This window comes from Pseudomonas sp. HMSC067G02 (assembly GCF_001813485.1).
Taxonomy (GTDB): Bacteria; Pseudomonadota; Gammaproteobacteria; order Pseudomonadales; family Pseudomonadaceae; genus Pseudomonas; species Pseudomonas aeruginosa.
Genome location: NZ_KV812698.1, coordinates 111,332 through 193,126 on the forward strand (window position 1 = coordinate 111,332; position 81,795 = coordinate 193,126).

The following is an 81,795-nucleotide window of genomic DNA, read 5'->3' on the forward strand; positions in this document are numbered from 1 at the left end:
GATGATGCCGCCCAAGCCGATCCTCCAGGACTGGGTATGGAACGGCAACGTCGATTTCTCGCTGGACCGCAAGCAGGCCGAGAACGATGTGTCCGACTACGACATCGATTTCAAGACCCACGCCCGCCACGGACTCTGGCGCCACAACGTGCAGGGCGAGTACAACCGCGAGAAGAAGAACGGCCTGGTCAGTACCGACAATTATTCCGGCCAGTACGCGCTGGACCGCTTCATCGACGACCACTGGTTCTGGCAGGGCCAGGTCGCCTACAAGCGCGACATGATCGAGGACCTGGCGAAGAAGCGTACCGTCGGTACCGGCCCTGGCTACCAGTTCTGGGACAACGAGCTGGGCGCGTTCTCCATCGCCACCCTGGTCAACCGCAACGACTACGAGTTCGCCGACGGCGAGAAGGAACACTTCTATTCGTCGAGCTTCAAGTGGGACTACAACCGCTACCTGCTGGCCAAGCAGTTCGAGCTGTTCACCAACGGCGAGGTCAGCAAGCCGCTGCAATCCGGCCTGGACTACGAGCTGCAGACCGAGGCGGGGATCCGCTACAAGCTGACCAGTTGGGCTTCGCTGAGCATGAAGGCGGAATGGGACAAGTTCAGCGGCAACGACGGCAACGTCAACCAGCGCCGCTATACCTTCGGCCTCGGGGTCGGCTGGTAAGCCGGCCTGCACGAAAAAGCCCCGCGATAGCGGGGCTTTTTCCTTGCCGGGCCGGGATCTACAGGCGCAGGCCGCCGTCCAGTTCGAGAACGCGGCCGGTGTAGTAGTCGTTCTCGAAGATGTAGGCCACCGAATGGGCGATCTCCACCGGCTTGCCCATGCGCTTCAGAGGGATGCCGGCGGTCATCTTCTCCAGCGCCTCGGGTTTCATCCCGGCGGTCATCTCGGTCTCGATGAAGCCCGGCGCCACGCCGGCCACGCGGATGCCGTAGCGCGCCAGTTCCTTCGCCCAGACCACGGTATCCGCGGCGACCCCGGCCTTGGCTGCCGAGTAGTTGGCCTGGCCCATGTTGCCGGCGCGGGAGATCGAGGAAATGTTGACGATCGCGCCTTCGTTCTTCAGCTCGATCATCTTCGCCGCCACTTCGCGGGTGCAAAGGAACACACCGGTGAGGTTGACGTCGATCACCGATTGCCATTGGGCCAGGCTCATCTTGCTCAACTGGCCGTCCTTGACCTTGATGGTCAGGCCGTCGCGGAGGATGCCGGCGTTGTTGACCAGGCCGTTGATCGCGCCGAAGTCGCTGGCGACCTGGGCCACCATGTGGGTAACCTGTTCCTCGTCCGCCACGTTGCACACGTAGGCGCGAGCGTCGCCGCCGGCGGCCTTGCAGGCAGCGACGGCTTCGTCGAGACGTTCGCGGTTGAGATCGACCAGGGCCAGCCTGGCGCCCTTGCCGGCGAGATATTCGCCCATTGCCCGACCGAGCCCCTGGCAGCCGCCGGTGATGATGATGACCTTGTCTTTCAATTGCATTGCTTGGAACCCCACGAGCAGTTTCTGGAAGCGGACCTTGCCGGCACCTGCGAACGTACTTTGATATGCCCGTCCGTTTACGACGGATTCTATGCAAGGAGTCATAAATTGAGCGTTGAAGCTGCAAAGAATGCCCGAGAATTGCTGCTCAAGGAATACCGTGCGGTCCTTTCCACCCACTCGAAGAAATGGCCGGGCTTTCCCTTCGGCTCGGTGGTTCCCTATTGCCTGGATGCCGAAGGCCGGCCGCTGATCCTGATCAGCCGGATCGCCCAGCACACCCACAACCTGCAGGCGGACCCGCGCTGCTCGATGCTGGTAGGCGAGCGCGGCGCCGAGGATATCCAGGCTGTCGGCCGCCTCACCCTGCTGGCCGAGGCGCGGCAATTGGCGGAGGAGGAGGTCGCCGCGGCGGCCGAGCGTTACTACCGCTATTTCCCCGAGTCCGCCGACTACCATCGGGTCCACGATTTCGATTTCTGGGTGCTGCAGCCGGTCCAGTGGCGTTTCATCGGCGGTTTCGGCGCGATCCACTGGCTGGCCGCCGAGCGCGTGCCGCTGGCCAATCCGTTCGCCGGAGAAGCCGAGCGCGGCATGGTCGAGCACATGAACAAGGACCACGCCGCCGCCATCGCCCACTATGTGGAACTGGCCGGACTGCCGGCGCATGCCGCGGCGCAGCTGGCGGGAATTGATACAGAAGGTTTCCACCTGCGCATCGGCCAGGGCCTGCACTGGCTGCCGTTCCCCGCCGCCTGCGGCAACCCCGGGGCCGTGCGCCAGGCGCTGGTGCAACTGGCCAGGGCCGAGCGCTGGCCGACCGTCGAGCCGGAGCAGGGTTGAATTCTTCCCCGGCTGGCGCCAACTACTGGTGGTACCGGGGGCAAACGGGCCCCGCCAAGGACTCTGAAATGCGCGCTTTCCTCTTTCTGCTGTTGCTCTTCCCGCTGGTCGAGCTGGCCGTCCTGATCAAGGTCGGCAGTGTCATCGGGGTCGGCTGGACCCTGTTCCTGATCGTCGCCAGCGCCTTCATCGGTGCCGCATTGTTGCGCGTGGCCGGTGTGGCCACCGCCTGGCGCGCCCGCGAACGACTGGCCCGTGGCGAACTGCCGGAGCAGGAAATGCTCGAAGGCCTGTTGATCGCCGTCGGCGGCGGCCTGCTGATGCTGCCGGGTTTCATCAGCGACATCTTCGGCATCCTCTGCCTGATTCCTTTCACCCGTCGCCTGATGCTCGGCGGCCTGCGCCGCCGCGTCGAACAGCAGGCGCTGCGCCGGCGCGCCTTCGCCGACGACCTGAACGCCCGCTACGGACAGGGGCCGTCGCGGCCGAACGTCATCGAGGGTGAGTACGAGCGCCGCGACGATTCGCGCAACTGAAAAAAATTTTCACTGCATGCCCTTGAAATGGCTTGTGGCGACCTTATGTAACGGTCACCGCAAGGTCCCTGCCACAAGGGCAGGCTGTCTTACGCGGCTCGCGCGTCGAGTCGCAACCCGGCAACGCCGGCTTCAACAAAACCCGCCGGACTTCGATCCGGCCGTTGGAAACCACTGTTTGGGAGAGTTACGACTATGAAGCTTCGTCCTCTGCATGATCGCGTCGTTATCCGTCGCAGCGAGGAAGAGACCAAGACCGCAGGCGGCATCGTGCTGCCGGGTTCCGCCGCCGAGAAGCCGAACCGCGGTGAAGTGGTAGCCGTAGGTACCGGTCGTGTACTGGACAACGGCGAAGTGCGCGCTCTGGCAGTGAAGGTGGGCGACAAGGTGGTCTTCGGGCCTTACTCCGGCAGCAACGCCATCAAGGTCGATGGCGAGGAACTGCTGGTGATGGGCGAGTCCGAAATCCTCGCCGTCCTGGAAGACTGATCGGTCTCACCACTCCGTTTTCACCGAATTCGATTTAGAGGAAAGAGAACATGGCTGCCAAAGAAGTTAAGTTCGGCGATTCCGCTCGCAAGAAAATGCTGGTCGGCGTGAACGTGCTGGCCGATGCCGTCAAGGCCACCCTCGGCCCGAAAGGCCGCAACGTGGTTCTGGACAAGTCCTTCGGCGCTCCGACCATCACCAAGGATGGCGTTTCCGTCGCCAAGGAAATCGAGCTGAAAGACAAGTTCGAGAACATGGGCGCGCAACTGGTGAAAGACGTTGCCTCCAAGGCCAACGATGCTGCCGGTGACGGCACCACCACCGCGACCGTCCTGGCCCAGGCCATCGTCAACGAAGGCCTGAAGGCCGTTGCCGCCGGCATGAACCCGATGGACCTGAAGCGTGGCATCGACAAGGCCACCGTGGCCATCGTCGCCCAGCTGAAAGAGCTGGCCAAGCCCTGCGCCGACACCAAGGCCATCGCCCAGGTAGGCACCATCTCCGCCAACTCCGACGAGTCCATCGGCCAGATCATTGCCGAAGCCATGGAAAAAGTCGGTAAAGAAGGCGTGATCACCGTCGAGGAAGGCTCGGGCCTGGAAAACGAACTGTCCGTCGTCGAAGGCATGCAGTTCGATCGCGGCTACCTGTCCCCCTACTTCGTGAACAAGCCGGACACCATGGCTGCCGAGCTGGATAGCCCGCTGCTGCTGCTGGTCGACAAGAAGATCTCCAACATCCGCGAAATGCTGCCGGTGCTGGAAGCCGTCGCCAAGGCCGGCCGTCCGCTGCTGATCGTCGCCGAGGACGTCGAGGGCGAAGCCCTGGCCACCCTGGTGGTGAACAACATGCGTGGCATCGTCAAGGTCGCGGCCGTCAAGGCTCCGGGCTTCGGCGACCGCCGCAAGGCCATGCTGCAGGACATCGCCATCCTCACCGGCGGTACCGTGATCAGCGAAGAAGTCGGCCTGAGCCTGGAAGGCGCTACCCTGGAGCACCTGGGCAACGCCAAGCGCGTCGTGATCAACAAGGAAAACACCACCATCATCGATGGCGCCGGTGTGCAGGCTGATATCGAAGCCCGCGTCCTGCAGATCCGCAAGCAGATCGAGGAAACCACTTCCGACTACGACCGCGAGAAGCTGCAAGAGCGCCTGGCCAAGCTGGCCGGCGGTGTTGCCGTGATCAAGGTAGGCGCTGCCACCGAAGTCGAGATGAAAGAGAAGAAAGCCCGCGTCGAAGACGCCCTGCACGCTACCCGTGCAGCGGTGGAAGAGGGCGTGGTTCCCGGCGGCGGCGTAGCCCTGGTTCGTGCCCTGCAAGCCATCGAAGGCCTGAAGGGTGACAACGAGGAGCAGAACGTCGGTATCGCCCTGCTGCGTCGCGCCGTCGAATCGCCGCTGCGCCAGATCGTGGCCAACGCCGGCGACGAGCCGAGCGTAGTGGTCGACAAGGTCAAGCAGGGTTCCGGCAACTACGGCTTCAACGCTGCTACCGGCGTGTACGGCGACATGATCGAGATGGGCATCCTGGACCCGGCCAAGGTCACTCGTTCCGCTCTGCAGGCTGCGGCCTCCATCGGCGGTCTGATGATCACCACCGAAGCCATGGTTGCCGAGATCGTGGAAGACAAGCCGGCCATGGGCGGCATGCCTGACATGGGCGGCATGGGCGGCATGGGCGGCATGATGTAAGCCGACCGGCCCCTGTGGTTGGAAAAGCCCCGCTTCGGCGGGGCTTTTTTATTCCTCAGTGCGGGCAGTCCTGGCGGTAGCCCGGCAGCTCCCTTGCCGCCGGTTCGCAGGCCAGGCGCAGTGCCTGCTTCAGGTCGTCGGGCAGAGTGGCGCGGCTGATCGGCCGCCAGTGCATGCGTTCGCCGAAATAGCGCGCCCAGTGGAATTCGATGAAATAGCTCTGCCGATCCTTGTCGAAGGCGTTCTCGTCCTCGGCGTAGCCGGCCAGGGCGCGGTAGGGATCGTCGCCAAGCCCGGCGAGAGCGTCCGGCAGGGCCTCGGGCGGGATCTCCGCGCCACGCGCATCGTGCAGCCAGACCCAGTGGTTTTCCTGCATCTTCTCCCAGAAGTCGCTGGCCTGGGGTAGCCGGCCGATCACCTTCACCGGCACGCCCTGTTTCGGGTCCAGGCGCCAGAGCGCGCTACTCAGGTGATGGCGATCGGTGAGGTAGAAGCGGCCGCCGGGGCCGATCACCACCGGAATCTCCTTCTTGCGCAAGTAGCGCTCGAGAGCCTTGGGCTTCTTCCCGGCGAGCTTGGCCTGGTCATCCTCGACCTGCAGCAGGCCGACATTCTGCTGGGTCGGGTGGAGAGCCGCGAGCGGCAGCTCGCACCAGCTACCGACAGAGGTTTGCGGCGAGCAATCCTCGGCCTGGGCGGTGGCGGACAGGAACAGGCAGCAAAGCAGCAGGGCTGGGCGCATGGGGGACTCCGGCGAAGGAAGGGGAAAGGTTCCCTAGACTGGCACGCTTCGGGCGATCCGGCGTACTCCGGCCTTTGATAGGTGCCTCGCTTTGTGCCAATCTTGCCGACAGGAGATGGCATTCCTCCTTCAACCGCCCCTGGGGCTGATGATGCCTACGCATGAACCTGGAAAGGCGCGTAGGCGCTCGCCTGCCGCCTGTCCGAATCGCTCCTACAAGGACAGGACTATGTGGAAATCCATTCTCGCCATCGCCCTCGGCGCCGCCCTGGGGGCGTTGCTGCGCTGGTTCCTCGGGCTCAAGCTGAACAGCCTGCTGCCCAGCATTCCCCCCGGCACGCTGCTGGCCAACCTGGTCGGCGGCTATGTCATCGGCGCGGCGATTGCCTATTTCGCCCAGGCGCCGGGCATCGCTCCGGAATGGCGGCTACTGATCATCACCGGGTTCTGCGGCGGCCTGACCACTTTCTCCACCTTTTCCGCCGAGGTCGTCAGCCTGCTTCAGGAGGGCCGCCTGGGCTGGGCCGCCGGGGCCATCGCGACGCACGTCAGCGGCTCGTTGCTGATGACTCTGCTGGGGTTGTTCTCGATGAACTGGATGCTGGGCAAATAGCGCAGCGGGAGGACCGACCATGCAAGGCTATCAACTGACCTTCATCACCCAGCAGGGGCGCTGCCACCAGGGCCAGCCGATCTGCGACTGGCTGCTGCAAGAGGCGCGCCGCCTGGGCGTGCGCGGTGCCACCGCGTTGGCTGCCAGCGAAGGCTTCGGCCAGAGCGGCCGGCTGCATTCGATGCATTTCTTCGAGCTGGCCGACCAGCCGCAGGAAATCCTCATGGCGGTCGATCCCGAGCAGGCAGAACGGCTGTTCGAGTCGATCCGCCAGGCCGGCGTGCGGCTGTTCTACATGAAGGTGCCCATCGAGTTCGGCGTGCTGGGAGCGGACGAACCGTCTCCCTGAACGCGGTTTTCGTCGGCGCCGCCGTTGCGCTGTCCTCGCTTCTCCGGTCGGTAGAGCATCAGGCGGTACAGGCCGAGGCAGATCAGCCAGTCGAACAGCATCGTCCACAGGTTGTGCGAGAGGAAGTGCGCACCTTGCAGCATGCGCGACAGCGACAGCAGGCAGCCCATGGCGAAGGCGAAGGCCAGGGCGTAGCGCGCCAGCCTGGGCTTGCGGTCGCGCAGGGCGAAGAACAGCGCGAACAGGACGAATCCGGACGATGCGTGCCCGCCCGGCCAGCAGCGTCCGGGGTGCTCGGTCGGCGGCCGCGGGCTGAGCAGCGAACTGTAGGTTTCCTCGCCGCCGAACTGCGCCAGGCTCCAGGGGCACTGCACGGCGGTGAGCGCCTTGAGCGGAGTGACTATGCTGGCTGCAAGGCTCATGGCGAGGAACACATAGGCCAGCGGCCTGCTCAGTGCGCGCCATGGCCGGTGGAACAGTCCGGCGATGGAGACCAGCAGGCCGAGGACGCTGATGGCGATCACCAGTTGCTTGACCCGGTCGTGCAGGATGTTCTCCAGGAACCAGCTGTGCCGGCCGATGAAGCCGGCGCCCGGGTCGTACATCAGGTTGGCCAGGGCGAGGTCGAGGGTCACCGGCTCGAAGGCCAGCAGCAGTGCCGCCAGGCCCAGCGGCAGGGCGAGGAACAGCCAGGGGTTGAATGGACGGGAAGGGGAATGGACGGCGGCCTGGGTCATGCGATCTCCAACGCTGGCGTTGACGTTCTCTTGACTTCGACGCTGGTTAAATCCACCGCCGGGGTTCGTGCGCATCCGCAAAGCCGCTATGATCGGCGGCCATGGAAGACGCCATGCAGTCTCTGGTGGCGAGCGTAGAGCCGGTGTGAATCGCCGGTGAAGAATCCGTAAATGCGCGAGAGGCGCTCGATCGGTCTTCCTGCGAAGGAGTGGGACATGCGAATACTGGTGGTCGAAGACAACCGCGACATCCTGGCCAACCTGGCCGATTACCTGTCGCTCAAGGGCTATACCGTGGATTGCGCGCAGGACGGGCTGTCCGGCCTGCACCTGGCGGCCACCGAGCACTACGACCTGATCGTGCTCGACGTGATGCTGCCGGGAATCGACGGCTATGCCCTGTGCCGGCGCCTGCGCGAAGACGCACGGCGCGATACGCCGGTGATCATGCTCACCGCCCGCGACCAGTTGGACGACCGCCTGCAGGGGTTTCGTTCCGGCGCCGACGATTACCTGGTCAAGCCCTTCGCCCTTTCCGAACTTTCCGCACGCATCGAGGCGGTGCTGCGTCGCGCCCAGGGTGGCGGCCGCCGCGAGCTGAGCGTGGCCGATCTGAGCTATGACCTGGACACCCTGGAGGTCAAGCGCGCGGGCAAGTCGCTCAAGCTCAACCCGATCGGCCTCAAGCTGCTCGCCGTGCTGATGCAGAAGAGCCCCCATGTGGTGCGCCGGGATGCCCTGGAAGAAGCGGTCTGGGGCGACGACTGCCCGGACAGCGACAGCCTGCGCAGCCACGTCCATCAACTCCGTCAGGTGATCGACAAGCCATTCTCCGTGGCCTTGCTGCATACGGTGCATGGCGTTGGCTACCGCCTGGCGGAGGAGCCGAATGGAGTATAAGCAGAGCCTCGCCCGCCGGATCGTCATCGCCTTCATGTTGATGACGGTCGCTGTGGGAGGACTGTTCTCCGCCGGCATCGTCGGCGTGGTCCACATCATCGAGGAGCGCCTGATTTCCCGCGACCTGGGCGGCGAACTGGAGCGCATCCTGCGCGACGACCTGGCCCAGGGACGCAACCCGGTGCTCGATCCCGGCATGCGCTTCTTCATCAGCGACGGCCAGGGCTCCTACGCCATGCCGCCGGCGCTGGACCAACTGGATGTCGGTTTCCACGAAGTGTTCGAGGGCGACTTGTCGTTCCATGCGCTGGTGCGCGATATCGATGGTCGCCGTTTCGTCCTGCTGCAGGACCAGAGCGATTTCGAAGCGCGCGAGCAGGTGCTCTACGCCTCGGTGCTGACCGGCTACGTGCTGAGCATCGCCCTGGCCGGCCTGCTTGGCTGGATGCTCGCGCGCAAGGTGATGGAGCCGGTGGTGCGCCTGGCGCGCCAGGTGCGGCATCGCGAACAGTTGCTCGGTCTGGCGCCGCCGTTGGCGCCGGACTACGCCAACGACGAGGTCGGCGAGCTGGCCGCTTCCTTCGACGAGACCCTTGGCCGCCTGCGCGACGCGCTCAAGCGCGAGCAATTGTTCACCAGCGACGTCAGTCATGAGTTGCGTACGCCGTTGATGGTCATCGCCACCTCGTGCGAACTGCTGGCCGAAGAACCCAGCCTCGGCCCGCGCGCCCGTGGCCAACTGGAGCGGATGACCAAGGCCACCGAGGAGATGCGCGACCTGGTGCAAACCTTCCTGTTGCTGGCGCGTGCGCAGAAGGGCGAGGAAAGCCTGGCGCCCCACGGTAGCCTGGAGAGCATCGCCGACGACCTGGTCCAGGTCTGGCGCGAACAGGTCGAGGCGCGAGGACTGACCCTGCACTACCGCAACGAAGGTGCCTGCGCCGGCCAGTTCAACGCGCCACTGCTGCGCGCGGTGATGGGCAACCTGTTACGCAACGCGACCCACTACACCGATGCCGGGAGCATCACGCTGACCCTCGACGAGCATGGTTTCAGCGTCGAGGACACCGGGGCGGGCGTCCCGGAAGAACAACGCGAACGCATCTTCATGCCCTTCGTTCGCGGCAGTTCCAGCTCCGGGCGCGGCGAAGGCCTTGGCCTCGGGCTCTCGCTGGTGAAGCGGATCTGCGCGGCCGAGGGCTGGAGCGTAACCCTCAGCGCGGTGGAGCCGCACGGCTGCCGGTTCGAAGTTTTACTCGATGTTGCTTGACGAAAAATTCACCACCCCTTGACCCGAGCTTGACGGCTGGATTCATACCGTTCGTCTCATGAATCCTGGAGTTCCCGTCATGAACAATCCGCCTGTCGACCTCGACTTTTCTCACAAGTATGATCGCGAGCATGCTGAGGCCTACCTGAAGAAGCATCAGGACGGCCTCGCCCGGAAACTTTCCCACCGGCGCGACGTCCAACTCGCCCGGCACGCGCTGAAGCTCGCGGGGCAGCCCAACCTGGTGCTCGACCTGCCCTGCGGCGCCGGACGCTTCTGGCCGCTGCTGGCGGAAAAGGACAACCGGGTGATCATCGGCGCCGACAATTCCGCGGACATGCTGGCGGTCGCCTGCGCCGGTCAGCCGGACGGTGTGGTGAAACGGGTACGGCCCTTGCAGACTTCCGCTTTCGCCATCGACCTGCCGGACAGCTCGGTGGACAATATCTTCTGCATGCGGCTGCTCCACCACATCGGCGAGGCGGATGATCGACGCGTCCTGCTCCGCGAGTTTCACCGGGTCACGCGGGACAGCGTGATTCTTTCCCTCTGGGTCGATGGCAATTTCAAGGCCTGGAAGCGTAGGCGCATGGAGGCACGGCGGGTAGCGAACGGGGAACAGACCGGCTACCAGAACCGCTTCGTGTTACCAGCCGAAACGGTCGAGCGCGAGTTCCGCGACGCCGGCTTCGTCGTCCAGAAGCATCTCGATTTCATCCCGCTGTATCACATGTGGCGGGTCTATATCTTGCGAAAGGAATAACGATGGCTCCCGATCTGGCATCCCTGCAACGTATCTCCGGCGACTCCGCCATCGACCAGTGGTTGCAGGTACCCGGCAGCTGGGTCGAGGAGCCCAACGAGCGGCGCGGCGGGGCCAGCGGCGTGCAGCGGGTGTACACCGGCGATGGACGGCTGCTCTATCGCAAGCAGCAGACCGGCCACGTCTACCGCGACTGGCAGCGCCCTTTCGGCTATCCCACCGCCATGCGCGAGCGCGATGCGCTACGGGCCTTCGAGTCGCTTGGTATTCGCGTGCCGCGCCTGGTCTATTCCGGCTGCCGCAAGGTCGACGGACAATGGCAGGCGCTGCTGGTGACCGAAGCCCTGGAGGGTTTCTCCAGCCTCGACGAGTGCTATGCGCGCGGTGACCAGGACCGCTGGGGCGAAGCGAAGCACCAAAGAATTCTGCAACAAATCGGCGCTACCATTGCCCGGATGAATCTCGCCCACTGGCAGCACGGTTGTCTCTATCCGAAGCACATCTTCGTCCGCGTCGAGGGCGAGGCCATCGAAGTAGCGCTGATCGACCTGGAGAAGAGCCGCCGCCGCCTTACGGTGAACAAGGCGTCCCAGCACGACCTGAAGCAGTTGAAGCGCCGTTCGTCGTGGACTGGCGCGCAGTGGCAAGCCTTCATCTATGGTTACCAGACGGCGTTTGGCAGCGCCATCAAAGGGTTGCAGACATGAAATTAGAAATCACTCGAGGTTTGTTGCTGGTCGGCGCTCTCGCCGTGGCTACAGCCGCGGCTGCCGCCTGGCACGAACCCGCGCCGAACGTGGTGCAGATGAGCGGCGGTCATGAGTACTGCCCGACGCCTTCGGCGCTCAAGGCCGAGCGGCCGACGCGCCAGGAGGTCCAGCCGAACAAGGACATCCTGCTGCTGATGTTCGGTCTTTCCCAGGGGGGAGCCAGCCTGTCGCGCTGAGTCTCCTTGTCGAAAAAGCCCCGCCTTGGCGGGGCTTTTTCATGGGCGATGAGATCGTCGGAGGCATGGGCCGAATAAGGACCAGGCCTCATGCGCCACCTTGCCGCGGCGCGCCAGGCTTGCCCTAGGCGACCTGGAACACGTGCTTGAGGTAGTGGATGAAGTCCGGGTCCCGGCATTGCGCCTTGCCGGGCGTATCGGAGATCTTCGCCACCGGATGGCCGTTGCAGGCGCTCATCTTCACCACGATGTTCATCGGCTCGACGCCCGGCAGGTCGCAGGTGAAATGCGTGCCTATGCCGAAGCTGACGTTGATCCGGCCCTGCAACGCGCGATAGATCTTCAGGGCCCGCGGCAGGTCGAGGCCGTCGGAGAACACCAGGGTCTTGGTCAGCGGGTCGATGCCCAGCTTGAGGTAGTGGGCGATGGTCTTTTCCGCCCACAGCAACGGGTCGCCCGAGTCGTGGCGGAGGCCGTCGAAGAGCTTGGCGAAATAGAGGTCGAAGTCGCGCAGGAAGGCATCGGTGGTGATGCAGTCGGTCAGCGCGATGCCGAGCAGCCCACGGTATTCGCGGACCCAGCAGTCCAACGCGGCACTCTGGCTGTCGATCAGGCGCGGACCGAGCTGCTGGTGGGCCATCAGCCATTCGTGGGCCATGGTGCCGAGGGGCTTGAGGTCGAGCTTGCGTGCCAGGTGGACGTTGCTGGTGCCGACGAAGCAGCCCGGAAAGTCATCCTTCAGACCGCTCACCACCGCCTCGTGGACCCGATAGGAGAAGCGGCGGCGGGTACCGAAGTCGGCCATCTTGAAGCCGGCCAGTTCCTCGGCGCTGGCCTCCCGGCGCAGCCAATCGAACTTTTCCTGCAGGCGTTCGCGCGCCTGCTCGACGGTGGCGGCCGGGTAGCGGGCGCGGTTGCGCACCTCGCTGATCATCGCCAGCAGCGGCACTTCGAAGAGGATCACGTGCAGCCAGGGGCCTTTCAGGCGCAGGAAGAATTCGTCGTTCTCGATGCCGGTCTGCACGTAGCGCGGGTTGAAGCGGAACAACCCGAGGAAGCGGATGAAGTCCGGCGCGAGGAAGGGAATCCGTTCGAGGAAGGCCAGTTGCTCGTCGCTGATCGCCAGGCCCGCCAGGTATTCCAGTTGTTCGCGGATGGCCGGCAGGTACAGGCGCAGGTCTTCCTGGTTGCGGCAGCGGAACTCCCACTCCACCTCGGCGTTGGGATAGTTGTGCAGCACCGCCTGCATCATGGTCAGCTTGTAGAAGTCGGTATCCAGCAGGTTCTGCACGATACGTTCGGAAAAAGCGCTCTCGGCCATGCTCGTCTCACCACTGCGTTTCAGCGGGCAGTCTACTGGAGGCGGCTGCCGGCGGACATAGGATCGCGCCCGGAGGGCTGTGGGATGGGGCGACAGCGCCGGCGGACAGCGCTGTTGTCGCTATCCGCCGTTTCCGATCAGTGTGAGTTTGCCGCTTGCGTCACGCCTGGCGGGGCATCCGGCCTGGCCACCAGGGTGTAGATGCACGGCAGGACGAACAGGGTGAAGAGGGTGCCCACCGACATGCCGGTCGCGATCACGATGCCGATGTCGAAGCGACTGACCGCCCCGGCGCCGGTGGCGAGGATCAGCGGGATCACCCCGAGCACCATCGCCGCGGTGGTCATCAGTACTGGCCGCAGGCGGATCGCGGCGGCCTGCTCGATGGCCTCGCGACGCTCCAGCCCCTGTTCGTGGCGCAACTGGTTGGCGAACTCGACGATCAGGATGCCGTGTTTGCTGATCAGGCCGATCAGTGTCACCAGGCCGACCTGGGTATAGATGTTCAGGCTCGACACGCCGAGGAACAGCGGTATCAGCGCCCCGCAGATCGACAGCGGCACGGTGACCATGATCACCAGCGGATCGCGGAAGCTTTCGAACTGTGCGGCGAGGACCAGGAAGATGATCGCCAGGGCCAGTCCGAAGGTGACCAGCAATGCGCTGCCTTCCTGCACGTATTGCCGGGAAGCGCCGGCGTAGTCGACGGCGAAGCCGCGCGGGGCCTCCTCGCGGGCGATCTGCTGAACCGTCTCGATGGCCTCGCCCATGCTGACGATGGGGAAGCCGGAGATGATCGCCGAGTTGAGCTGCTGGAACTGGTTCAGTTGCCGCGGCCGTGCCCGTTCGTGGGTCTCGATCAGGGTCGAGAGGGCGACCAGTTGGCCGTTGCGGCTCTTCACGTAGTAACTGCCGAGCCAGCCGGGATTGTCGCGATAGGGGCGTTCGACCTGGGCGATGACCTTGTAGCTGCGCCCGTCGATGGTGAAGCGGTTGATCTCGCCCTCGCCGAGCAGGCTGGCCAGCGCCACCCCCAGGTCCTGCATGGAGACGCCCATCTGCGCGGCCTTCTCGCGGTCGATGTCGACCACCAGCTCGGGTTTGTCGAACGCCAGGTCGAGATCGAGGAAGGCGAACTTGCCGGACTCGCTGGCGCGCTGCTTCACCCGTTGCGCCACTTGCAGCAGCGACTCGTAGTCGTTGGCGGTGTTGAGCACGAACTGGAATGGCAGGCCCTCGCCGGTGCCCGGTAGCGACGGCAGGTTGAAGGCGAAGATCTGCACGCCGGGAATCTCGTTGAGCTTCGCCTGCACCGCATGGAGCAATTCCATCTGGCTCTTTTCGCGTTCGTCCCAGGGCTTGAGCAGCATGCCGCCGATGCCGGCCTGGACGCCGTTGTAGCCGTTGATCTGGAACGCCGAGTAATACTCCGGGAAGCTGCGGAAGATGCCTTCGAACTCGGCGGTATAGCGATTCAGGTAGTCGAGGTTGGCGGTCTGCGGCGAGTTGGTCATGAGGAACACGATGCCCTGGTCCTCTTCCGGCGCCAGCTCCTTCTTGGTGAACATCAGCAGTACCGGGATCAGCGCCAGTACCAGCACGGCGAACACCAGGACCACCGGACGGGTGTCCAGGGTGCCGTGGAGGGCGCGCTGGTAGCGTCGCTTCAGGCCCTCGAAGATCAGGTCGAGGCGATGCGCCAGGCCCGAGGGATTCTCCTCGTGGCGCAACAGGCGCGAGCACATCATCGGCGACAGGGTCAGGGCGACGATCCCGGAAATGATCACCGCGCCGGCCAGGGTGAAGGCGAATTCCTTGAACAGGGCGCCGGTGAGGCCGGTGAGAAAGCCGATCGGCGCGTAGACCGCGGCGAGGGTGATGGTCATGCTGACCACCGGCACTGCGATCTCCCGCGCGCCCTCCAGGGCGGCCTCGAAGGGCGGCTTGCCCTCCTCGATGTGGCGGTGGATGTTTTCCACCACCACGATCGCGTCGTCCACCACCAGGCCGATGGCCAGGACCATCGCCAGCAGGGTCAGCAGGTTGATCGAGTAGCCCATGGCCTGCATGAAGAACAATACGCCGATCATCGACAGCGGAATGGTCACCACCGGGATCAGTACCGAACGGAACGCGCCGAGGAACAGGAACACCACCACGATGACGATCAGCACCGCCTCGCCGAGGGTCTTAACCACTTCGTCGATGGAGGCCTGGATGAAGCGCGTGGCGTCGTAGGCGATGGACACCTTGAGGTTGGGCGGCAATTGCTCTTCCAGTTCGGGCATCTTCGCCCGCACTTCCTTGATCACGTCCAGCGGGTTGGCGCTGGGCGTGCCCTTGATGCCGATGTAGACCGAGGGAATCCCATTGAACGAACTGATCGCGTCGTAGCTGGCGGCGCCCAGTTCGACCCGTGCGACATCACCCATCAGCACCCGGCGGTCGCCGTCGGTCTTCACCGGGATGGCGGCGAAGGCCTGGGGCGACTTGAGGTCGGTGGAAGCATTGACGCTGGTGACCACCAACTGGCCCTTCACCTCGCCGGCGGCGGCGAGGAAGTTGTACTGCTGCACCGCCTGGTTGATCTCGCCGGCGGTGACGCCGAACGCGGCCATCTTCACCGGGTCCAGCCACAGGCGCATGGCGAACACCTGGTTGCCGAGGATCTCCGCCTCGGCGATACCGGGCAGGGTCGCCAGCTTGGGCTGGATCACCCGCGACAGGTAGTCGGTGATCTGCGGGTTGTTCATCTGCTCGCTGTAGAAGCTGATGTACATCAGCGCCGAGGCATCCGCGGCCTCCTTCTGCAGCACCGGGTCCTCGGCGTCCGGCGGCAGCTGGCTCTTCACTTCGTTGGACTTGGCCAGCAGCTCGGTGACCAGGCGATCGGTATTGGCGCCGATCCGCGCGTAGATGGAGATGGTCGAATAGTTCTGCCGGCTCACCGAGGTCATGTAGTCGATGCCTTCGGCGCTGGCCAGGCTCTGCTGCAGCGGCTGGGTGATGTAGCCCTGGATGGTCTCCGCGTTGGCTCCGGCGTAGAGCGTGGTCACCGTGATCAGCGCGTTCTCCATTTGCGGATACTCGCGGATCACCAGCTTGCTGAAGGCCTGCATGCCGAGCAGGACGATCAGCAGGCTGACCACGCTCGCCAGGACCGGACGACGGATGAACGGATCGGTAAAAGCCATGTTTCAGTCCCTTGGCAAGCCTTCCGCCTTGGAGCGGGAAGGCGCGCGACTCAGTGCTCTTGCTGGAGGTCCCGCTCGGCGACGATGGCCACCGCGGCGCCGTTGTCGAGCTTCAGTTGCCCGGAAGTCACTACCTGCTCGCCGCCCTCCAGGCCTTCGAGCACCACCGCCAGGCCTTCGCGGCGTTCGCCGATCCTGACGAAGCGGCGCTCGACGACCCGTTGCGGCTGGCCCTTGTCGTCCTTCGACACCTGGCCCTGCTCGTCCTTCTTCTGCTCGACGACGTAGATCGAGTCGCCGTATAGGGTGAAGGTGATCGCCGTCTCCGGCACCACGACGCGTTGTTCCTCGCCAGGCAACATCACCTCGAGGTTGGCGAACATGCCCGGCAGCAGCTTGCCGTCCGGGTTCTCCAGGGCGGCGCGGACCTGCAGGTTGCGGGTCTCGTTGTCGACCTTGGGGTTGATGGCGGCGATCTCGGCGTCGAACACCTGGCCGGGGTAGGCGGCGACCCGAACCTTCACCAACTGGCCGCGGCTGAGCAGGGGGAAGTCCTGCTCGGGCAGGTGGAAATCCAGGAGCAGGGTGGAAAGGTCCTGCAAGGTGGCGATCGGCGTCCCGGGCGAGACGTAGTCGCCGACGTCCACCTGGCGGATGCCGATGGTCCCGGCGAAGGGCGCGAGCACGCGCTTCTTCGCCAGCGCCGCCTTCAGCTCGGCGACGGTGGCGCTGGTCTTGGCCCACTGCGCGGCGAGACGGTCGAATTCGCTTTTCGAGATGGCCTTGCTGCCGATCAGTTCGCGGCCGCGCTGGTACTCGGCCCTGGCCAGGCCGAGATCGGCCTCGGCAGTGCGCAGGGTGGCTTCCTCGACGTCGCTTTCCAGCTGGATCAGCGGTTGGTCCAGCTTCACCTGGTCGCCGGAAAGGAACAGTACGTCGCGTACCGTGCCGGAGACTTCGGCGGTGAGGGTCACGCCCTGGAATGCCTTGAGGCTGCCGATGGCTGGCAGGCGGCTCTGCCAGGGACGCTTTTCGGCCAGGCTGGCGGTCACGCTGATCGGCGGTTTCGGTGCGCTGAAAAGGGCGATCTGCTGACGGATGGAGTAGACCTTGTAGCCGGCGAGAATCGCCACCACGGCGATCACCGCGGCGAGCATGATCAACATGCGGCGGAGCAACATAATCCTGGTCCCTGGTATGCCGAGAGCGCCCCGTTTCGGGGCGAATCCGACACATTACGTGCAGCTTTCAAGGCTTGTCAAAGCACAGGATTGGCGAAAGATTTCAAGCGTGTTGCAGGTCGCTTCCGACTTTCGCGGACCGGTATGGCGAGAGGTTGATGCCGCGCTCTCAGGCCAGGTGCAAGTGGTTGTCCCAGAGGCCGGAAGGCAGCTCCAGCGGTTGCGCGGCGATGCGCTCGCCCTGGCAGTCGTAGAAGCGGCAACGCCCCTGTCCGGACGTGACGACGAAGCCGTTCTTCACCGCGCCCACGCCGGCGCAGTCCGGCAACGGCGCGTCGAGGCGTACGGCACCGCTGTCCAGGTCCCAGATGAAGAAACGGTTGCCGCGCGGGGCGGTCAGGGCCACCAGGCGCAGGTCGTCGTGGATCGCCACGCTGGCGGTGTACTGGGCCATCGCCAGGCGCTGCTCCTCGGCCACCGGGAAGGCTTCGAAGGGACGGCCGGGGCGCTTGATCGCCAGCAGGTCGGCATGTTCGTGGGCATCGCCCATGAACTGCTGGCCGGCGACGATGGTGCCGTCGCGACCGATCGCCAGGTGGCGGACGCTGTTCATCTGCTGCGCCAGGGTTTCCTTGGACAGCAGGTTGCCGTCGCGGCGCATCAGCACCAGGCTGGGCTCCATGGCGTCGAGGTTCATCTCGACCCGGCTTTCCGCCTCGGTGCGAATGCCGCCGTTGGCCACTACCAGGGTCTCGCCGTCGGGCATCCAGGAAACCTGGTGCGGCCCGAGGCCGTGAGTAGAGATCTCGCCGCTGTGCTGCAGTCGCTCGCCGTCGAAACGGTAGACGCCGAGCACGCCGCGACCGGGATCGGTAGTGTCGTTCTCGGTGGCGTAGAGCCATTCGCCGCTCTGGTGGAACACGCCGTGGCCGTAGAAGTGGCGGTCTTTCTGCGAGACCAGGGTCTGCAGCAGGTGACCGTCGTTCAGGTCGATCAGGTAGCTTTCGGTGCCTGGCCGGCGGGCGACGAACAGCGCCAGCGGCAGGCTCGGGTGCTGGACGATGTCGTGGCAGCGCTGGGCCACGCGGGTGGCGAACTGGCACTTGCCGTCCAGGCGGTAGCCCACCGCGTAATGCTGGCCATCGGCGTCGTCGCGCGCCGACAGCACCAGCGGTTGGCTACCCTGGCGGCTGAAGCTCCAGCCGCCGAAGGACAAGGCGCCGAGCAGCAGGCTGCCCAGACCGATCACATGACGTCGCAGCATGGTGCCGACCTCAGTCGCCATCGTTGGCGTTGAAGCCCAGTTGCACGCTGAGGGCGCGGGCCAGGTCGCCTTCGTGCAGGCGGTGGACCACGTTCAGGCTGTCATAGAGGGCGTTGAGCTGGTTGCGCCCGTCTTCGCTGGCGAGCAGTTCGGAGAGCGGTTTCTGTTCCAGCGCCGCCAGCTTCGCGTGGCTGTCGGCGTAGGCGGCGTCGATCTTGCCGGCCAGGGCCTTCTGTTCGGCCGGCAGCAGGGTCTTCAGGCCCTTGCCGTCGATACCTTCCCAGAGCGCCTGGGCGCCGCTCAGGCTGGCGTCCAGGCTGGCCAGCGAGGCGTTGCTGCGCCAGGCCTCGGCCTGGTAGGGCTGGGGAATGCCCTTGCTCTGCCGGCCCAGCGGAGTACCGAGTTTCTTCTTCAGCATGTCCAGGGCGGTGACCTGGACCCGCAGCAGCTCGGCGATCGCCTCGTGGGCGTCGGCGTAGCGGTCGTTGGGGAACTTGCTCATCTGGGTGAGCATGCCGCCGTCGTTCTTCCAGCGCGCCAGGATGTCCTGGGCCAGTTGCTGCTGGTGGGTGCCGATGGCTTCCAGCAACGGGCAATAGCGGGCCTTGGTGGCGGCGTCGGCGAGGTCGATCTTGCTGTCGAAGAGGATGTATTCGTAGGCGGAGAGCCCCTGCACCACCACGCTGGCCTTGGCCAGGGCCGTGGCGTCGACCTGCGGGTTGTTCTTCAGCAACTGTTCGACCTGGCGCCCGACCAGATCCTTCTTGTCCGGCCAGAACTGCACCTGCCAGGCGCGGTTGCCCTCGGCCAGCGGGCCGATCAGCAGCGGTTGCAGCTCGGCCCAGGCCTTCTGCGCGGCGTGGAACGCGTCGCGGGCCTTGGCCAGGTCTTCCTTGCCCTGGCAGTAGGCCAGGGCGCTGCTGGCCAGGGCCTGGTCGGCCTCCACCCAGCGGCTGTAGGTCGGCAGGATCACCTGTTGCGCCAGGGCGGCACTGGTGACGGCCTGCGGGTCTTGCGGCGAGCAGGCGCCGAGGGCGATGGCGAGGCTGGTCAAGAGCAGTCGTGGGCGGAACATGTGGGCTCCTCAGAGTGAATTCAGGAAGGCCAGCAGGGCGCTGCGCTGGTCGGCGTCGAAGCCGAGCACGTGCCGCTTGGCCGCTTCGGCTTCGCCGCCGTGCCAGAGGATCGCCTCCAGCAGATTGCGGGCGCGCCCGTCGTGGAGGAACTGGGTGTGGCCGTTGACCGTTTCGGTCAGGCCGATGCCCCATAGCGGCGGGGTTCGCCAGTCCCGCCCGCTGGCGAGAAATTCCGGGCGATTGTCCGCCAAGCCGTCGCCCATGTCATGCAGCAACAGGTCGGAATAGGGACGAATCCGTTGGTTGGCCAGCTCCGGCTCGCTGGCGTCGGAACCGGTAGTGAAGGCGGGAACGTGGCAGGCCACGCAGTTGGCCTGGGCGAACAGGCGCTTGCCGGCCAGCACCTGCGGGTCGTCCACCTTGCGCCGCGCCGGGACCGCCAGGTTGCGGCTGTAGAACAGCACCTGGGCGAAGATGTTGTCGCTGACTTCCGGCTCGCCGCCGTCGGGCGCCCGGCGGCACTCGACCTGGGCGGCGCTGCAGTCGTCGTGGGGCAGCAGGCTGCTGGTCAGGCCCATGTCGTTGGCGAAGGCGTGCGCGTTCTGCTGCGGGATATCCGGCTGGCCGGCCTTCCAGCCGAAGCGGCCGAGCGCGGTGCGCTGCCGTGCGGCATCCCAGACCTGGTTGGCGCGCCCGCGGATACCGTCGCCGTTGCGGTCGTCCGGATCGGCATTGGCCAGGATCGCCTCTTCGGGAATCGCCTCGAGCAGGCCGAGGCCGATCATCGGCGGGGCGACGCGGGCGGAAAACATCGTCTGCGGATGCATCGGCCCATAGCCGAGCTGGCTGATACGCAGGATCGGCTTGCGCAGTTCGACCTCGGTGCCGTCCTCGAACCTCACCTTCATCGGCTCGTAGTCCATCCGCACCTTGCCTTCCGGGGCGACGCCGGGAATGCCGACGTCCTGCAACTGGCCGCCGTAGGTCGGCTCGGGAATCACCCCCTGGTGCAACAGGGTCTTGCCGTCCGCAGGGCCGGCCGGGATCGACAGGCGTACCAGCATCGACACCGCGCTGACCGCGTCCGCTCCCGGCGGGTGGCCGCGGCCGTCCTTCACATGGCAGTTCTGGCAGGCGTTGGTATTGAACAGCGGTCCCAGGCCGTCGCGCGCGGTGGTGGAGGAAGGGGCGATGACCCAGGGGTTGCGGAAGAAACTGTTGCCCACGCTGAAGTCCAGGCGCCGGCTCGGGGCGAGGTTGGCGGAGGGCAGGGAGAAGGCGTTGCGGTCGCTTTGCAGCACCGTGGTCGCGCCCCCGGACAGGTGTTCACCGGGCTCGGCGCGCAGCGGTTCGTCGTCGGCGCCGCATCCGCCCAGAAGGAGCGCCGTCAGGAGACAGGCGAGCGGCATGGAAGGTGACGGCAACGACATCGGCGAACATCCCGGACTGCGTAGAAACAGCCCGCAAGCTTACCAGTTGGAGCTAATCAAAATAAGAGGGATTTGCGTTTGTAAAGGCCCGTGAAGTCCGCTTTCGAGGCCCTGAAACGCAGCGTGCGGCCATGGGCCGCACGCTGTTGGCGCAGGAAGGAATCAGAACTCGTGGTCGGCGTTGTCCGGCTTCAGGTCCTGGATACCCAGCTTGCCCGCGGCCTGCTCGATGGCGCCGGTCTGCTTGACCAGGGCGGCGATGGCGTCGCGGATCTTCTGCTGGCCGTCCTTGTTGTCCGGAGCGATCATCTGGTCGAAGTGCACGCCATCCTTCTCGGCGCTGTCGACGATGGCCTGCAGCTTGGCCTCGGTGTCGGCCAGGTCGGCCTTCAGGGTGTCGTTGGCGGCGGCGTCGGCCTTGGCGACCAGGTCGGCCAGGCTCGGGCCCTTGACCACGCTGCCGTCGATGCGCTTGTACTCGCCGAGGTAGATGTTGCGGATGCTCTTGCCGTTGAAGAACAGGGTGTGGTGGGTGTCGTCGCTGAAGCAGTCGTGCTCGTCTTCGGTGGAGTTGGCCTCCAGCGCGACCTTCATGCGCTCGCCGGCCAGTTCGCCGAGGGACAGGCTGCCCATGCCGAAGAACATCTTGCGCAGGCCGGTATCCACCGGTTCGGCCTCCAGCTTGGCGCGGTAGTTGTCGGCGACGCCGGCTTTCCACTGTCCGGCCATGTATTCGAGGTCGCTGACCAGCAGGTCGGTGACGGCCTTCAGGTAGGCGGCGCGACGGTCGCAATGGCCGCCGGTGCAGTCCTTGCCCTGGGCATAGTCGGTGGCCGGACGATTGCCGGCGCCGGGACCGGTGCCGTTCAGGTCCTGGCCCCAGAGGAGGAACTCGATGGCGTGGTAGCCGGTGGCGACGTTGGCTTCGGAACCGCCCAGCTCGTTCAGGCTGGCCAGTTTCTCGCCGGTGATTTCCTTGACGTCGATCTTGTCTTCGCCGACCTGGATCTCGGTGTTGGCGACGATGTTGGCGGTGGCGCCGGGGTTGCCCAGGGCGTGCTGGTAGTCCTTGGCGACATAGTCGATCAGGCCTTCGTCCAGCGGCCAGGCGTTAACCTGTCCTTCCCAGTCGTCGATGATCGCGTTGCCGAAGCGGAAGGCTTCGCTCTGGGAGTAAGGGGTACGAGCGGCGAACCAGGCTTCCTTGGCGGCTTTCAGGGTCTCCGCGTCAGGCTTGGCGAGGAACGCGTCGATGGCTTTCTGCAGGTCCTTGGCGGTGCTCAGGGCATCGGCGAAGGTGGCTTCGGCGAGGTCCGCGTAGTTCTTGATCACTGCCTTGGCGGCGGCCTCGTCGACCTTGGCGGCCGGGGCGGCGGCGGGCGCGGCGGGCTGCGTGCTGGCCGCCGGTGTTGCGGGCGCTTCGGCTTTCTTGTCGTCGCCGCAGCCGGCGAGGGAGATGGCGAGGGCCAGCAGACTGGCGGTGGCCAGGGGCATACGAGTCATGGCGGATTCCTTTGCTTTATTGGTGGCGTGCCGAAGCGGCGTGCGCTTGTCGGAAACACCCGCGAGGGCGTTAAAAAACCGCCACATAATGCGAAAGATTTGCATTTTTGAAAAGGGCGCAGCGTGATCGCCGTCGTGCCTGGACATGTCGGGCGCAGCTAGAATGCCAGTATCTTCGTCCGGAGCTCCGTCCATGAGTCTGACCGCTATCGCTTTCTGGGTTGTCCTGCTGCTGCTCGCCGGCTACGCGGTGGTGCTCTACAACGGCCTGGTACGGCTGAAGCACGCCGTGGGCAAGGCCTGGGCCAACATCGACGTGCTCCTCAAGCAGCGCCATGACGAGCTGCCGAAGCTGGTCGAGGCCTGCAAGCAATACATGCAGCACGAGCGCGCCACCCTGGAGCGGGTCATCGCCGCCCGCAACGCCGTCGCCAGCGCCCGCGAGCGCGCCGACGTGAATGCCCTGGGCAAGGCCGAGAGCGGCCTGCGCGCCGGCCTGGGGCAGCTCTTCGCGCTGGCCGAGAACTACCCGCAGCTCAAGGCCAACGAAAGTTTCCAGTTCCTTTCCCAGCGCATCAGCGGCCTGGAGAACGGGATCGCCGATCGCCGCGAGCTGTACAACGAGGCGGTGAACCTGAACAACGTGCGCATCGAGCAATTTCCCGACCTGCTGATCGCTCGTGTCGCTGGCTTCAAGGCCGCCGAGCTGTTGCAGTTCAGCGAGGCGGAGAAGGTCGACGTCGATCTCAAGGCCCTGTTCGGCTGAGATGGACTTCGACCTGCGCTGGCTGTTCATCGCCGCCAGCCTGGGGCTCTGCGCCTGGGCCGGCTGGCAGTTCGTGCACCGCCTTGCCCGGGCGCGTCTGCTCGGCGACGTACCGACCTCGCGGATCCGTTCGGCGGCGCAGGGTTTCGTCGAACTCTACGGGGTGCTCGAGGAGGGCCCGGAAGGCCCGCTGCAGGCTCCCTTGACTGGCAAGCCGTGCCTGTGGTGGCGCTACCGCATCGAAGTCGAGGAAAAGCGCAGCGGCCGCGAGAAGGCCTGGCGCACCGTCGACAAAGGTGCCAGCGAGTCGCCATTCGGCTTGCGCGATGCCACCGATGCCTGCCTGGTCGACCCACGCGGCGCCGAGGTGCGACCCTTGACCCAGCAGCGCTGGGAGGCTTTTCGCGAAGCACCGATCGATACCCTGCGACTGCTGGAGAGCTTCGGCACCCTGGTCGGCGGAGAGCGGCTCTACCGCTACACCGAGGAGCGCCTGCATGCCGGCGAGCCGCTCTATGCGCTGGGCGAATTCCGCAGCAGCGGTGGCGGTCGCCAGGGACTCGATGCCGAACGGGCGCAGGGTGCGGTGATCCGTGAATGGAAGGGCGATTTCCACGGCCTGCTGGCGCGCTTCGACAGCGACGGCAACGGCGAGCTGGACGAGCGCGAATGGAACCGGGTGCGCCTGGCGGCACGGCTGGAGGCCGAGGATCGGCATCGGGCAAGCAGCGCCGCGCCGACCCGCCACCGGCTCGGCAAGCCGGGGGAGGTGCATCCCTTCATTCTCTCCAGCCAGGGCGAGGACGATCTCGCCGTGCAACTGCGCCGCCAGGCGGCGGGGGCCGCGTTGCTCTGCCTGGGCAGCGCGCTATTGGCGGGCTGGCTGTTCAGCCGCCTGTTCTGATCAGGGCCGTTCGCTGCTGGTGGCCTGGCTCAGGCGTCGCGCCTGCTTGAGGTACTGGGTCAGTTCCCTGGCCGGCAGCGGCTTGCTGTACAGGTAGCCCTGACCTTCGTTGCAACCTTCGGCGATGATGTACGCCTCCTGCTCGGCGGTTTCCACGCCCTCGGCGATCACCTGCATGCCCAGGCTCTTGCCGAGCTGGATGATGGCGCGAACGATGGTCGCGTCGTCCTCGTCCTGCAGCAGGTCCTGGACGAAACTCTTGTCGATCTTGATCTTGTCCAGCGGCAGGCTCTTCAGGTAGCTCAGCGAGGAATAGCCGGTGCCGAAATCGTCGATGGCGATCAGCGCGCCGGCGCGGCGCAGGCTGAGGAGGTGCTGGGCGGCAGTGGAAATGTCCTCCATCAGGCCGGTCTCGGTGACTTCCAGCTCCAGGCTGCGCGCCGGCAGGCGGTAGACCTGCAGCAGGTTGCTGACCACCCGTGGCAGGGCGTTGTGGTGGAGCTGCACGGTGGAAAGATTGACCGCCATGCGCAGGTCGTCGAAGCCCTGGTCGTGCCATTCGCGCAACTGCCGGCAGGCCTGGTCGAGCACCCACTCGCCGATGCTGAAGATGCTGCCGTTCTGTTCCGCCAGCGGGATGAACAGGTCCGGCGGGACGAAGCCGTGCAACGGATGTTGCCAGCGCAGCAGCGCCTCGACGCCGACCACGCGGTGGTCGCGGTAGTCCACCTGCGGCTGGTAGACGAGGTGCAGCTCGTGGCGCTGCAGGGCGTCGCGCAGGTCCTTTTCCAGTTCCCGGCGGCGACGCATCTCGCTGTCCACGCTGGCGATGTAGAACTGGTAGCGGTTGCGCGAGCGGGTCTTGGCCAGGGTCATGGTCTGCTCGGCCTTCTGCAGCAGTTTCTCCGTGGTCTCGCCGTCCTCGGGGAACAGGGTGATACCGATGGTGGCGCGCAGGCGCACCTCGTGCTGGTCGATCTCGAACGGCGCTTCCAGGCCGTCGAGGATGCTCTGCGCCAGTTCGGCCGCCTCGTAGGGTTGCTCGATGTCGGCCTGGACCAGGGCGAACTGGTCGCCGCCCAGGCGCGCCAGCGAACCGAGCCGTGCGCTGTGCCCGCGCAGGCGGTCGGCGAGGGCGATCAGCAGCTGGTCGCCGAGCTGGTAGGTGTACTGCTCGTTGATCCCCTTGAAATCGTCGAGGCCCAGGCACAGTACTGCCACCCGGCGCTGCTGGCGGCCGGCGCCGTCGAGGATCTGGTCGAGTTGCTGCTGCAGCAACTGGCGGTTCGGCAGGCCGGTGAGGAAGTCGTACTGGGAAATGCGCAGCAGGTTGTCCTCGGCCTCGCGACGCAGGTGGCTGTTGCTTTCGATCGAGGCGAGCAACTGGTTGGCGGTGGTCACCCAGAGCCCCAGCTCGTTGCGTTCGTGCCCCTTGAGCAGCGGCAACTGGTGCTGGCTGGGGCGGTCGGGATTGATGCTGACCAGGTGCTCGATGATCTTCGACAGCGGCTTGGTCAGCATCCAGTGGTAGACCAGGAACAGTACCAGGCCCATGGCCAGGGCGCGGAGAATGCCGGAGATGAAGATGATTTCCGAAGTGGTGACGAAGTTCTCGCCGTAGGGCGCGGTGTCCAGGGTGATCTTCAGGTCGCCGTAGTATTCGCTATAGGGCGGGCGGCCGATCAGTCGAATGCTGAAGGTGCGTTCCTGGCCGAGGATCGGGTCGGTCAGCCAGCGCGTCGGCAGGTCCAGCAGCGGCCTGGATTTCTCCGCCAGCATCGGCTCGCCGGGATGGCCGATGCTCGCCTGGCGCACCGCCTCGTGCTGGAACAGGCCTTCGAGGACCTGCATCGCCATTTCCCGGTCGAGGCTGTAGACCGCCTGGGTGGAAGGGTCGCGGACCATCGCGAGGATGCGTTGGGCGTCGCTGCTCACCGCCTGCTTGGCCTTGTAGGCGTCGAAGACGATCTGCGCGCAACTGAGCACTACGCCAACGGCCAGCGCCGCCAGTAGCACGACACGCAGCAGCTTGAGCGAGAGGCTGTGTCGGGAGTCCAGTTTCAAGGGGCCTTCCTTGTTCGTCGCCAGGGCGAAAGACAAGCCGGTAGGAAGAGCTTGTTTACCTCAAGAGGCTATCACGAGCGAAGGTCTACCAGTTCCTGAGGGTAGACGATGGCTCCTGGACCGCAGATTAAAACGAAAAAGCCCGGCGAATGCCGGGCTTTTTCGTGGTTCTGATCAGACTCAGGCAGCGAAATTCTTCGCTACGAAGTCCCAGTTGACCAGGTTCCAGAACGCCTCGACGTACTTCGGACGCAGGTTGCGGTAGTCGATGTAGTAGGCGTGTTCCCAGACGTCGCAGGTCAGCAGCGGGGTGTCGCCGCTGGTCAGCGGGTTGCCGGCACCGATGGTGCTGGCCAGGGCCAGGGAGCCGTCGGCCTTCTTCACCAGCCAGCCCCAGCCGGAACCGAAGGTGCCGACGGAAGTCTTGGTGAACTCTTCCTTGAACTTGTCGAAGGAGCCGAAGGCGGCGTTGATGGCGTCGGCCAGGGCGCCGGTGGGCTGGCCACCGCCGTTCGGGCTCAGGCAGTTCCAGTAGAAGGTGTGGTTCCACACCTGGGCGGCGTTGTTGAAGATGCCGCCGGAGGAGCTCTTGACGATCTCTTCGAGGCTCTTGCCTTCGAACTCGGTACCCGGGATCAGGTTGTTCAGGTTCACCACGTAGGTGTTGTGGTGCTTGTCGTGGTGGTATTCCAGGGTTTCTGCGGAAATGTGTGGCTCAAGGGCGTTCTTTTCGTAAGGCAGCGGCGGCAATTCGAAAGCCATGGTGTCTCTCCTATTCTTCCTCAGGTCAGGACTGGCGCGGCTAGCGCGCGACCGGTTCACGGGGCCGGTCCGATGCCTGTCCGGGAGCCCGTCCTGGATCCCCGGGGGGACGTTCGGCGGAGCGCTCCGGAAAGGGCGCCGGGTGCGACTCGGAGCCTAGGCTCCCAGTGCCGCGAACTCCGGATCATAGCACCCGTGTCGGGGCATATCCACGCAGCAACTGTAGGGGCAAAGGCCGGCGGCGGCGCGCTGCGACGGGCTTCTGCAAGCTCGCCGGCGAACACCGCCGCATTCTTTCTGGACTGCCTGGCGGCGCGAGGGTTCGCTCGGGTAGACGGAAACCGCGTTATCCCCGGAACAGCAGTTGCGCGGCCATGCCCAGCATCATGGCCGCCACCATCAGGTCGAGCAGGCGCCAGGTGGCCGGGCGCGCCAGCCAGGGGGCCAGCCATGCCGCGCCGAGGGCGAGGGCGAAGAACCACATCAGCGAGGCGCTGGCCGCGCCGAGGGCATAGGCGCCCGGCGCGGCTTGCTGGGCGCCGAGCGAACCGATCAGAAGTACGGTATCGAGATAGACGTGGGGGTTGAGCAGGGTGACCGCCAGTGCCGCCAGAAGCACCGCCTTGCGCGAGCGTGGCCCGGTTTCCGCGGCGTTGCCGAGGGCGTCCGGGCGCAACGCGCGAAGCAGCGCCTTGAGCCCGTACCAGGTCAGGAAGGCGATCCCGCCCCAGCGGGCGATGGCCAGCAGCGTCGGGTTTTCCAGCAGCAGCTTGGCCAGGCCGAACACGCCGAGGCTGACCAGCACCGCGTCGCAGAACACGCAGAGCGCGGCCACCGAGAGGTGATGCTCGCGGCGCAGGCTCTGCGCGAGGACGAAGGCATTCTGCGCGCCGATGGCGATGATCAGGCCGGCAGCCACCAGGATGCCGTTGAGATAGCTCTGCCACATGTCAGTGTGCCTCCGCCGCCAGCCGCTGGAGCACGGCGAGGGCGCGCCGGCCCTCGTCGCGGGCGACGAACAGGTGGTCGTGGAAATAGCCGGCCATCACGTTGCAACTGATCCCGGCTTCGGCCAGCGCCGTGGCGAAGGCGGCGGTCAGGCCCACCGCCGCCAGCGAGGAGTGCACCGTCAGGGTGATCCAGGCCGCCACGTATTCGTAGGGCAGGCCCAGGCGTTCGGCCTGCCGGCGTTCGAGCACCAGGGTCAGGCCCTCGCGCTCGCGGAAGCTGGCGAGCGGCTCGGCGCCGTTCGGCAGCGCGCCATCGGCGCAGGTACAGAACACATAGTCGCCGGGATTGAGTTCGGGAGTGAGCGTGCGCAGCAGGGTGCGCAGCGAGGTTTCGCCAGCCATGGTCGGTCCGCGTCGGGTGAATCGGAAAAGTGCTGGCGAGTGTGGCCGCGGGCGGTTTATAAGGAAAACGAATCCTGCTGATCTCTCATTAGGAAAACTGATTTTGTTCGACTACAAGTTGCTCGCCGCGCTGGCCGCGGTGGTGGAGCAGGGCGGTTTCGAGCGCGCCGCACAGGCGCTGGGGCTGTCGCAATCGGCGGTATCGCAGCGGATCAAGCTGCTCGAGGCGCGGGTCGGCCAGCCGGTCCTGGTGCGCGAGACGCCGCCGCATCCCACCGATCTCGGGCGCCGCCTGCTCAACCATGTGCAGCAGGTGCGGCTGCTGGAGGGCGACCTGCAGCGCTGGGTGCCGAACCTGGATGAAGGCGGTGCCCCGGAGCGCCTGCGCATCGCTCTCAACGCCGATAGCCTGGCGACCTGGTGGGCCGCCGCGGTGGGCGATTTCTGCGCCGAGCGGCGGGTGCTGCTGGACCTTGTGGTGGAGGACCAGGAGGTCGGGCTCAAGCGCATGCGCGCGGGCGAGGTGGCCGGCTGCGTCTGCGGTAGCGCGCGGCCGGTGGCCGGCGCGCGTTCGCTGCTGCTCGGAGCCATGCGTTATCGCGGCCTGGCCAGCCCGGATTTCATTGCCCGGCACTTTCCCCGCGGGGTCGAGGCGGCCGCCCTGGCCGGCGTGCCGGCGATCGTGTTCGGCCCGGACGACCTGCTGCAACACCGCTTTCTCAAGGACCTCGGCGTCGAGGGCGGTTTCATCCACCACCTCTGCCCGTCCTCGGAAGGTTTCGTCCGCCTCACCGCCGGCGGTCTCGGCTGGGGCCTGGTGCCGGAGCGCCAGGTGCAAGGCGAGCTGGCGCGCGGCGAACTGGTCGAGCTGCTGCCCGGCCAGGTCATCGATGTACCGTTGTACTGGCACTACTGGCGCAACGGCGGCGAACTGCTCGCGTCGCTCACCGAGCACCTGCTCGCCCGCGCCGGCGACGGCTTGGTGCGGGTGTCAGGTTGATCAGCCGATAACGGTGATTCGTCCGGAGCCGGGCAACGATTCGACGCAGCGCGCGCCGAGCAACCGCGATGGCGTGAAGTAGCCGCCGGGACCCTGGTAGTCCAGCAGGTGGCGCACTGCCAGGAGCACGCCGTGCAGGGTCAGGTCGTACACGTTGGCCGTCTCCAGGCGCGCCGTGCGGCGTTCGCCGCGGGCGTTGCGCGCCTCGCCCCAGACCCAGGTGCGCAGGCGCTCGCGGGCCGCCTGGTCGGGACCGGCGATGCGTTTGTCGACCTGCCCCTTGAGCCAGTCCTGGACCCGTTGCCGACCGAGCAGCGGACGCAGCGGGTCGATCAGGCGCATGCCCAGGGCCAGCAGCGGCGGCGCCGGCAGGTAGACCTCGATGTCCGGGATGCCGGTGCTGTAGTAGGCGGTGGCCACGTCGCCCCAGGGAATCGTCACGGCGTGCCGCAGGCCGCGGCCGAAATCGATGTCGCGGCGCTTATAGCCCAGCGGCACGTCGCGCAGGCGGCCATTCTCGCGGATCTTGCCGCCGAACTTGAGGCCTTCGACGCTGGTCTTCGCGGTTCCCGTCGAAAGCCCGCTGCCGGTGTCGAAGCCCAGCGCCAGCCGTTGCGCGTCCGGCAGCGCCTCCTTCAGGCAGGCGGCCAGGCAATCGGTGGGGATCACATCGAAGCCCACGCCCGGGCAGACCACGATGCCGGCCTCGCGGGCCTCGGCGTCGCCGGCGTGGGCCTGCTCGAACACCGCGATCTCTCCAGTGATATCCACGTAGTGGGTGCCGGCGGCGCGGCAGGCGGCGATCATCGGCGTGCTGGTGGCGGAGAACGGACCGGCGCAATGGGCCACCACCTTCACCTGGTCCAGGGCTTCGCGGCAGGCCTGCGGATCCCCCAGGTCGAAGACCCGGCACTCCAGCCCGAGCTGGCTGCCGAGGGCGTGCAGGGCGGCCGGGTTGCGTCCGCCGAGGAGCGGCGTCAGGCCCTCGCGCTGCGCCTGTTCAGCGACCAGCCGGCCGGTGTAGCCGTTGGCGCCGTAGATCATCCAGTGACTGGCCATGGTGCGTCTCCCAGCGTGCAGGTGGCTTTCAGGTTAGACCTTGTAGCGCGCAGCGCCGCTTCTGTCGCCCAACGCAAGTCGTGCCGGCGGCCCGCAAGGTCGTTGTTCTGGCATGCTGTGCCAGTGGTGGCGTGGCTCCGGGTTGCTAGAGTCGCGGCACAAGAAGGACAACGGGAGAAACGCAATGCGGATTCTGGTAACGGGGGCGACGGGCTTCATCGGCGGGCGTTTCGCTCGCTTCGCCCTGGAGCAGGGCCTGTCGGTACGGGTCAGCGGTCGTCGTGCGGACGCGGTGGAGCATCTGGTGGCGCGGGGCGCCGAGTTCGTTCCCGGCGACCTCGCCGACCCGGCGCTGGTCCTGCGCCTCTGCGAGGATGTCGAGGCGGTGGTGCATTGTGCCGGCGCGGTCGGAGTCTGGGGACCGCGCGAACGCTTCCTGGCGGCCAACGTCGGGCTTGCCGAGAGCGTCGTCGAGGCCTGCATGCGGCAAAAGGTGCGGCGCCTGGTGCATCTGTCGTCGCCGTCGATCTATTTCGACGGGCGCGACCACCTGGACCTGAACGAAGAGTACGTACCCCGGCGTTTTTCCGACCATTACGGGGCGACCAAGTACCAGGCCGAGCAACTGGTGCTCAGCGCCCGCGACCTGGGCCTGGAAGTGTTGGCACTGCGTCCGCGCTTCGTGGTCGGCGCCGGCGACACCAGCATCTTCCCGCGAATGATCCAGGCCCACCGCAAGGGACGTCTGCGGATCCTCGGCAACGGCCTGAACCGGGTCGACTTCACCAGCGTGCACAATCTCAACGACGCGCTGTTCAGTTGCCTGCTGGCCGGCGAGCCGGCGCTGGGCAAGGTCTACAACATCAGCAACGGGCAGCCGGTACCGTTCTGGGATGCGGTCAACTACGTGATGCGCCAGCTCGACCTGCCGCCGGTCGGCGGTCACCTGCCGTATGCCGTCGGCTATGGCCTGGCGGCGCTCAACGAAGGCGTCTGCCGGATCCTGCCGGGGCGCCCGGAGCCGGTGCTGTTCCGCCTGGGCATGGCGGTGATGGCGAAGAACTTCACCCTGGACATCAACCGCGCCCGCGAATACCTCGACTACGACCCGCGGGTCAGCCTGTGGACCGCGCTCGACGAGTTCTGCGCCTGGTGGCGCGCCCAGGGACTCTGATCAGCCGCGTAGCGGGCCGGCGTATTGTCGGCTCGGCGCCTGCGCGGGCAACAGGGAAGGTTCCGCCGGCGGCAGCGCAACCCCGCTGAGCCTGCCGAGGCGCTGTCCCAGCTCCCGCGTCGTCGCATCGCCGGAGCGGGCGCAGGCCGCCTGCATCGCGGCGATCGCATCGCGTTGCTGGAAGTGGATATCCAGCGCCTGTTCCTCGCGCAGGCGTCGGCGCACGGCGCGCATGCAATCCAGCAAGGATTTGTTCAACTCCATGCATCCTCCGGCTCTCGAATCTGCCCGGCAATGCCCAGGCAAGCGACGTGCCATGCGGGCCGCGGACCAGCGCCGGCGTGCGGGGCGGGGAACCGCTGGCGGCCTGCGGCGGTCTGTGCCGGACAACGTTCGCTCCGTCTTGGGGCGCACGGCTTCGCGGTGGAGCGCCCCGGTCCGGCAATTTGCTTCGAGCAGACGCTGAAGGGGCGGGGCCGAACCGATATAATGCGCCATTCGGCCCTTTCTCCAGGCCTCCGGCAGGATGCCGTTCCCCTTCACAGGTTTTCACCATGCGTAACGATGCTTTCGACGAACTCGACGATGTGCCCAGCCTGACCACCGATGCCGCCGACCGCGACGAATTCGGCCACCACCCGCGGCACGTCTACGAACCGGAGCAGCGCCGGGTCGTCGACACCAAGGAGCGCCGTCCGGCCTCTACCGGCCCGCTCTGGGCCCTGCTCGGGGCGATGCTGATCGCCCTCGCCGGGGTGGGTTGGTGGAGCCACCAGCAAATCAGCCTGATGGAACAGCAGTTGGTGGCGACCCAGGAAAGCTTCGTGAGGATCAGCGAAGAAGCCGCCGGGCGCCTCGACGACATTCGCGGCAAGGTGGTCGCCAGCGAGTCCAGCGTCACCAGCGAACGCGAGGCGCTGCGCCTGCAGGTCAAGCAACTGCAGGAGAAACTCGGCAGCCAGGAACGCCAGCAGGCCGATGTGAGCAACCAGTTCGGCGGCCAGGGCAAACGCCTCGATCAACTGGCCAGCGATCTCAAGGCCCAGCAGGAAAGCGCGGCGCAACTGGTCGCGCAACTGGACGGCAAGCTGCAGACACTGGCCGCCGAACAGGAGAAGCTGAAAGCCCTGCAGGTCGAACTGGGCAAGACCAACGAGCAACTCAAGGCCCTCGGCGGCGATGTCGCGGCGCTGAAGAAGCAGGGCAACCCGAGCCAGACGATCAAGGGTATCCAGGACGACCTGCTGGTATTGCGCAGCCAGCTCGACAATCGCCCGGCCCAGGGCGGCAATACCGCCGAGTTCGACGCCTTCCGTACCCAGGTGATGCGCAACATCAACACCCTCCAGGCCCAGGTGCAGAACCTGCAACAGCAGCTCAATACCCGCTGACCCCTTGCGCCGCCAGCCGCCCCGTCGCACCGGGCGCTGGCGGCGACAGTTCGCCGCGCCCGGCGAAAATCCCCGCTTCCATTGCTCTGGATCAGCGAATCCGCTGCTCCTCCGCTCCGATACTGCGTCCTTAAGCGAGCCTTAAGTGAGAGTCGTTTAGATTCTCGATCACCGGCCAGGGAGGCCATTGGTCCCTTCCTCCGCCTGGAATCCGCCATGAGCGCATTGCAACCGTCCCGTTCCTACCGCATCACCGGTTATTCCCCCGCCATCAGCAACGGCTATCGCCAACGCCTGTTCTCCATGGGGCTTCTGCCCGGCGCGGCGCTGCGCGTGGTGCGCATCGCCCCGCTGGGCGACCCGGTCCAGGTCGAGACCCGCCAGACCAGCCTGGCGCTGCGGCGCAAGGACCTCGCCCTGCTGACCCTCGTCCCGCTCGACTGACCCCGCCCGGAATCCCCATGACCGCATTGACCCTCGGCCTGATCGGCAATCCCAACTCCGGCAAGACCACCCTGTTCAACCAGCTCACCGGCTCGCGCCAGCGGGTCGGCAACTGGGCCGGCGTCACCGTGGAGCGCAAGGAGGGTGCGTTCCACACCGCCCGCCACGCGGTACGCCTGGTCGACCTGCCCGGCACCTATTCGCTGACCAGCGTTTCCGCCCAGGCCTCGCTGGACGAGCAGATCGCCTGCCGCTACATCGCCAGCGGCGAAGTCGACGTGCTGGTCAACGTGGTGGATGCGGCGAACCTGGAGCGCAACCTGTACCTCACGGTGCAGTTGCGGGAGATGGGCATCCCCTGCATCGTCGCGCTGAACATGCTCGACATCGCCCGTAGCCAGCGCATCCGCATCGATATCGACGGTCTGGCGCGGCGTCTCGGTTGCCCGGTGGTGCCGCTGGTGTCCACCCGCGCCGATGGCATCGACGAGCTGAAGGCGGCCATCGACGAGTTGCAGGTCCCGCAGGCGGCGCTGGCGGTGGACTACCCGCCGGCCATCCAGGCGCAGGTCGGCTACCTCCTGGAAACGCGCGCTCCGGCGGCCTCGGCCATCGAGCCGCGCTGGCTGGCGTTGCAGGCGCTGGAAGGCGACATCTTCAACGGCCCGGCGCTGGGCTTGCCGCCCGCCACCCTGGAACAGGCACGCCGGGGCTGCGGCGAGGAGCCCGAGCTGGCGATCGTCGATGCGCGCTACCGGCTGATCGGCGAGATCTGCGCGGCGGTCTGCGACCACCAGCAGGCGCAGCCGCACCGGCTGACCCAATGGCTCGACCGGATCGTCCTGAATCGCTGGCTGGGCCTGCCGATCTTCCTGCTGGTGATGTACCTGATGTTCTTCTTCGCCATCAACATCGGCGGGGCGCTGCAACCGATCTTCGACAAGGGCTCGTCGGCGATCTTCATCGATGGCATCCAGTGGCTGGGCATTCGCTTCGGCCTGCCCGACTGGCTCACGGCGTTCCTCGCCCAGGGCATCGGCGGCGGGGTCAACACGGTGCTGCCGCTGGTACCGCAGATCGGCTTGATGTACCTGTTCCTCTCGCTGCTCGAGGATTCCGGCTATATGGCCCGCGCGGCCTTCGTCATGGACCGCCTGATGCAGGCGCTGGGCCTGCCGGGCAAGTCGTTCGTGCCGCTGATCGTCGGCTTCGGCTGCAACGTGCCGTCGATCATGGGTGCGCGGACCCTAGACGCGCAGCGCGAGCGGCTGATTACCATCATGATGGCGCCGTTCATGTCCTGCGGCGCGCGCCTGGCGATCTTCGCCGTGTTCGCCGGGGCCTTCTTCGGCCAGGGCGGCGCGCTGGTGATCTTCTCCCTGTACCTGCTCGGCATCGTCGTGGCGATCCTCACCGGGCTGCTGCTCAAGCACACCTTGATGCGCGGCGAGGCCTCGCCGTTCGTCATGGAGCTGCCGCTGTACCATGTGCCACACCTTAAGAGCCTGCTGCTGCAGACCTGGTCGCGCCTGCGCGGCTTCGTGGTGCGGGCCGGCAAGGTGATCATCCTGGTCAGCCTGGTGATCGGCGGCCTGAACAGCATCACCCTCGACGGCAAGCCGGTGCAGGGCGACATCGGCCATTCCGCGCTGGCCAGCGTCAGCCAGCGTCTCACTCCGCTGCTGGCGCCGCTCGGGGTGCAGCCGGACAACTGGCAGGCCACCGTCGGCCTGGTCACCGGGGCGATGGCCAAGGAAGTGGTGGTCGGCACCCTGAACACCCTCTACACCGCCGAGCAGATCCAGGGCGAGGCCTTCGACTACGAAGGCTACGACCTGCCCGGGCAACTGCGCGACGCCCTGGTCGAAACCTGGGACGGCCTGGTCGATACCTTCAGCCTCAGCGTGCTGGCCAACCCGGTGGAGGCGAGCATGGCCGACGGCGACATGGAGACCGGCTCGATGGGCACCATGGCGAGCAAGTTCGGCAGCCCCATCGCGGCCTACAGCTATCTGGTCTTCGTCCTGCTCTACGTGCCCTGCGTGACCGCCATGGGCGCGATCGCCCGGGAAAGCAGCAAGGGCTGGATGGCTTTCTCGGTGCTCTGGGGGCTGAACGTCGCCTACTCGCTGGCGACCCTCTGCTACCAGGTCGCCACCTTCGCCGCGCACCCCGAGCGTAGCGTCCTGACCATCGCCGTGGTGCTGCTCTTCAACCTGATCCTGATGACCTGCCTGCGTCTGTTCGGCCGTGAGCAGGTACTGCAACTGCCAGGCCGAATGGCCGATGCCCCGAGCGGGCAGGGAGGATGTCACTGATGGCGACACTCATGCAGATCCGCGCCGCCCTGGAAGACGGCCAGGCGCGTGGGCTGAAACAGCTCAGCCGCCAGGTGGACGCGCCGCCGGCGCTGGTTGAGGCGATCCTGGAGCGGCTGATCGCGCTCGGCAAGGTCGAGCGGGTGGCTGCGCAAAGCTCGGGCGGTTGCGGCGGCGGTTGCAAGGGCTGCGCCCAGCGCGATCCGTGCGCGGAGCCGGAGCCGTATTTCCGCCTGCGCTAGACGGGCAAAGCACAGAGCCCGCCACGGCAAGCGTGGCGGGCTCTTCCTGGCTGGCGCGATCAGGCCAGGGTCGGATAGTCCAGGTAGCCTTCGGTACCGCCGGTATAGAAGGTTTCCGGGCGCGGCGGGTTCAGTTCGGCGCCCTGGCGCAGGCGTTCGACCAGGTCCGGGTTGGCGATGAAGGGGACGCCGAAGGCCACCGCATCGGCGTCGCCCTTGGCCAGGATGGCGTTGGCGCTGTCGAGGGTGAACTTCTCGTTGGCGATGTAGGGTCCGCCGAAGGCTTTCTTCAGGGCTACGCCGATGCTGTCGTCGGCCTGCGCTTCGCGGGCGCAGATGAAGGCGATGCCGCGCTTGCCCAGCTCACGGGCGACATGGCTGAAGGTTTCCAGGCGGTTGGAATCGCCCATGTCGTGGGAGTCGGCACGCGGCGCCAGGTGTACGCCGACGCGCTGGGCGCCCCATACGGAGATCGCCGCGTCGGTGACTTCCAGCAGCAGGCGCGCGCGGTTCTCGATGGAGCCGCCGTAGCGGTCGGTGCGCTTGTTGGTGCTGTCCTGGAGGAACTGGTCGAGCAGGTAGCCGTTGGCGCCGTGGATCTCCACGCCGTCGAAGCCGGCGGCCTTGGCCCGCTCGGCGCCCTGGCGGTAGGCCTCGACGATGTCGGCGATCTCCTCGGTGTCCAGCGCGCGCGGGGTGACGTAGGGACGCTTCGGGCGCACCAGGCTGACGTGCCCCTCGGCGGCGATGGCGCTCGGCGCCACCGGCAGCTCGCCATTCAGGTAGAGCGGGTCGGAAATCCGCCCGACGTGCCAGAGTTGCAGGAAGATGCGCCCGCCGGCGGCGTGCACCGCCTTGGTCACGTTGCTCCAGCCACGGACCTGGTCATCGGACCAGATGCCGGGGGTGTCGGGATAGCCCACGCCCATCGGCGTGACCGCGGTGGCCTCGCTGAGGATCAGGCCGGCATCGGCGCGCAGGGCGTAGTACTCGGCCATCAGGGCGTTGGGCACGCGGCCTTCATCGGCGCGGCAGCGGGTCAGCGGCGCCATGACGATGCGGTTGGGCAGCTCGAGGTCGCCGAGCACGATGGGATCGAACAGAGTAGCCATGGAACATCCTCCACTAGGGAATAGACGGACAGGGGATCAATCGAGGACCGGCTGCGCCTGGGCGCGGCCGTTTCCGGAAAAGGCGATCAGGGTGGCCAGCAACGCCAGCGCGGCCAGCGCGGCGGCGGCCAGCGGCACGCGGGTCAGGCCCAGGCCGTGGTCGATGACGCTGCCGCCGACCCAGGCGCCGAGCGCGTTGCCGACGTTGAAGGCGCCGATGTTCAGGGTCGCCACCAGATTCGGCGCGGCATGCCCGACGCGGACCACGTTGACCTGCAGCGCGGGCACCGCGGCGAAGGCGGCGGCGGCCCAGAAGAACAGGGTGATTTCCGCCGGCAGCAGGGCCTGGCTGGTCCAGCTGAACAGCGCCGAAACCAGCGCCATGGCGGCGAACACCGCGGCCATGGTGGTGCCCAGGCGCCAGTCGGCGAGGCGGCCGCCGATCACGTTGCCGACGGTCAGGCCGACGCCGATCAGCAGCAGGGTCCAGGTCACGCCGCGCGGGCTGACCCCGGTGACTTCGCCGAGCAGCGGCGCGACGTAGGTGAACAGGGCGAACATCGAGGCGGCGAACAGCACGGTGGTGCCCAGGGCCAGCCACAGCGACGGGTTCTTCAGCGCGGACATTTCCTGGCGCAGGTCGACCTTCTCTTCCTCGCGGTCGTTTGGCAGCACCCTGGCCAGGCCGACGAAGGCGACCACGCCGATCAGGGTCACCACCCAGAAGGTCGCGCGCCAGCCGGCTTCCTGGCCGAGCGCGGTACCCAGCGGCACGCCGAGCACGTTGGCCAGGGTCAGGCCGGTGAACATCAGGGCCACGGCGGAAGCGCGGCGGTTCGGCGCCACCAGGCTGGCGGCGACCACCGAGCCGATGCCGAAGAAGGCGCCATGGCAGAGCGCGGTGACGATCCGCGCCAGCATCAGCAGGCCGTAGTTGGCGGCCACCGCGCAGAGCAGGTTGCCGACGATGAAGATGCCCATCAGCGCGAGCAGGGCTTTCTTGCGTTCCAGGCGGGCGGTGGCCATGGCCATCAGCGGGGCGCCGAAGGCCACGGCGAAGGCGTAGCCGCTGATCAGCCAGCCGGCGCTGGGAATGGATACCCGCAGGTCGCCGGCGACCTGCGGCAGCAGGCCCATGATGACGAATTCGGTGGTACCGATGGCAAAGGCGGATAAAGCGAGGACGAGAAGAGACGCCGGCATCGGTCGAGCTCCTGGACTGCGAGGTGGTGGGGTGGAAGCGAGTGCTGCTTACAGCTCGTCGCCGAGTTGGTCGAGGAAGGCCTGGATGGTCTCCTCGTTGCGCTTGAAGAAGTTCCACTGGCCGACCCGGCGGCTGGTCACCAGACCGGCGCGTTGCAGGGTGGCCAGGTGTACCGACACGGTGGACTGGGAGAGACCGGTACGCTGGTCGAACTTGCCGGCGCAGACGCCGATCTCGAACGGGTGGTCCTGCTCGACGAAGTACTTCTCCGGTTCCTTCAGCCAGCGCAGCATGTCGCGTCGCACCGGGTGGGAGAGAGCCTTGATGATTTCGTCGATGTCCAGTGGCATGGCGGTGGTCCGTTGGCCGTCCATATCGGGTTGGGACGAACTATATATCGGTGTGGGACGATATGGGGATCGATTGCGACGATAGTCGCTATCGACAGGGCTGATGACGATGATCGAAACGACCGTTCCGTCCCTGGGGTAAGCTAGCCCGCATGAACTACCTCGCGCATCTCCACCTCGGCGGCCCGCAACCGGCCCAACTGCTCGGCAGCCTGTACGGCGACTTCGTCAAGGGCCGCCTGCAGGGACAATGGCCGGACGAGATCGAGCGGGCCATCCAGTTGCACCGGCGCATCGACGCCTTCACCGACAGCCACCCACTGGTGCATGCGGCCAAGCGGCGCTTCCCGCTGGAGCGCCGGCGTTTCGCCGGCGTCCTGCTGGACGTGTTCTTCGACCACTGCCTGGCGCGCGACTGGAACGACTACGCCGACGAACCGCTGCCGCAGTTCGTCGAGCGGGTCTACGGCACCCTGCGCACCGCCTCGCCGCTGCCGGAGCGCCTGGCGCGCATCGCGCCGCGGATGGCGGCCCAGGACTGGCTGGGCAGCTACCGCGAGTTCGCGGTCTTGCGCGAAGTGCTGGGCGGTATGTCGCGGAGGCTGTCGCGACCGCACCTGCTGGACGGCTCCTGGGAAGAACTGGCCCAGCGCTACGATGACCTGAGCGCGGATTTCCGCGCCTTCTACCCGCAACTCCAGGCTTTCGCCCTGAGCCAGCGCTGAGCCTGGCGCAGCGGCCATTGGCCCGGCCGGCGGAATCACCTATCAATTGTTTCAGTCCGAAGCATCCGCTTGATGCACATCAACCGGCAGCGGTCGCGTCGATCGTTCAATGGGGCCGACGTTCAACGCTCTGCCAATGGAGGTGGAAGATGAAACGAATCCTGGTGGCGACCGACCTGTCCTCGCGTTCCGAGCTGGCGGTCATGCGCGCCGCGGCGCTGGCCAAGGCGAGGAATGCCGAACTGACCGTGCTGAACGTGCTCGACGACGACCAGCCGCCGGTGCTGATCGCGCCGCAACGGCTGGCCATCGCCAACCTGCTGGAAGTGAACGGACAGGCCCTGAAGGAGCGCCTCGGCGTCGAGTCCAAGGCGATCGTGCGGGTCGGCGATCCGGTGGTGGTGATCAACGCGGTGGCCGAGGAGATCGGTGCCGACCTGCTGGTGATGGGCGCGCACCGGCACACGCCGCTGCGCGATCTGTTCATCGGCACCACCCTGGAGCGGGTGGTACGCAATGCGAAGATCCCGGTGCTGCGCGCGGCCGGTGCGCCGGAAGAGGAGTACCGCCGGGTGCTGCTGGCGCTGGACTTCTCGCCGACCTCGACGCGCGCGGTGCAGATGGCCGGCCAGCTCGGCTTCCTCGACGCCGCCAGCCTCACCGCGCTGCATGCCTTCGAGCCGTTCGCCAAAGGCATGATGCGTTATTCGGGGATCAAAGAAGACCGCGTCGAGCATTACGTCGACCAGGAGGAACTCAAGGCCAACGTCGAGCTGCGCGACTACGTCGCTGGCCTGGGGCTGGGCCGCGAGGACATCCAGTTGCGCGTCGGCGAAGGCTTGCCGATCAACGTGATCATGACCGAGGTACGCCGCCAGGCGCCGCAGTTGACGGTGCTCGGCACCCAGGGCCTGACCGGCTTCCGCCGCGCGCTGATCGGCAGCGTGGCCGAGGCGGCCCTCGGCGACCTGCCATGTGACGTGCTGGCGGTGCCGCCCAAGCGCGACTAGGCGGCGCGCCGGGTTTCCGTAGGGGCGGCAGTGCCGAACAGCGCCAGGCGCACCGCCTGCTGGGCCTGGCGGGCCAGTTCGGCGCGGTCCAGGCCCTGGCTGGGGATCGGTTCCAGCAGCTGGATATGCACGCTGCCGCGCTCGCCGCGCAGCAGGCGGCCGAGGTGGCTGAGCAGGTCGTCGTCGCCGATGAACGGCGCCTGCGCATCGGGCACGCCGTCGCGGCGGTAGCTGATCGCCACCGGCTGCACCGCCACGCCGGCTTCCAGGGCGCTGGCCATCAGGCGACCGTGGAAGGTGCGCAGGCTTTCGCCGTTGGTGGTGGTCCCTTCCGGGAAGATCAGCAGGTTGCGTCCGCGGTGCAGCTGTTCGGCCAAGCGCTGGTTGATCAGCCGGCTGTCGCCCGAGCCGCGGCGGATGAACAGGGTGCCGGCCTTTTCCGCCAGCCAGCCGGCCAGCGGCCAGGCACGCACCTCGGCCTTGGACAGGAAGGTCAGCGGCGCCAGGGCGCCGAGCAGCGGGATATCGGTCCAGGACACATGGTTGGCTACCCACAGCATGGGTTGCCGGGGCGCTTCGCCGCTGACCCTGACCTCGAAGGGCAGGGCCGCGCAGAGGCGCGCCAGCCACCAGCGGGTCAGGCGCTGGCGCAGCGGCGTGACGTCGGCGCCGGGCAGTCGCTCGCGCAGGCTGACCCAAGCGGCCAGGCCCAGTCCGAGCGCGACCAGCCCGAGCAGGCGGGCGCTGCGCAGCAGCAGGCGCAGCCGCGCCATCAGACCGCTGCCTTGAAGTGGCGGGCGTAGCGCGGGCAGAGTTCGTCGCGCTTGAGCAGGATGAACACGTCGGCGACCTGGAAATCCGGGTCCCAGCAGGGCTCGCCGCAGATCTTCGCGCCCAGGCGCATGTAGGCCTTGAGCAGCGGCGGCAGCTCGGCGGTGAGGTTTTCCGGGACGTCCAGCGGCGGCAGCGGGTTCTTCGGCTCGGCCTGCAGGTAGTCGGTGCACAGGTAGCGTTCGCGCAGCCGCTGCATCACCGCCTTGGCCTGCATACCGCCGTCGCGCATGGGAATGCTGGCGCAGCCCATCAGGTAGCGGTAGCCGCCCTCGTTGAGAACCTCGGCGAGTTCGCCCCAGAGTACCGCGATGGTGGCGCCGTTGCGGTATTCGGGAGCGACGCAGGTGCGGCCGATCTCCAGGACCGGGCCGTGCAGGGCGTCGAGGCCGGAGAGGTGGAACTCCTCTTCGCTGTAGAAGCGCCCGAGGCGTTCGGCGGCGCGATGGTCGAGCAGCCGGGTGGTGGCCACCAGGGCGCCGCTGTCGAGGTCGCGGACGCCGATGTGCGCGCAGTGACGGTCGTAGTCGTCGCGGTCGAGGCCGTCTTCGGCGCCTTCGAGCTTGGCGTCGAACTCGGCGCTGAATACGCGGTAGCGCAGGGCCTGGGCCTCGCGCAGGGCGCGGGCGCCGTTCAGGCGCTCGGCCTTCAGGCGGCGTCCGGCGACGGGTTCGCGGGTAATGGCGGTCTGGGTCATGCCTGGGCCTCCTTGGGCCGGCGCCGCGGGTTGCGGCCGCTCGGCTTTGTTGTGCAAGCTCAGGCTAGGAAGGCGCGGTGTCACCCCTGTGACAGGGGCGTGATGCTTGTATGACATTGTCGCCGGATGTAACGCGCCGTTGTTCAACGCTGGCACCCTCGGCAGGATGCCGGTTCCGACACATTCCACACTGGAGTCCGCCATGTCCTGGCAACGCTTGCTCGGCCCGCTCGACCGCCTGCCCACCGAAGGCTCCCTGGAAGACTGGCACGCCGCCGCCCTGGCGCGCGCCGACGGTCTTGGCACCCTGGAGCGGGCGGTGCTCGGCGGACGATTGGCGGCGAGTCCGGGCCTGGCCTTCCTCGCCGGCTACCAGGCGGCCCTGCGCGCTCTCTGGCCGGCGGCGCCGGGAGGTCTCGGCGCGCTGTGCGTGACCGAGAAGCGCAGCGTGCGCCCGGCGGACCTGCAGACCCGCCTGGAGGGGCTGGTCCTGCATGGACAAAAGGATTTCGTCACCGCTGGCGACAGCGCCTCCTGGTGGCTGGTGGCCGCCCGCGACGAGGCACCGGGGCAGCCGCCGCGACTGTCGATGACGGTGGTCCTGGCCGGCGCCCCGGGGGCGCGCCTGGAGGCGTTGCCGGCGCTGCCGCTGATGCCGGATGTGCCGCATTCCCGCCTGTTGCTCGACGGTGCCCATTGCGAGCGCCTGCCCGGCGATGGTTGGGACGACTACGTCAGGCCGTTCCGCCTGCTGGAGGATGTCCATGTGCTGGCGGCGCTGGTCGGCTGGCTCTATGGGGTCGGCCATGAATGCGGCTGGCCCTCGCCGCTGCTGCTGCGCCTGGCCGGCATCCTCGGCGGCTGCGCCGAGGTCGCGCGGCATCCGGTCGCCTGCGTCGGCACCCAGGCGGTACTGGCTGGGCTGTTCGAACAGTTCTCGGCGCTGGAGGGGCAACTGGATGCCGCCTTCGCCGCCAACGCCTCGACCTGGGAGGCATTGTGGCAACGCGATCGCGGCTTGCTGGCGATTGCCAACGGGGCCCGCAAAGTTCGCCTGGAGAAGGCCTTGACCCGCCTCGGGCTTGACCCAGGTCAGTGAGGCGCCGCGCCGCAGGCGCTTACCCTGCGCAGCATCCGGCGAGGAATGCTCCTCGGCGCCTGCACAGAGTAGATTTCACCGACCATGCGACGCGAACCGATCGTGCTGTTCGACAACGGCAGCCACCAGTGCCTGTGTTTCGATGACCTCGTCAGCGGCGAAGGGGTCCAGTCCAACCAGTTCCTGATTGTCGACAACGGCCAGTACCTGTTGCTCGATCCCGGCGGCGACCTGACCTACACGCCGCTCTCGCTGGAATTGTCGAAACGCTTTCCGCTGCAGGAGCTGGACTACATCTTCGCTTCGCACCAGGACCCGGACATCATCGCCGCCCTCGACAAGTGGCTGCTGCACACCCGCGCCCGGGTGATCTGCTCCAAGCTGTGGGCGCGCTTCCTGCCGCACCTGACGGCCAACTACCTGGCGGTCAGCCATGGCATCAACACCTACGACCGGGTCATGCCATTGCCCGACCGCGGCCAGGCGATCGCTCTCGGCGACTGCTCGTTGAAGGCGATCCCCGCGCATTTTCTGCATTCGGTGGGCAACTTCCAGCTCTACGACCCGGTGAGCAAGATCCTTTTCTCGGGCGACATGGGCGCCTCGCTGGTGGACGACGCCGCGCCGGTCAGCGATTTCGCCGCGCATATCCAGTACATGGACGGATTCCATCGCCGCTACATGGCGGCGAACAAGATCTGCCGCCTGTGGGCGCGGATGGTCCGGGACATGGATGTGGAGATGATCGTGCCGCAACACGGGCGGCCCTTCGTCGGCAAGGAAATGATCAGCGCCTTCCTCTACTGGATCGAGAACCTCGAGTGCGGCATCGACCTGCTCGGTCCGGACGACTACCGCATGCCCGGCTGAGTCCGCGCTTCCTGGCGTCATCGACGCCATGCTAGGGTTGCCCCTCGACCGTCGAGAGGGCCCGCCGATGCCCGCTTTGCCGTTGTCCCGCCGCGCCCTCGCCGCGCTGGCCCTGGTATTCGCCCTCCCTGCCCTGGCCGAAGACTGGCCCGACACCGACTGGCCCCGTGCCCAACAGCCCGCGGGGCCGGCGCTGGAGGCATTCGAGCGCTATGCCTTCGGCCGTCGCGACGATGTTCGTCGCAAAGGCATCCGTACCGACGCGGTAGTGGTGATCCGCGACGGTCGCCTGCTCTATGAGCGCTACGCCGGCCCGAGCCGTGCCGAGACCCCGCACCTTACCTGGTCGGTGAGCAAGAGCCTGCTCGCCACGCTGCTCGGCGTCGCCGAGGGCGAAGGGCGCTTCCAGCTCGACGACCCGGTGGCGCGCTACTACCCGCCGTTCGCCCGTCATCCCGAGGTGACGTTGCGCCACCTGCTGAACTGGTCTTCCGGGCTGGACTGGCAGGAGGACTACGAGTTCGCGCCATTGAAATCCTCCGTGGTGGCGATGCTCTACACCCGTGGGCGTGACGACATGGCCGGCTTCGTCGCCGAGACCCCGCCGGCCCGGCCGCCGGGCCGGCGTTTCCGCTACTCCAGCGGCGACAGCAACGTGCTGGCGGCGGCCCTCCACGGCATGCTCGGCGCGGACTATGCCGAGTACCCCTGGCGCGCGCTGTTCGAGCCGCTGGGCATCCGTTCGGCGGTATGGGAGCGAGACGCCGCCGGCACGTTCGTCGGCTCGTCGTACGTCTACATGAGCGCCCGCGACCTGGCGCGCGTCGGCCTGCTGATGCAGCGCCACGGGCGCTGGCGCGAGCGGCAACTGCTGCCGCTGGCATGGGTCGAGTTCAACCTGACGCCCTTCGCCCGCTACCGGCCGAGCGCGGAAGAGGAGGGCGAGGCGGTGCCGGGCGGCCAGTGGTGGTTGAACCGTGCGGTGAAAGGCGCGCCGGCGCCCTGGCCGGACGTCGCCGAGACCGCCTTCGCCGCGCTCGGCCACTGGGGCCAGGCGCTCTACGTGCTGCCCGAGGAGAAGCTGGTGATCGTGCGCTACGCCGACGACCGCGACGGGCGTTTCCGTCACAACGAATTCCTGCGCCTGGCACAGGCGGCGTTCGCCGGGGAGGCGCGGCCATGATCCGTCGTCATCCCTTGCTCTTCCTGTTCGTCCTGGGGCTGCTCGCCGCCCTCGCGTGGGCCTGGCAGAACCGCATCCACCTGGCGGCCTTTCCCGCCATCATCGGCGCCTACACGGCCAAGGAGTACTGCTCCTGCCGCTACGTGATGGGGAACTCCGCGGACTATTGCCGGGCCTATACCCAACAGTACGTGCCGATCAGCGGCTTCTTCGACGACGAAGCCCGCCGCCGGGTGACCGCCCGCGGCCTCGGCAGTACGCAGACGGCCGCCTGGCTGGGCCCGCGCGAGGGATGCCGGCTCATGCCCGAGGCGGACAGGCTGCCGGACTGACCGGCGGCGCATGTCGGGGCGCGGGGCGAGGGACGGCGCCGGCCCGAAGCCGGAGGTGGAATGCCTGTTGTATTGTGTGTCCTGTTGTTGCTCCTCAGCCCGCTGCTGTCGGCGGCGGAATGGCAACTGGAGCCGGATTACTCGCGGATCAGCTTCGTTTCCGTGAAACGCGCGAAGATGGCCGAGGTGCAGCGCTTCGACCGTCTCAGCGGCCAGATCGACAAGCAGGGCGTCGCGCGCATCGTGGTGCCGCTGGGCACCCTGGACAGCGGCCTGGCCCTGCGCGACGAGCGAATGAAGGACAACTTCTTCGAAACCTCGCGCTTCCCCGAGGCCACCGTGGAGAGCCGCCTGGACATGGCCGGCTTCGACGACCTGCGGGTCGGCCAGTCGCGGGTCGAGAAGCTCGACTTCACCCTCGACCTGCACGGCCAGCAGCGCCGCCTGAAGGCCGACGTGCTGGTCACCCGCCAGGGCGAAGGGCTGGTCCAGGTGGCGACCCTGGAGCCGGTGCTGCTGAAGCTGCTCGACTTCGACCTGGAAGAGAAGCTCAAGCCCTTGAAGGACATGGCCAATATTCCCTCGATCACTCCCGAGGTACCGGTGTTCGCCGTGCTGAACTTCCGCGAAGTGCCGCCGGAACAGTTCTGACGCGCCGGTGCAGGGCGGCGCGGGCCTTGGGTTCCACCCAGTGGAACCGCCTTCCGTTGTCCTTCGCCGCGCGCCGCGCTTAGCTGTGACCACGCCCGGCCGGCCTTGCGTCCGGGCCTCCCGCCAACAAGACCGGAGCGCAATCCGGCCAGAGGAGAGACGGCATGGCTCGACATCGACACATCGTGGCCTGGCTCGAGGAGGTCGCCGACGACCTGCGTAGCCTGCGCCAGGACATCCACGCCCATCCCGAACTGGGCTTCGAGGAGCGACGCACCGCCGCGCTGGTCGCCGAGTGCCTGCGCGGCTGGGGCTACGAAGTGCACGAAGGGATCGGCCGCACCGGCGTGGTCGGCGTCCTCCGCCAGGGCGACGGTACGCGGCGGCTCGGCCTGCGGGCGGACATGGATGCGCTGCCGATCGTCGAGGCCACGGGGCTCGGCTACAGCAGCTGCCACGGCGGGCGCATGCACGCCTGCGGCCACGACGGACACACCGCGATGCTGCTCGGCGCGGCACGCTACCTGGCGGCGACGCGGCGTTTCGACGGCACCCAGGTACTGATCTTCCAGCCCGCCGAGGAAGGCCAGGGCGGCGCCGAGGCGATGCTAGCCGACGGGCTGCTGGAGCGCTTTCCCTGCGATGCGCTGTTCGGCATGCACAACATGCCGGGACTGGAGGCCGGGCACCTGGGCTTCCGCGCGGGACCGATGATGGCTTCCCAGGACCTGCTGAGCGTCACCCTGGAGGGCGTCGGTGGCCACGGTTCGATGCCGCACTTGAGCGTCGATCCGCTGCTCGCCGCGTCGAGCGCGGTGATGGCCCTGCAGAGCGTGGTGGCGCGCAACGTCGATCCGCAGAAGGCCGCGGTGGTCACGGTCGGTGCATTGCAGGCCGGCGAGGCGGCCAACGTCATACCCCAGCGCGCCGTGCTGCGCCTGAGCCTGCGGGCGCTCGACGGCCAGGTGCGCGAGCAGGTGCTGCAGCGGGTTCGCCAGATCATCGAGTTGCAGGCCGCCAGCTATGGGTGCCAGGCCAGCATCGAGCACTACCCGGCCTATCCGGTGCTGGTCAACAGCGTCGAGGAAACCGAGTTCGCCCGCCAGGTCGGGGTCGAGCTGGCCGGCGCGGAGCAGGTCGACGGCGACACGCCGAAGCTGATGGGCAGCGAGGACTTCGCCTGGATGCTACAGCGCTGCCCCGGCAGCTACCTGTTCATCGGCAACGGCAGAGGACGGCCGATGGTGCACAACCCGGCCTATGACTTCAACGACGACATCCTGGTCCGGGGCGCGGCCTATTGGGGCGCGCTCGCCGAGACCTGGCTGGCCGCCCCCGCGGCGTCCGGCCTTCGACTGACTGCCGCCAATAACGGCGCGGCCTGAGCCGCGCCGGCATTCCCCCGGTTACCAGGAGATTCCCATGCACGCTTGCCCGAGCGGTACCTCGCGTACCCGCCAGGTGGCGGCTGCCGTGATCGGCAACGCCCTGGAGTGGTACGACTTCATCGTCTACGGCTTCCTTTCCAGCCTGATCGCCAGGCTGTTCTTCCCTTCCGGCGACGAGTACACCTCGCTGTTGATGGCCCTGGCCACCTTCGGCGTCGGTTTCTTCATGCGTCCGGTCGGTGGGGTCCTGCTCGGCCTGTATGCCGACCGCAGGGGACGCAAGGCGGCGATGCAACTGATCATCCTGCTGATGACGCTGTCCATCGCGATGATCGCCTTCGCCCCGACCTACGCGGCGATCGGCGTCGGCGCACCATTGCTGATCGTGATCGCGCGAATGCTGCAGGGTTTCGCCACCGGCGGCGAGTACGCCAGCGCCACGGCTTTCCTGGTGGAAAGCGCGCCGCCGCACCGGCGCGGTCTCTACGGTTCCTGGCAATTGTTCGGCCAGTGCCTGGCGGTGTTCGCCGGTGCGGGGATGGGCGCGCTGGTCACCCATTGCCTGGACGCCGAGTCCCTGGAGAGCTGGGGCTGGCGGGTGCCGTTCCTGTTCGGTCTGCTGATCGGTCCGGTGGGATTGTGGATCCGCCGCTACATGGGCGAGACCGAGGCCTTCCTCGAAGCCATCCGGGAGCCCGGCGAGCGCCAGGGGCTGCTCGGCGTGCTGCGCGAATACCGGCGCAGCGTGCTGGTGAGCATGGGCCTGACGGTGATCGGCACGGTGTCCTTCTACGTGGTGCTGGTGAACATGCCGACCTTCGCCCACAAGCAGTTGGGCCTGCCGCTGGACGAGGTGTTCATGGTGCAGATGGCGGCGGTGGCGCTGATGACCCTGGTAATCCCGTTGGCTGGGGGACTCTCCGACCGGCTCGGGCGGCGCCCGGTGCTGTTGGTCGCGACCCTGGCCTTCATGCTCATGGTCTATCCGCTGTTCGCCTGGGTCGCCGCGGCGCCGAGCCTGGGGCGCCTGCTGCTGATGCAACTGTTGCTGTGCACGGCGATCGGCGGCTTCTTCGGCCCGGCGCCGACCGCGGTGGCCGAGCAGTTTCCGGTGCGGGTGCGTTCCACCGGCCTGGCGGTGGCGTATAACCTGGCGGTGATGCTGTTCGGCGGTTTCGCCCCGTTCATCGTCACCTGGCTCACCGAGGTCGGCGGCTCGCCAGTGGCGCCGGCGTTCTACGTGCTCGGCGCGGCCTTCCTCGGGCTGCTCGCCACCCTCTATCTGCGGGAGGGCGCGACGCCCGCCCCGCGCCCCCGTGAACCGGCCCTGGGCAAGCCGGCAAGGAGTCTGTGAATGAGCGCCACCCGCCATCGAAGCGACGGCCACGAGGAAATCGTCGCGCTTGACGCGCTGCCGCTGTCCGCGGCGATCCGCCGACGCGAACTGTCCTGCCGCGAGGTCATGCAGGCCTACCTGGCGCAGATCGAACGGTTCAACCCGCGGGTCAACGCCATCGTCTCGCTGCAGGCGGAAAGCCGCCTGCTCGCCCAGGCCGACGAGCGCGACCGGCAACTGGCGCGCGGCGAATGGCTGGGCTGGATGCACGGCATGCCGCAGGCGATCAAGGACCTCGCCGCCACCTCCGGCATTCCTACCACCCTGGGTTCGCCGCTGTTCGCCGGGCAGGTGCCGGAGCACGACGCAATCGTCGTCGAGCGGGTGAAGAGCAGCGGTGCGATCGTCATCGGCAAGACCAACGTACCGGAGTTCGGGCTCGGCTCGCAGACCTACAACCCGCTGTTCGGCACCACCCGCAATGCCTACGATCCGGCGCGGATCGCCGGCGGCAGCAGCGGTGGGGCGGCGGTGGCGCTGGCGCTGCGCATGCTGCCGGTGGCCGACGGCAGCGACATGATGGGTTCGCTGCGCAACCCCGCCGCCTACAACAACGTCTACGGCTTCCGCCCGTCCCAGGGACGGGTGCCGCACGGCCCGCAAGCGGAACTGTTCGTTCAGCAACTGGCCACCGAAGGCCCGATGGGGCGCAGCGTGGCCGACCTGGCCCGGCTGCTGGCCACCCAGGCCGGCTACGATCCGCGCTGTCCGCTGTCGTTGCGCGACGATCCGCGCAGGTTCGCCGACGACCTCGGGCGCGACTTCCGCGGAGCCCGGCTCGGCTGGCTCGGCGACTACGCCGGCTACCTGCCGATGGAGGAGGGCGTGCTGGAGCTTTGCGAAGCCGCGCTGGGCGATTTCGCCGAGCTGGGCTGCGACGTCGAGGCGTGCCTGCCGGACTATCCCCTGGAGCGCCTGTGGCGCACCTGGCTGGTCCATCGCCAGTGGCTGGTGCAGGGCTCGCTTGGCGAGCTTTACGCCGATCCCGCACGGCGCGTCCGACTCAAGCCGGAGGCGCAGTGGGAAGTGGAGTCCGGGCTCGGCCTCGGCGCCGCCGAGGTCTATCGCGCCTCGCTGGATCGCAGCGACTGGTATCGGGCGCTGGCGCGTCTGTTCGAACGTTACGATTTCCTCTTGCTGCCCAGCGCCCAGGTGTTTCCTTTCGATGCAGAAACGGCGTGGCCGCGGCAGGTCGCCGGGCGACCGATGGACACCTATCACCGCTGGATGGAGGTGGTGATCGGCCCGACCCTGGCCGGTTTGCCGGCGATCAGCGTACCGATCGGCTTCGGCGCGGCGGGCCTGCCGATGGGATTGCAGATCATCGGCCCGGCGCAGGCCGACCTGGCGGTGCTGCAACTGGCCCATGCCCACGAGGGCCTGACCCGTTGGGTCAGCCGCCGTCCGCCGGCGATGCTCGAGGCTCCAGGGGGAATCGACTAGGCCGCGGAGCAATGCTGGCGTATTCGCAGACTCTTCCTACATGACCTGGGCCTGCATCTTGCTTTGCCATAACGGTCTGTCGACGGTGGAGGTGTCGTCATGCCGGAAAGAGAAGAGGCGGGAACCGTGCGTTCGGTGGAGCGGGCGCTGGCGATCCTCGATCTGCTGGGCCAGCACCAGGCGCTGGGGCTCGAGGAACTGCATTACCTGACCGAACTGCCCAAGGCCACGGTGTCGCGGCTGCTGCATACCCTGCTGGAGCAGGGCTGGCTGTACCGCGGCTTGACCGACCGGCGCTACCGGCTGCGTTCCACCCGCCTCTACGGTGACGCCGCCGAGCGCTTCCGCTGCCAGGTGGTGGAGCGTTCCGCGCCGCTGCTGGTGGAGTTGAGCGAGCGCACCGGGCTGGTCGCCGATTTGTCGATTCTCGACGGCGACCGCCTGCTGGTGGCGGAAAGCTCGGTGCCCGGCGTCCTGCGCAAGCGCTACCCGGCCAACCGGCTGGTGGTCGGCCAGCACGCCAGCCTGTTCCATTCGGCCATGGGCAAGGCCTGCCTGGGCGAACTGGCAGACAGCGAGGTGCGCCGCCTGGCGCGCCAGCACCAGGTAGACGAGGACCTCTGGTTGCGCACCCGCGAGCAGGCCCACGGCCAGGGCTACGGCGAGCGTACCGAGGGACACTGGGAGTATCCGGTGCGCCTGCCGTTCCTGATCCGCGCGGTGGCCTTGCCGGTACGCGCCCAGGGTCGCCTGCTCGGCAGCGTGGCGCTGCACTGGCCGCGCGACCAGGATTGCGTCGAACGGGTGCGCCGCCGGCACCTGGGAACCCTGGCCGATACCGTCAGTCAGTTGCAGCACGCGCTCGACTGACGCGGGAGTTTGCCTGCTCCCAGGCGGCCGGTTTAAGGTGGCGCCGGACGCAAAGGGAGCCCGCATGCACAAGTTGATCTGCCTCGGCCTGGCCCTCCTGGCCTTGCCGGTCCAGGCCGCCTGGTACCTGGACTACGAGTCGTCGCGACTCAGTTTCATCTCCACCAAGAACGCTACCCTTTCGGAAGTCGGCCGCTTCCTGGTCATGCACGGCAAGGTCGACGACAAGGGGCAGGCGCGCCTGCGCGTCGAGCTGGACTCGGTGAGCACCGACATCCCGCTGCGCGACGAACGCATCCGCGAGCATCTGTTCGAGACCAAGCGCTTCGCCGAGGCGGAGATCACCGCCCAGCTCGACCTGGCGCCGATCGTCGAGCTGGCCGACGGCGTGCAACTGGAAATGCGCCAGCCGGTGACCGTCAGCCTGCACGGCAAGCGCAAGAGCTACGCCAGCGACCTGTTGGTGACCCGCCTGGACGAGCATCGCTTCCAGGTGGTGACCCTGTCGCCGCTGGTGCTGGACGCCGCCGACTTCGACCTCGCCCCCGGCATCGAGACCCTGCGCAAGCTGGCCGGCGCCGGCAGCATCGGGCTCTCGGTGCCGGTCGGCGCCGTGCTGATCTTCACTTCGCGGTGAGCGGCCCGGTCTTTCCCTGGCGCAGCGACAACCGCTTCGCCCTGCTCAATGACGGCGTGCGGTTCTTCCCGCGCATGCTGCTGGCCATCGAGGCGGCGCAGCGGAGCATCGAGCTGGAGCTGTACCTGGTGGAAGACGGGCATTGCGCCGAACTGTTTCTCGTCGCCCTGCTGGATGCCCGCCGCCGGGGCGTCGCCGTGCGCTGCCTGTTCGACGGCTTCGGCTGCCTCGGCCTGGGCAGCGCCTGGATCCAGCGCCTGCGCGAGGCCGGCGGCGAACTGCGGCTGTACAACCCGCTGCGCTGGAAGCTGACTGGCGGCAATCTCTACCGCGACCATCGCAAGCTGCTGCTGGTGGACGGGCGCCTCGGTTATGTCGGCGGCGCCGGGATCACCGACGAATTCTGGGAACCGGTCAGCGACGTCAGCGCCTGGCGCGAGGTGATGGTCGAGATGGACGGCCCGGTGGTGGCGGACTGGGCGGCGCTGTTCGAGCGGCAATGGCTGGCCTGTCTCGAAGAGAAAGCCTGGAAGCCCCGCGAGGGCATGACCCTTACCCGCCTTCCGCCGCAGCCGGGGGCGGCCCGTGGGTTGGGCCGGGTGGCCTACGCCGACGCCCGCCAGCACCGCGACATCCTGCAATCGCTGGTCCGCGCGCTGAACGGCTCGCGCCGACGGATCTGGCTGGCGACGCCGTACTTCCTGCCGACCTGGAAGGTTCGCCGGGCCCTGCGCAAGGCCGCCCAGCGCGGCGTGGAGGTGCGCCTGCTGCTGGCCGGGCGGCTCACCGACCACGCCCCGGTGCGCTATGCCGGGCAGCGCTACTACCCGCGCCTGCTGCGCGCCGGCGTGCGCATCCACGAATACCAGCCGCGCTTCCTGCACCTGAAGATGGTCATGGTCGACGATTGGGTGAGCGTCGGCTCCTGCAACTTCGATCATTGGAATCTACGCTTCAACCTCGACGCCAATCTCGAGGCCCTCGACCCGGACTTCACCAATGAGGCGGCGGCGAGCCTGCTGGCGGACTTCGCCGACAGCCGCGAGGTGACCCTGGCGATGTGGCGCGCGCGACCCCTGTGGATGCGCCTGCACCAGCGCCTGTGGGGTTGGCTGGACCGGGTAGTGGTGAATTTCCTCGACCGCCGGCGCTAGGGCGCGGCCGTTCGTAGCCGCTGGCCGGCCCGGTGAAACTTGCCGGGGAGCTTGCGGGTCTACCCCGGACCGCCCATTACAATGACAAAGGAGAGATGCGTGGCAACGCCCGACTCCAAGGAACGTTTCATCGGACTGGAATGGTTGCGCTTCCTGCTCGGCCTGTACGTGGTGGTGTACCACACCCTGCATACCTATCCGAAAGAGCAGAAGTTTCCCGGTCTCGATGAACTGACCAGCCTGGGGTTCTTCGCCACCAGTACCTTCTTCGTGCTTTCCGGCTTCCTCCTGGCCCATGTCTACGCACGCAGCGGCCGGTTGCGCGAAAGCGCCCGCAGCTTCTGGACCAAGCGACTGTCCAATCTCTATCCGCTGCACCTGTTCTCCCTGCTGCTGTCGATCCTGGTGCTGCTGGCCCTCAGCCACCTGGGAATCGGTCCCGAGCTGGACAAGGCCACCCCGCGCTTCGTCATCTACGACACCAACGAAGTGCTCGGCCGCACCCACCCGGAACTCTTCCTGCACTGGATGAGCAACACCGAACTGTTCGTCAACAGCATCCTGCAGATCCTCCTGCTGCAGGCCTGGAATCCCTATTACCTGACCTTCAACGCGCCGTTGTGGTCGCTGTCGACGCTGATGTTCTTCTACCTGGCGTTTCCCTTCGTCGCCCCGCGGCTGATGCGCAGCCGGCACAAGTGGAAGGTGCTGGCGCTGGTCTGGCTGGTCTACCTGATCCCGCCGGCGCTGGTAGTGGCCAGCGAGAGCTACGGGATCCCCTGGACCGGCCTGCTGCACCGCAATCCGTTGCTGCGCCTGCCGGAATTCCTTGGCGGCATCCTGGCCTACGGGTTGTTCCGCGGCTACCGCGACCGCGGCATGGTGCCGGGACGTGGCCTGCTGGCCGCGCTGGTGGCGCTGGTGGTGGCGGCCTTCCTGGTGGCCGACTACCTGTTCACCCAGGGCGCCAAGCATTGGTACTTCCTGCTGCACAACGGCCTGCTGCTGCCGGCCCAGTTGCTGCTGGTGTGCCTTTGCGCGCTGCCCGCCGACCCGAAGAGCGCTTTCGTCCGCCACTGGTCGCCGCGCCTGGGGGCCGCCTCGCTGTCGCTGTTCGCCCTGCATGTGCCGATGTTCACCCTGTTCTCCCGTAGCGAGCGCCTTATCGCCGTGCCGGGGCGTTGTCTCGACGACTGGCGCGCCTGCACCGAGGCGGCGGCCGCGCTGCCATCGTCGCTGCTCTACTACCCGCTGTTCCTGGTCCTGCTGGTGGCGTTCTGCGTACTGTTCCAGGAGCGCGGCGTGGTGCCGGTGCGCAAGTGGCTGGTGCGCCGGCTGATGCCGACGCCGGCGCTGGCCAAGGTGCCGCGCCCGGCCTGAGGCCGTTCTCCCGGAGAACCGGACTTTCGACGGGTGGCAGGCCCGACCCGGCTGGTTATGCTGCGCGGATAACCATAAGAAGAGGGATGGAGCATGCTGCGCAGCCTGTCGCTGGCCCTGTCGATCGTCGCGAGCCTGGTCGGCTGCAGCACGCCCGGCGCGTTCTTCGGTGCGGTGGACGGACCGGCCTTCGTCGCCCATCCGAGCGCCGATGCCAGCCACGCCACCGTCTACCTCTACCGTCCGCGGAGCCAGTGGGCGGACGAGGAACTCGAGGCGCCGGGGATCTTCCTCAACAACGAACTGATCGGCAGCCTGCCGAGCAACGGCTACCTGGCGTTCGAGTTCGAGACCGGCAGCTACAAGCTGGAAATGCGCCGGCCGCTGGCGGGCAGCTTCTGGACCCTGTTCGCCGACGGTCCGATGGATTTCACCCGCATCGCCAGCTTCATGCTCGAGGCCAGGGCCGGCTCGGTCTACTACCTGCGCTACGACGAACTCAACCCGCCACCGAAGAGCGAGAACCCGGCGGGTGAGGGCGATGGCCCGCTGCAATTGGTGGCGGCCGATCTCGGCGCTGCGGAAATCGGCGCTACCCACCAGGTCCAGGAGCCCATGCAGTTCGCCGCCAGCGGCTACCGGAAACGCGTGCAGCGCTCGTTCTGGGAAGGCGTCGGGCGGGCCCTGGACAAGATCGGCATCTGAACCCGGCACGCGTGTAGTAACCGTCTATTACCCGCGTCCCCCTGCGGATTGGCTACCTTAGGTGCATCCCCGGTATGACCGGGCCCTGCCCGAAGGAGTGCGCGTGATGGCTGCGAAGAAGATCCTGATGCTGGTCGGCGACTATGCCGAAGACTACGAAACCATGGTCCCGTTCCAGGCCCTGCAGATGGTGGGCCACCAGGTGCATGCGGTGTGTCCGGACAAGCGGGCCGGGCAAAGCGTGCGCACCGCCATCCACGATTTCGAAGGCGACCAGACCTACAGTGAGAAGCCGGGCCACAACTTCACCCTCAATGCCGACTTTGCCCAGGCCCGCGCCGAGGATTACGATGCCCTGCTGATCCCCGGCGGCCGCGCCCCCGAATACCTGCGCCTGAACGAGCAGGTGCTGGCTCTGGTGCGTGCCTTCGACGCCGCGCGCAAGCCGATCGCCGCGGTCTGCCATGGCGCCCAGCTGCTGGCCGCCGCCGGCGTCCTGCAAGGGCGGGCGTGCAGCGCCTATCCGGCCTGCGCCCCGGAGGTGCGGCTGGCCGGCGGCGAGTACGTCGACATTCCGTCGGACCAGGCCCACGTCGACGGCCACCTGGTCACTGCGCCGGCCTGGCCGGCGCATCCGGCGAGGCTGGCGCGCTTCCTTGAGGTGCTCGGCACCCGTATCAGCCACTGAGACCCAGGAGACCCCCGCGCATGTGCGAACTCTATGTGAAAGCCGACCCGATCCTCTATGAATCGCGCTCGCGTTCCTTGCGCATCCGCGGGGTGGTGACCACCCTGCGCCTGGAGAACCAGTTCTGGGACATCCTCCGGGAAATCGCCGAAGGCGAGGGCCTGAGCACCAACCAGTTGATCACCAAGCTCTACGAGGAAGTGATGGACTATCGCGGCGAGGTGCTCAACTTCGCCTCCTTCCTGCGTGTCAGTTGCACCCGCTACCTGGCGCAGCGGCGCGAGAAGGTCGCCGAGCTGAGCCTGGTCGGCCAGCGCGCCCAGGCCTGAGGGGAGGGAAGACGCGACCGGGGTGAAACGTTTAGGCTGGTCGCACTTCCTCCCCGATCCGGCGTCGCCTCGTGAAATACTCCCTGCCCACCACGGCCACCGCGCCGTTCTGTCCCTCGGCGGTCAGCCACAGCGTGGCGGTGCCGGCCGACGCCTCGCCGCTGCGCAAGCTGGCGCTGTTCGTCGGCCCCGGCCTGCTGGTCTCGGTCGGCTACATGGACCCCGGCAACTGGGCCACCGCCATCGAGGCGGGCTCGCGCTTCGGCTACGCGCTGCTGTTCGTGGTGGTGCTGGCGAGCTTTTCCGGGATGCTCCTGCAAAGCCTCTGTTCGCGCCTGGGGATCGCCACCGGCCGCGACCTCGCGCAGCTCTCCCGGGAGCGCTATCGCCCTGGCGTGGCGCGTGGCCAATGGCTGCTGGCGGAACTGTCGATCGTCGCCACCGACCTTGCCGAGGTGCTCGGCGCGGCGCTGGCCTTCCACCTGCTGCTGGGCGTCTCGATTACCACCGGGGTGGTCCTCACCGCCTTCGATACCCTGATCGTGCTGGCCCTGCAGGGCGCCAACTTCCGCCGCCTGGAGGCCATAGTGCTGGGGCTGATCGCGACCATCGGCGCGTGTTTCTTCGTCGAACTGGTGCTGATCGGCCCCTACTGGCCGGATGTCGCCGCCGGCCTGCGGCCATCCTGGGACACCCTGAGCAGCCAGGAGCCGCTGTACCTGGCGATCGGCATCCTCGGCGCGACGGTGATGCCGCACAACCTCTACCTGCATTCGTCCGTGGTGCAGACCCGGGTCAGCGGCGACGACGCGGCGAGCAAACGCTCGGCGATCCGCTTTTCCCGGCTCGACACCATCGGCTCGCTGTCCCTGGCGCTGCTGGTCAATGCGGCGATCCTGATCCTCGCCGCCGCGGCTTTCCACGGCAGCGGCCATACCGAGGTGGTGGAGATCCAGGACGCCTACCACCTGCTCGACCCGTTGGTGGGCGGCGCCCTGGCCAGCTTCCTGTTCGGCTTCGCCCTGCTGGCGGCGGGGCAAAGCTCGACCTTCACCGGCACCATTGCCGGGCAGGTGGTGATGGAGGGTTTCCTCCGGGCGAAGATTCCCTGCTGGCAGCGGCGCCTGATCACCCGCGGCCTGGCCCTGGTGCCGGCCTTGATCGGCGTGCTCTGGCTGGGCGAAGGCGCGGTAGGCAAGCTGCTGGTGCTCAGCCAGGTGGTGCTCAGCCTGCAATTGCCGTTCGCCCTGTGGCCGCTGATTCGCTTCAGCAGCGACCGGGGCCTCATGGGGGAGTTCGTCAACCCGCGCTGGGTCAGCGCGCTGGCCTGGTCGTTGTTCGGCCTGATCTCGGCGGCGAACCTGACCTTGCTGTATTTCTGGTTCGGCTGAACCAAGGCGCCTGCGGCGCTGCCAGCCCAGGCTCCCGCCAGTGGCCGTACGAAAAAGCCCGGCGCGGGGCCGGGCTTTTCCAGGGACGGAGCAGGCTTACTTGACCTCGACCGCCAGGCTTTCGGCGATCTTCTTCTGCCAGACCGCCGGGCCGGTGATGTGCACCGACTCGCCGTTGGTGTCAACCGCGACGGTGACCGGCATGTCCTTCACCTCGAACTCGTAGATCGCTTCCATGCCCAGTTCGGCGAAGGCCAGCACCTTGGACTTCTTGATCGCCTGGGCGACCAGGTAGGCGGCGCCGCCGACGGCCATCAGGTATACCGCCTTGTTGTCCTTGATCGCCTCGATGGCGATGGGACCGCGCTCGGACTTGCCGATCATGCCCAGCAGGCCGGTCTGTTCGAGGATCTGGCGGGTGAACTTGTCCATCCGGGTGGCGGTGGTGGGACCGGCCGGGCCGACCACCTCGTCGCCGACCGGATCGACCGGGCCGACGTAATAGATGAAGCGGCCTTTCAGGTCCACCGGCAGCGTTTCGCCCTTGTTCAGCATGTCGACCATGCGCTTGTGCGCGGCGTCGCGGCCGGTGAGCATCTTGCCGTTGAGCAGCAGGGTCTCGCCCGGTTTCCAGCTTTGCACCTCTTCCGGGGTGATCTTGTCCAGGTCGACGCGGCGCGCGGACGGGCCGGCTTCCCAGACGATCTCCGGGTAGGCGTCGAGCGACGGCGCTTCCAGTTCGGCGGGGCCGGAGCCGTCGAGCACGAAGTGGGCGTGGCGGGTCGCGGCGCAGTTGGGGATCATGCACACCGGCAGCGAGGCGGCGTGGGTCGGGTAGTCCATGATCTTGACGTCGAGCACGGTGGTCAGGCCGCCCAGGCCCTGGGCACCGATGCCCAACTGGTTGACCTTCTCGAACAGCTCCAGGCGCAGTTCCTCGATGCGGTTCTGCGGGCCGCGGGCCTTCAGTTCGTGGATGTCGATCGGGTCCATGAGGACTTCCTTCGCCATCACCGCTGCTTTCTCCGCGGTGCCGCCGATGCCGATGCCGAGCATGCCCGGCGGGCACCAGCCGGCGCCCATGGTCGGTACAGTCTTCAGCACCCAGTCGACGATCGAGTCGGACGGGTTGAGCATGGCCATCTTCGACTTGTTCTCCGAGCCGCCGCCCTTGGCCGCGACATCGACTTCGACCTTGTCGCCGGGAACGATGGAGTAGTGGATCACCGCCGGCGTGTTGTCCTTGGTGTTCTTCCGCGCGCCGGCCGGGTCGGCCAGGATCGAGGCGCGCAGGACGTTCTCCGGCAGGTTGTAGGCGCGGCGCACGCCTTCGTTGATCATATCGTCGACGCTCATGGTAGCGCCGTCCCAGCGCACGTCCATGCCGACCCGGACGAACACGGTGACGATCCCGGTGTCCTGGCAGATCGGGCGGTGGCCGGTGGCGCACATGCGCGAGTTGATCAGGATCTGCGCCATGGAGTCGCGGGCAGCCGGCGATTCTTCGCGCAGGTAGGCCTCATGCATGGCCTGGATGAAATCGACCGGGTGGTAGTAGGAGATGAACTGCAGGGCATCGGCGACGCTCTGGATCAGGTCGTCTTGCTTGATCACGGCCATGGAGCACGGTCCTCTTCAGGCGGGTAATTCGGATGCGGGGCAGGGTCACGGAGCCGGCCGCAGCCGAGGAGCGCGCCGGTCAGGCACCGGCGCAAAAAAGGCGCGACAGTATAGCCGTTCCGGCGAGACGGGCGCACGCGCCGACGATCAGACCTTGGTCGGCCAGCCGGCTGGTCGGCCGATAAATCCGCGGTCCGCTAGCTGGCAGTTCGTTCGACTAGGCAACCCGCAGGGGGCAGGGTACATTGCGGCCAGGTGCCATTACGGGACGGAGCCCATGCGCACAGACAAGCCTCCTCTGAAACAGCGTGCGCTGCAAAAGCTCTTGCTCCGCCGGTTCGGCATGGCCGCAGGCACCTACCTGCTCGGCCTGGTCCTGCTCTGGCTGGCGCTACTCAGCGGCTTCTACCGCGCAGCGCCGACCACCGCGGCAGCCAGCACCACCCTGGTGGTGGCTTGCCAACTGGCCTTCCTCTGGCTGTTCGCCAGCGGTCGCAACCTGCGTTACGCCGATCCCAGCCTGACCGAGCCGCAGGTGCTGGTGGCGATCGCCTGGCTGACCTATTTCCTCTATCACGTCGACAGCCTGCGCGGCACCTTCATGGTGTTCTACGTGCTGGCCCTGCTGTTCGGCGTGTTCCAACTGCCGCCGCGGGTCTTCGCCCGCTGTGCGGCGCTGGCGTTCATCGCTTTTTCCGGCATCTACCTGGTAGAGGCCTTGCAGCAGCGTCTCGAGCTGCCGGGCCGGGCTGCATTGCAGGTGCTCGTGATGTTCATCGTAATGGTCTGGCTGAGCCTGTTCGCCAGCTACATACAGGCGATGCGGCAACGCATGCGCCAGCGCCGCTATGCCTTGCAGGCGCACCAGGACACGCTGCGCGGCATGATGCGCCAACTGGAAGACCTGGTGGCCACCGACGAACTCACCGGGCTGTTCAACCGCCGGCATTTCATGCGCCTGGCCAGTCGGGCGCTGGAAGACCTGCTGCCGAACCGGCAGCACGGCCTGGCGCTGATCGACCTCGATCACTTCAAGCGGATCAACGACCGCCACGGCCACGCCGCCGGCGATCGGGTCCTGCAGACCTTCGCCGCGGTGGCGCGTTCCTGTCTGCGCGATGGCGACGTCCTGGCCCGTTACGGCGGCGAGGAGTTCGTCCTGCTGCTGCCCCACGCCGACGCGGAACAGCTGGAAAGCTGTTGCGAACGCCTGCGCCTGGCGTTCGAACAGGCGGAACCGGTCGGGGTCACGGTGGATACCCTGAGCCTTTCGGTGGGCATGACCCTGCTGTATGCCGACGACGATCTCGACGAGGCCTTGCAGCGGGCCGACCAGGCGCTCTACCGTGCCAAGCGTGGCGGACGAAACCGCTGCGACGCCACCTGGGAGGTCACCAGTGCCTGACATACGGGTCGGCGAGCGACGTCTTGCCGTCGCCGCCGGCAGCAACCTGCTGGATGCGCTGCTCGCCGGCGGCATCGCCGTGCCCCATAGCTGCCGCGCCGGCAGTTGCCACGCCTGCCTGGTGCATTGCCTGCAGGGCGAGGTGGAAGACACCCTCCCGGAGGCGCTCGATCCGGTACGGCGCGAAGCGGGCTGGCGGCTGGCCTGTCAGTGCCGGGTGCTCGGCGACCTCGTGTTGCAGCCTTTCGATCCTGAGCGCGACGGGCTGCCGGCCAGGGTCGTCGCCTGCCACTGGCTGGGCGATGTGCTGCGCCTGCGCCTGGAGCCGGAGCGGCCCTTGCGCTATCGCGCCGGGCAGCACCTGCTGCTGTGGAGCGACGATGGCGTGGCGCGTCCCTATTCGCTGGCCAGCCTGCCTCACGAGGACCCATGGCTGGAGTTCCACATCGACTGTAGCGCTCCCGGCGCGTTCTGCGACCGCGCCCGGCGCCTGGCGCCTGGCGCGCTCCTGCGTCTGGGCGAGTTGCGCGGCGGGGCGTTGCGCTACGAGCCGGACTGGCAGGAGCGACCGCTGTTGCTGATGGCCGCCGGCACCGGGCTGGCGCCGCTCTGGGGGATACTTCGCGAAGCCTTGCGCGCGGAACACCAGGCGCCGATCCAGCTGCTGCACCTGGCGCGCGACCACTACCTGGCGAGCGAGTTGGCGGAGTTGGCCGGGCGTCATCCGCAACTGCGCGTCAACCTGGTGTCGGCGGCGCAGTTGCCCTCTGCCTTGGCCGATCTCCGCCTTGTTCCGCGGCGCAGCATGGCCTTACTCTGCGGCCAACCCGTCAGCGTCGAACGCTTCGCCCGGCATCTCTACCTGGCCGGCGTACCGCGTAGCCAGACCCTGGCGGACCTGTTCCTGCCCCACGCCTGACGCGGCGCCGGTGGCGGTGCCTTGCAGCCATTGCCGCGGCCTTGCGCCGCATCCCTGGAGTGACGATGAGCGAGCTGATTCGGGTCGAACGCGAAACAGGGCTGCTGACCCTGCGCCTGGACCGCCAGGACAAGAAGAACGCGCTGACCCGCGCGATGTACAGCCGGATGGCCGAGGCGCTGCTGGAGGCGCAGGCCGATACGGCTGTGCGGGTAGTGCTGATCACTGGCGGCGATGCCTGCTTCACCAGCGGCAACGACATCCTCGACTTCCTCGAGCAACCGCCATCCCTGCGCGACAGCCCGGTCGGCCGCTTCATGAGCGCCCTGCTGGAATTCCCCAAGCCGGTGATCGCCGCGGTGAACGGACCGGCGGTGGGTATCGGCACCACCCTGCTGCTGCATTGCGATCTGGTCTTCGTTGGTCGCAACGCGCGATTGAAGATGCCGTTCGTCAACCTCGGCCTGACACCGGAGTTCGGCTCGAGCCTGATCCTGCCGCGCATGCTCGGTCATGCCAGGGCTGCGGAATTGCTGATGCTTGGCCAGGACTTCAGCGGCGAGCAGGCGGCGGCCTGGGGCCTGGCCAATGCGGCGCTGGAGGATGGCGCCACGGTGCTGGAGCACGCCCGCGATGCGGCCCGGCGCTTCCTGCACCTGGCGCCCTCGGCGGTAGTGGAGAGCAAGCGCCTGATGAAAGCGCCGTTTATCGAGGAGCTTCGCCGGGTGATCGCCGAGGAAGGCGATATCTTCAGTACCCGACTGCGCTCGCCCGAGGCGATCGAGGCGCTCAGCGCCTTCATGCACCGGCGCCAGCCGGATTTCTCCAGGTTCGCCTGAGCACACCGCTGTTGGGCCAGCGGAGCGACGATCCGTAGGGCGGATAACGCCCCAGGCGTTATTCGCCGCGATGCGGCTGAAACGGCGGATAACCGCGTAGCGGTTATTCGCCCTACACCACGTTGAGTTAGCGGAGCGCCGGTCCGTAGGGCGGATAACGCCCCGGGCGTTATCCGCCGCGACGTGCGCTTATACCAGCAGGTCGCCGACGTGCAGCACCTTCATGGTGTTGGTGCCGCCTTGGGCGGTGTAGCTGTCGCCCTTGGTCAGGATCACCCAGTCGCCCTTGGTCACCACGCCGCGCTTGAGCAACTCGTCGACCGCGGCCTGGCTGACCTTCTCCGCCGGCAGCGCCGCCGGGTCGAAGGGGATGGTTTCCACGCCGCGGAACATCGCCACGCGAGCCTGGGTCTCGCGGTGCGGGGAGTAGGCGTAGATCGGTACCGACGAGCGGATGCGCGACATGATCAGCGGGGTGAAGCCGCTTTCGGTCAGGCAGATGATCGCCTTGATCCCCGGGAAGTGGTTGGCCGTGTACATCGACGCCAGGGCGATGCTCTCGTCGCAGCGGTCGAAAGTCTGGCCGAGGCGGTGGCTGGATTTCTGGCTGGTCGGGTGCTTCTCGGCGCCCTGGCAGACGCGGGCCATGGCTTTCACCGCTTCCACCGGGTACTCGCCGGCGGCGCTTTCCGCCGAGAGCATCACCGCGTCGGTGTAGTCGAGCACGGCGTTGGCCACGTCGGAGACTTCCGCGCGGGTCGGCATCGGGCTGTGGATCATCGACTCCATCATCTGGGTCGCGGTGATCACCACTTTATTGTTGCGGCGAGCGTGCAGGATGATTTTCTTCTGGATGCCGACCAGCTCGGCATCGCCGATTTCCACGCCGAGGTCGCCACGGGCCACCATCACCGCGTCGCTGGCACGAATCAGGCCGTCGAGGGCGTCGTCGTCGGCGACCGCCTCGGCGCGCTCGATCTTGGCCACCAGCCAGGCCTTGCCACCGGCCTCGGTGAGCAGGCGGCGGGCGTACTCCATGTCCTTGGCATCGCGCGGGAAGGAAACGGCCACGTAGTCCAGGTCCATGTCCGCGGCCAGCTTGATGTCGGCCTTGTCCTTGTCGGTCAGCGCCGGCGCGGTGAGACCGCCGCCGCGGCGGTTGATGCCCTTGTGGTCGGACAGCGGGCCGCCGATCAGCACCCGGCAGCGCAGTTCGTCGGCGGCGACTTCCTCGACCACCATCACCACCCGGCCGTCGTCCAGCAGCAGTTCATCGCCGACCCCGCAGTCCTTCACCAGGTCCGGGTAGTCGATGCCGACCACTTCCTGGGTACCGGCGTCGCGGGCGTGGCTGGTGGAGAAGCGGAACTTGTCGCCGACCTGCAATTCGATGCGCTTGTTGGCGAACTTGGCGATGCGGATCTTCGGTCCTTGCAGGTCGCCGAGCAGGGCGACGAAGCGGCCGTGCTTGGCCGCCAGTTCGCGCACCAGCCTGGCGCGGGCGCGGTGTTCATCGGGGGTGCCGTGGGAGAAGTTGAGGCGGGCGACGTCGATCCCGGCCAGGATCAGTTGCTCCAGCACTTCCGGGGAATTGCTGGCTGGGCCGAGGGTGGCGACGATTTTGGTGCGGCGAACGGACATGCAAAGGACTCCTTGGATAACGCTGGCGTGCAGGCTACCACCGGCGAGGCTCGGCGGCGACTGCGGAGTCATACTATCTGCATCAGATGTCATTTGTCGGTTTGAGCACCAGCAGGTCGCATTCCACCTCCTCCAGGACGCGTTCGGCGGTCTGCCCGATCAGCGCGTTGTCCAGGTGCCCCCGGGCGACCGCGCCCATCAGCAGCAGGTCGATGTCGTTGGCCCGGACGAAGTCGGGGATCGCCTGCTCGGCATAGCCGGCCAGCAGGTGGCGGCGCTCCGCGGCGATCTCCGGGTAGGCTGCCAGCAGGTCGTCGAAGGCCTGGCGGTGACGTTCCTCATGTTGCAGCACGAAACGCTCGTAACCGGCGAGCATTTCCGCGTCGAACAGCAGGCTGCGCGGCATCGCCGCGTGGGTATGCAGGTAGTCGGCGCGCAGCCCCAGGCTGGCTTCGAGCTGGCGGGCGGCGGCGATCAGCCGGTGATCGAGGGCGGCCGGCTTGTCGCTGGCATGCAGCGGGTCGAGCGCCGCGCACAGGCGCTGGCCGCGCCAGGCGTCGTGATGGACCAGCCAGAGCGGCTGCGGGCAGTGGCGGATCAATTGCCAGTCGCTGTTGCCCAGTAGCAGGCGGCGCAGCAGGTTGTGCTTGCGGGTGCTCTTGAGGACCAGGTCGGGCCGGGTTTCGCCGACCCGTTGCAGGACCATCCGGTCCAGCGGCTTGCCCCACTGGGCCTCGACCTGAGTGCGGATGCCGGCCTGCTGCAGCGGCATGGAAAGCTGCTCCAGCCAGGTGACCCGTTCGTCCAGGTAAAGGTCGCGGGCACGCTGCAGCGAGTGACTGTCGAAGAACAGCCCGCCGTCCAGCGCCGGGTTGAAGTCGCACAGCAGCAACTCGACGCTGGCGCCGCTGCGTTCGGCGATCCACTGGGCACGGGTAAGGGCCGGCTGTTCGTCGCTGCTCGGGTCGACGACCACCAGCAGGTTATGCAGGTTCATGGCAACGCTCCTGGCACTGGGCGGGAATGCCATTGCAGACCAGGCGCCGCGACGGGCGCTTGATCTGGGTCAGTCCGGCGGGGATCAGCGCGGTTGCACGTTGAGCGCCTGGTCGAGGTGCCGGCTGGCCTTGTTCGACAATTCGCCTTCAGGATAGTCGAGCAACTGGCGGCGCAGGTATTCGATGGCCTTGTCGCGGTTCGGGTGCGGGTTGTCCGGCGCCAGGTACATCAGGCCGAGCTGGTAGAGGGCCTTTTCCTTTATACCGGCAGGAATCGCCGGATCGTTGACCGCCAGCAGGTAGAGCTCGGCGGCTTCGTCGACGCGATCCTTGAGCACCGCGCGGCGCGACAGCAGGGTCATGTCCGGGTCGAGGCTGGTCTTGTAGAGATCGAGGTTCTGCTGTGGTTTCCAGGTGGCGAGCAATTCACGGGCGCTCTTCTGCACCGGCTCCCTGGCTCGCTGCCGCATCGCCAGCAGGCGCGCCTGGGCATGCTCGGCGGCGTGGGTGCCGGGGAACTCGCGGACCACGCGCTGGAAGTAGTCGGTGGCCTTGGCGTCGTCGCGCTGGTCGTTGTAGCGGCTCATGTAGATCAGGCCGATCTGGTACAGCGAGATACCGCGCACTTCGGCGCTGTAGCGGCTATTGTCGTAGCCGGTGAGGTAGAGCTTCTCCGCCTCGGTGCTCCTGTTGTCGCGGATCGCCATGGCGCTGTAGGTCAGCAGGTCGCCTTCCTCCTCGATGGCGGCGGTCATGCGGTTGCTCTTCATCTGCTTGTATTCGGCGACTTCGCCAGTGGTCACCTGGGCGACGAACAGCGGCGTGGTCGGCGAGCAGGCGGCCAGCAGCGACAGCAACGGGAGCAGGACGAGACGGCGGGCGAAGCGCATGGCATCTCCTTGGCGCCAGGGCGAGGGGCATCCCAGTCTAGTCAGGCCCTTCAGTCACGCCAATACGCGCCGATACAGTTCCCAACGGAGGATATGCCTATGCGAAGCTTGATCGTTGCCTGCCTGGCGCTGAGTGCCACCGGTTGTAACAGCTGGTCGCTGAACAGCGACCTGAACGGGGCCTACCGCGCCTACGACAAAGGCGATTGCGCACAGGTGATGCTCGACCTGTCGCGGGCCGAACGGCGGATTCGCGCGCGGCCCTACCTGCAGCCGGAAATCTCGCTGCTGCGCGGCCAGTGCCTGGAACGCCAGAGCCTGTTCGTCGACGCGGCGCAGACCTACCACTTCATCATCGCCCGTTACCCCACCAGCGAATATGCCTACCGTGCCAAGGCGCGGCTGGAGACGTTGCGCCAGTTGGGCCGGCTGAACGAGACGCCGGCCTCGGCCAGCGCCGTGCCGACCCGCCTGTAGGCGGCCGGGAGACTGGACGGGCGTTCAGGCTGACCGTCGGTCGCATGGGACCCCGGTCGATCCGGTAAGCTTCGTCCTGGATTTCACGGAGGAGGTTCGCATGCGTGCCCTGTGGTTCTGTGTCGCCCTGATGCCCGTGCTGGCACAGGCGGACATCTATCGCTGGACCGATGCCCAGGGCAAGGTACACTTCTCCGCCACGCCACCGGCCGGCGCGCAACGCGTCGAAGTCAGGCCGCAGGTGGTGGAACGTGACGCCGCGACCCGCCAGCGCGAGCAGCGCACCCAGGAGTATTTCGATGCTCGTCGCGAGGAACGCACCGCCGCCGCCGAACGTGCCGGCCAGCGCCAGGCTGCGCTGGCCGAGGAATGCGGGCGCTTGCGGCAACAGTTGTCCCAGCTCGAACGCGGCGGCCGCTTCTATCGGCAGGACGCCGGCGGCGGGCCGGTTTACCTGAGCGATGCCGAGCTGGACGCCATTCGTCGCGAACTGGCCTCGCGGGAGTCCGAACGCTGCCGCTGAGCTTGTTCCCCGAGCGCCGGCATCGTCATACTGGACTGCAAATCATAGCGAAATGCCATTATGGGTCTTCAACGACATATCCAGCGCCATCAGTTGCCCAGCTACCTGAAGGTGTTCAATCGCATCACCGACAAGCCGATGGGCTACATCGGCAACGTCTCCGAGGACGGCCTGCTGCTGATCAGCCAACTGCCGATGCTGGTCGGCGCGCGTTTCGAACTGCGCCTGAAGGTTCCGGGACTGGGCGGTCGCCCGCAATGCATCGATTTTTCCGCCGACTGCCGGTGGACCTGCGAGGACGTCACGCCCGGTCATTTCGATTCCGGCTTCCACCTGCTGGCGCCGCCCGCCGAATTCCTCGAACTGGTGGAGGCGCTGCGCCGCTACTTCAGCTTCCCCCGCCAGCCGCAGTCGGTCTGATCCGTCAAAGCACGCCGGCGCGCTTCCAGCCCAGGTAGCGGCTGATCAGCTCCGGCCCGAGTTCGCTGGGACGCGCATCGAGCACTGGCACGCCGTGGGCCGCGAGCTTCTCGTGGAGGCCGTTGCGCGCATTCAGGTAGTCGATGGTGCCGGTGTAGGCGAGCGCCTGCTCATAGCGGGCGACCGGCTCCTGGCGCAGGGTGTCGAGCACTTCCTCGCGCAGGCTGGCGACCAGCACCCGGTGCTGGCGGCCCAGGCGTTTCACCGCGCCGAGCAGTTCCTCGTCGTCCTCGTCGCGCAGGTTGGTCACCAGGATCACCAGGGCCCGCCGCCGCTGGCGGGACAGCACCGCCTGCACGGCTTCCGGGAAGTCGGCGGGACGCTGGCTGGTCTGCAGGTCGTAGACGGTGTTGAGCAGCGCGCCGAGCTGGGCGCTGCCCTTGCCCGGCGGGAGGTGCCGGCGGTCGTCGCCGGCGAAGGTCACGGCGCCCACCGCATCGCCCTGGCGCAGGGCCACGTAGGCCAGCAGCAGGCTGGCGTTGAGGGCATGGTCGAAGTGCGACAGGTCGCCGTCCTGGCTGCGCATGCGGCGGCCGCAGTCGAGCAGGAAGAGGATCTGCTGGTCGCGTTCGTCCTGGTATTCGCGGGCGATCGGCGTGCGTTTGCGAGCGGTGGCCTTCCAGTCGATCTGGCGCAGGGTGTCGCCGTCGCGGAATTCGCGCAACTGGTGGAACTCCAGGCCGAGGCCGCGGCGCTGGCCGCCGCGTACGCCGATCTGGTTGAGCCAGTGGTCGACCGCCATCAGTTCGGCGCCGTAGAGGCGGGCGAAGTCCGGGTAGACGCGGGTCTCGCCACGTGCTTCCAGGTAGCGGCGCTGCCGCCACAGGCGCAGCGGGCTGGGCAGTTCCAGCTCGCAGCGGGGAAACACGAAGTGACCGCGGTTGAGCGGCCGCACCCGGTAGCCGACCTCGGTGCTTTCGCCCGGGCGCAGTTCGACCTCCTGCGGCAGGTACTCGAAATCCATGCCGGCCGGCAGGTGATCGAACAGGGTCAGGCGAACCGGACGCCGATAGGTGTGCTGCAGATGCAGGCGCACTTCGCTCCAGCGCCCCAGCGGCAGGTTGCCGCTGAGCTGGCGGCTCAGCTTCGGCACCGCCTGGCGGCGCGCCCACAGGGCGTCCAGCAGGCCGAGCAGGAGCAGCGCGGCGAGCACCGCCCACCAGAATGTATGCAGTTGCGCAGGCAACCGCTGGCCGAGCGCCGACAGGCTGCCCAGGCCGATGGCCAGCAGCAGGAGCGCGGCGAACAGCGCCAGCAGGGCGCGCGATGGCTTCATACGCGGGGGGCCGGTACCTGGTCGAGCAACTGTTGCAGGACCTGGTCCACCGACAGCCCCTCGATGTCCAGCTCCGGAGACAGCCGGACCCGATGGCGCAGGACCGCCAGGGCACAGCCCTTGATGTCGTCCGGCACCACGAACTCGCCGCCGCGCAACAGCGCCCGCGCCCGGCCGCAACGGACCAGGGCGATCGACGCGCGAGGTCCGGCGCCGAGGGCCAGGCCCGGCCAGTTGCGGGTGGTGCGGGCCAGGCGCACGGCATAGTCGAGGACCTGGTCGTCGATCGGCAGGTCGCTGGCGATCCGCTGCAGGGCGAGAACGTCTTTGTCCTTCAGCAGCGGCCGCAGGTTGGCCACGTCGAGCATGTCGCTGCGCGCGGAGCGGGTCACCTGGCGCACCAGGGTCTGTTCCTCGGCTTCGGCCGGGTAATCGATGCGCAGCTTGAGCATGAAGCGGTCGAGTTCGGCTTCCGGCAGCGGATAGGTGCCTTCCTGCTCGATCGGGTTCTGCGTCGCCAGCACCATGAACGGCTGCGGCACCGGCAGGGCGCGTCCTTCCAGGGTGACCTGGCGCTCCTGCATCACTTCCAGGAGGGCGGCCTGGGTCTTGGCCGGCGCGCGGTTGATCTCGTCCGCCAGCAGCAGGTGGGTGAACACCGGCCCCTTGCGCAGCTTGAACTGCTCGCTGGCGAGGTCGTATACGGCGTGGCCGGTGACGTCGCTGGGCATCAGGTCGGGGGTGAACTGGATGCGCGCGAAGCCGCCGTCGAAGCAGCGCGCCAGGGCGCGTACCAGCAGGGTCTTGCCGAGCCCCGGCACGCCTTCCACCAACACGTGGCCGCCGGCGAGCAACGCGGTGAGCACATCGTCGATCACCGCGCCCTGGCCAATCAGGGCTTTCTGCAGTTCGCTGCGCAGGGCCTGGGCCAGCTGGCTGGCGCGCTGGCGCTGGAGCGCCGGGTTGGGCGCGGTGCTCGGTTGTTCGGGCGTCTGTTCGCTCATAGGGCATTCCTGAGGCTTTGCAGGTGGGCGACCTGGCGGGTGAAGTCGGCAGCGGAAAGGCGCTGCGCCGGATATGGGCGCATGGCCTGGCTGATGGCGCTGGGTGGCAGGCGGGTCATGCGACCGAGGATCTGCCATTGCTCGGCGACGCCGAGCTGTTCGAAACCGGGGTGGCGACGCCGCGCCCTGCGCAGGATGTCGCGTTGCAGACCGTGCAGCAAGGCGACGTGGCCGCGCTGGCGGAGGAGGAAGTCGGCGCCGGCGCGCAGGTGTTCCTCCAGTTGCCGGCGCGAACGGCTGGCCACCGGCTGCAAGGGACCCTGGCGCAGCCCTGCGCGCCACAGGCCAGCGAGCAACAGCAGCAGCGCTGCCGCCAGGGCCTCGGGGAAGTGGCGGGCGAGCAGGGTGGCGAGGCTGTCGCGTTCGGCGCGGTAGAGCAGGGTCACCTGGTTGTCCTGGGTCAGGTACCAGAGCAGCCAGGCGTTGTCGTACTGCTCGATGTTGCGGTTCTGCCAGATCCAGGCGTCGGTGAGCACCGTGACCAGGCCCTTGCCGTGCTGCATCTGCAACAGGTGGGTGGCGTCGCCGCTGTTGGCCCAGGCGTAGGCGTGGTTCTGCGGATCGTAGAGGTGGTAGTCGGGATCGAAGCCGATGTAGGCCGGCGAGCGCTCGTTTTCCAGGTACAGGCGGGTCAGTGCGGAATAGTCCGGCACGCTGTCGGCGGGCTCTTCTTCCTCGCCGGCGGCTTCCTCCGGCGGCGCTTCGGTCGCATGGTCGTCGACGCTACCTTCGTCGGCGTCGGCGTCGGCGTCGGCGTCGGCGGTTTCCTCTCTGGCCCGGTCCTGGCTGTCGTCGAAGTCCTCGGTCAGGTACTGGCGGATATCCAGGCTGTCGAGCAGCAGGTCGCCGCTCTTCTTCTCGTCCTCGTCCCACAGGCGTTCGGCGATCAGCACCAGATGCCCGCCCTGCTCGCTCCATTGCAGCAGGCGGCGCGCCTGGCCGGGAGTCATGCCGGAGCGGCTGCCGAGCAGGAGCAGGGTATGCCCGGAGGGCGGCAGTTCCTTGAGGACCTCAAGGCCGTCGGCGCGGCTCACCGTGACCCCCTGCTTGCGCAGGAACAGTTCGGCGGCCAGGTAGGGATTGCGCCGGGCCTCCGGCGATGGGCCGAGGTCGATCGTCTCCGTATAGGGTTGCAGGCGGCTGGCCAGGAAGATCGCCAGCAGCCCGGCCAGCAGCAGGAGCACGGCAAGCAACAGGAAGCGCGCGCGCCGGCTCATCATGGCTTGGCTCCCGCGGCGAAAAGGCTGCGCCAGCCATCGCAGAGGCGCTGGCGAGCGTCGTCGGCCGGCAGCCGGTGGCCGTAGGCGAGCGCCTGCCATTGGGCGGTCAGCAGTTGGCTGTAGTGCAGCAGCGGCCGTTGTTGCTCCAGTCCTTCGACCAGGCGCAGGACCTCGCCCTCGGTATGGGAGCCCTTCAACGGCAGGCGGTAGTCATGCAGCAGTCGGCTGAGCAGCCCGCGGTAGAGCAGGCCGAGGGCTTCCCGTGGTTTCTCGTTCCAGAGCCGTTCGGCGTTGCCGGCGATGTCGTCGGGCAGGCTTTCCGGACTGAGATCGAGGCCGAACATCACCGTCGGCGCTTCGCGGCGGGCCCGTTGCGGCAAGCCCAGGTTGCCGACGAACAGGCGCAGCCATTCTCGGTAGCGCCAGACCAGCAGGAACACCGCGCTGAACAGCAGAGCCCAGAGCAGCACTTCGATGACCTGCGCCGCGTGACGGAACGGCACCCAGTTGGCCAGGGCCTCGAAGAATGCCTTGAGCCGCTCTTCGTCCTCCTTGCGGCTGTCCTTTTTCTCGGTCTTGTCGCCGAAGCGCCAGCCCGTAACGGTCTCGCTGTTCTTGAACGGCGCGCCGTCGACGATCGCCCGGATCTGCTTGCCGGCCTGTTCGCTGTTGAGTTTCTGCCGCAGCAGGCGGGCCTGCTCGGGCGGCAGCTCGGCGTCGCCGGCGCTGGCGGCGCTGGCGGCGGCCGCCGGCTCGGCGTAGGCGGAAGGGGCGGGCAGCCAGGCCAGCGAAGCGGCCAGGCCGAGCAGCAGGACATAGGCGCTGCCGACCAGACGCTGGCGCAGGCGGCGGAACACCAGCTCGATGTCCCAGGCCTCCAGTTCGGTGCGCCGGTTCAGGTAGAGGGTGAAGCCGCAGGCCACGTAGATCGGCTCCCAGACTACCAGCACCAGGACGTAGAGCAGGTTCGAGAGGTGCTCCAGCCAGAGCCACTCGCCGGCTTCCGGGTCGAGCAGGCTCTGCCAGTTCCAGTCGATCTCGTTCTGCGCCGGGATCAGCAGGTAGAGAAGCATGGCGAAGCCGGCCCAGAGCGCCATTTCCAGGTGCACGCCGACCACGGTCAGCCAGGTCGCGCCGCCGGCGTTGCGCTGGGACAATACGATCAGGCGCTGGCTGCGGGGCTCCCCGGCGAGCCCTTCCAGTTGCAGGACCGGCAGGTCGAAGCTGCGCGTCGGACTGAAGCGGCGCCACAGCAGGCTGGCCGGCAACTGTTTCCTCAGCAGGGCGGGATAGGCGCGCAGGGCCTGCTTCAGGGTTGGCGTATCGCCGAACAGGGCGTGCGAGAGAATGTACAGCGGCAGTCGTTCGAAGGCCGGCTTGAGCCACCAGAAGATCAGGATCGCCAGGGTCGGATGCTGCCACAGCAGGAGGCTGAGCACGGCGAACAGCGGCAGGGTCAGCAACGCCCAACTGCCCATCAGCAGGCGCGCATGGCGATGCGCCAGGAGGATGCCGAGGTCGAGCGCTTCCCAGGCGCTGCGCGGTCGAATCGCCACGCTGGCGTCAGTCAGGCGCATGGCGGCTCCGTCCGGCGAACAGGAAGTAGCTGCCGACCAGCAGCCAGAGGACCGCGCCGACCGCGTACTTCACCCGCGGCTCGAAATGACTGATGGAAGACCAATAGGCCTCGGTGAAGGCCGCCAGCAGCAACAGCACGATCACCCCGGCGATCAGTTGCACGCTGCGCCGGGCCGCCAGCCGCAGGGCTTCGCCGCGGGTCAGGCGACCTGGCGCGAGCAGCGCCCAGCCGAGCTTAAGGCCGGCGGCGCCGGCGAAGGTGATGGCGGTCAGTTCGAACGCGCCGTGGCCGATGACGAACGGCCAGAAGGTCTGCACGTAGCCGATCTGCGTCAGGTGGCCGGCCACCGAACCGATCATCAGGCCATTGAACAGCAGGAAGAACAGGCTGCCGAGTCCCAGCAGCACGCCGCTGGCGAAGGTCTGAAAGGCGATGCCGATGTTGTTCATGATGTAGAAGCCGAACATTTCCCAGTCGTCGCTGGTGTCGCGTGCCCCCAACGGACCCAGGCGGGTGGTTTCCGGGGCGTACATAGACTCCATCTCGCTGACCTTGTCCGGGCTGACCACGCTGTAGATCAGGTCGGGAAAGTGATAGACCAGCAGCCCCATGAGCAGGGCGCTGCCGTAGAACAGCAGGCTGGCCACGGCGATGCTGCGCCATTCCTCGCGGACCAGGCGCGGCAGGCCGGCGAGCAGGAAGCCGAGGGTGCGGCTGCCGAGCTGGCTGCGGTGCCGGTAGAACTGCTGGTGGCCGCGCATCGCCAGTTGCTGCAACTGGTCGATCAGGTGACTGCTGTAGCCGCGCTCCTGGGCCAGCGCCAGTTGCTGGCAGAGGCGCCGGTAATCGGCGGCGAAGTCGTCGCTGGAGCCTTCCAGCTTCTTGCCTTTCTCGAGAAAGGCGAGGCGTTTGTCGAAGCGTTGCCAGGCGGCCTGGTGGCGCTGTTCGAAGAGGCTCTGTTTCATGCGCTCTCCTGACGCAGGCCGAGAAAGCCGCGGGCGATGCCGTTGATCTCGGCCTGGGCGCGTACCGGCTCGACGCCCAGCGGTTCGGCGAGAATGCCCGCCAGTTCCTCGCGGCGTGCCGAGGAAAGCGCCGCGCCGCGTTCGGCGAAACCGAGGAAGGCGCGCTGTTCTTCCAGGCTCATGGGGAAGGGCGGCAGTTGCGGCTCGACGTCAGGCAGGCTGGGCCGGCTCAGTTCGGGTTCGCGGTAGACCACCAGGGTGCCGGCGGCGATGTCGCCCAGGCGCTTGAAGGCCGGATGGTTCAGGCAACAGAGCAGACCGAGGGCGTAGCCGAAGGGCAGGATGTCGGCGAAGCGCAGCAGGTTGCGCAGCAGCGACGCGGCCCAGCCCACCGGAGTGCCGTCGTCGTGGACGACGCGCAGTCCCATCATCTGCTTGCCGGGCGAGCGGCCCTGGTTGAGCACCTCGAAGAGGACCATGTACCACCAGGTCATGACGAAGGTCAGCAGCAGGCCGAGGCCGGCGCCGAGCTTGCCGAGGAACGCCAGGCCGAGCATCAGCACCAGCATGATCAGGCCGCGGATGCAGAGGTCGATGGTATAGGCCAGGGCCCGGGGGACGACGCCGGCGGGACGCAGGAGCAGGTCGATGCCTTCCGGCGTTTCCACGTGGTAGTGGGTGTCGAGGACCTCGGCGCCTGGCCGGGGGGCGGGCGCGACGAGGCGGGCGGCTGCGTTCGGTGGCATCGGGGGGCCGTGTCGGGGAAAGTCAGATGCTAGCCAGCGTGGCGTCATCAGGCAACCGGGCCGCCGCGACGGCCCGGTCTGCACCTCAGTTGCCCAGCGGGCGAACGCCGAAGATGGTGCGGTAGAGAATACCCATGGAAACGACGAACAGCGGGCCGGTCCAGATCAGGCCGATGAACAGCGGGATCATGCTCACCAGCATCAGCAGGCTCAGCACCAGCAGCAGGCCGAACACCTTGAACCAGTGGCGGCTGATGGCCTTGCGCGAGGTTTCCAGGGCCTGCCAGGGCGTCAGGCCGCGCTCGGCCACCAGCGGCAGGGCGAGCATGTAGGCGACGCTCAGGTAGAGGCCGGGGATGATCAGCAGGAAGAAGCCGACGTAGACCATCAGCATCATCAGCAGGCCGGTGAGCAGCAGCGGCACCAGCATGCCGAAGTAGTTGAACATTTCGTTGAAGGTCGCCGGCTGGTCGGCGGCGCGGCGGATGCCGATCATGGTCAGGCCGGTGAAGAACGGGTAGCCCACCGCCGTGGCGACCAGGCTGGCGATCATCTGGCCGACCGCGAAGGCGATGGGATCGGCCTCGCTCATCAGGCCGATACCGCCGAAGAGCAGGGTGAGGATGAAGGTGATGGTCTGGATCACCACGCTGTAGACCACGAAGGCGCCGATCAGGATGCCTTTGACGCCCTTGATCTTGGCCCAGGCTTCGCTGATCACGTCGCCGATGCGGAAGTCGTAGTCGCCGATGACCGGCGGCACCGCCTGGGTCGGTTGCAGGGCGCTGGCGGGGGTGGCGTAGGGATTGCTGGTGTCGTTCATGGTGCTGTCCTTGTCAGTGAAACGGGCATCCGTGCGAGCGGAATGCTAGCGAGGGCGGAGGGGACAACGCAAGGTTCGGATGGCAGATATGCGCACTGACGCGCCCTGGCGGGCTGTGCCTACGGCGCTTTCCGTGAGTTCGTTGGAAAACCTGGAAATCCCCGAAGTGGGTCGCGAGCTTCGCGGCAGTCACTGGTAGACTGCCCGGTGCCGCCAGAAAGGGAATGACCGTGAACGCGAGTATTTTTTGGTACGACTACGAAACCACCGGCATCGACCCTCGCCGCGACCGGCCGTTGCAGATCGCCGGGATCCGCACGGACGAGGCGCTGAACGAGATCGGCGAGCCGATGAACCTGTATTGCCGTCCCAGCGACGATATCCTGCCTCACCCTATGGCTTGCCTGATCACCGGCATCACTCCCCAGCGGCTGGCCGAGCGGGGGCTGTCCGAGGCCGACTTCATGACCCGGGTACACGCCCAGCTGGCGCAGCCGGCGACCTGCGTGGCCGGCTACAACTCCCTGCGCTTCGACGACGAAGTGACGCGCTACAGCCTGTACCGCAACTTCTTCGATCCCTACGCCCGCGAGTGGCAAGGCGGCAATAGCCGCTGGGACCTGATCGACATGGTCCGTACCGCCTATGCCCTGCGCCCGGAGGGCATCCAGTGGCCGCAGCTGGACGGCCGGCTGTCGCTGAAGCTGGAAATGCTCACCGCGGCAAACGGCCTGGAGCATGGCCAGGCCCACGACGCGCTTTCCGATGTCCGCGCCACCATTGCCCTGGCCCGCCTGATCCGTCAGCGCCAGCCGCGCCTGTACGATTACCTCTACCAATTGCGCAGCAAGCACAAGGTGCTCGACCAGGTGCGCCTGCTGCAGCCGCTGGTGCATGTCTCCGGACGCTTTTCCGCGGAGCGCCATTTCCTCTCGGTGGTCCTGCCGCTGGCCTGGCACCCGCGCAACCGCAATGCCCTGATCGTCTGCGACCTCTGCGCCGATCCCGCGCCGCTGCTGGAGTTGTCGGCCGAAGACTTGCGCAGGCGCCTGTATACCCGTCGCGACGAACTGGCCGAGGGCGAGTTGCCGGTGCCGCTGAAGCAGATCCAGGTCAACCGTTGCCCGGTGGTGGCGCCGCTGTCGGTATTGCGCGCCGAGGATCGCCAGCGAACCGGCATCGAACTCGAGGAGTGCCAGCGAAAAGCCGAGTTGTTGCGCCAGCATCAAACCGTCTGGGCGGACAAACTGACAGCGCTATATGGCGAAGAAAGTTTCTCCGCCAGCGACGACCCCGAGCAACAGTTGTATGACGGATTTATTGGCGATCGGGATCGACGCCTTTGTGAACAGCTGCGCCTTGCCGAACCGGAGCAATTGGCCAAAGAACAATGGCCCTTCGACGATGCCCGTTTGCAGGAGTTGTTCTTCCGCTATCGTGCGCGAAATTTCCCGGAAACTTTAAATGTGGACGAGCGCCAACAATGGGAAAGCTTCTGCCGCAATCGTTTGTCCCATGAAGAATACGGCGCACCGAATACTTTGCCGGCCTTCGAGGCGGCGCTGGAGGCTTGTCGGCAAGAGCAGGGCGGCACATTGCCGGCGGTACTTGCGGCCTGGCGCGATTACGCCGCGGAACTGCGTCAACGCTATTCGCTGGAGACTTGAGGACGCAGGCAGAGGAGTCGGTACGATCCGGCGGAAATGAAAAACGCCAGCACTGGGCTGGCGTTCTTCGTGGAACTGACTGGTTTAGCCGAGCAGGGTGGCCCAGCTCTCGACGGCCTCGGGGCCCCACTTGGCTTTCCACTCTTTCAAAGTCTTGTGGTTGCCGCCCTTGGTCTCGATGACTTCGCCGGTGTGCGGGTTCTTGTACTGCTTGACCTTGCGCGCGCGCTTGCCGGCAGGCGCCTTGGCGGTGCGGGTGCTCTTGCCGATCTTGGCGTCCGGATCGAGCAGGGAAATCACGTCACGCAGGGACTTCTGGTAAGTGCCCATCAGCGTGCGCAGCTTCTCTTCGAATTCCAGTTCTTTTTTCAGTTTGTCGTCTTGTTCCAGGGACTTCAGGCGCTCCTGAAGTTCCTTGATGGCTTCTTCCGTGGCGCGATATTCGTTGATCAGGGACATGTCAGGTACCTTGTCTGTGCTGAGTGGCGGTGGCGGGCATGTAAGTAGATTCAATAATAGTCAGGGCGAAACTGTAAGTAAACCGCGATGAAAACTTTTCTCGATGAAATTCAAAGTAATTAATTCCGCATCGGGATTGCCCTGTTGTGCGGGTTTATTCTCTCGCGCAACAGCCTGTCGAAAGGCCTTCGTCGAGGCTGAACTTTTCCCGCCATGCCGCTAGAATGGCGGCCTTTCGCGATGTTTCTGGAGTATACCCATGCGCACTTTTCGGCTGGTGATCGCCTGTCCCGACGGGGTCGGGATCGTTGCCAAGGTGAGTAACTTCCTGGCCACCTACAATGGCTGGATCACCGAAGCCAGCCATCATTCCGACAACGATAACGGCTGGTTCTTCATGCGCCACGAGATCCGTGCCGACTCTCTGCCGTTCGACCTGGATGGCTTCCGCCAGGCTTTCGCCCCGATCGCCCGCGAATTCTCCATGGAATGGCGGATCACCGATTCCGAGGTGAAGAAGCGCGTGGTGCTGATGGCCAGCAAGGAGTCCCATTGCCTGGCCGATCTGCTGCACCGCTGGCACAGCGGCGAACTGGACTGCGAGATTCCCTGCGTGATCGCCAACCACGACGACCTGCGCAGCATGGTCGAGTGGCACGGTATCCCGTATTTCCACGTTCCCGTCGATCCGCAGGACAAGCAGCCGGCTTTCGATGAAGTTTCCCGGCTGATCGACGAACATGGCGCCGACTGCATCGTCCTGGCTCGCTACATGCAGATCCTGCCGCCGGACCTGTGCCGCAAGTACGCCCACCAGGTGATCAACATCCACCACAGCTTCCTGCCGTCCTTCATCGGCGCCAAGCCGTATCACCAGGCGTCGAAGCGCGGGGTCAAGCTGATCGGCGCGACCAGCCACTACGTGACCGAGGAACTGGATGCCGGTCCGATCATCGAGCAGGACGTGGTGCGGGTCACTCACCGCGACAATGTCGAAGACATGGTGCGGCTGGGCAAGGACGTGGAAAAGCTGGTGCTCGCGCGCGGACTGCGCTATCACCTGGAAGACCGCGTACTGGTACACGGCAACAAGACGGTGGTGTTCGACTGAGCCGGCTCCCCTGGAATGCCGGCCGGGGCCGGCACCCGGAGGAACGAACATGAGCGATCCCAGGTCGGCGGGCACCGCCAGCCCGCCACCGACCCTCGGCGAGGGTTGCACCAGCCGTTACGACATCGACGCCCTCGGCGACGAGGACGGAACCGAGTTTCCCGGCGCGGCCGAACTCTGGCGGCGTATCCAGGAGAGCGCCAGCGAGACGGGCGAGGCTGACGCCGAGGATGCGCTCAGGAAGACGCCTCGCGACTGCTGATCAGCTTCTTCAGCAGCGGGCGTCCGGCGAGCACGGCGAACACCGGGCCGCCGGCGACGAGGTAGAAATAGAAGGTCACCGCTCGCCAGATGACGATGGCCGCCGCCGCCGTCGACTTGCCGATCATGGGGGCCAGCAGGGCCGCCGAGGTCAACTCGGTGCCGCCGGCGCCGCCGGGGATCAGCGAGAGCTGTCCGGCGCTGAGCGAGACCATCTGGATCAGGAAGGTCCAGGCCCACTGGATATCCACTCCCAGGCCGCGCAGGGTCAGATCGAGCACGCTGAAGCGCAGTAGCCAGTGCGTACTGCTGAGAAGGAAGACCGCCAGCAGGCGTCGTTTCGGCAGGCGCAGGCTGTCGTGCAGGGCAATGCGGAAATGCAGGATCTTGCGGCCCCAGTGCAGGCGCTTGCGCGATGACACGCCGAGCCGCGCCAGAACCCGCCCGTTGAAGCGGATCACCTGGTGCAGGTAGCGGATCAGCATTACCGCGCCGACGAACAGGCCGACCAGGAATACCGCGCTGAAGATCAGGCTCGATTCCATGTTCGGGCTCAGCGAATGGCTGAGGGCATAGATCAGGATCGCGCCGAGGGCGCAGAGGAAGAACGTCAGGTCGGCCAACTGGTCGACCGCGAACACCGCGCTGGTCTGTGCCGGGCGCAGGCCGCGCCGGGCCAGCAGCGCCATCAGGGTCAACGGCCCGCCGCTGCCGCCCGGAGTGGCGCAGAAAGCGAATTCGCTGGCCATGATGATGCCGACGCTCTGCAACTGCCCGAGCTTGCCGGCGCGCCCGGCGAGCAGCAGCCGCAGGCGCAGGCCGTTGATGAACCAGCAGACCACGATCATGCCGAACATCAGCAGCAGGCTGTCCAGCGGGAAGGCGCGCAAGCGCGAGAACATGTCGCTGCCGCCGAGCACCAGCGGAATCAGCGAGGCACCGATCAAACCGAACAGCAGTAACCAGCCTCGACTCATGCCGCGTGGTCCAGGGCGAGGCGGCGCTCCAGCCAGTCGATCTTGGTCAGCGGCTGGCGCCCCTCGGACAGCAGGGTGCGCAGGGTACGCAGCCAGTATTCGCGGGAAAAGCGATGGCGCATGTCGACCGGATGGAGTCCGAGGCGGATCACCGGCGCTGCGCGCCAGGCCCGCCGGCGCTGCTCGCTGAGCGCCCAGGAGAGGCCGCGACGCCAGGCACTGCGCGCGCTCCAGACCAGACCGGGGGCCTCGATCGGTTGCAGGTGGGGAAGCCGATACAGGTTGGACGGGTCGCTGGTGTAGCGCAGTCCGCTCTCGCCGAGCGCCTGGCGGGTGCCGGCGCTCATCAGCCAGGCCGGCGCGACGAAACCGTGCAGCGGCCATCCGCGGCGGCGGAACAGTTCGATGCCGGCGGCCAGGCGGGCCTTGGCCTCGGCGTGGTCGAGGGCATAGAACTCTCCCTCCCAGGTGTAGATGCGACGCATGAAGTATTGCCCTGGAGTACGCGGTGGTGGGGCGTCATCGTAGTGATAGAAGCCGTGGAGAGCCAGTTCGTCACCCCGGGCCACCCGCCGCGAGAGCAGTTCGCAGAACTTTTCGTCGGCTTCCAACGGGTTGCGATGGTGGAAGTCGGGCACTACCAGCCAGGTCATGGGGACCTGGCCGAGCGCGTCCACGGCCTCGACGAAGGGCCGGTAGTCCGGCCAGGTTTCCGGGGCCACGTCGTGCAACACCAGCAGCAGGCTGCGTTCAGCCATAGCGCGGGAACCTCGCCTCGCTGTCGCCGAGTACCGCGTGGTAGTGCAGGAGCAGACCGGCGACCACCGCGTCCCAGGCATGCTGGCGCTCGACGTGACGGCGGGCGCGCTGGCCGCGCAGCTCGACGTCGTGGCTGAACAGTTCGCGCACCGCGCAGGCCATGGCGTCGCCGTTGTTCGGTGCGCAGAGCACGCCGCAACGCTCCGGGACTATTTCCGCCAGAGCCCCGGCGCGCACCGCCACCACCGGAATACCGCTGGCCATCGCTTCGAGTGCGACCAGGCCGAAGGTCTCCTGGTCACCGGCGTGCAGCAGCGCGTCGCTGCTCGCCAGCAGGCGGGCGACTTCGCGGCTGTCGCAGAAATGGTCGACCACGCTGGTGTTGCGCGGTACCCGGGTCGGCATGTTGGAACCCACCAGCAACAGGTGATAGCCGTCGCCGAGGCGCTGGATGGCGTCGAGCAGTACCGGCAGGTTCTTTTCCCGCGAACCGCGCCCGGCGAACACCAGCAGGCGGGTTTCCTCGTCCAGGCCGAGTTCCTGGCGCAGCCCCGGATCGCGGTTGCTCGGATGGAAGGTGACCAGGTCGACGCCCAGCGGTTGTACATGCACGTCGGCGACGCCCAAGCGCATCAGCTTTTCCGCCATTACCCGGCTGGGGGCCAGGACCCGGTCGAAGTGGCCGTACAGCTTGCTGACGTAGTTGTCCGCGTTGGTGCCGAGCCAGGCGCCCATGCGATTGCTCACCAGCAGCGGCAGGTCGGAGTGGTAGAAGCCGATCACCGGCACGTCCAGCCGACGTCGCGCGTCGAGCGCCGCCCAGGCGGTGAGGTACGGGTCGCCGACCTCGATCAGGTCCGGTTGCAGATTGCGCAGCACCTTGCGCCAGGGGCCGCGACGGAGAGGGAAGCGGTAGCCATTGCCGAATGGCAGCGGCGGCGCCGGCACCTCGTGGATGCCGTTCGCCTGGCGATAGCCGGCGCCGGGAACCAGCACGCTGTGGCGAATGCCGGGATAGTGCCAGAGATGGCGATGCTTGGCTTCGAGATAGGTGCGTACCCCCCCGCTGGCAGGCGCGTAGAACATGGTCATATCGGCGATGTGCACGATGGGCCTTCCTCCGTTGAGCTTGTTCCTTCTGCCACTCAGTGGACCACCGGCGCCGGCAGTCGTTCGAACGGTGTGCGGGAGCCATGGGTAGCTTCAAGTCTAGGAAAGAAAGCGCGAGCCGGCGCGTTCGGGGCAGCCAGCGCGGGAATAGGTCGCAGAGGGAGCGGGCGGAGAGGAAGGCATGCCTCGGGAGGCATCCTGGCAGGATAAGGGTGAACAACGCCGTTGGCGTTGTTCACCCTACGAATGGCCGGGGGTAGGGCGGATAGCCGCGGCGCGATTATCCGCCGGTTCGGCTACGGCTCGGGCAGTGCTCAGATCTTGAAGCTGTCCACCAGCTGGCGCAGGCGCCCGGCCTGGGTTTCCAGCTCGCCGCAAGCGCGCAGGGTGGCCTGGAGGTTCTCCACGCCTTCCTGGTTGAGGGTGTTGATCTCGGTGATGTCCATGTTCAGCGAATCGACCACCGCGGTCTGCTCCTCGGTGGCGGTGGCCACCGACTGATTCATCCCGTCGATCTCGGCGATCCGTCCGGTGACACTGCTCAGGCGTTCGCCGGCACGGTTGGCGATCTCCACGCTCTCCAGGCTGTAGCGCTGACTCTCGGTCATGGTGCTGACCGCTTCCTGGGCGCCGATCTGCAGTTCCTCGATCATCTTCTGGATCTGCTGGGCCGACTCCTGGGCGCGGTGGGCCAGGTTGCGCACCTCGTCGGCGACCACCG

The 81,795-nt window shown here is 67.1% G+C and carries 84 protein-coding genes and 1 riboswitch (1 of these 85 running past the window's edge); of the genes, 47 read left to right on the forward strand and 37 right to left on the reverse strand.

All coding sequences use genetic code 11. The annotated features are described in order from the left end of the window. Positions 1-676, forward strand: the 3' portion of a protein-coding gene (locus HMPREF2914_RS20700) for a DUF481 domain-containing protein (protein ID WP_078452325.1). Its footprint begins 332 nt before the window's first position; the window shows 676 of its 1,008 coding nt (coding positions 333-1,008); the start codon falls outside the window, past its left edge; the stop codon is at positions 674-676. Between the two features lie 58 nt (positions 677-734). On the opposite strand, the gene HMPREF2914_RS20705 is transcribed toward HMPREF2914_RS20700, so the two are convergent. Beyond that, positions 735-1,493: an SDR family oxidoreductase gene (locus HMPREF2914_RS20705; RefSeq protein ID WP_003094072.1), complete on the reverse strand. Its 759-nt coding sequence runs from the start codon at positions 1,491-1,493 to the stop codon at positions 735-737. A 108-nt stretch (positions 1,494-1,601) separates the two neighbouring features. Here HMPREF2914_RS20705 and HMPREF2914_RS20710 point away from each other — a divergent pair, with 108 nt between their 5' ends. The 4 genes from HMPREF2914_RS20710 to groL all read left to right on the forward strand — a co-directional run bounded on the left by HMPREF2914_RS20710 (position 1,602) and on the right by groL (position 5,055). After that, the gene (locus tag HMPREF2914_RS20710; protein ID WP_009315950.1) at positions 1,602-2,336 is read left to right on the forward strand and encodes a HugZ family pyridoxamine 5'-phosphate oxidase; all 735 of its coding nucleotides are present in this window, start codon (positions 1,602-1,604) and stop codon (positions 2,334-2,336) included. A 68-nt stretch (positions 2,337-2,404) separates the two neighbouring features. Continuing rightward, complete coding sequence (locus tag HMPREF2914_RS20715; RefSeq protein ID WP_003094066.1) at positions 2,405-2,872, forward strand: FxsA family protein; 468 nt, start codon at positions 2,405-2,407, stop codon at positions 2,870-2,872. A gap of 195 nt (positions 2,873-3,067) precedes the next feature. Beyond that, positions 3,068-3,361 carry a co-chaperone GroES gene (locus HMPREF2914_RS20720; protein ID WP_003094064.1) on the forward strand — a complete coding sequence of 98 codons (294 nt, stop codon included), beginning with the start codon at positions 3,068-3,070 and terminating at the stop codon, positions 3,359-3,361. A 50-nt stretch (positions 3,362-3,411) separates the two neighbouring features. Further along, entirely contained in the window at positions 3,412-5,055 is a 1,644-nt protein-coding gene (gene groL, locus HMPREF2914_RS20725) for a chaperonin GroEL (protein WP_003094059.1), read from the forward strand. 55 nt (positions 5,056-5,110) lie between these two features. On the opposite strand, the gene HMPREF2914_RS20730 is transcribed toward groL, so the two are convergent. Continuing rightward, positions 5,111-5,797, reverse strand: a complete 687-nt coding sequence (locus tag HMPREF2914_RS20730; RefSeq protein WP_023092845.1) for a ParB-like protein — start codon at positions 5,795-5,797, stop codon at positions 5,111-5,113. Positions 5,798-5,899: 102 nt separating this feature from the next. Continuing rightward, positions 5,900-5,962: riboswitch (Fluoride riboswitch) on the forward strand. 64 nt (positions 5,963-6,026) lie between these two features. Here HMPREF2914_RS20730 and crcB point away from each other — a divergent pair. Both crcB and HMPREF2914_RS20740 read left to right on the forward strand, forming a co-directional pair. Next, positions 6,027-6,410 (forward strand): fluoride efflux transporter CrcB, encoded by a 384-nt coding sequence (crcB, locus tag HMPREF2914_RS20735; protein ID WP_003094051.1) that lies wholly within the window; start codon positions 6,027-6,029, stop codon positions 6,408-6,410. A gap of 19 nt (positions 6,411-6,429) precedes the next feature. After that, positions 6,430-6,759 (forward strand): DUF190 domain-containing protein, encoded by a 330-nt coding sequence (locus HMPREF2914_RS20740; RefSeq protein ID WP_003094048.1) that lies wholly within the window; start codon positions 6,430-6,432, stop codon positions 6,757-6,759. Here HMPREF2914_RS20740 and HMPREF2914_RS20745 read toward each other — a convergent pair. Next, positions 6,702-7,496 carry a phosphatase PAP2 family protein gene (locus HMPREF2914_RS20745; protein WP_003094044.1) on the reverse strand — a complete coding sequence of 265 codons (795 nt, stop codon included), beginning with the start codon at positions 7,494-7,496 and terminating at the stop codon, positions 6,702-6,704. The genes HMPREF2914_RS20740 and HMPREF2914_RS20745 overlap by 58 nt on opposite strands. Before the next feature lie 216 nt (positions 7,497-7,712). Between HMPREF2914_RS20745 and HMPREF2914_RS20750 the strand changes: the two genes are divergently transcribed. From HMPREF2914_RS20750 to HMPREF2914_RS20770, 5 genes are all read left to right on the forward strand, one after another. Then, positions 7,713-8,396, forward strand: a complete 684-nt coding sequence (locus HMPREF2914_RS20750) for a response regulator transcription factor (protein WP_003094039.1) — start codon at positions 7,713-7,715, stop codon at positions 8,394-8,396. Continuing rightward, positions 8,386-9,666 (forward strand): sensor histidine kinase, encoded by a 1,281-nt coding sequence (locus HMPREF2914_RS20755; RefSeq protein ID WP_003094037.1) that lies wholly within the window; start codon positions 8,386-8,388, stop codon positions 9,664-9,666. The genes HMPREF2914_RS20750 and HMPREF2914_RS20755 overlap by 11 nt, the downstream gene beginning before the upstream one ends. 79 nt (positions 9,667-9,745) lie before the next feature. Then, positions 9,746-10,429 carry a class I SAM-dependent methyltransferase gene (locus HMPREF2914_RS20760; protein WP_003094031.1) on the forward strand — a complete coding sequence of 228 codons (684 nt, stop codon included), beginning with the start codon at positions 9,746-9,748 and terminating at the stop codon, positions 10,427-10,429. A 2-nt stretch (positions 10,430-10,431) separates the two neighbouring features. After that, positions 10,432-11,136 carry a lipopolysaccharide kinase InaA family protein gene (locus HMPREF2914_RS20765; protein WP_003094029.1) on the forward strand — a complete coding sequence of 235 codons (705 nt, stop codon included), beginning with the start codon at positions 10,432-10,434 and terminating at the stop codon, positions 11,134-11,136. Then, positions 11,133-11,375, forward strand: a complete 243-nt coding sequence (locus HMPREF2914_RS20770; RefSeq protein ID WP_003102660.1) for a hypothetical protein — start codon at positions 11,133-11,135, stop codon at positions 11,373-11,375. Before HMPREF2914_RS20765 ends, HMPREF2914_RS20770 begins: the two co-directional genes overlap by 4 nt. Before the next feature lie 124 nt (positions 11,376-11,499). Here the strand turns inward: HMPREF2914_RS20770 and pncB are convergent, their stop codons facing one another. From pncB to HMPREF2914_RS20805, 7 genes are all read right to left on the reverse strand, one after another. Beyond that, on the reverse strand, positions 11,500-12,696 hold the full coding sequence (gene pncB, locus HMPREF2914_RS20775) for a nicotinate phosphoribosyltransferase (protein WP_003094025.1): 1,197 nt from the start codon (positions 12,694-12,696) through the stop codon (positions 11,500-11,502). 137 nt (positions 12,697-12,833) lie between these two features. Continuing rightward, positions 12,834-15,890 carry a multidrug efflux RND transporter permease subunit MexW gene (gene mexW / locus HMPREF2914_RS20780; RefSeq protein ID WP_023092843.1) on the reverse strand — a complete coding sequence of 1,019 codons (3,057 nt, stop codon included), beginning with the start codon at positions 15,888-15,890 and terminating at the stop codon, positions 12,834-12,836. Between the two features lie 50 nt (positions 15,891-15,940). Beyond that, positions 15,941-17,071 carry a multidrug efflux RND transporter periplasmic adaptor subunit MexV gene (gene mexV, locus HMPREF2914_RS20785; RefSeq protein ID WP_023092842.1) on the reverse strand — a complete coding sequence of 377 codons (1,131 nt, stop codon included), beginning with the start codon at positions 17,069-17,071 and terminating at the stop codon, positions 15,941-15,943. Positions 17,072-17,240: 169 nt separating this feature from the next. Beyond that, positions 17,241-18,335 carry a DUF1513 domain-containing protein gene (locus HMPREF2914_RS20790; RefSeq protein ID WP_023092841.1) on the reverse strand — a complete coding sequence of 365 codons (1,095 nt, stop codon included), beginning with the start codon at positions 18,333-18,335 and terminating at the stop codon, positions 17,241-17,243. Positions 18,336-18,345: 10 nt separating this feature from the next. Further along, complete coding sequence (locus HMPREF2914_RS20795) at positions 18,346-19,410, reverse strand: imelysin family protein (RefSeq protein WP_023092840.1); 1,065 nt, start codon at positions 19,408-19,410, stop codon at positions 18,346-18,348. A 9-nt stretch (positions 19,411-19,419) separates the two neighbouring features. Next, the gene (locus HMPREF2914_RS20800) at positions 19,420-20,841 is read right to left on the reverse strand and encodes a di-heme oxidoreductase family protein (RefSeq protein ID WP_003094015.1); all 1,422 of its coding nucleotides are present in this window, start codon (positions 20,839-20,841) and stop codon (positions 19,420-19,422) included. A gap of 162 nt (positions 20,842-21,003) precedes the next feature. Then, a complete protein-coding gene (locus tag HMPREF2914_RS20805; RefSeq protein WP_003112765.1) occupies positions 21,004-22,344 on the reverse strand; it encodes an imelysin family protein in 1,341 nt (446 codons plus the stop codon). 193 nt (positions 22,345-22,537) lie between these two features. Between HMPREF2914_RS20805 and HMPREF2914_RS20810 the strand changes: the two genes are divergently transcribed. After that, a complete protein-coding gene (locus HMPREF2914_RS20810; protein WP_003134692.1) occupies positions 22,538-23,110 on the forward strand; it encodes a LemA family protein in 573 nt (190 codons plus the stop codon). 1 nt (position 23,111) lies between these two features. After that, entirely contained in the window at positions 23,112-24,014 is a 903-nt protein-coding gene (locus tag HMPREF2914_RS20815; RefSeq protein ID WP_003134691.1) for a GIDE domain-containing protein, read from the forward strand. Here the strand turns inward: HMPREF2914_RS20815 and bifA are convergent, their stop codons facing one another. From bifA to HMPREF2914_RS20835, 4 genes are all read right to left on the reverse strand, one after another. Further along, entirely contained in the window at positions 24,015-26,078 is a 2,064-nt protein-coding gene (bifA, locus tag HMPREF2914_RS20820) for a cyclic-di-GMP phosphodiesterase BifA (protein WP_003094007.1), read from the reverse strand. A gap of 180 nt (positions 26,079-26,258) precedes the next feature. Then, positions 26,259-26,840, reverse strand: coding sequence for a superoxide dismutase [Fe] (gene sodB, locus HMPREF2914_RS20825; RefSeq protein WP_003094005.1), 582 nt, complete (start codon positions 26,838-26,840; stop codon positions 26,259-26,261). 346 nt (positions 26,841-27,186) lie between these two features. Then, positions 27,187-27,789 (reverse strand): LysE/ArgO family amino acid transporter, encoded by a 603-nt coding sequence (locus tag HMPREF2914_RS20830; protein ID WP_003094003.1) that lies wholly within the window; start codon positions 27,787-27,789, stop codon positions 27,187-27,189. A gap of 1 nt (position 27,790) precedes the next feature. After that, a complete protein-coding gene (locus HMPREF2914_RS20835; protein ID WP_003094000.1) occupies positions 27,791-28,192 on the reverse strand; it encodes an ACT domain-containing protein in 402 nt (133 codons plus the stop codon). A 97-nt stretch (positions 28,193-28,289) separates the two neighbouring features. On the opposite strand from HMPREF2914_RS20835, the gene HMPREF2914_RS20840 reads away from it, so the two are divergent. After that, positions 28,290-29,192: a LysR family transcriptional regulator ArgP gene (locus HMPREF2914_RS20840; RefSeq protein ID WP_003120877.1), complete on the forward strand. Its 903-nt coding sequence runs from the start codon at positions 28,290-28,292 to the stop codon at positions 29,190-29,192. On the opposite strand, the gene HMPREF2914_RS20845 is transcribed toward HMPREF2914_RS20840, so the two are convergent. Continuing rightward, positions 29,193-30,251: a saccharopine dehydrogenase family protein gene (locus tag HMPREF2914_RS20845; RefSeq protein WP_003093996.1), complete on the reverse strand. Its 1,059-nt coding sequence runs from the start codon at positions 30,249-30,251 to the stop codon at positions 29,193-29,195. 184 nt (positions 30,252-30,435) lie between these two features. Here HMPREF2914_RS20845 and HMPREF2914_RS20850 point away from each other — a divergent pair, with 184 nt between their 5' ends. Next, positions 30,436-31,425 carry an NAD-dependent epimerase/dehydratase family protein gene (locus HMPREF2914_RS20850; RefSeq protein WP_003103823.1) on the forward strand — a complete coding sequence of 330 codons (990 nt, stop codon included), beginning with the start codon at positions 30,436-30,438 and terminating at the stop codon, positions 31,423-31,425. Here HMPREF2914_RS20850 and HMPREF2914_RS20855 read toward each other — a convergent pair whose 3' ends face one another. Continuing rightward, positions 31,426-31,689, reverse strand: coding sequence for a hypothetical protein (locus HMPREF2914_RS20855; RefSeq protein ID WP_003103821.1), 264 nt, complete (start codon positions 31,687-31,689; stop codon positions 31,426-31,428). 290 nt (positions 31,690-31,979) lie between these two features. Between HMPREF2914_RS20855 and HMPREF2914_RS20860 the strand changes: the two genes are divergently transcribed. The 4 genes from HMPREF2914_RS20860 (at position 31,980) to HMPREF2914_RS20875 (ending at position 35,820) form a co-directional block, all read left to right on the forward strand. Beyond that, positions 31,980-32,816, forward strand: coding sequence for an ATPase (locus tag HMPREF2914_RS20860; protein WP_003093989.1), 837 nt, complete (start codon positions 31,980-31,982; stop codon positions 32,814-32,816). Between the two features lie 216 nt (positions 32,817-33,032). Next, a complete protein-coding gene (gene feoA / locus HMPREF2914_RS20865) occupies positions 33,033-33,260 on the forward strand; it encodes a ferrous iron transporter A (protein WP_003093986.1) in 228 nt (75 codons plus the stop codon). 17 nt (positions 33,261-33,277) lie between these two features. Beyond that, entirely contained in the window at positions 33,278-35,578 is a 2,301-nt protein-coding gene (feoB, locus tag HMPREF2914_RS20870; RefSeq protein ID WP_003111342.1) for a Fe(2+) transporter permease subunit FeoB, read from the forward strand. Further along, the gene (locus tag HMPREF2914_RS20875) at positions 35,578-35,820 is read left to right on the forward strand and encodes a FeoC-like transcriptional regulator (RefSeq protein ID WP_003093982.1); all 243 of its coding nucleotides are present in this window, start codon (positions 35,578-35,580) and stop codon (positions 35,818-35,820) included. The genes feoB and HMPREF2914_RS20875 overlap by 1 nt, the downstream gene beginning before the upstream one ends. A 59-nt stretch (positions 35,821-35,879) precedes the next feature. Here HMPREF2914_RS20875 and HMPREF2914_RS20880 read toward each other — a convergent pair whose 3' ends face one another. The 3 genes from HMPREF2914_RS20880 to pyeR are packed head-to-tail and all read right to left on the reverse strand — an operon-like array spanning position 35,880 to position 38,486. Next, on the reverse strand, positions 35,880-36,932 hold the full coding sequence (locus tag HMPREF2914_RS20880) for an alkene reductase (protein WP_023092839.1): 1,053 nt from the start codon (positions 36,930-36,932) through the stop codon (positions 35,880-35,882). 36 nt (positions 36,933-36,968) lie between these two features. Next, the gene (locus HMPREF2914_RS20885) at positions 36,969-38,135 is read right to left on the reverse strand and encodes an MFS transporter (RefSeq protein WP_003103801.1); all 1,167 of its coding nucleotides are present in this window, start codon (positions 38,133-38,135) and stop codon (positions 36,969-36,971) included. A gap of 48 nt (positions 38,136-38,183) precedes the next feature. Next, positions 38,184-38,486: an ArsR family transcriptional repressor PyeR gene (gene pyeR / locus HMPREF2914_RS20890; protein ID WP_003093978.1), complete on the reverse strand. Its 303-nt coding sequence runs from the start codon at positions 38,484-38,486 to the stop codon at positions 38,184-38,186. Positions 38,487-38,638: 152 nt separating this feature from the next. Here pyeR and HMPREF2914_RS20895 point away from each other — a divergent pair, with 152 nt between their 5' ends. Together HMPREF2914_RS20895 and HMPREF2914_RS20900 are read left to right on the forward strand one after the other, a co-directional pair. Continuing rightward, entirely contained in the window at positions 38,639-39,211 is a 573-nt protein-coding gene (locus HMPREF2914_RS20895) for an acyl carrier protein phosphodiesterase (protein ID WP_003093976.1), read from the forward strand. Positions 39,212-39,360: 149 nt separating this feature from the next. Further along, positions 39,361-40,221: a universal stress protein gene (locus HMPREF2914_RS20900; protein ID WP_003093974.1), complete on the forward strand. Its 861-nt coding sequence runs from the start codon at positions 39,361-39,363 to the stop codon at positions 40,219-40,221. Here HMPREF2914_RS20900 and olsA read toward each other — a convergent pair. After that, positions 40,218-40,994 carry a lyso-ornithine lipid O-acyltransferase gene (olsA, locus tag HMPREF2914_RS20905; protein WP_003134666.1) on the reverse strand — a complete coding sequence of 259 codons (777 nt, stop codon included), beginning with the start codon at positions 40,992-40,994 and terminating at the stop codon, positions 40,218-40,220. The genes HMPREF2914_RS20900 and olsA overlap by 4 nt on opposite strands. Beyond that, a complete protein-coding gene (gene olsB, locus HMPREF2914_RS20910) occupies positions 40,994-41,749 on the reverse strand; it encodes an L-ornithine N(alpha)-acyltransferase (RefSeq protein ID WP_003093970.1) in 756 nt (251 codons plus the stop codon). The genes olsA and olsB overlap by 1 nt, the downstream gene beginning before the upstream one ends. A 202-nt stretch (positions 41,750-41,951) precedes the next feature. Here olsB and HMPREF2914_RS20915 point away from each other — a divergent pair, with 202 nt between their 5' ends. The 16 genes from HMPREF2914_RS20915 to HMPREF2914_RS20990 all read left to right on the forward strand — a co-directional run bounded on the left by HMPREF2914_RS20915 (position 41,952) and on the right by HMPREF2914_RS20990 (position 57,265). Beyond that, the gene (locus HMPREF2914_RS20915; RefSeq protein ID WP_023092838.1) at positions 41,952-42,848 is read left to right on the forward strand and encodes an acyl-CoA dehydrogenase middle domain-containing protein; all 897 of its coding nucleotides are present in this window, start codon (positions 41,952-41,954) and stop codon (positions 42,846-42,848) included. Between the two features lie 84 nt (positions 42,849-42,932). Beyond that, positions 42,933-43,718, forward strand: a complete 786-nt coding sequence (locus HMPREF2914_RS20920) for an oxygen-binding di-iron domain-containing protein (protein WP_003093967.1) — start codon at positions 42,933-42,935, stop codon at positions 43,716-43,718. Positions 43,719-43,785: 67 nt separating this feature from the next. Further along, complete coding sequence (locus tag HMPREF2914_RS20925; protein ID WP_015503514.1) at positions 43,786-44,901, forward strand: serine hydrolase domain-containing protein; 1,116 nt, start codon at positions 43,786-43,788, stop codon at positions 44,899-44,901. Continuing rightward, positions 44,898-45,233: a hypothetical protein gene (locus tag HMPREF2914_RS20930; protein ID WP_003093963.1), complete on the forward strand. Its 336-nt coding sequence runs from the start codon at positions 44,898-44,900 to the stop codon at positions 45,231-45,233. The genes HMPREF2914_RS20925 and HMPREF2914_RS20930 overlap by 4 nt, the downstream gene beginning before the upstream one ends. A 60-nt stretch (positions 45,234-45,293) precedes the next feature. Then, positions 45,294-45,884 (forward strand): YceI family protein, encoded by a 591-nt coding sequence (locus HMPREF2914_RS20935; protein ID WP_003093959.1) that lies wholly within the window; start codon positions 45,294-45,296, stop codon positions 45,882-45,884. A 164-nt stretch (positions 45,885-46,048) separates the two neighbouring features. After that, the gene (locus HMPREF2914_RS20940) at positions 46,049-47,269 is read left to right on the forward strand and encodes a M20 aminoacylase family protein (protein WP_023980554.1); all 1,221 of its coding nucleotides are present in this window, start codon (positions 46,049-46,051) and stop codon (positions 47,267-47,269) included. A 37-nt stretch (positions 47,270-47,306) separates the two neighbouring features. Next, positions 47,307-48,626 carry a citrate-proton symporter gene (locus HMPREF2914_RS20945; RefSeq protein WP_003093955.1) on the forward strand — a complete coding sequence of 440 codons (1,320 nt, stop codon included), beginning with the start codon at positions 47,307-47,309 and terminating at the stop codon, positions 48,624-48,626. Further along, positions 48,627-50,111: an amidase gene (locus HMPREF2914_RS20950; protein ID WP_003093953.1), complete on the forward strand. Its 1,485-nt coding sequence runs from the start codon at positions 48,627-48,629 to the stop codon at positions 50,109-50,111. Between the two features lie 99 nt (positions 50,112-50,210). Continuing rightward, positions 50,211-50,981: an IclR family transcriptional regulator gene (locus tag HMPREF2914_RS20955; protein WP_003093951.1), complete on the forward strand. Its 771-nt coding sequence runs from the start codon at positions 50,211-50,213 to the stop codon at positions 50,979-50,981. 64 nt (positions 50,982-51,045) lie between these two features. After that, entirely contained in the window at positions 51,046-51,618 is a 573-nt protein-coding gene (locus HMPREF2914_RS20960) for a YceI family protein (RefSeq protein ID WP_003093949.1), read from the forward strand. Positions 51,619-51,692: 74 nt separating this feature from the next. Next, positions 51,693-52,772 carry a phospholipase D-like domain-containing protein gene (locus tag HMPREF2914_RS20965; protein WP_003120863.1) on the forward strand — a complete coding sequence of 360 codons (1,080 nt, stop codon included), beginning with the start codon at positions 51,693-51,695 and terminating at the stop codon, positions 52,770-52,772. A gap of 99 nt (positions 52,773-52,871) precedes the next feature. Continuing rightward, positions 52,872-54,152 (forward strand): acyltransferase family protein, encoded by a 1,281-nt coding sequence (locus tag HMPREF2914_RS20970; protein WP_023092837.1) that lies wholly within the window; start codon positions 52,872-52,874, stop codon positions 54,150-54,152. Positions 54,153-54,245: 93 nt separating this feature from the next. Then, positions 54,246-54,857, forward strand: a complete 612-nt coding sequence (locus HMPREF2914_RS20975) for a DUF2846 domain-containing protein (RefSeq protein ID WP_023092836.1) — start codon at positions 54,246-54,248, stop codon at positions 54,855-54,857. 103 nt (positions 54,858-54,960) lie between these two features. Next, positions 54,961-55,545, forward strand: a complete 585-nt coding sequence (locus HMPREF2914_RS20980) for a DJ-1/PfpI family protein (RefSeq protein WP_139148221.1) — start codon at positions 54,961-54,963, stop codon at positions 55,543-55,545. Between the two features lie 20 nt (positions 55,546-55,565). Next, the gene (locus HMPREF2914_RS20985) at positions 55,566-55,874 is read left to right on the forward strand and encodes a ribbon-helix-helix domain-containing protein (RefSeq protein ID WP_003093942.1); all 309 of its coding nucleotides are present in this window, start codon (positions 55,566-55,568) and stop codon (positions 55,872-55,874) included. Positions 55,875-55,957: 83 nt separating this feature from the next. Continuing rightward, complete coding sequence (locus tag HMPREF2914_RS20990; protein ID WP_073646363.1) at positions 55,958-57,265, forward strand: Nramp family divalent metal transporter; 1,308 nt, start codon at positions 55,958-55,960, stop codon at positions 57,263-57,265. 96 nt (positions 57,266-57,361) lie between these two features. On the opposite strand, the gene HMPREF2914_RS20995 is transcribed toward HMPREF2914_RS20990, so the two are convergent. After that, entirely contained in the window at positions 57,362-58,885 is a 1,524-nt protein-coding gene (locus tag HMPREF2914_RS20995; RefSeq protein WP_003093938.1) for a fumarate hydratase, read from the reverse strand. Between the two features lie 277 nt (positions 58,886-59,162). Between HMPREF2914_RS20995 and HMPREF2914_RS21000 the strand changes: the two genes are divergently transcribed. The 3 genes from HMPREF2914_RS21000 to HMPREF2914_RS21010 all read left to right on the forward strand — a co-directional run bounded on the left by HMPREF2914_RS21000 (position 59,163) and on the right by HMPREF2914_RS21010 (position 62,048). Continuing rightward, entirely contained in the window at positions 59,163-60,290 is a 1,128-nt protein-coding gene (locus tag HMPREF2914_RS21000) for a GGDEF domain-containing protein (RefSeq protein WP_003093937.1), read from the forward strand. Further along, entirely contained in the window at positions 60,283-61,209 is a 927-nt protein-coding gene (locus HMPREF2914_RS21005) for an iron-sulfur-binding ferredoxin reductase (protein ID WP_003134650.1), read from the forward strand. The genes HMPREF2914_RS21000 and HMPREF2914_RS21005 overlap by 8 nt, the downstream gene beginning before the upstream one ends. A 65-nt stretch (positions 61,210-61,274) precedes the next feature. After that, positions 61,275-62,048: an enoyl-CoA hydratase gene (locus HMPREF2914_RS21010; protein ID WP_003110043.1), complete on the forward strand. Its 774-nt coding sequence runs from the start codon at positions 61,275-61,277 to the stop codon at positions 62,046-62,048. A gap of 189 nt (positions 62,049-62,237) precedes the next feature. Here HMPREF2914_RS21010 and pyk read toward each other — a convergent pair whose 3' ends face one another. The 3 genes from pyk to HMPREF2914_RS21025 all read right to left on the reverse strand — a co-directional run bounded on the left by pyk (position 62,238) and on the right by HMPREF2914_RS21025 (position 65,577). Then, a complete protein-coding gene (pyk, locus tag HMPREF2914_RS21015) occupies positions 62,238-63,689 on the reverse strand; it encodes a pyruvate kinase (protein ID WP_003093930.1) in 1,452 nt (483 codons plus the stop codon). Between the two features lie 82 nt (positions 63,690-63,771). Then, complete coding sequence (locus HMPREF2914_RS21020; RefSeq protein ID WP_003093926.1) at positions 63,772-64,686, reverse strand: universal stress protein; 915 nt, start codon at positions 64,684-64,686, stop codon at positions 63,772-63,774. Between the two features lie 84 nt (positions 64,687-64,770). Continuing rightward, positions 64,771-65,577 carry a tol-pal system YbgF family protein gene (locus HMPREF2914_RS21025; RefSeq protein ID WP_003141225.1) on the reverse strand — a complete coding sequence of 269 codons (807 nt, stop codon included), beginning with the start codon at positions 65,575-65,577 and terminating at the stop codon, positions 64,771-64,773. Positions 65,578-65,670: 93 nt separating this feature from the next. On the opposite strand from HMPREF2914_RS21025, the gene HMPREF2914_RS21030 reads away from it, so the two are divergent. From HMPREF2914_RS21030 to HMPREF2914_RS21040, 3 genes are all read left to right on the forward strand, one after another. Next, a complete protein-coding gene (locus HMPREF2914_RS21030; protein ID WP_003141224.1) occupies positions 65,671-66,054 on the forward strand; it encodes a tetratricopeptide repeat protein in 384 nt (127 codons plus the stop codon). Positions 66,055-66,154: 100 nt separating this feature from the next. Then, complete coding sequence (locus tag HMPREF2914_RS21035) at positions 66,155-66,577, forward strand: DUF4124 domain-containing protein (RefSeq protein WP_003093901.1); 423 nt, start codon at positions 66,155-66,157, stop codon at positions 66,575-66,577. 60 nt (positions 66,578-66,637) lie between these two features. Continuing rightward, positions 66,638-66,997: a PilZ domain-containing protein gene (locus tag HMPREF2914_RS21040; RefSeq protein ID WP_003093898.1), complete on the forward strand. Its 360-nt coding sequence runs from the start codon at positions 66,638-66,640 to the stop codon at positions 66,995-66,997. A gap of 4 nt (positions 66,998-67,001) precedes the next feature. Here HMPREF2914_RS21040 and HMPREF2914_RS21045 read toward each other — a convergent pair whose 3' ends face one another. From HMPREF2914_RS21045 to HMPREF2914_RS21075, 7 genes are read right to left on the reverse strand one after another with little or no spacing between them, the layout of a single operon-like run. Next, entirely contained in the window at positions 67,002-68,333 is a 1,332-nt protein-coding gene (locus HMPREF2914_RS21045; protein ID WP_023092835.1) for a DUF58 domain-containing protein, read from the reverse strand. Further along, positions 68,330-69,337 carry an AAA family ATPase gene (locus tag HMPREF2914_RS21050; RefSeq protein ID WP_003093896.1) on the reverse strand — a complete coding sequence of 336 codons (1,008 nt, stop codon included), beginning with the start codon at positions 69,335-69,337 and terminating at the stop codon, positions 68,330-68,332. Before HMPREF2914_RS21050 ends, HMPREF2914_RS21045 begins: the two co-directional genes overlap by 4 nt. Continuing rightward, on the reverse strand, positions 69,334-70,617 hold the full coding sequence (locus HMPREF2914_RS21055; RefSeq protein WP_023092834.1) for a DUF4350 domain-containing protein: 1,284 nt from the start codon (positions 70,615-70,617) through the stop codon (positions 69,334-69,336). Before HMPREF2914_RS21055 ends, HMPREF2914_RS21050 begins: the two co-directional genes overlap by 4 nt. Further along, entirely contained in the window at positions 70,614-72,194 is a 1,581-nt protein-coding gene (locus HMPREF2914_RS21060) for a DUF4129 domain-containing protein (protein WP_023092833.1), read from the reverse strand. The genes HMPREF2914_RS21055 and HMPREF2914_RS21060 overlap by 4 nt, the downstream gene beginning before the upstream one ends. Further along, on the reverse strand, positions 72,181-73,161 hold the full coding sequence (locus HMPREF2914_RS21065) for a stage II sporulation protein M (protein ID WP_023092832.1): 981 nt from the start codon (positions 73,159-73,161) through the stop codon (positions 72,181-72,183). Before HMPREF2914_RS21065 ends, HMPREF2914_RS21060 begins: the two co-directional genes overlap by 14 nt. After that, positions 73,158-73,955, reverse strand: coding sequence for an RDD family protein (locus HMPREF2914_RS21070; RefSeq protein ID WP_003134638.1), 798 nt, complete (start codon positions 73,953-73,955; stop codon positions 73,158-73,160). The genes HMPREF2914_RS21065 and HMPREF2914_RS21070 overlap by 4 nt, the downstream gene beginning before the upstream one ends. Before the next feature lie 37 nt (positions 73,956-73,992). Then, a complete protein-coding gene (locus tag HMPREF2914_RS21075) occupies positions 73,993-74,730 on the reverse strand; it encodes a hypothetical protein (protein ID WP_003101171.1) in 738 nt (245 codons plus the stop codon). A gap of 224 nt (positions 74,731-74,954) precedes the next feature. Between HMPREF2914_RS21075 and sbcB the strand changes: the two genes are divergently transcribed. Continuing rightward, complete coding sequence (gene sbcB / locus HMPREF2914_RS21080) at positions 74,955-76,397, forward strand: exodeoxyribonuclease I (RefSeq protein WP_009878058.1); 1,443 nt, start codon at positions 74,955-74,957, stop codon at positions 76,395-76,397. Positions 76,398-76,481: 84 nt separating this feature from the next. On the opposite strand, the gene mvaT is transcribed toward sbcB, so the two are convergent. Beyond that, entirely contained in the window at positions 76,482-76,856 is a 375-nt protein-coding gene (mvaT, locus tag HMPREF2914_RS21085) for a histone-like nucleoid-structuring protein MvaT (RefSeq protein ID WP_003093888.1), read from the reverse strand. Between the two features lie 259 nt (positions 76,857-77,115). On the opposite strand from mvaT, the gene purU reads away from it, so the two are divergent. Then, on the forward strand, positions 77,116-77,967 hold the full coding sequence (gene purU, locus HMPREF2914_RS21090) for a formyltetrahydrofolate deformylase (protein ID WP_003101174.1): 852 nt from the start codon (positions 77,116-77,118) through the stop codon (positions 77,965-77,967). A gap of 49 nt (positions 77,968-78,016) precedes the next feature. After that, positions 78,017-78,229 carry a hypothetical protein gene (locus tag HMPREF2914_RS21095; RefSeq protein ID WP_023092831.1) on the forward strand — a complete coding sequence of 71 codons (213 nt, stop codon included), beginning with the start codon at positions 78,017-78,019 and terminating at the stop codon, positions 78,227-78,229. Here the strand turns inward: HMPREF2914_RS21095 and HMPREF2914_RS21100 are convergent. From HMPREF2914_RS21100 to HMPREF2914_RS21115, 4 genes are all read right to left on the reverse strand, one after another. Continuing rightward, complete coding sequence (locus tag HMPREF2914_RS21100; protein WP_003093885.1) at positions 78,204-79,205, reverse strand: glucosaminyl phosphatidylglycerol flippase; 1,002 nt, start codon at positions 79,203-79,205, stop codon at positions 78,204-78,206. The genes HMPREF2914_RS21095 and HMPREF2914_RS21100 overlap by 26 nt on opposite strands. Further along, entirely contained in the window at positions 79,202-79,963 is a 762-nt protein-coding gene (locus HMPREF2914_RS21105) for an N-acetylglucosaminyl phosphatidylglycerol deacetylase (RefSeq protein WP_003093883.1), read from the reverse strand. Before HMPREF2914_RS21105 ends, HMPREF2914_RS21100 begins: the two co-directional genes overlap by 4 nt. Further along, a complete protein-coding gene (locus HMPREF2914_RS21110) occupies positions 79,956-81,071 on the reverse strand; it encodes an N-acetylglucosaminyl phosphatidylglycerol synthase (protein ID WP_003110035.1) in 1,116 nt (371 codons plus the stop codon). The genes HMPREF2914_RS21105 and HMPREF2914_RS21110 overlap by 8 nt, the downstream gene beginning before the upstream one ends. Positions 81,072-81,388: 317 nt before the next feature. Then, the coding region (locus tag HMPREF2914_RS21115; protein ID WP_255250466.1) for a methyl-accepting chemotaxis protein at positions 81,389-81,795 on the reverse strand (407 nt) is incomplete at its 5' end.

What these genes read in the sequence shown, in the direction of transcription:
- HMPREF2914_RS20705 (WP_003094072.1), bottom strand. Translation starts at nt 1,493, where the DNA reads ATGCAATTGAAAGACAAGGTCATCATCATCACCGGCGGCTGCCAGGGG.
- HMPREF2914_RS20715 (WP_003094066.1), top strand. Translation starts at nt 2,405, where the DNA reads ATGCGCGCTTTCCTCTTTCTGCTGTTGCTCTTCCCGCTGGTCGAGCTG.
- HMPREF2914_RS20720 (WP_003094064.1), top strand. Translation starts at nt 3,068, where the DNA reads ATGAAGCTTCGTCCTCTGCATGATCGCGTCGTTATCCGTCGCAGCGAG.
- groL (WP_003094059.1), top strand. Translation starts at nt 3,412, where the DNA reads ATGGCTGCCAAAGAAGTTAAGTTCGGCGATTCCGCTCGCAAGAAAATG.
- HMPREF2914_RS20730 (WP_023092845.1), bottom strand. Translation starts at nt 5,797, where the DNA reads ATGCGCCCAGCCCTGCTGCTTTGCTGCCTGTTCCTGTCCGCCACCGCC.
- crcB (WP_003094051.1), top strand. Translation starts at nt 6,027, where the DNA reads ATGTGGAAATCCATTCTCGCCATCGCCCTCGGCGCCGCCCTGGGGGCG.
- HMPREF2914_RS20740 (WP_003094048.1), top strand. Translation starts at nt 6,430, where the DNA reads ATGCAAGGCTATCAACTGACCTTCATCACCCAGCAGGGGCGCTGCCAC.
- HMPREF2914_RS20745 (WP_003094044.1), bottom strand. Translation starts at nt 7,496, where the DNA reads ATGACCCAGGCCGCCGTCCATTCCCCTTCCCGTCCATTCAACCCCTGG.
- HMPREF2914_RS20750 (WP_003094039.1), top strand. Translation starts at nt 7,713, where the DNA reads ATGCGAATACTGGTGGTCGAAGACAACCGCGACATCCTGGCCAACCTG.
- HMPREF2914_RS20755 (WP_003094037.1), top strand. Translation starts at nt 8,386, where the DNA reads ATGGAGTATAAGCAGAGCCTCGCCCGCCGGATCGTCATCGCCTTCATG.
- HMPREF2914_RS20760 (WP_003094031.1), top strand. Translation starts at nt 9,746, where the DNA reads ATGAACAATCCGCCTGTCGACCTCGACTTTTCTCACAAGTATGATCGC.
- HMPREF2914_RS20765 (WP_003094029.1), top strand. Translation starts at nt 10,432, where the DNA reads ATGGCTCCCGATCTGGCATCCCTGCAACGTATCTCCGGCGACTCCGCC.
- HMPREF2914_RS20770 (WP_003102660.1), top strand. Translation starts at nt 11,133, where the DNA reads ATGAAATTAGAAATCACTCGAGGTTTGTTGCTGGTCGGCGCTCTCGCC.
- pncB (WP_003094025.1), bottom strand. Translation starts at nt 12,696, where the DNA reads ATGGCCGAGAGCGCTTTTTCCGAACGTATCGTGCAGAACCTGCTGGAT.
- mexW (WP_023092843.1), bottom strand. Translation starts at nt 15,890, where the DNA reads ATGGCTTTTACCGATCCGTTCATCCGTCGTCCGGTCCTGGCGAGCGTG.
- mexV (WP_023092842.1), bottom strand. Translation starts at nt 17,071, where the DNA reads ATGTTGCTCCGCCGCATGTTGATCATGCTCGCCGCGGTGATCGCCGTG.
- HMPREF2914_RS20790 (WP_023092841.1), bottom strand. Translation starts at nt 18,335, where the DNA reads ATGCTGCGACGTCATGTGATCGGTCTGGGCAGCCTGCTGCTCGGCGCC.
- HMPREF2914_RS20795 (WP_023092840.1), bottom strand. Translation starts at nt 19,410, where the DNA reads ATGTTCCGCCCACGACTGCTCTTGACCAGCCTCGCCATCGCCCTCGGC.
- HMPREF2914_RS20800 (WP_003094015.1), bottom strand. Translation starts at nt 20,841, where the DNA reads ATGTCGTTGCCGTCACCTTCCATGCCGCTCGCCTGTCTCCTGACGGCG.
- HMPREF2914_RS20805 (WP_003112765.1), bottom strand. Translation starts at nt 22,344, where the DNA reads ATGACTCGTATGCCCCTGGCCACCGCCAGTCTGCTGGCCCTCGCCATC.
- HMPREF2914_RS20810 (WP_003134692.1), top strand. Translation starts at nt 22,538, where the DNA reads ATGAGTCTGACCGCTATCGCTTTCTGGGTTGTCCTGCTGCTGCTCGCC.
- HMPREF2914_RS20815 (WP_003134691.1), top strand. Translation starts at nt 23,112, where the DNA reads ATGGACTTCGACCTGCGCTGGCTGTTCATCGCCGCCAGCCTGGGGCTC.
- sodB (WP_003094005.1), bottom strand. Translation starts at nt 26,840, where the DNA reads ATGGCTTTCGAATTGCCGCCGCTGCCTTACGAAAAGAACGCCCTTGAG.
- HMPREF2914_RS20830 (WP_003094003.1), bottom strand. Translation starts at nt 27,789, where the DNA reads ATGTGGCAGAGCTATCTCAACGGCATCCTGGTGGCTGCCGGCCTGATC.
- HMPREF2914_RS20835 (WP_003094000.1), bottom strand. Translation starts at nt 28,192, where the DNA reads ATGGCTGGCGAAACCTCGCTGCGCACCCTGCTGCGCACGCTCACTCCC.
- HMPREF2914_RS20845 (WP_003093996.1), bottom strand. Translation starts at nt 30,251, where the DNA reads ATGGCCAGTCACTGGATGATCTACGGCGCCAACGGCTACACCGGCCGG.
- HMPREF2914_RS20850 (WP_003103823.1), top strand. Translation starts at nt 30,436, where the DNA reads ATGCGGATTCTGGTAACGGGGGCGACGGGCTTCATCGGCGGGCGTTTC.
- HMPREF2914_RS20855 (WP_003103821.1), bottom strand. Translation starts at nt 31,689, where the DNA reads ATGGAGTTGAACAAATCCTTGCTGGATTGCATGCGCGCCGTGCGCCGA.
- HMPREF2914_RS20860 (WP_003093989.1), top strand. Translation starts at nt 31,980, where the DNA reads ATGCGTAACGATGCTTTCGACGAACTCGACGATGTGCCCAGCCTGACC.
- feoA (WP_003093986.1), top strand. Translation starts at nt 33,033, where the DNA reads ATGAGCGCATTGCAACCGTCCCGTTCCTACCGCATCACCGGTTATTCC.
- feoB (WP_003111342.1), top strand. Translation starts at nt 33,278, where the DNA reads ATGACCGCATTGACCCTCGGCCTGATCGGCAATCCCAACTCCGGCAAG.
- HMPREF2914_RS20875 (WP_003093982.1), top strand. Translation starts at nt 35,578, where the DNA reads ATGGCGACACTCATGCAGATCCGCGCCGCCCTGGAAGACGGCCAGGCG.
- HMPREF2914_RS20880 (WP_023092839.1), bottom strand. Translation starts at nt 36,932, where the DNA reads ATGGCTACTCTGTTCGATCCCATCGTGCTCGGCGACCTCGAGCTGCCC.
- HMPREF2914_RS20885 (WP_003103801.1), bottom strand. Translation starts at nt 38,135, where the DNA reads ATGCCGGCGTCTCTTCTCGTCCTCGCTTTATCCGCCTTTGCCATCGGT.
- pyeR (WP_003093978.1), bottom strand. Translation starts at nt 38,486, where the DNA reads ATGCCACTGGACATCGACGAAATCATCAAGGCTCTCTCCCACCCGGTG.
- HMPREF2914_RS20895 (WP_003093976.1), top strand. Translation starts at nt 38,639, where the DNA reads ATGAACTACCTCGCGCATCTCCACCTCGGCGGCCCGCAACCGGCCCAA.
- HMPREF2914_RS20900 (WP_003093974.1), top strand. Translation starts at nt 39,361, where the DNA reads ATGAAACGAATCCTGGTGGCGACCGACCTGTCCTCGCGTTCCGAGCTG.
- olsA (WP_003134666.1), bottom strand. Translation starts at nt 40,994, where the DNA reads ATGGCGCGGCTGCGCCTGCTGCTGCGCAGCGCCCGCCTGCTCGGGCTG.
- olsB (WP_003093970.1), bottom strand. Translation starts at nt 41,749, where the DNA reads ATGACCCAGACCGCCATTACCCGCGAACCCGTCGCCGGACGCCGCCTG.
- HMPREF2914_RS20915 (WP_023092838.1), top strand. Translation starts at nt 41,952, where the DNA reads ATGTCCTGGCAACGCTTGCTCGGCCCGCTCGACCGCCTGCCCACCGAA.
- HMPREF2914_RS20920 (WP_003093967.1), top strand. Translation starts at nt 42,933, where the DNA reads ATGCGACGCGAACCGATCGTGCTGTTCGACAACGGCAGCCACCAGTGC.
- HMPREF2914_RS20925 (WP_015503514.1), top strand. Translation starts at nt 43,786, where the DNA reads ATGCCCGCTTTGCCGTTGTCCCGCCGCGCCCTCGCCGCGCTGGCCCTG.
- HMPREF2914_RS20930 (WP_003093963.1), top strand. Translation starts at nt 44,898, where the DNA reads ATGATCCGTCGTCATCCCTTGCTCTTCCTGTTCGTCCTGGGGCTGCTC.
- HMPREF2914_RS20935 (WP_003093959.1), top strand. Translation starts at nt 45,294, where the DNA reads ATGCCTGTTGTATTGTGTGTCCTGTTGTTGCTCCTCAGCCCGCTGCTG.
- HMPREF2914_RS20940 (WP_023980554.1), top strand. Translation starts at nt 46,049, where the DNA reads ATGGCTCGACATCGACACATCGTGGCCTGGCTCGAGGAGGTCGCCGAC.
- HMPREF2914_RS20945 (WP_003093955.1), top strand. Translation starts at nt 47,307, where the DNA reads ATGCACGCTTGCCCGAGCGGTACCTCGCGTACCCGCCAGGTGGCGGCT.
- HMPREF2914_RS20950 (WP_003093953.1), top strand. Translation starts at nt 48,627, where the DNA reads ATGAGCGCCACCCGCCATCGAAGCGACGGCCACGAGGAAATCGTCGCG.
- HMPREF2914_RS20955 (WP_003093951.1), top strand. Translation starts at nt 50,211, where the DNA reads ATGCCGGAAAGAGAAGAGGCGGGAACCGTGCGTTCGGTGGAGCGGGCG.
- HMPREF2914_RS20960 (WP_003093949.1), top strand. Translation starts at nt 51,046, where the DNA reads ATGCACAAGTTGATCTGCCTCGGCCTGGCCCTCCTGGCCTTGCCGGTC.
- HMPREF2914_RS20965 (WP_003120863.1), top strand. Translation starts at nt 51,693, where the DNA reads ATGCTGCTGGCCATCGAGGCGGCGCAGCGGAGCATCGAGCTGGAGCTG.
- HMPREF2914_RS20975 (WP_023092836.1), top strand. Translation starts at nt 54,246, where the DNA reads ATGCTGCGCAGCCTGTCGCTGGCCCTGTCGATCGTCGCGAGCCTGGTC.
- HMPREF2914_RS20985 (WP_003093942.1), top strand. Translation starts at nt 55,566, where the DNA reads ATGTGCGAACTCTATGTGAAAGCCGACCCGATCCTCTATGAATCGCGC.
- HMPREF2914_RS20995 (WP_003093938.1), bottom strand. Translation starts at nt 58,885, where the DNA reads ATGGCCGTGATCAAGCAAGACGACCTGATCCAGAGCGTCGCCGATGCC.
- HMPREF2914_RS21000 (WP_003093937.1), top strand. Translation starts at nt 59,163, where the DNA reads ATGCGCACAGACAAGCCTCCTCTGAAACAGCGTGCGCTGCAAAAGCTC.
- HMPREF2914_RS21010 (WP_003110043.1), top strand. Translation starts at nt 61,275, where the DNA reads ATGAGCGAGCTGATTCGGGTCGAACGCGAAACAGGGCTGCTGACCCTG.
- pyk (WP_003093930.1), bottom strand. Translation starts at nt 63,689, where the DNA reads ATGTCCGTTCGCCGCACCAAAATCGTCGCCACCCTCGGCCCAGCCAGC.
- HMPREF2914_RS21020 (WP_003093926.1), bottom strand. Translation starts at nt 64,686, where the DNA reads ATGAACCTGCATAACCTGCTGGTGGTCGTCGACCCGAGCAGCGACGAA.
- HMPREF2914_RS21025 (WP_003141225.1), bottom strand. Translation starts at nt 65,577, where the DNA reads ATGCGCTTCGCCCGCCGTCTCGTCCTGCTCCCGTTGCTGTCGCTGCTG.
- HMPREF2914_RS21030 (WP_003141224.1), top strand. Translation starts at nt 65,671, where the DNA reads ATGCCTATGCGAAGCTTGATCGTTGCCTGCCTGGCGCTGAGTGCCACC.
- HMPREF2914_RS21035 (WP_003093901.1), top strand. Translation starts at nt 66,155, where the DNA reads ATGCGTGCCCTGTGGTTCTGTGTCGCCCTGATGCCCGTGCTGGCACAG.
- HMPREF2914_RS21040 (WP_003093898.1), top strand. Translation starts at nt 66,638, where the DNA reads ATGGGTCTTCAACGACATATCCAGCGCCATCAGTTGCCCAGCTACCTG.
- HMPREF2914_RS21045 (WP_023092835.1), bottom strand. Translation starts at nt 68,333, where the DNA reads ATGAAGCCATCGCGCGCCCTGCTGGCGCTGTTCGCCGCGCTCCTGCTG.
- HMPREF2914_RS21050 (WP_003093896.1), bottom strand. Translation starts at nt 69,337, where the DNA reads ATGAGCGAACAGACGCCCGAACAACCGAGCACCGCGCCCAACCCGGCG.
- HMPREF2914_RS21055 (WP_023092834.1), bottom strand. Translation starts at nt 70,617, where the DNA reads ATGATGAGCCGGCGCGCGCGCTTCCTGTTGCTTGCCGTGCTCCTGCTG.
- HMPREF2914_RS21060 (WP_023092833.1), bottom strand. Translation starts at nt 72,194, where the DNA reads ATGCGCCTGACTGACGCCAGCGTGGCGATTCGACCGCGCAGCGCCTGG.
- HMPREF2914_RS21065 (WP_023092832.1), bottom strand. Translation starts at nt 73,161, where the DNA reads ATGAAACAGAGCCTCTTCGAACAGCGCCACCAGGCCGCCTGGCAACGC.
- HMPREF2914_RS21070 (WP_003134638.1), bottom strand. Translation starts at nt 73,955, where the DNA reads ATGACGCCACGCTGGCTAGCATCTGACTTTCCCCGACACGGCCCCCCG.
- HMPREF2914_RS21075 (WP_003101171.1), bottom strand. Translation starts at nt 74,730, where the DNA reads ATGAACGACACCAGCAATCCCTACGCCACCCCCGCCAGCGCCCTGCAA.
- sbcB (WP_009878058.1), top strand. Translation starts at nt 74,955, where the DNA reads ATGACCGTGAACGCGAGTATTTTTTGGTACGACTACGAAACCACCGGC.
- mvaT (WP_003093888.1), bottom strand. Translation starts at nt 76,856, where the DNA reads ATGTCCCTGATCAACGAATATCGCGCCACGGAAGAAGCCATCAAGGAA.
- purU (WP_003101174.1), top strand. Translation starts at nt 77,116, where the DNA reads ATGCGCACTTTTCGGCTGGTGATCGCCTGTCCCGACGGGGTCGGGATC.
- HMPREF2914_RS21095 (WP_023092831.1), top strand. Translation starts at nt 78,017, where the DNA reads ATGAGCGATCCCAGGTCGGCGGGCACCGCCAGCCCGCCACCGACCCTC.
- HMPREF2914_RS21100 (WP_003093885.1), bottom strand. Translation starts at nt 79,205, where the DNA reads ATGAGTCGAGGCTGGTTACTGCTGTTCGGTTTGATCGGTGCCTCGCTG.
- HMPREF2914_RS21105 (WP_003093883.1), bottom strand. Translation starts at nt 79,963, where the DNA reads ATGGCTGAACGCAGCCTGCTGCTGGTGTTGCACGACGTGGCCCCGGAA.